This window comes from Nonomuraea sp. NPDC050786 (genome assembly GCF_040654115.1).
GTDB lineage: Bacteria > Actinomycetota > Actinomycetes > Streptosporangiales > Streptosporangiaceae > Nonomuraea.
Genome location: NZ_JBFAHJ010000001.1, coordinates 54,358 through 163,358, shown reverse-complemented (window position 1 = coordinate 163,358; position 109,001 = coordinate 54,358). Strand labels below are relative to the sequence as shown.

General features: G+C 68.8%; 125 protein-coding genes, 1 tRNA gene and 2 pseudogenes (2 of these 128 only partly in view). 71 read left to right on the top strand and 57 right to left on the bottom strand.

What is annotated here, in order from left to right; all coding sequences use genetic code 11:
• Positions 1–450, top strand: the 3' end of a protein-coding gene (locus tag AB0H84_RS00950; protein ID WP_357596147.1) for a TetR/AcrR family transcriptional regulator C-terminal domain-containing protein. The gene continues 462 nt to the left of window position 1, outside the view; the window shows 450 of its 912 coding nt (coding positions 463–912); the start codon falls outside the window, past its left edge; it ends in the stop codon at positions 448–450.
• Between the two features lie 87 nt (positions 451–537).
• On the opposite strand, the gene AB0H84_RS00945 is transcribed toward AB0H84_RS00950, so the two are convergent.
• The 6 genes from AB0H84_RS00945 to AB0H84_RS00920 all read right to left on the bottom strand — a co-directional run bounded on the left by AB0H84_RS00945 (position 538) and on the right by AB0H84_RS00920 (position 4,038).
• Positions 538–1,272 (bottom strand): alanyl-tRNA editing protein, encoded by a 735-nt coding sequence (locus tag AB0H84_RS00945; RefSeq protein WP_357596145.1) that lies wholly within the window; start codon positions 1,270–1,272, stop codon positions 538–540.
• Between the two features lie 50 nt (positions 1,273–1,322).
• Positions 1,323–1,688: a DUF2516 family protein gene (locus AB0H84_RS00940; protein WP_357596143.1), complete on the bottom strand. Its 366-nt coding sequence runs from the start codon at positions 1,686–1,688 to the stop codon at positions 1,323–1,325.
• Positions 1,689–1,807: 119 nt separating this feature from the next.
• Positions 1,808–2,224: a hypothetical protein gene (locus AB0H84_RS00935; protein ID WP_357596140.1), complete on the bottom strand. Its 417-nt coding sequence runs from the start codon at positions 2,222–2,224 to the stop codon at positions 1,808–1,810.
• 3 nt (positions 2,225–2,227) lie between these two features.
• Positions 2,228–2,719, bottom strand: a complete 492-nt coding sequence (locus AB0H84_RS00930; protein ID WP_357596137.1) for a helix-turn-helix domain-containing protein — start codon at positions 2,717–2,719, stop codon at positions 2,228–2,230.
• A 60-nt stretch (positions 2,720–2,779) separates the two neighbouring features.
• Positions 2,780–3,685 (bottom strand): M56 family metallopeptidase, encoded by a 906-nt coding sequence (locus AB0H84_RS00925; protein ID WP_357596134.1) that lies wholly within the window; start codon positions 3,683–3,685, stop codon positions 2,780–2,782.
• Positions 3,682–4,038: a BlaI/MecI/CopY family transcriptional regulator gene (locus tag AB0H84_RS00920; protein WP_357596131.1), complete on the bottom strand. Its 357-nt coding sequence runs from the start codon at positions 4,036–4,038 to the stop codon at positions 3,682–3,684. The genes AB0H84_RS00925 and AB0H84_RS00920 overlap by 4 nt, the downstream gene beginning before the upstream one ends.
• A gap of 123 nt (positions 4,039–4,161) precedes the next feature.
• Here AB0H84_RS00920 and AB0H84_RS00915 point away from each other — a divergent pair, with 123 nt between their 5' ends.
• The 3 genes from AB0H84_RS00915 to AB0H84_RS00905 are packed head-to-tail and all read left to right on the top strand — an operon-like array spanning position 4,162 to position 7,046.
• Positions 4,162–4,695, top strand: coding sequence for a DUF305 domain-containing protein (locus tag AB0H84_RS00915; RefSeq protein WP_357596128.1), 534 nt, complete (start codon positions 4,162–4,164; stop codon positions 4,693–4,695).
• 4 nt (positions 4,696–4,699) lie between these two features.
• On the top strand, positions 4,700–6,526 hold the full coding sequence (locus AB0H84_RS00910; protein WP_357596125.1) for a cytochrome c oxidase assembly protein: 1,827 nt from the start codon (positions 4,700–4,702) through the stop codon (positions 6,524–6,526).
• Between the two features lie 16 nt (positions 6,527–6,542).
• Positions 6,543–7,046, top strand: coding sequence for an O-acetyl-ADP-ribose deacetylase (locus tag AB0H84_RS00905; RefSeq protein ID WP_357596122.1), 504 nt, complete (start codon positions 6,543–6,545; stop codon positions 7,044–7,046).
• 71 nt (positions 7,047–7,117) lie between these two features.
• On the opposite strand, the gene AB0H84_RS00900 is transcribed toward AB0H84_RS00905, so the two are convergent.
• Together AB0H84_RS00900 and AB0H84_RS00895 are read right to left on the bottom strand one after the other, a co-directional pair.
• Positions 7,118–7,948, bottom strand: a complete 831-nt coding sequence (locus AB0H84_RS00900) for a class I SAM-dependent methyltransferase (RefSeq protein WP_357596119.1) — start codon at positions 7,946–7,948, stop codon at positions 7,118–7,120.
• Positions 7,941–8,684 (bottom strand): SDR family NAD(P)-dependent oxidoreductase, encoded by a 744-nt coding sequence (locus AB0H84_RS00895; RefSeq protein ID WP_357596116.1) that lies wholly within the window; start codon positions 8,682–8,684, stop codon positions 7,941–7,943. The genes AB0H84_RS00900 and AB0H84_RS00895 overlap by 8 nt, the downstream gene beginning before the upstream one ends.
• A gap of 178 nt (positions 8,685–8,862) precedes the next feature.
• On the opposite strand from AB0H84_RS00895, the gene mshA reads away from it, so the two are divergent.
• The 3 genes from mshA to AB0H84_RS00880 are packed head-to-tail and all read left to right on the top strand — an operon-like array spanning position 8,863 to position 11,454.
• Positions 8,863–10,140, top strand: coding sequence for a D-inositol-3-phosphate glycosyltransferase (gene mshA / locus AB0H84_RS00890; RefSeq protein ID WP_357596113.1), 1,278 nt, complete (start codon positions 8,863–8,865; stop codon positions 10,138–10,140).
• Positions 10,141–10,179: 39 nt separating this feature from the next.
• Positions 10,180–10,659 (top strand): YbjN domain-containing protein, encoded by a 480-nt coding sequence (locus AB0H84_RS00885; RefSeq protein WP_344997841.1) that lies wholly within the window; start codon positions 10,180–10,182, stop codon positions 10,657–10,659.
• Positions 10,660–10,710: 51 nt separating this feature from the next.
• Complete coding sequence (locus tag AB0H84_RS00880) at positions 10,711–11,454, top strand: phosphoglyceromutase (protein ID WP_357596110.1); 744 nt, start codon at positions 10,711–10,713, stop codon at positions 11,452–11,454.
• Between the two features lie 138 nt (positions 11,455–11,592).
• Here the strand turns inward: AB0H84_RS00880 and AB0H84_RS00875 are convergent, their stop codons facing one another.
• The 3 genes from AB0H84_RS00875 to phoU all read right to left on the bottom strand — a co-directional run bounded on the left by AB0H84_RS00875 (position 11,593) and on the right by phoU (position 13,670).
• Positions 11,593–12,306 carry an alpha/beta hydrolase gene (locus AB0H84_RS00875; RefSeq protein ID WP_357596107.1) on the bottom strand — a complete coding sequence of 238 codons (714 nt, stop codon included), beginning with the start codon at positions 12,304–12,306 and terminating at the stop codon, positions 11,593–11,595.
• A 152-nt stretch (positions 12,307–12,458) separates the two neighbouring features.
• The gene (locus AB0H84_RS00870) at positions 12,459–12,734 is read right to left on the bottom strand and encodes a hypothetical protein (RefSeq protein WP_357596104.1); all 276 of its coding nucleotides are present in this window, start codon (positions 12,732–12,734) and stop codon (positions 12,459–12,461) included.
• 291 nt (positions 12,735–13,025) lie between these two features.
• Positions 13,026–13,670: a phosphate signaling complex protein PhoU gene (gene phoU, locus AB0H84_RS00865; RefSeq protein WP_357596101.1), complete on the bottom strand. Its 645-nt coding sequence runs from the start codon at positions 13,668–13,670 to the stop codon at positions 13,026–13,028.
• Positions 13,671–13,793: 123 nt separating this feature from the next.
• Between phoU and AB0H84_RS00860 the strand changes: the two genes are divergently transcribed.
• Positions 13,794–14,975, top strand: coding sequence for an ATP-binding protein (locus AB0H84_RS00860; RefSeq protein ID WP_357596098.1), 1,182 nt, complete (start codon positions 13,794–13,796; stop codon positions 14,973–14,975).
• Entirely contained in the window at positions 14,972–15,664 is a 693-nt protein-coding gene (locus AB0H84_RS00855) for a response regulator transcription factor (RefSeq protein WP_357596095.1), read from the top strand. Before AB0H84_RS00860 ends, AB0H84_RS00855 begins: the two co-directional genes overlap by 4 nt.
• A gap of 52 nt (positions 15,665–15,716) precedes the next feature.
• Here AB0H84_RS00855 and AB0H84_RS00850 read toward each other — a convergent pair whose 3' ends face one another.
• Positions 15,717–16,298 (bottom strand): copper chaperone PCu(A)C, encoded by a 582-nt coding sequence (locus AB0H84_RS00850; protein ID WP_357596092.1) that lies wholly within the window; start codon positions 16,296–16,298, stop codon positions 15,717–15,719.
• Positions 16,299–16,573: 275 nt separating this feature from the next.
• Between AB0H84_RS00850 and AB0H84_RS00845 the strand changes: the two genes are divergently transcribed.
• From AB0H84_RS00845 to AB0H84_RS00830, 4 genes are all read left to right on the top strand, one after another.
• Entirely contained in the window at positions 16,574–17,056 is a 483-nt protein-coding gene (locus tag AB0H84_RS00845; protein WP_043624891.1) for a CarD family transcriptional regulator, read from the top strand.
• A gap of 17 nt (positions 17,057–17,073) precedes the next feature.
• Positions 17,074–17,544 carry a 2-C-methyl-D-erythritol 2,4-cyclodiphosphate synthase gene (gene ispF / locus AB0H84_RS00840; RefSeq protein ID WP_357596090.1) on the top strand — a complete coding sequence of 157 codons (471 nt, stop codon included), beginning with the start codon at positions 17,074–17,076 and terminating at the stop codon, positions 17,542–17,544.
• 184 nt (positions 17,545–17,728) lie between these two features.
• The gene (locus AB0H84_RS00835) at positions 17,729–18,016 is read left to right on the top strand and encodes a GlsB/YeaQ/YmgE family stress response membrane protein (RefSeq protein ID WP_344997812.1); all 288 of its coding nucleotides are present in this window, start codon (positions 17,729–17,731) and stop codon (positions 18,014–18,016) included.
• A 97-nt stretch (positions 18,017–18,113) separates the two neighbouring features.
• Positions 18,114–18,383: a GlsB/YeaQ/YmgE family stress response membrane protein gene (locus AB0H84_RS00830; protein ID WP_357596087.1), complete on the top strand. Its 270-nt coding sequence runs from the start codon at positions 18,114–18,116 to the stop codon at positions 18,381–18,383.
• Positions 18,384–18,437: 54 nt separating this feature from the next.
• On the opposite strand, the gene AB0H84_RS00825 is transcribed toward AB0H84_RS00830, so the two are convergent.
• On the bottom strand, positions 18,438–19,460 hold the full coding sequence (locus AB0H84_RS00825; RefSeq protein ID WP_357596085.1) for a DUF2637 domain-containing protein: 1,023 nt from the start codon (positions 19,458–19,460) through the stop codon (positions 18,438–18,440).
• A 53-nt stretch (positions 19,461–19,513) separates the two neighbouring features.
• Here AB0H84_RS00825 and AB0H84_RS00820 point away from each other — a divergent pair, with 53 nt between their 5' ends.
• The 4 genes from AB0H84_RS00820 to AB0H84_RS00805 all read left to right on the top strand — a co-directional run bounded on the left by AB0H84_RS00820 (position 19,514) and on the right by AB0H84_RS00805 (position 22,456).
• Positions 19,514–19,900: a PPOX class F420-dependent oxidoreductase gene (locus AB0H84_RS00820; RefSeq protein WP_357596082.1), complete on the top strand. Its 387-nt coding sequence runs from the start codon at positions 19,514–19,516 to the stop codon at positions 19,898–19,900.
• Positions 19,901–19,964: 64 nt separating this feature from the next.
• A complete protein-coding gene (gene cysS, locus AB0H84_RS00815) occupies positions 19,965–21,359 on the top strand; it encodes a cysteine--tRNA ligase (RefSeq protein ID WP_357596079.1) in 1,395 nt (464 codons plus the stop codon).
• 41 nt (positions 21,360–21,400) lie between these two features.
• On the top strand, positions 21,401–22,363 hold the full coding sequence (gene rlmB, locus AB0H84_RS00810) for a 23S rRNA (guanosine(2251)-2'-O)-methyltransferase RlmB (RefSeq protein WP_357596076.1): 963 nt from the start codon (positions 21,401–21,403) through the stop codon (positions 22,361–22,363).
• Between the two features lie 20 nt (positions 22,364–22,383).
• Positions 22,384–22,456 (top strand) — tRNA-Thr (locus AB0H84_RS00805).
• 61 nt (positions 22,457–22,517) lie between these two features.
• Here AB0H84_RS00805 and AB0H84_RS00800 read toward each other — a convergent pair.
• The 8 genes from AB0H84_RS00800 to AB0H84_RS00765 form a co-directional block, all read right to left on the bottom strand.
• Positions 22,518–23,732, bottom strand: a complete 1,215-nt coding sequence (locus tag AB0H84_RS00800) for a tyrosine-type recombinase/integrase (protein ID WP_357596074.1) — start codon at positions 23,730–23,732, stop codon at positions 22,518–22,520.
• Entirely contained in the window at positions 23,729–23,920 is a 192-nt protein-coding gene (locus AB0H84_RS00795) for a helix-turn-helix domain-containing protein (protein ID WP_357596071.1), read from the bottom strand. The genes AB0H84_RS00800 and AB0H84_RS00795 overlap by 4 nt, the downstream gene beginning before the upstream one ends.
• Entirely contained in the window at positions 23,917–25,533 is a 1,617-nt protein-coding gene (locus tag AB0H84_RS00790) for a replication initiator (RefSeq protein ID WP_357596068.1), read from the bottom strand. Before AB0H84_RS00790 ends, AB0H84_RS00795 begins: the two co-directional genes overlap by 4 nt.
• Positions 25,530–25,682 carry a hypothetical protein gene (locus AB0H84_RS00785; protein WP_357596066.1) on the bottom strand — a complete coding sequence of 51 codons (153 nt, stop codon included), beginning with the start codon at positions 25,680–25,682 and terminating at the stop codon, positions 25,530–25,532. Before AB0H84_RS00785 ends, AB0H84_RS00790 begins: the two co-directional genes overlap by 4 nt.
• Positions 25,679–27,103: an FtsK/SpoIIIE domain-containing protein gene (locus AB0H84_RS00780; RefSeq protein ID WP_357596063.1), complete on the bottom strand. Its 1,425-nt coding sequence runs from the start codon at positions 27,101–27,103 to the stop codon at positions 25,679–25,681. Before AB0H84_RS00780 ends, AB0H84_RS00785 begins: the two co-directional genes overlap by 4 nt.
• Positions 27,104–27,190: 87 nt before the next feature.
• Complete coding sequence (locus AB0H84_RS00775; protein WP_357596060.1) at positions 27,191–27,511, bottom strand: hypothetical protein; 321 nt, start codon at positions 27,509–27,511, stop codon at positions 27,191–27,193.
• A complete protein-coding gene (locus AB0H84_RS00770) occupies positions 27,508–27,789 on the bottom strand; it encodes a hypothetical protein (RefSeq protein WP_357596057.1) in 282 nt (93 codons plus the stop codon). Before AB0H84_RS00770 ends, AB0H84_RS00775 begins: the two co-directional genes overlap by 4 nt.
• Complete coding sequence (locus AB0H84_RS00765; RefSeq protein WP_357596054.1) at positions 27,789–28,199, bottom strand: plasmid replication, integration and excision activator; 411 nt, start codon at positions 28,197–28,199, stop codon at positions 27,789–27,791. Before AB0H84_RS00765 ends, AB0H84_RS00770 begins: the two co-directional genes overlap by 1 nt.
• A 211-nt stretch (positions 28,200–28,410) precedes the next feature.
• Here AB0H84_RS00765 and AB0H84_RS00760 point away from each other — a divergent pair, with 211 nt between their 5' ends.
• Positions 28,411–28,737: a hypothetical protein gene (locus AB0H84_RS00760; protein ID WP_357596051.1), complete on the top strand. Its 327-nt coding sequence runs from the start codon at positions 28,411–28,413 to the stop codon at positions 28,735–28,737.
• Here the strand turns inward: AB0H84_RS00760 and AB0H84_RS00755 are convergent.
• On the bottom strand, positions 28,722–29,438 hold the full coding sequence (locus AB0H84_RS00755; RefSeq protein WP_357596048.1) for a GntR family transcriptional regulator: 717 nt from the start codon (positions 29,436–29,438) through the stop codon (positions 28,722–28,724). The two genes, AB0H84_RS00760 and AB0H84_RS00755, sit on opposite strands and share 16 nt — an antisense overlap.
• 260 nt (positions 29,439–29,698) lie before the next feature.
• Positions 29,699–29,983, bottom strand: a complete 285-nt coding sequence (locus tag AB0H84_RS00750; protein WP_357596045.1) for a hypothetical protein — start codon at positions 29,981–29,983, stop codon at positions 29,699–29,701.
• Between the two features lie 344 nt (positions 29,984–30,327).
• On the opposite strand from AB0H84_RS00750, the gene AB0H84_RS00745 reads away from it, so the two are divergent.
• Together AB0H84_RS00745 and AB0H84_RS00740 are read left to right on the top strand one after the other, a co-directional pair.
• A complete protein-coding gene (locus AB0H84_RS00745; protein ID WP_357596043.1) occupies positions 30,328–31,710 on the top strand; it encodes a helix-turn-helix transcriptional regulator in 1,383 nt (460 codons plus the stop codon).
• On the top strand, positions 31,707–32,249 hold the full coding sequence (locus AB0H84_RS00740; RefSeq protein WP_357596040.1) for a flavoprotein: 543 nt from the start codon (positions 31,707–31,709) through the stop codon (positions 32,247–32,249). The genes AB0H84_RS00745 and AB0H84_RS00740 overlap by 4 nt, the downstream gene beginning before the upstream one ends.
• Positions 32,250–32,378: 129 nt before the next feature.
• Here AB0H84_RS00740 and AB0H84_RS00735 read toward each other — a convergent pair whose 3' ends face one another.
• From AB0H84_RS00735 to AB0H84_RS00720, 4 genes are all read right to left on the bottom strand, one after another.
• Positions 32,379–32,882 (bottom strand): hypothetical protein, encoded by a 504-nt coding sequence (locus AB0H84_RS00735; protein ID WP_357596037.1) that lies wholly within the window; start codon positions 32,880–32,882, stop codon positions 32,379–32,381.
• 234 nt (positions 32,883–33,116) lie between these two features.
• Complete coding sequence (locus AB0H84_RS00730) at positions 33,117–33,530, bottom strand: hypothetical protein (RefSeq protein ID WP_357596034.1); 414 nt, start codon at positions 33,528–33,530, stop codon at positions 33,117–33,119.
• A gap of 729 nt (positions 33,531–34,259) precedes the next feature.
• Positions 34,260–35,609 (bottom strand): site-specific integrase, encoded by a 1,350-nt coding sequence (locus AB0H84_RS00725; RefSeq protein ID WP_357596032.1) that lies wholly within the window; start codon positions 35,607–35,609, stop codon positions 34,260–34,262.
• Positions 35,563–36,375: a helix-turn-helix domain-containing protein gene (locus AB0H84_RS00720; protein ID WP_357596029.1), complete on the bottom strand. Its 813-nt coding sequence runs from the start codon at positions 36,373–36,375 to the stop codon at positions 35,563–35,565. The genes AB0H84_RS00725 and AB0H84_RS00720 overlap by 47 nt, the downstream gene beginning before the upstream one ends.
• Positions 36,376–37,072: 697 nt before the next feature.
• On the opposite strand from AB0H84_RS00720, the gene AB0H84_RS00715 reads away from it, so the two are divergent.
• From AB0H84_RS00715 to AB0H84_RS00695, 5 genes are all read left to right on the top strand, one after another.
• A complete protein-coding gene (locus AB0H84_RS00715) occupies positions 37,073–37,357 on the top strand; it encodes an excisionase family DNA-binding protein (RefSeq protein WP_357596026.1) in 285 nt (94 codons plus the stop codon).
• A gap of 297 nt (positions 37,358–37,654) precedes the next feature.
• On the top strand, positions 37,655–37,846 hold the full coding sequence (locus AB0H84_RS00710) for a hypothetical protein (protein ID WP_357596023.1): 192 nt from the start codon (positions 37,655–37,657) through the stop codon (positions 37,844–37,846).
• A complete protein-coding gene (locus AB0H84_RS00705; RefSeq protein WP_357596020.1) occupies positions 37,846–38,667 on the top strand; it encodes a hypothetical protein in 822 nt (273 codons plus the stop codon). The genes AB0H84_RS00710 and AB0H84_RS00705 overlap by 1 nt, the downstream gene beginning before the upstream one ends.
• The gene (locus AB0H84_RS00700) at positions 38,664–39,953 is read left to right on the top strand and encodes a DnaB-like helicase N-terminal domain-containing protein (protein WP_357596018.1); all 1,290 of its coding nucleotides are present in this window, start codon (positions 38,664–38,666) and stop codon (positions 39,951–39,953) included. The genes AB0H84_RS00705 and AB0H84_RS00700 overlap by 4 nt, the downstream gene beginning before the upstream one ends.
• Before the next feature lie 41 nt (positions 39,954–39,994).
• Complete coding sequence (locus AB0H84_RS00695) at positions 39,995–40,780, top strand: hypothetical protein (protein ID WP_357596015.1); 786 nt, start codon at positions 39,995–39,997, stop codon at positions 40,778–40,780.
• Positions 40,781–40,875: 95 nt separating this feature from the next.
• Here AB0H84_RS00695 and AB0H84_RS00690 read toward each other — a convergent pair whose 3' ends face one another.
• Both AB0H84_RS00690 and AB0H84_RS00685 read right to left on the bottom strand, forming a co-directional pair.
• Positions 40,876–41,004 (bottom strand): hypothetical protein, encoded by a 129-nt coding sequence (locus AB0H84_RS00690; protein WP_357596012.1) that lies wholly within the window; start codon positions 41,002–41,004, stop codon positions 40,876–40,878.
• 384 nt (positions 41,005–41,388) lie between these two features.
• A complete protein-coding gene (locus tag AB0H84_RS00685) occupies positions 41,389–41,604 on the bottom strand; it encodes a hypothetical protein (protein WP_357596009.1) in 216 nt (71 codons plus the stop codon).
• 256 nt (positions 41,605–41,860) lie between these two features.
• Between AB0H84_RS00685 and AB0H84_RS00680 the strand changes: the two genes are divergently transcribed.
• The 21 genes from AB0H84_RS00680 to AB0H84_RS00580 all read left to right on the top strand — a co-directional run bounded on the left by AB0H84_RS00680 (position 41,861) and on the right by AB0H84_RS00580 (position 57,642).
• Complete coding sequence (locus AB0H84_RS00680) at positions 41,861–42,097, top strand: hypothetical protein (protein WP_357596006.1); 237 nt, start codon at positions 41,861–41,863, stop codon at positions 42,095–42,097.
• Positions 42,090–43,541, top strand: coding sequence for a hypothetical protein (locus AB0H84_RS00675; RefSeq protein ID WP_357596003.1), 1,452 nt, complete (start codon positions 42,090–42,092; stop codon positions 43,539–43,541). Before AB0H84_RS00680 ends, AB0H84_RS00675 begins: the two co-directional genes overlap by 8 nt.
• A 12-nt stretch (positions 43,542–43,553) precedes the next feature.
• Entirely contained in the window at positions 43,554–43,733 is a 180-nt protein-coding gene (locus AB0H84_RS00670) for a hypothetical protein (protein WP_357596000.1), read from the top strand.
• Complete coding sequence (locus AB0H84_RS00665) at positions 43,733–44,896, top strand: phage portal protein (protein ID WP_357595997.1); 1,164 nt, start codon at positions 43,733–43,735, stop codon at positions 44,894–44,896. Before AB0H84_RS00670 ends, AB0H84_RS00665 begins: the two co-directional genes overlap by 1 nt.
• Complete coding sequence (locus tag AB0H84_RS00660) at positions 44,896–45,687, top strand: HK97 family phage prohead protease (protein ID WP_357595994.1); 792 nt, start codon at positions 44,896–44,898, stop codon at positions 45,685–45,687. Before AB0H84_RS00665 ends, AB0H84_RS00660 begins: the two co-directional genes overlap by 1 nt.
• Positions 45,684–47,096 (top strand): phage major capsid protein, encoded by a 1,413-nt coding sequence (locus tag AB0H84_RS00655; RefSeq protein WP_357595991.1) that lies wholly within the window; start codon positions 45,684–45,686, stop codon positions 47,094–47,096. Before AB0H84_RS00660 ends, AB0H84_RS00655 begins: the two co-directional genes overlap by 4 nt.
• 74 nt (positions 47,097–47,170) lie before the next feature.
• Positions 47,171–47,476 (top strand): hypothetical protein, encoded by a 306-nt coding sequence (locus AB0H84_RS00650; RefSeq protein ID WP_357595988.1) that lies wholly within the window; start codon positions 47,171–47,173, stop codon positions 47,474–47,476.
• A gap of 6 nt (positions 47,477–47,482) precedes the next feature.
• Positions 47,483–48,079, top strand: a complete 597-nt coding sequence (locus AB0H84_RS00645; RefSeq protein ID WP_357595985.1) for a head-tail connector protein — start codon at positions 47,483–47,485, stop codon at positions 48,077–48,079.
• Between the two features lie 5 nt (positions 48,080–48,084).
• On the top strand, positions 48,085–48,507 hold the full coding sequence (locus AB0H84_RS00640) for a hypothetical protein (protein ID WP_357595982.1): 423 nt from the start codon (positions 48,085–48,087) through the stop codon (positions 48,505–48,507).
• 1 nt (position 48,508) lies between these two features.
• Complete coding sequence (locus AB0H84_RS00635) at positions 48,509–49,270, top strand: hypothetical protein (RefSeq protein WP_357595979.1); 762 nt, start codon at positions 48,509–48,511, stop codon at positions 49,268–49,270.
• A gap of 181 nt (positions 49,271–49,451) precedes the next feature.
• Positions 49,452–49,868, top strand: coding sequence for a hypothetical protein (locus AB0H84_RS00630; RefSeq protein WP_357595977.1), 417 nt, complete (start codon positions 49,452–49,454; stop codon positions 49,866–49,868).
• Positions 49,868–50,362 carry a hypothetical protein gene (locus AB0H84_RS00625; protein ID WP_357595974.1) on the top strand — a complete coding sequence of 165 codons (495 nt, stop codon included), beginning with the start codon at positions 49,868–49,870 and terminating at the stop codon, positions 50,360–50,362. Before AB0H84_RS00630 ends, AB0H84_RS00625 begins: the two co-directional genes overlap by 1 nt.
• A gap of 5 nt (positions 50,363–50,367) precedes the next feature.
• Positions 50,368–50,820 carry a hypothetical protein gene (locus AB0H84_RS00620; protein ID WP_357595971.1) on the top strand — a complete coding sequence of 151 codons (453 nt, stop codon included), beginning with the start codon at positions 50,368–50,370 and terminating at the stop codon, positions 50,818–50,820.
• Positions 50,821–50,955: 135 nt separating this feature from the next.
• On the top strand, positions 50,956–52,497 hold the full coding sequence (locus AB0H84_RS00615; RefSeq protein ID WP_357595968.1) for a hypothetical protein: 1,542 nt from the start codon (positions 50,956–50,958) through the stop codon (positions 52,495–52,497).
• A complete protein-coding gene (locus tag AB0H84_RS00610) occupies positions 52,497–54,359 on the top strand; it encodes a hypothetical protein (protein ID WP_357595965.1) in 1,863 nt (620 codons plus the stop codon). Before AB0H84_RS00615 ends, AB0H84_RS00610 begins: the two co-directional genes overlap by 1 nt.
• Positions 54,360–54,369: 10 nt before the next feature.
• On the top strand, positions 54,370–54,861 hold the full coding sequence (locus AB0H84_RS00605) for a hypothetical protein (RefSeq protein ID WP_357595963.1): 492 nt from the start codon (positions 54,370–54,372) through the stop codon (positions 54,859–54,861).
• A gap of 27 nt (positions 54,862–54,888) precedes the next feature.
• Complete coding sequence (locus AB0H84_RS00600) at positions 54,889–55,209, top strand: hypothetical protein (protein WP_357595960.1); 321 nt, start codon at positions 54,889–54,891, stop codon at positions 55,207–55,209.
• A gap of 42 nt (positions 55,210–55,251) precedes the next feature.
• Positions 55,252–56,052: an N-acetylmuramoyl-L-alanine amidase gene (locus AB0H84_RS00595; protein ID WP_357595958.1), complete on the top strand. Its 801-nt coding sequence runs from the start codon at positions 55,252–55,254 to the stop codon at positions 56,050–56,052.
• Entirely contained in the window at positions 56,049–56,492 is a 444-nt protein-coding gene (locus AB0H84_RS00590) for a hypothetical protein (protein WP_357595955.1), read from the top strand. Before AB0H84_RS00595 ends, AB0H84_RS00590 begins: the two co-directional genes overlap by 4 nt.
• 114 nt (positions 56,493–56,606) lie before the next feature.
• Entirely contained in the window at positions 56,607–57,341 is a 735-nt protein-coding gene (locus AB0H84_RS00585) for a site-specific DNA-methyltransferase (protein WP_357595952.1), read from the top strand.
• Between the two features lie 22 nt (positions 57,342–57,363).
• Entirely contained in the window at positions 57,364–57,642 is a 279-nt protein-coding gene (locus tag AB0H84_RS00580; RefSeq protein WP_357595949.1) for a hypothetical protein, read from the top strand.
• 217 nt (positions 57,643–57,859) lie between these two features.
• Here the strand turns inward: AB0H84_RS00580 and AB0H84_RS00575 are convergent, their stop codons facing one another.
• The 7 genes from AB0H84_RS00575 to AB0H84_RS00545 form a co-directional block, all read right to left on the bottom strand.
• Positions 57,860–61,174, bottom strand: a complete 3,315-nt coding sequence (locus tag AB0H84_RS00575; RefSeq protein ID WP_357595946.1) for a type ISP restriction/modification enzyme — start codon at positions 61,172–61,174, stop codon at positions 57,860–57,862.
• A 302-nt stretch (positions 61,175–61,476) separates the two neighbouring features.
• Complete coding sequence (locus tag AB0H84_RS00570; protein WP_357595943.1) at positions 61,477–62,289, bottom strand: hypothetical protein; 813 nt, start codon at positions 62,287–62,289, stop codon at positions 61,477–61,479.
• A 203-nt stretch (positions 62,290–62,492) separates the two neighbouring features.
• Positions 62,493–63,611, bottom strand: a complete 1,119-nt coding sequence (locus AB0H84_RS00565; protein WP_357595941.1) for a radical SAM protein — start codon at positions 63,609–63,611, stop codon at positions 62,493–62,495.
• A 22-nt stretch (positions 63,612–63,633) separates the two neighbouring features.
• Positions 63,634–63,972, bottom strand: coding sequence for a hypothetical protein (locus AB0H84_RS00560; RefSeq protein WP_357595938.1), 339 nt, complete (start codon positions 63,970–63,972; stop codon positions 63,634–63,636).
• Positions 63,969–64,199: a hypothetical protein gene (locus AB0H84_RS00555; protein ID WP_357595936.1), complete on the bottom strand. Its 231-nt coding sequence runs from the start codon at positions 64,197–64,199 to the stop codon at positions 63,969–63,971. Before AB0H84_RS00555 ends, AB0H84_RS00560 begins: the two co-directional genes overlap by 4 nt.
• 130 nt (positions 64,200–64,329) lie before the next feature.
• Complete coding sequence (locus AB0H84_RS00550) at positions 64,330–64,653, bottom strand: hypothetical protein (RefSeq protein ID WP_357595933.1); 324 nt, start codon at positions 64,651–64,653, stop codon at positions 64,330–64,332.
• 212 nt (positions 64,654–64,865) lie between these two features.
• On the bottom strand, positions 64,866–65,300 hold the full coding sequence (locus AB0H84_RS00545) for a recombinase family protein (protein ID WP_357595931.1): 435 nt from the start codon (positions 65,298–65,300) through the stop codon (positions 64,866–64,868).
• Between the two features lie 157 nt (positions 65,301–65,457).
• Here AB0H84_RS00545 and AB0H84_RS00540 point away from each other — a divergent pair, with 157 nt between their 5' ends.
• Entirely contained in the window at positions 65,458–67,245 is a 1,788-nt protein-coding gene (locus tag AB0H84_RS00540; RefSeq protein WP_357595927.1) for a YdcF family protein, read from the top strand.
• Positions 67,187–68,014: a WbqC family protein gene (locus AB0H84_RS00535; protein ID WP_357595923.1), complete on the top strand. Its 828-nt coding sequence runs from the start codon at positions 67,187–67,189 to the stop codon at positions 68,012–68,014. Before AB0H84_RS00540 ends, AB0H84_RS00535 begins: the two co-directional genes overlap by 59 nt.
• 81 nt (positions 68,015–68,095) lie before the next feature.
• Here AB0H84_RS00535 and AB0H84_RS00530 read toward each other — a convergent pair whose 3' ends face one another.
• From AB0H84_RS00530 to AB0H84_RS00515, 4 genes are all read right to left on the bottom strand, one after another.
• On the bottom strand, positions 68,096–70,258 hold the full coding sequence (locus AB0H84_RS00530) for an FtsK/SpoIIIE domain-containing protein (protein ID WP_357595920.1): 2,163 nt from the start codon (positions 70,256–70,258) through the stop codon (positions 68,096–68,098).
• On the bottom strand, positions 70,255–71,037 hold the full coding sequence (locus AB0H84_RS00525; protein ID WP_357595918.1) for a DUF2637 domain-containing protein: 783 nt from the start codon (positions 71,035–71,037) through the stop codon (positions 70,255–70,257). Before AB0H84_RS00525 ends, AB0H84_RS00530 begins: the two co-directional genes overlap by 4 nt.
• Positions 71,038–71,575: 538 nt before the next feature.
• Positions 71,576–71,902 carry an FAD-dependent oxidoreductase gene (locus tag AB0H84_RS00520; protein WP_357595915.1) on the bottom strand — a complete coding sequence of 109 codons (327 nt, stop codon included), beginning with the start codon at positions 71,900–71,902 and terminating at the stop codon, positions 71,576–71,578.
• Position 71,903: 1 nt separating this feature from the next.
• The gene (locus tag AB0H84_RS00515; RefSeq protein WP_357595912.1) at positions 71,904–72,464 is read right to left on the bottom strand and encodes a hypothetical protein; all 561 of its coding nucleotides are present in this window, start codon (positions 72,462–72,464) and stop codon (positions 71,904–71,906) included.
• A 371-nt stretch (positions 72,465–72,835) separates the two neighbouring features.
• Between AB0H84_RS00515 and AB0H84_RS00510 the strand changes: the two genes are divergently transcribed.
• From AB0H84_RS00510 to AB0H84_RS00495, 4 genes and pseudogenes are all read left to right on the top strand, one after another.
• A complete protein-coding gene (locus AB0H84_RS00510) occupies positions 72,836–73,444 on the top strand; it encodes a TetR/AcrR family transcriptional regulator (RefSeq protein WP_357595909.1) in 609 nt (202 codons plus the stop codon).
• Positions 73,445–73,683: 239 nt separating this feature from the next.
• Entirely contained in the window at positions 73,684–74,175 is a 492-nt protein-coding gene (locus tag AB0H84_RS00505; protein WP_357595906.1) for a DUF2975 domain-containing protein, read from the top strand.
• A pseudogene (locus AB0H84_RS00500) lies at positions 74,175–74,375 on the top strand (helix-turn-helix transcriptional regulator); the annotation flags it as partial. The gene AB0H84_RS00505 and the pseudogene AB0H84_RS00500, both read left to right, overlap by 1 nt.
• A 139-nt stretch (positions 74,376–74,514) precedes the next feature.
• The gene (locus AB0H84_RS00495; RefSeq protein ID WP_357595903.1) at positions 74,515–74,748 is read left to right on the top strand and encodes a hypothetical protein; all 234 of its coding nucleotides are present in this window, start codon (positions 74,515–74,517) and stop codon (positions 74,746–74,748) included.
• Between the two features lie 495 nt (positions 74,749–75,243).
• Here AB0H84_RS00495 and AB0H84_RS00490 read toward each other — a convergent pair whose 3' ends face one another.
• Entirely contained in the window at positions 75,244–75,705 is a 462-nt protein-coding gene (locus AB0H84_RS00490) for an NUDIX domain-containing protein (RefSeq protein WP_357595900.1), read from the bottom strand.
• A 168-nt stretch (positions 75,706–75,873) separates the two neighbouring features.
• Between AB0H84_RS00490 and AB0H84_RS00485 the strand changes: the two genes are divergently transcribed.
• From AB0H84_RS00485 to AB0H84_RS00455, 7 genes are all read left to right on the top strand, one after another.
• Positions 75,874–76,461, top strand: coding sequence for a hypothetical protein (locus AB0H84_RS00485; protein WP_357595897.1), 588 nt, complete (start codon positions 75,874–75,876; stop codon positions 76,459–76,461).
• A gap of 291 nt (positions 76,462–76,752) precedes the next feature.
• Entirely contained in the window at positions 76,753–77,955 is a 1,203-nt protein-coding gene (locus tag AB0H84_RS00480) for an MFS transporter (RefSeq protein ID WP_357595894.1), read from the top strand.
• A 518-nt stretch (positions 77,956–78,473) separates the two neighbouring features.
• Complete coding sequence (locus AB0H84_RS00475; protein WP_357595891.1) at positions 78,474–78,737, top strand: hypothetical protein; 264 nt, start codon at positions 78,474–78,476, stop codon at positions 78,735–78,737.
• Between the two features lie 49 nt (positions 78,738–78,786).
• Positions 78,787–79,491: an ABC transporter ATP-binding protein gene (locus AB0H84_RS00470; RefSeq protein WP_357595888.1), complete on the top strand. Its 705-nt coding sequence runs from the start codon at positions 78,787–78,789 to the stop codon at positions 79,489–79,491.
• Positions 79,491–81,950, top strand: a complete 2,460-nt coding sequence (locus tag AB0H84_RS00465) for an ABC transporter permease (RefSeq protein ID WP_357595885.1) — start codon at positions 79,491–79,493, stop codon at positions 81,948–81,950. The genes AB0H84_RS00470 and AB0H84_RS00465 overlap by 1 nt, the downstream gene beginning before the upstream one ends.
• Before the next feature lie 185 nt (positions 81,951–82,135).
• On the top strand, positions 82,136–82,444 hold the full coding sequence (locus AB0H84_RS00460) for a hypothetical protein (protein ID WP_357595883.1): 309 nt from the start codon (positions 82,136–82,138) through the stop codon (positions 82,442–82,444).
• Positions 82,445–82,446: 2 nt separating this feature from the next.
• Positions 82,447–82,749, top strand: a complete 303-nt coding sequence (locus AB0H84_RS00455) for a hypothetical protein (RefSeq protein WP_357595881.1) — start codon at positions 82,447–82,449, stop codon at positions 82,747–82,749.
• Positions 82,750–82,938: 189 nt separating this feature from the next.
• Here the strand turns inward: AB0H84_RS00455 and AB0H84_RS00450 are convergent, their stop codons facing one another.
• From AB0H84_RS00450 to AB0H84_RS00435, 4 genes are all read right to left on the bottom strand, one after another.
• A complete protein-coding gene (locus tag AB0H84_RS00450) occupies positions 82,939–83,115 on the bottom strand; it encodes a hypothetical protein (RefSeq protein WP_357595878.1) in 177 nt (58 codons plus the stop codon).
• A gap of 601 nt (positions 83,116–83,716) precedes the next feature.
• Complete coding sequence (locus tag AB0H84_RS00445) at positions 83,717–85,219, bottom strand: hypothetical protein (protein WP_357595875.1); 1,503 nt, start codon at positions 85,217–85,219, stop codon at positions 83,717–83,719.
• A 122-nt stretch (positions 85,220–85,341) separates the two neighbouring features.
• Positions 85,342–86,175 carry a hypothetical protein gene (locus AB0H84_RS00440; RefSeq protein WP_357595872.1) on the bottom strand — a complete coding sequence of 278 codons (834 nt, stop codon included), beginning with the start codon at positions 86,173–86,175 and terminating at the stop codon, positions 85,342–85,344.
• Positions 86,175–86,729: an RNA polymerase sigma factor gene (locus AB0H84_RS00435; RefSeq protein ID WP_357595868.1), complete on the bottom strand. Its 555-nt coding sequence runs from the start codon at positions 86,727–86,729 to the stop codon at positions 86,175–86,177. Before AB0H84_RS00435 ends, AB0H84_RS00440 begins: the two co-directional genes overlap by 1 nt.
• A 246-nt stretch (positions 86,730–86,975) precedes the next feature.
• Here AB0H84_RS00435 and dnaE point away from each other — a divergent pair, with 246 nt between their 5' ends.
• Together dnaE and AB0H84_RS00425 are read left to right on the top strand one after the other, a co-directional pair.
• Positions 86,976–90,530: a DNA polymerase III subunit alpha gene (dnaE, locus tag AB0H84_RS00430; RefSeq protein WP_357595865.1), complete on the top strand. Its 3,555-nt coding sequence runs from the start codon at positions 86,976–86,978 to the stop codon at positions 90,528–90,530.
• The gene (locus tag AB0H84_RS00425) at positions 90,527–90,865 is read left to right on the top strand and encodes a DUF6300 family protein (RefSeq protein ID WP_357595862.1); all 339 of its coding nucleotides are present in this window, start codon (positions 90,527–90,529) and stop codon (positions 90,863–90,865) included. The genes dnaE and AB0H84_RS00425 overlap by 4 nt, the downstream gene beginning before the upstream one ends.
• Positions 90,866–90,883: 18 nt before the next feature.
• Here AB0H84_RS00425 and AB0H84_RS00420 read toward each other — a convergent pair whose 3' ends face one another.
• From AB0H84_RS00420 to AB0H84_RS00410, 3 genes are all read right to left on the bottom strand, one after another.
• Positions 90,884–92,140: an SGNH/GDSL hydrolase family protein gene (locus AB0H84_RS00420; RefSeq protein WP_357595859.1), complete on the bottom strand. Its 1,257-nt coding sequence runs from the start codon at positions 92,138–92,140 to the stop codon at positions 90,884–90,886.
• A gap of 122 nt (positions 92,141–92,262) precedes the next feature.
• Positions 92,263–92,715, bottom strand: a complete 453-nt coding sequence (locus tag AB0H84_RS00415) for a hypothetical protein (RefSeq protein ID WP_357595856.1) — start codon at positions 92,713–92,715, stop codon at positions 92,263–92,265.
• A complete protein-coding gene (locus AB0H84_RS00410; protein WP_357595853.1) occupies positions 92,712–93,194 on the bottom strand; it encodes a sigma-70 family RNA polymerase sigma factor in 483 nt (160 codons plus the stop codon). Before AB0H84_RS00410 ends, AB0H84_RS00415 begins: the two co-directional genes overlap by 4 nt.
• A 180-nt stretch (positions 93,195–93,374) precedes the next feature.
• Between AB0H84_RS00410 and AB0H84_RS00405 the strand changes: the two genes are divergently transcribed.
• The 3 genes from AB0H84_RS00405 (at position 93,375) to AB0H84_RS00395 (ending at position 96,328) form a co-directional block, all read left to right on the top strand.
• Positions 93,375–94,646, top strand: coding sequence for a hypothetical protein (locus AB0H84_RS00405; RefSeq protein ID WP_357595850.1), 1,272 nt, complete (start codon positions 93,375–93,377; stop codon positions 94,644–94,646).
• Positions 94,647–94,712: 66 nt separating this feature from the next.
• On the top strand, positions 94,713–95,021 hold the full coding sequence (locus AB0H84_RS00400) for a hypothetical protein (protein ID WP_357595847.1): 309 nt from the start codon (positions 94,713–94,715) through the stop codon (positions 95,019–95,021).
• Positions 95,018–96,328 carry a hypothetical protein gene (locus tag AB0H84_RS00395; protein ID WP_357595844.1) on the top strand — a complete coding sequence of 437 codons (1,311 nt, stop codon included), beginning with the start codon at positions 95,018–95,020 and terminating at the stop codon, positions 96,326–96,328. Before AB0H84_RS00400 ends, AB0H84_RS00395 begins: the two co-directional genes overlap by 4 nt.
• Here AB0H84_RS00395 and AB0H84_RS00390 read toward each other — a convergent pair.
• Positions 96,313–96,783, bottom strand: coding sequence for a MarR family transcriptional regulator (locus tag AB0H84_RS00390; RefSeq protein WP_357595841.1), 471 nt, complete (start codon positions 96,781–96,783; stop codon positions 96,313–96,315). The genes AB0H84_RS00395 and AB0H84_RS00390 overlap by 16 nt on opposite strands.
• A gap of 102 nt (positions 96,784–96,885) precedes the next feature.
• On the opposite strand from AB0H84_RS00390, the gene AB0H84_RS00385 reads away from it, so the two are divergent.
• Positions 96,886–97,230 (top strand): multidrug efflux SMR transporter, encoded by a 345-nt coding sequence (locus tag AB0H84_RS00385; protein ID WP_357595838.1) that lies wholly within the window; start codon positions 96,886–96,888, stop codon positions 97,228–97,230.
• Positions 97,231–97,260: 30 nt separating this feature from the next.
• A complete protein-coding gene (locus AB0H84_RS00380; RefSeq protein ID WP_357595835.1) occupies positions 97,261–97,581 on the top strand; it encodes a multidrug efflux SMR transporter in 321 nt (106 codons plus the stop codon).
• A gap of 59 nt (positions 97,582–97,640) precedes the next feature.
• On the opposite strand, the gene AB0H84_RS00375 is transcribed toward AB0H84_RS00380, so the two are convergent.
• From AB0H84_RS00375 to AB0H84_RS00360, 4 genes are all read right to left on the bottom strand, one after another.
• Positions 97,641–99,257 carry a GMC oxidoreductase gene (locus AB0H84_RS00375; protein WP_357595832.1) on the bottom strand — a complete coding sequence of 539 codons (1,617 nt, stop codon included), beginning with the start codon at positions 99,255–99,257 and terminating at the stop codon, positions 97,641–97,643.
• A 131-nt stretch (positions 99,258–99,388) separates the two neighbouring features.
• Positions 99,389–99,922, bottom strand: a complete 534-nt coding sequence (locus tag AB0H84_RS00370) for a carboxymuconolactone decarboxylase family protein (protein WP_357595829.1) — start codon at positions 99,920–99,922, stop codon at positions 99,389–99,391.
• A complete protein-coding gene (locus tag AB0H84_RS00365; RefSeq protein WP_357595826.1) occupies positions 99,919–100,974 on the bottom strand; it encodes a dihydrodipicolinate reductase in 1,056 nt (351 codons plus the stop codon). The genes AB0H84_RS00370 and AB0H84_RS00365 overlap by 4 nt, the downstream gene beginning before the upstream one ends.
• A 39-nt stretch (positions 100,975–101,013) precedes the next feature.
• A complete protein-coding gene (locus AB0H84_RS00360; protein ID WP_357595823.1) occupies positions 101,014–101,772 on the bottom strand; it encodes a methyltransferase domain-containing protein in 759 nt (252 codons plus the stop codon).
• Positions 101,773–101,844: 72 nt separating this feature from the next.
• On the opposite strand from AB0H84_RS00360, the gene AB0H84_RS00355 reads away from it, so the two are divergent.
• A complete protein-coding gene (locus AB0H84_RS00355) occupies positions 101,845–102,411 on the top strand; it encodes a CGNR zinc finger domain-containing protein (protein ID WP_357595820.1) in 567 nt (188 codons plus the stop codon).
• A gap of 2 nt (positions 102,412–102,413) precedes the next feature.
• Here the strand turns inward: AB0H84_RS00355 and AB0H84_RS00350 are convergent, their stop codons facing one another.
• The 4 genes and pseudogenes from AB0H84_RS00350 to AB0H84_RS00335 form a co-directional block, all read right to left on the bottom strand.
• Complete coding sequence (locus tag AB0H84_RS00350) at positions 102,414–103,358, bottom strand: D-2-hydroxyacid dehydrogenase family protein (protein WP_357595817.1); 945 nt, start codon at positions 103,356–103,358, stop codon at positions 102,414–102,416.
• A gap of 33 nt (positions 103,359–103,391) precedes the next feature.
• On the bottom strand, positions 103,392–103,538 hold the full coding sequence (locus tag AB0H84_RS00345; RefSeq protein ID WP_357595814.1) for a hypothetical protein: 147 nt from the start codon (positions 103,536–103,538) through the stop codon (positions 103,392–103,394).
• Positions 103,539–103,826: 288 nt separating this feature from the next.
• A pseudogene (locus AB0H84_RS00340) lies at positions 103,827–103,955 on the bottom strand (ClpX C4-type zinc finger protein); the annotation flags it as partial.
• A 17-nt stretch (positions 103,956–103,972) separates the two neighbouring features.
• Positions 103,973–104,314, bottom strand: a complete 342-nt coding sequence (locus tag AB0H84_RS00335; protein ID WP_357595812.1) for a hypothetical protein — start codon at positions 104,312–104,314, stop codon at positions 103,973–103,975.
• Between the two features lie 293 nt (positions 104,315–104,607).
• On the opposite strand from AB0H84_RS00335, the gene AB0H84_RS00330 reads away from it, so the two are divergent.
• The 4 genes from AB0H84_RS00330 to AB0H84_RS00315 form a co-directional block, all read left to right on the top strand.
• Positions 104,608–106,446 (top strand): glycosyltransferase family 2 protein, encoded by a 1,839-nt coding sequence (locus AB0H84_RS00330; protein WP_357595809.1) that lies wholly within the window; start codon positions 104,608–104,610, stop codon positions 106,444–106,446.
• A gap of 72 nt (positions 106,447–106,518) precedes the next feature.
• Positions 106,519–107,520, top strand: coding sequence for an energy-coupling factor ABC transporter permease (locus AB0H84_RS00325; protein WP_357595806.1), 1,002 nt, complete (start codon positions 106,519–106,521; stop codon positions 107,518–107,520).
• Between the two features lie 3 nt (positions 107,521–107,523).
• Entirely contained in the window at positions 107,524–108,279 is a 756-nt protein-coding gene (cbiQ, locus tag AB0H84_RS00320) for a cobalt ECF transporter T component CbiQ (RefSeq protein WP_357595803.1), read from the top strand.
• Positions 108,261–109,001: the 5' portion of an ABC transporter ATP-binding protein gene (locus tag AB0H84_RS00315; RefSeq protein ID WP_357595800.1), read on the top strand. The gene runs 9 nt beyond the window's last position; the window shows 741 of its 750 coding nt (coding positions 1–741); it begins with the start codon at positions 108,261–108,263; its stop codon lies beyond the right edge, outside the window. The genes cbiQ and AB0H84_RS00315 overlap by 19 nt, the downstream gene beginning before the upstream one ends.

Below are 109,001 nucleotides of genomic sequence, written 5' to 3'. Positions count from 1 at the left end.
GGCTGGCGGGCCAGGCTGGAGGCCTCGGCCCGCCTGCAGTGGGCGGGCTACCGCGCGCACCCCTGGATGGCCGGCGTCACGTCACTGACCAGGCCGCTGCCCTCGGCCAGCCTGATCAGGCACACGGAGTGGGTCATGGCGGCGCTGGCGGACACGAGGCTCGACGCCACGGCCAAGATGCACGTGCACACCCTGCTCTACAGCTACGTGCAGGGCATCGCCGCCAACATCGAGCTGGAGCGGCGGGCCCAGGCCGCCACGGGCATCACCGCCGACGAGTGGATGGCCGAGCAGGACGAGCACCTGCGCCGGATCACCGAGTCGGACGACTATCCCGCCTTCGCGAAGGTCGTCGACGAGCTGGCCGGCGACTTCGACCTCGACCTCGACCGGCTCTTCGAGTTCGGGCTCGGCCCGCTGCTCGACGGCCTGTCCAAGGTCATCGACTGACCCATCCCCCGAAGCACGGCTTCCCCACCCCGAAAGACGGCACCCGAAGTGCGGTCTCCCTCGCTCCTCCTCACCCGGAAAGGGAGCTCAGTCGGCGATCTGGATGCGCAGCCGCCGGAAACCGCGCCCCTTGCTCTCGATCTTGGCGACCTTGATGTGCCCGATCTGCTTGGTGGAGGCCACGTGGGTGCCGCCGTCGGCCTGGGTGTCGAGGCCCACGATGTCGACGATGCGCACGTCCTGCACGCTCTCCGGCACCAGGTTGGTGGCCGTGCGGATGATATCCGGGATCTCGAAGGCCTCCTTGCGGGGCAGCACGCGTACGTCGATGCGCCGGTCGGCGGCGATCTCGGCGTTGCACGCGTCCTCGACGGCCTCCTTGAACCCGGGAGGCACCTCCGGCAGGTTGAAGTCCATCCGGGCGCTGAGCTCGTCCATGTTGCCGCCGGTGACGAGGCAGCCGTAGTCCCTGAACACCACCCCGCACAGCACGTGGAGCCCCGAGTGCGTACGCATGAGGGCCGAGCGGCGCGCGTCGGCCACGGCCGCCCGGACCACGGTGCCCGCGGGCGGGATCGGGTCGCCCTCGGCCGGGATCAGGTACAGATCGTCGCCTTTGCGCGCTCCCACGATGCGGGTCTCCACGCCCTGCCAGATCAGCACCCCGTGATCCGCCGGCTGGCCGCCCCCACCTGGATAGAACGCCGACCTGCTCAGCACGATCCCGTCAGGCGTCGCGTCCAGCACGACGGCCTCGAAGTCGCGTAGGCCCTGGTCCGACAGTTCCAGCCGCTGGGTGCGCCCGTGCAGGTCGTTGGTCATACCGGCAGCCTAGTGCCCCGAGGCGATGACGTTCGTGGATGACGGCGCGATCACCAGGGGCCGTAGGGCCCGTTGTTGCCCCGGCCCATGCCCTTCACGGCCGGCTTGACGTCCACGATGTAGATCGTGGCGGCGATGACCGCCAGGATCGAGAAGAAGCCCACGGCGCTCAGGCCGATGAACTCGATGCCGCCGATGAAGAGGAAGGCACTGAGATAGCTCCACGCGCCCGCGGCGGAGAACAACGTCGCCAGCGCCAGGATCAGCAACCAGATGTTCTTCTGCAGCTTGCCCGCCGACACGAACGCGCCGGTCGGCACCCGGAGCGCGTGCACCAGCGAGTAGACCGACATGCCGAAGATGACGGCGGCGAGCACCAGGAAGAGGAGGTTGAGAACACCGTTGATCAAATTCATGTTGTTGGCTCCGCACAACGCCGCGATGAAATCGGCTTCAGCCTAATAGGCAGCCCCGACAGGCGGGCACCCGAAAGCGGAAAGGCCCGCCTCCCGAAAGAGGCGGACCTTCCATGAGATCAGGCCTTGGCCTTGGTGGTGCGGGGCTTCCTGACCGGCGTCACCGGCTTGGCGACGGGCGGCTCGGCGGCCTCGGACACCTCTTCGAGCTCGAGCGCGGCGGTGCCGCTCGCCTTGCTGACGACCTTGCGGCCGCGCGTGGCGAAGTCCTCGTAGACCTCGGTGGCCCTGGTGGTGATCTGGTCGGCGTACTCGCGGGCCTTCTCGGGGAAGTCCTTGGCGATGCCCTCGGCCTTGTCGGCGTAAGCGCGGGCGCGCACCGGGAGCTCCTTGGCCAGCTCGGAGCGGCGCGACTGCAGCTTCTGCAGCTGCTCGGGCAGCTCACGCAGCTTCTCCACGGCGTAGTCGCCGACGCCCGCGACGGCGTAGAACGGCTTGGACTCGGTGAGCTTCTTTACCTCGGTTGCGAGCGTCATGGGTTAACCTTCCTTGGTTTCCTGGGTGACGTTGCCGTTGCCGGAGGGCGCCGCAAAGGGCTCAAGAGCGGCGAGAAACTCCTCCGGCAGCGGTTCGTCGTCCGTGGCGGAGTCGCGCCGAGGGTGAGCATTCTGGGAGGTCTGCTCGCCTTCGGCGCGGTTCTCCTTGCGGAACGACTCATAGATATCAATCAGCACCTGGCGTTGCCGCTCGGTGAGATTCGTGTCGGCCCTTATTGCCGTGATGACGTCACTTGGCGGCTCGCGGTCCTCGATGAGGCCCGCCTGCACATAGAGCGCCTGCGAGGAGATGCGCAGACCCTTGGCGATCTGGTTGAGGATCTCCGCGCTCGGCTTGCGCAGCCCGCGCTCGATCTGGCTCAGGTAGGGGTTGGAGACCCCTGCCGCCGCCGCAAGCTGGCGCAGCGAGATCTTCGCCTGCTGCCGCTGCTCGCGGATGTATTCGCCGATCGAACCGACCTTGGGTAGTGCCATGCCCATAGTCTGCCTCATCCTGCTTGCAGTTGCAAGCAGGATGGCTAACACCAGCAAGCGTCAGAGCTGGAGAAACCAGAGGAAGGGCGTCGTGGTGACCAATCCCACAGAGAGCGCGATGTATGCGTAGCGCGCCGACGTGGCCAGCTCAGGACCCGGCTTGATCAGGCGGTCGACCCTGGCCATGACGTTCTGGGCGTGCACGCCGATCATGCCGTGGGGCGTCGGCATGGCGCCCGCCGTACCGAACCTGAGCAGTGCCGTCGCCAGCCTGCGCGGCGAGCAGTAGCGCCGGGCGCGGTCGTCGGCGGCCATCTCGATGAGCAGCTCCACCTGCGCCTGCGCGTCGGCCACCACCTTGGACCAGGGCAGCGCCCTGCGCAGCGCGGCGAACGGCAGCAGCACCAGGTCGTGCCGCTCGCGTACATGCGCGGCCTCGTGCGCGAGCACGGCCTCCAGCTCGTCCTCGGACAGCAGCTTGAGCGCGCCCTCGCTCACCACGACCTGCGAGCGCAGGCCCGGCACGCAGTACGCGGCGGCGCCGGGGTGGTCGAGCACCCGCACGCCGGGCACGCCGGGATCGTCGTGGGAGATCAGGGCGAGCAGCATGCGGTGCCGCCGCCGCGCCCGAAGCGCCTGCACGCCGGCCGTGAGGAGCACCGCGATCAGCACGGTCAGCGCGGTGAGCCCCGCGATGAGGGCCAGCACGTGCAGCGGGTCCCACGCCTCCGAAGGCGTCTCTCCCTGCGCGAACGCGACCAGCCCCGGCAGCACCCCCACGCCGTACGGCTGGAGCGCGTAGGCGAGCATGGCGCCGGTGGTGGCCAGGCCCCAGGCCACGCCCAGGGACTGCCAGACGATGATGGCCAGCCGCGGAGCCCGTGAGGTCCACCGGGCCGAGGTGAAACGCCAGGAGCCGACCGCGCACGCCGTGGCGAGCGCTGCCAGCACCGCTGCCGTGATCACTCTTCCTCCAGCTCCGTAAGGGCTCTGAGCAGGATCTCCGCCTCGGGCCCTGACACGGCCTGGGCGAAGCGGGTCAGGGCGGCCGATCGGTCGCCCGTCATGTCCAAGGCTTCAAGCATAAGCTCGGCGATGTACGCGTCGCGGCTTTCGGCCGGTTCATATCTCCATGCGCGCCCGTCACGGGTGCGCTCAAGGAAGCCCTTACGGGTGAGGCGGTCGAGCACGGTCATCACCGTGGTGGGGGCAAGGTCGCGGTCGGCGATGAGCCGGCCGACTTCGCGGGCGGTCAGCGGGCTGTTCTCCGCCCAGAGGATGTCCATGATGCTGCGCTCAAGCTCGCCAAGACCCTTCACGTCCTTCAGGGTAGCTCTACAACCTGTCGAGCTGGCATTCGGGGCGTGTGAACCCCGCCACGTCGGCTGAACCCTCCTCCGGCGCCCCGCGTATCTCCAGGCATGCGTTGGAGCACGGCAACTATGGCGCTGCTCGGCCTCGTGCTGGCGGCGGGATGCGCCGCGGCGGCGGACACGTCGGCGGGCACGTCGGCGGGGACATCGGCGGGGACATCGGCGGGCACATCGGCGGGCACATCGGCGGACCACGTCAAGGCGGACGTGGTCTTCAGCCAGGAGATGATCGCCCACCACCAGCAGACGATCCAGCTGGCCGAGGTGGCGGCGGAACGGGGCAAAAGCTCGTACGTCCGCGAGCTGAGCAAGAAGCTCATCCCCGAGGAGAAGGCGGACATCGAGATGATGTCGTCGTGGCTGCGCTCCTGGCGGGAGCCGCTGCCGCCGGAGCCGACCGCCCGGATGGGCTCGGAGCTGAAGGCCGGGGCCGAGTTCGACCGGCAGTGGCTGAAGGCGCTCTCCGGGCACCTGGAGCACGGGGTCATGATGGCCGAAGAGGTGCGCAAGGCGGGCCGGCACGGGCCCACGCTGGAGCTGGCCGGCAAGGTCATCCAGGCGCAGAAGGCCGAGCTGGCCGAGATCGCCGAGCGCGCGGGCTGAAACCATGGCCAGGACGTATCCGATCGAGCGCGCGGCCACTCCGATCGAGCGCGCGGCCACGGCAAGGGCCTTCCCGTTCAGGGCGGTCCCGGTCTACGCGGGTGCGGCGGTGGCCGCGGGTGCCGTGGTGCTCCTCGCCGTCCTGCGGTTCGGCGGGGCCGTGCGGCCGGAGATCCCCGGGCTGCCCACCGCGGGGCCGGTCACCGCGTGGGGCCTGCCGCTGGCCCGCTTCTGCTACGACCTGTGCGCGGTCGGCTGCGTCGGCACGCTCACGGCGGCCCTCCTGGCCCCCGCCGCCGCGCCCGAGTCGGCGGCCTGCCGGCGCGCGGCGGGGCGGTGGGCACTGGGCTGGGCGCTGTTCACCGCGCTCAGCTACGTCCTGACCCTGTCGAACCTCATCCCGCTGCCCGTCGGGGACCTGCTCGCCGCTCCCGACCTGCTGGAGTTCGGCACGTCCATCCCGCAGACCCAGGCCCTGCTCGTGGTCCTGGCCGCCACGGTGGTCGCGGCGGCCCGGCTGCCGGCGGGGATCCGGCTGGGGGCCGCCGTGTTCGGGCTGCTGCCGCCGGCCTACGTGGGGCACGCCGCCTCCGCGGGCGATCACGACATCGCCGTCTCCGCCCTGATGTCGCACCTGGTGCCGGTCTCGGTGTGGATCGGCGGGCTGGCCGCGGTGCTCATCCATTTCCGCCGCTCCGACCACCTGGCCGTGGTGCTGCCCCGGTTCAGCACGCTCGCGCTGTGCTGCTTCGCGGCGGTGGCCGTCTCCGGCGTGGCCGGCGCGTGGGTACGGCTCAGCGCGCCCTCCGACCTCTGGCGGAGCGACTACGGGCTGCTCCTCCTGGCCAAGGTCGCCGTGCTCGCGATCCTCGGCCTGTTCGGCCGGCGCCACCGCCGCCGCACGGTCGTGGGCGTCGCCGACCGCACGGTACGCCGGACCTTCGTCCGGCTGGCGGCCGGAGAGGTGGCCGTGATGGTGGCGGCCATCGGGCTGGCCGTCGGCCTGTCGCGTACCCCGCCGCCTCCGGGCAGCGGCGGCGGCCACGGGCAACTCGCGCTGGAGTACGCGCTCGCCCCCTTCACCCCCGGAGCGCTGATCACCGAGGTCCGCCTGGACCCGACCGTCCTGCTGCTCCTGGCACTGCCCGCGGCGGCGTACGTCGTGGGCGCCCGCAGGGCCGCTCCGTGGCCGGCCGGCCACGCGCTCGCCTGGCACGCGGGTCTGGCGCTGGCGGCGTGGGCGCTGCTCGGCGGGGCGGGGAGCTACTCGCGGGCGATGCTGCCGGCGCAGGCGCTCCAGCACACCGTGCTCACCGTCGTCGCCCCGCTCCTGCTCAGCCTGGGCGCCCCGCTCACCCTCGCCGCCAGGGCCTTCCGGCGCGACCGCACCGGCCCCCGGCTGCTCGCCCGTCCCGTCCTGCTGGCGGCCGCCTACCCCGTCTCCTTCCTCCTCCTGTACGGCACCCCCTGGCTTCCCTGGTCCCTGTCCGGCTACGCCCCCCACCTCGTGACCGAGTTGCTCTTCCTCGGCATCGGCTTCCTCGTGTTCCGGGTGGTGGCAGCCGTGGACCCGCTGCCCGGCCCGGTCCCGTGGGCCGACCGCGCCCGGCTGCTGGGCGTCGTGACCGCGGTCCACCTCGCCCTCGGCGCTTTCCTGCTGCTCGGGCCCCCGGTGGCGGCCGACTGGCTCTCCCTCGTGGCCCCTCCCGGAGCGCCCGGCGTCCTCGCCGGCCAGCGCCTGGCCGGGGCCGTGTCCATGCTCCTCCCGCTGCCGGCGCTCGCCCTGCTGGCCGTACGCATGCGCCCGGTGCCGGCACGGGAGGGACGATGATGGCAGGCTTGGTGCGATGGAGATCACGCTGGTGCGCGGCGACATCACCGAGCAGCGCGCGGACGCCGTCGTCAACGCCGCCAACTCCTCCCTCATGGGCGGCGGAGGAGTGGACGGCGCGATTCACCGCCGCGGCGGGCCGGAGATCCTGGAGGAGTGCAGGCGGCTGCGCGCCGGTCACTACGGAACGGGCCTGCCCACTGGACAGGCGGTGGCCACGACGGCCGGGCGGCTGCCCGCGAGGTGGGTGATCCACACGGTCGGGCCCGTCTACTCCAAGTCGGAGGACCGCTCGGAGCTGCTGGCCTCCTGCTATCGGGAGTCGCTGCGGGTGGCCGACGCGCTGGGGGCCAGATCGGTGGCCTTTCCCGCGATCTCGACCGGCATCTACGGCTGGCCCATGGACGACGCCGCGCGGATCGCGCTCGACGCGGTGCGGCAGGCGGACACGTCCGTGGCGGACGTCCGTTTCGTGCTGTTCGACAGCGCAGCCTACGCCGCGTTCGAGGCCCGCCTCTGACAGGCGCGGCGCTTCAGCAGGGATGCCCGCCTCTGACAGCCGTGGCTCAGTCGTCGCTCAGTCGTCGCTCTTCAGCGGGGATCCACGGCCGACCACGGGAGGGTCAGCTCGCCGAGCCGCCAGCGGGCCGGGCCACCCAGCGGCGGGAGCACGGGCACCGGCCACGACGTGGACAGCACCCGCACGGAGGCCAGCCACCGCTGCCGCAGCCCATGAACCCCGTAGGGCGCGCTCATCGCCCAGGCGTGGTCGAAGTCGCTCAGGAACGCATGAATCCGCTCACCGGGCACGTTCCGGTGGATGAGGGTCTTCGGCAGGCGGTCGGCCAGGTCCGAAGGCCGCTCGAAAGCGTCGAAACGCGCCGAGAACGTGATCGTCCGGGGGCCTTCCGGCGACAGCCCCACCCAGATCGCCCGCCGCCCGTTCTCGGACGACGTCCCCTCGACCAGGACGCCGCCCGGCGCCAGCCCGCTCCTGAGCACGTCCCAGTAGTGCCACGCCTCGGCCTCGCCGTACTGCCTGAGGACGTTGAAGGCCCGCACCAGCGTCGGCGGGCGCGAGACGGGCAGCTCGAAGCCGCCCAGCCGGAAGCTCAACCCCTCCCTCTCGTACGGCTTCGCCACCGCCACCCTGGCCGGATCGATCTCGATCCCGACCACCTCGACCCCCGGTGCCACCCTGCGCAGCCGGGTGAACAGCTCCAGCGTCGTGGCGTGCGACGCGCCGTACCCGAGATCCACCACGAGCGGCCGGTCCGCCGCCCGCAGCAGCCCGCCGTGCACGGCGACGACCCACCGGTCGGAGCGGCGCAGCCGGTTGTGCCCGGTCGTGCCCCGGGTGACCGTGCCGACCGGTGACGACACCCGCCCTGTCCGGCGCCGCCCGCCACCGGCTCTAGCCACCGACGCGGTGCACCTTGTGCTGCGCGGCCTGGGCTCTCGGGCGGATGACCATGCGGTCGATGTTCACGTGGGCGGGGCGGGTCACGCACCAGGCGATCGCGTCTGCCACGTCATCGGAGCTCAGCGGGTCGGGCACGCCCGCGTAGACCTTCGCGGCGGCCGCCTCGTCGCCGCGGAACCGGGTGACCGCGAACCCCTCGCTCTGCACCATGCCCGGCGCGATCTCCACGACCCGCACCGGCTGCCCGACCAGCTCCAGGCGGAGCGTCTCGACCATCGAGGTCTGGGCGTGCTTGGCCGCGCAGTAGCCGCCCCCGCCCTCGTACGACACCAGGCCCGCCGTCGAAGTGATCATCACGAGCACGCCGTCGCCCGACTCGACGAGCTTGGGGACGAGCGCCTGGGTCATGCGCAGGGAGCCGAGCACGTTGACGTCGTACATGCGCTGCCAGTCGTCCAGCCGCCCCTCCGCCACCGATTCCAGGCCGAGGGCGCCGCCGGCGTTGTTGATCAGCACGTCGCAGCGGTCGAGCGAGTCCACCAGCGCGTCGACCGACTCCTGCGAGGTCACGTCCAGCGTCACAGGTCTGATCGACGCCACGTCAGCGGCCAGCTTCTCCAGCCGCTCGCGCCTGCGCGCGCCCGCCACCACCTCGTAACCCTCGGCGGCGAGCCGCCGCGCGGTCGCCTCGCCGATCCCACTGCTCGCCCCGGTCACCACAGCCGTTCTCCGCATGCCCCTCATCCTGCCAGGCGCCCGCCCTCACTCCATGCCCGCCTCAGGCGCCCTGGGCCCTTCACCTCCTCGGCGCGACGGTCCGGCTCTACGGCCGTCCTGAACACCGAGTTATGACCCAATGTCGGGAATGTCGCAAAAATCTCGATGGTTGTACTCACCTTGGAGGTGGTGTGGCGTGAGGCGACGACGGGTGAGCCGGGTCGCGACCATCAGCATGCACACATCGCCCCTGGACCAGCCCGGAACGGGCGACGCCGGGGGCATGAACGTGTACATCGTCGAGTCCGCCAAACGGCTCGCTCAGCTCGGCGTGGAGGTGGAGATCTTCACCCGGGCCACCGCCCGCGACCTTCCGCCCGTGGCCGAGCTCGCCCCGGGCGTCCTCGTACGGCACCTCACCGCGGGCCCGTACGAGGAGATGGACAGGAGCGAGCTCCCGAGCCAGCTCTGCGCGTTCCTGTCCGAGGTGCTGCGCACCGAGGCCATGTACGACCCCGGCCGCTACGACGTCATCCACTCCCACTACTGGCTGTCCGGCCAGGTCGGCTGGCTGGCCAAGGAGCGCTGGGGCGTGCCGCTCGTGCACACCATGCACACCATGGCCAAGGTCAAGAACCTCCTCCTCGCCCAGGGCGACAAGCCGGAGCCCCAGGCCCGCGTGGTCGGCGAGCAGCAGGTCGTGGACATCGCCGACCGCCTCGTGGCCAACACCGTCGACGAGGCGCGCGAGCTCATCGAGCTGTACCGCGCCGACGAGCAGCGCGTCGCCGTCGTGAACCCGGGCGTCAACCTGACCGTCTTCCAGCCCGCCTCGCAAGGCGCCGCCCGACGCCGGCTCGGACTGCCTCAGGACGCCCACGTGCTCCTCTTCGTCGGCCGCATCCAGCCGCTCAAGGCCCCGGACGTCCTGCTCCGCGCCGCCTCCCGGATGCTCATCGACGACCCGTCGCTCCGTGACCGCCTGGTCGTGGCCTGCGTCGGCGGCCCGTCGGGCAACGGCCTGGCCAGGCCGTCCCTCCTCGCCGAGATGGCCACAGAACTCGGCATCCCGGACGTCGTCCGCCTCGTGCCCCCGGCCCCGCAGGAGGAACTGGCCGACTGGTACCGGGCGGCCTCGGTGACGGTCGTGCCCTCGTACAGCGAGTCGTTCGGCCTCGTCGCGCTGGAGTCGCAGGCGTGCGGCACGCCCGTCGTGGCCGCCGCCGTGGGCGGGCTGCGCACCGCCGTACGGGACGGTGTCTCCGGGCTGCTCGTGGACGGCCACGACCCGGCGGACTGGGCGCGGGCGCTGCGCCGCTTCGTCACCTCGCCGCGCTGGCGCGACTCGCTGGCGGCGGGCGCCCGCACGCATGCGGCCGCGTTCGGCTGGCAGGCGACCGCGACCCGGCTGACGGAGGTGTACGCGGCCGCCGCCGCGCATATGCACAAGAAGCCCGTCGCCCTGAACTTCTAGCTCCGTACTTTTGTTCTGGCGGCCTCTATCCTGGTCGGCATGCGCGATGTCGTCGAAGCCGCGCTCAAGGCCGCGGACGTCTCCTACGACGAGCCGCGGCCGGGGGCGTTCCTGGTCAAACTGCCCGGCCAGCACAAGCTCGCCACCATGACCTGGTTGATCGTGGGGGAGCAGGCGCTGCACGTCGAGGCGTTCTTCTGCCGCCAGCCCGACGAGAACCACACCGAGTTCTACCGCTGGCTGCTCGGCAAGAACGGCTCGATGTACGGGGTGCACTTCTCGCTCGACCCCGTCGGGGACGTCTACCTGGTGGGACGGGTGCCGCTGGCCGCCATCACGCAGGACGAGGTGGACCGGCTGCTGGGGTGCGTGCTGACCTACTCCGACGACTGGTTCGACCGGGCGCTGGAGCTCGGCTTCGCGTCCTCGATCAGGCGGGAGTGGGAGTGGCGGGCCAAGCGGGGCGAGTCGCTCGCCAACCTGCAGGCGTTCGCCCGCTTCGCCGACCCCCAGCGTTGACGATTGATCCACAGAACCGCCCCCGACTCCGGTAACCATAGGATTGGCGACATGGCGACTTTGGTGCTGCTTAGGCACGGCGAGAGTGACTGGAACGCGAAGGGCCTGTTCACCGGCTGGGTGGACGTGACCCTCTCGGCCAAGGGCGAGGACGAGGCCCGCCGCGGCGGCAAGCTCCTCCAGGACAGCGGGCTGCGCCCGGACGTCGTCCACACCAGCCTGCTCACCAGGGCCATCCAGACGGCCCAGCTGGCGCTGGGTGAGGCCGACCTGGCCTGGCTGCCGGTCAAGCGCAGCTGGCGCCTCAACGAGCGCCACTACGGCGCCCTCCAGGGCAAGAACAAGGCGCAGACGCGCGAGGAGTTCGGCGACGAGCAGTTCATGCTCTGGCGCCGCTCGTACGACGTGCCGCCGCCCCCGATCGCGGACGGCGACGAATACTCCCAGGCCGGCGACCCCCGCTACGCCCTGCTCCCCTCGGAGCTGATGCCCCGTACGGAGTGCCTCAAGGACGTGGTCGACCGCATGCTCCCGTACTGGTACGACGAGATCGTCCCCGACCTGGCGGCGGGCCGCACGGTCCTGGTGGCGGCCCACGGCAACTCCTTGAGGGCCCTGGTCAAGCACCTGGACGGCATCGGCGACGAGGAGATCGCGGGGCTCAACATCCCGACGGGCATTCCGCTGCTGTACGAGCTGGACGCGGACTTCCAGCCTCGGCGGCCCGGCGGCGAATACCTGGACCCGGATGCCGCCAAGGCCGCCATCGAGGCCGTGGCCAACCAGGGCCGCTGACCCCAAAAGCACGGCCTTCCCCTATCGTCCGCGCCTCGGCCCGAGATCGTGACGCCCTCGGGCCCGGCGAGGCCGTCCGTATCGGGATGCCGGGCTCCCGGCCTCCCGTTGCCGTTGATCGGCAGGAGGGGACGGTCCTCACCCGGTCGTCACGCGGATCGCGACGTCGAGGAGGAGGGCGTGGATCTCGTCAGGGCACTGCGACATGACGTTGTGCCCGAAGGGCAGGGAGTGGACGGTCCAGGACGGTTCGGCGCTCAGCCGGTCGCGGAACTGGGTGAACGGGGTGCCCTCGTACGCGCTCATGTAGACGTAGTGGCGGTGTTCGATCTTGTCGGACGCGCCGGTGAGCGCGATGCTCTGGAGCATGGTGGCGAGGGGCTGTGACGTCACGCGCGGCTCGGTGAGGAACGGCGGCGGGGCCATCGAGAAGCCGTCCGCGCCGACGCCCGCCACATAGCGGTCGCGCCAGACCTGCGGGCTCAGCGTCCACACCGAATCGCCGTCCTGCGGGACGAAGGCGTCCAGATAGACGAGCGCGCGAACGCGTCCGGAGTCGGCCAGCCGGTCGGCCGCGCCGGTGATGACCATGCCACCGTAGCTGTGCGCCACGAGGACGACGTCCGTCAGGTCCGCGTACTCGATGACGTTCACCACGTCCTGGATGTGGGTGTCCAGGTTGACCGTTCCGGACGACAGGTGCACCCGCTCCCCGACGCCGGTGAGCTCCGCCGCGCGGGCGTCGTGCCCCTCGGCAACGAGCCGTCGCGCCAGCGGCTCGAACCACCATGCGCCGTGAAAAGCCCCGGGCACCAGCACGAACGTCGCCATGACCATCTCTCCTTCACTCATCTGGAGCCATCTTGACGGATGCGAGAAGTAGAAGACAAACAGCTGGTTCTTCTGAAATCGATAACTAGTGCTTATAGCTGCGGCGCGCACATCCTGGCGTCGAGCGGCCCCCGGTCAGGGTGGCTCCATGGAACCGGCCGGAACGACGAGCCTCAATTGCTGCTCGGCGGCCGGCTTCCCCAGGAGCGACCCGATCCGCTCTGCTCCCTGTACTGCTTCGCCTTGGCCACGCAGTCAGGGCAGATCGGCTCGTCAACCGACCTGGCCACGGCTTCCGGCTTGGCCGGGCGAAGAGAGCCCAGGACCGTGATCCCGGGCGGCATGCGGGTCTCGGGATCGATCAGGACGGTCATGACCTCTTTAGGGTCGAAGGCGAATGTGCGCTTGCACGCATAGCACCGGCCGGTCTTCTCGGCGTGGTCGCTCATCTGTGTCGTCCCTCCCTTGCCAGGAAGGTACCTGTCTCGTGAGTGGTCTGAGGATCAGCTGGCCCTGGCCGCTCGGTGGACCGGCACGGCTTCCCTCGCCAGACCCGGGGCGTCCGCGATCTCCTGTTCGCGATCGGGATCCGCCATTGGATGCGGAGAGGACCCAGGACAGGGCGCGTCTCACCTGCGAAGACCGCGCCTTTCGGGGGTTGGAGGGGGCGGCAAGCCCCCTGGGAGGCGCTGTCTGGAACCCCGGGCGCGAAGCGCCGGTCGGGTGGAAGGCCGTGCTTCTCAGCTGGGACGGGACCCCGTGACCAGGTAGACGACGTCGGCGGCCACCCGCACCGCGTGATCCGCGTACCGCTCGTAGTAGCGCCCGATCAACGTGATGTCGATCGCCGGCTCGACACCGTGCTCCCAGTCCTTGGACAGGATGTTCCTGAACAGCCTCCGGTGCAGCCGGTCCATCGCGTCGTCGTCCTGGTCCAGCTCCAGGGCCAGGTCCACGTCCCGCGAAGCGATGCAGCTGCCGGTCTTGGTGACGAGGTTCTCCGCGATCTGCCCCATCTCCAGGATCGTCGAGCGCACCTCGGCCGGGATCGCCGACTCAGGGTGGCGGAGCCGGGCCACCTTGGCCACGTGGACGGCGAGGTCGCCCATGCGTTCCAGGTCGGTGCCCATGCGCAGCGCCGTGATGACCATCCGCAGGTCCACCGCCACCGGCTGCTGCCTGGCCATCAGGTCGAAGATCGAGCTCTCGACCTCGGCGAAGATGGCGTTCACTTCCTCGTCCCGGGAAATGACGCTCTCGGCCAGCTGGAGGTCCGAGTCGAGCAGGGCCGTCGTGGCTCGTGAAATGGCCGAACGGACGAGCCTGGTCATCTCGACCAGCTTGTCGGTCAGTGAATCGAGTTCCTCATGGTACGCGTCGCGCATGTGGCCACCGTACGTGCCCGCTGATGAACGAACCTCTACCGCCAGATGAACTTTCCAGGAAAGGCCGTTCATCAGCTGATCAGGGGGGTTATGCCTGGGAAAACGCCACCTACCATCGGAGATATGAGTGAGATGGCCATGAGCTTCGCAGCCCTGGCCGGGTTCGTCGTGGGCGCCCTGGCGGTCCTGTTCTACCGAAACCAGATCGAGGCTCCCAGGCGTGCCGGAGGGCCGGACCCGGTCGAGAGCGGTGCGGCGCTGCCGCAGGGCGTGGCATCCGTGCTGGCCGTGCTGCCCTCGTCCGCCGTGGTGCTCGACGCGCACGACAAGGTGCTGCGCGCGAGCTCGGCCGCGCGGGCGTTCGGGCTGGTCAAGGGTGACCGGCTGATGGCCGCCGAGTTGCTGGCGCTGGCCAGGCAGGTACGCAGGGACGGCGAGATCCGCGAGAGCGAGATCGACGTCGCCGGCCACAAATTCGGCCAGGAGACCACCAACTTCGCCGTGCGCGTGGCCCCGCTCGGCTCCCACGGTCTGGTGCTGGTGCTCGCCGAGGACCAGACCGAGCGGCGCAGGGTCGAGGCCGTACGCCGTGACTTCGTCGCGAACGTCAGCCACGAGCTGAAGACCCCCGTCGGCGCGATGAGCCTGCTGGCCGAGACCATCCAGGACGCCGCCGACGACCCCGAGGCGGTCGGCCGCTTCGCCGGGCGGATGCAGCACGAGGCCGCCCGCCTCAACTACCTCATCCAGGACTTGATCACACTCAGCAGGATCCAGGGCGCCGAGCCCATCCCCACCCCTGGCCAGGTCTCGATCGACGAGGCCGTCCACGACGCCATCGACCACTGCAACACCAAGGCCGCCGCCAAGGACATCGCGCTCGTCACGGGGGGCGTCGAGGGCCTGCGCGTCTGGGGCGACGACGAGCTGCTTGTCACCGCCCTGCGCAACCTCATCGACAACGCCGTCGCGTACAGCCCCGACCACACGAGGGTCGTGGTCAGCGTGCGGCCGGCGGGCGACTCGGTGGAGATCAGCGTCAGCGACCAGGGCATCGGCATCCCCGAGGAGGCGCTCGAGCGGATCTTCGAGCGCTTCTTCCGCGTCGACGCGGCCAGGTCACGCGCGACCGGGGGCACGGGCCTCGGCCTGGCCATCGTCAAGCACGTCGCCGCCGCGCACGCCGGCGAGGTGTCAGTCTGGAGCAAGGAAGGCTCCGGCTCCACCTTCACCCTCCGCCTGCCCGCCTTCGGCGGCACGGCGGTGGCAGTACCACCCTCGATTCCCCTGGAGACAGCTAAATGACACGCGTACTCGTCGTCGAGGACGAGGAGTCCTTCTCCGACGCCCTGTCCTACATGCTCCGGAAAGAGGGCTTCGAGGTGTCGGTCGCCGCGACCGGGCCCGAGGCGCTCGACACGTTCGACCGCAACGGCGCCGATCTGGTGCTGCTGGACCTGATGCTGCCGGGTCTGCCCGGCACGGAGGTGTGCCGCTCCCTCAGGCAGCGCTCCAAGGTGCCGGTCATCATGCTGACGGCCAAGGACAGCGAGATCGACAAGGTGGTGGGCCTCGAGCTGGGCGCCGATGACTACGTCACCAAGCCGTTCTCCTCGCGCGAGCTGGTGGCCCGTATCCGCGCGGTGCTGCGCCGTCAGGGCGACGTGATGGAGGAGCTGGAGACCGCGGTGCTGGCCGTGGGCCCGGTGCGCATGGACGTGGACAGGCACGTCGTCGCCGTACGCGGTGAGCAGGTGCAGCTGCCGCTGAAGGAGTTCGAGCTCCTGGAGGTGCTGTTGCGCAACGCGGGGCGTGTCCTGACCCGGGGGCAGCTCATCGACCGCGTCTGGGGCGCCGACTACGTGGGCGACACCAAGACCCTCGACGTCCACGTCAAGCGCCTGCGCGCCAAGATCGAGTCTGACCCGTCCAACCCGCGCTGCATCCTCACCGTGCGGGGCCTGGGCTACAAGTTCGACGCCACCGAGGAATGAGAGAACCCTTGTTCCGGTACGGGTTGCGTACCGGAACAAGGGTTCTGGCGTGTCAGTGGGCTTCTTCGGAAGCGCTGGCGGAAGGCGTCGGCGTGGGGGTGGCGGCCGGCGTGGCGTTGGGGGCCGCGGGGTAGTCCTTGAACTCACGGCTGCGCGTGACCACAGGGACGTTCAGGGACACGATCCCGGCGTTGGCGAACTGGAGGTCCAACTTGATGCTCTCGCCGCCCCTGAGGCTCTTGGGGATCGCCTCGAGCATGATCTGAGGGGTGGGCTTGCCGGTGTTCACCAGCTGGTTGCTCGGGAGCTGGATCGGGGCCGTGACCTTCGCCGTCCCCATGCTGCCCGCGTTGACCGCCTCGAGGGTGTCGGGCGTGTTGGCGGTGTTGAGGATGTTCAGGTAGATCGGGGCCGAGCCGCGCCAGGCGAGCTGCGCACCGGAGTCGGGGCCGAGGATGAACGCCTGGGGAATCTGAATGCCGCGCGTGCCGTAAGCACCGTTCTGGATCAGTACCCCTGCCTCGTTGGGCGCGTACGGCTTGTTGGTGTTGGCGTCGAATCCTGCCCCGCAGCCCGCGAGCACGGGGGCTGCCAAGAACGCGGCGGCTACGACAATCCAGCGACGGCTGGTCACGGGCGGGTTCTCCTTGGTCTTGCGGAGGGCTCTCGCATGCGCTATGCGGAGGTGGCACGCATGCGTGATGTGCAGCGCCCACCATATCCACCCCAATCCATGGTCATATCCACACCCCTGCAGGTCATTCGCTATGTCCGCAAATGCGATTCATAGAGTTGAGCGCTTGTCAAGCCCTAATATGAGGCCTTGACCTGCAGTTATGATGATTTCACTGTTCCGGGAGGCTGTGGATGCGTGGTACCCTGGAGTACAGCGGAAGGGGTACTTGTCACATGACTTTCCAGGTCGGCGACACTGTCGTCTACCCCCACCATGGGGCTGCTCGGATCGAAGCAATCACGAAGCGATCCATCAAGGGTGAGGAAAAGACCTACCTGGTGCTCAAGGTCGACAAGGGCGACCTTACCGTCCAGGTGCCAGCCGAAAACGCAGAACTCGTCGGTGTGCGCGATGTTGTCGGCCAAGAGGGCCTTGAGCGGGTTTTCGATGTCCTGCGTATGCCGCACACGGAAGAGCCCACCAACTGGTCTCGTCGCTACAAGGCCAATCTGGAGAAGCTCGCCTCCGGCGATGTGAACAAGGTCGCCGAGGTGGTTCGGGACCTGTGGCGGAGAGACCGCGAGCGCGGGCTGTCCGCAGGCGAGAAGCGCATGCTCGCCAAGGCACGCCAGATTCTGGTCAGCGAGCTCGCCCTGGCGGAGAAGACCAACGAGGACAAGGCTGAGGCCCTGCTCGACGAGGTTCTCAACTCCTGAACACACATCTTCCACGGGTGGGCGTCGGAGTCGACGTCCACCCGTTCGCTTCAGGAGCCTCGGGGCGGGAGCTCAACCTCGCCGGCCTGCACTGGCCGGGCGAGACCGGGCTCGAGGGCCATTCGGACGGCGACGCGGCCGCGCACGCCGCGTGTGACGCGCTGCTGTCGGCCGCCGGTCTGGGCGATCTCGGGCAGCTGTTCGGGACCGCCGATCCACGATGGGCGGGCGCCTCGGGCGTCGCGCTGCTGGAAGAGACCGCGCGCCAGGTGCGTGCCGCGGGCTACGAGATCGGCAATGTGGCCATCCAGGTGATCGGCAACCGGCCCAGGCTCGCGCCGCGCCGTACGGAGGCCGAGAAGGCGCTCAGCGCCGCCGTGGGCGCGCCTGTGAGCGTGTCGGCCACCACCACTGACGGGCTCGGCCTGACGGGGCGCGGAGAGGGCATCGCGGCCTTCGCGACGGCCCTGGTGGTCAACCTTTCCTGAACGCCGGGCGTCTTTACGTACGGATGCGTGAGGGTGTCCCGGCGGGCCGTCGTCCGGCCCGCTGAATCCGGAGGCGGCGGTTCGTCACTGGCGCGGTACGGGCCGCCGCCTTCCTCTGGTTGCTTGCCTGCTCAGAGGGTAGATGTCCCACCAAGACATGTGAACGTCTCGGGGGGAGCTACACATGATCGGAGCGATCGTTTCCGCAGTAGTCATCGGCGCGATCGTCGGTGCCCTCGCCAGGTTGATCGTGCCTGGCAAGCAGAACATGTCCATCGGCCTGACGCTCATCGTCGGCATCGTGGCCGCTCTGCTCGGCACGCTGATCGCCCAGGCGACCGGGGTGGCCGACACGCGCGGGATCGACTGGATCGAGCACATACTTCAGCTCGTGCTGGCGGTCATCGGCGTGCTCCTCGTGACGCGCATGGGCCCCGGACGCACCGGCCGTACTCGCGGAACACCCACTTGACCTGCGCATTCTTCAATTCTGCGCATAATCCCGGTAGATCGGGTAGCGACCTCCCCGTGAGAGTGAACCGTTCACTCTCGCGGGGAGGTTTCGAGTCATGACAATCGAGTCCATCCTTGGCGCCATCGTGATTGGCGCCGTGATTGGCGCAATCGGCCGTCTGCTGCTTCCGGGTAGGCAGGCCATCGGGTGGGTCCTCACCGTCGTCGTCGGCATCGTGGCAGCCCTGTTGGGCACGGCGCTCGCGCAGGTGCTCGGGGTGGAGACGACGCCTGGCATCGACTGGATCGAGCTGGTGATGCAGGTGGTGCTCGCAATCGTCGGCGTCGGCCTGGTGGCCGGACTCCGACGCGGCTCGAGGGTCTAGACGGGATAGATCGGGCCCGCCCGGGACATATGTCCCGGGCGGGCCCCTTTCATGTCAGTCTTCCGGATCGGCCGGGGGCCGCGGGGTGCTGCGCAGGCGCCCCGAAGGCGCCGGCGGGTCGTCGTCGTGGATGACGGGGTGGGGGGCCGTGTCCTCCGACTCGTCTGTTGTCTCGTCGTCCCGCTCCTCCGCCTCGGCCAGCTCAGGGCCGTGCTTCGGGTCGGGCGCGTCGTCCGTCACGACGGGGTGCGGCTGCGTGTCGGCGTCCCTGTCGTCGTGGCGCGGGTGGACCAGGACGTCGGTCGGCTTGACCCGGTCGCCCCAGCGCACGGGACGCGGGCGCGGCTCCTCCTCGCCCCGAACGGGCCACTCGGCCACCTGCGCCGCCACCGGCGTCTCCGCGACCTCCGCCGGGGTTTCCTGCACCGGTGGTGGCGGCGGCGTCTCAGCGGGCCGGATCGGCTCGGGTGGCCGGATGGGGTCGGCGGGCCGGATGGGGTCGGCTGGCCGGATCGGGTCCGCGGGGGTGATCGGGTCGGCGGGCCGGATCGGGTCCGCGGGAATCGGGTCGGCGGGCCGGATCGGGTCCGCGGGACGATCCGTGGGGAAGGGGACGATGTCCTGCTCCACCGCGGTGTGGGCGGCCACCTCGTACCGATGCGACTGCACGTGCTTGATCAGCAGCAGCCAGAGCCACAGGGCCACGGCCAGCATGATCCAGGGCGCCAGCGCCACGCCGACGGCCGTCTGCCGCGCGTCGAACCCGAACCGCACCGCCGTCGCCACATTCGCCGCCGCGGCCGCCGCGATGAGCACGACCAGCACGGAGGCCGCCTGCACGCGTACCAGCAGCCGGGCCGAGCGCAGCAGCAGCACGTCGATCAGCGCGACCACCAGGAGGGCGTCGAAGGCCGCCGGATAGAGGAAGGCGAGGTCCTGCCTGGCCTCGCCGGCGATGGCCAGCGCGCGCAGGTCGTCGAACGAGAGCGCGCACGCGGCCCCGGTGAGGGCGGCGACCGCGAGCCCGGCCAGGGCGATGCCCAGGCGGCGGAGCGTAGAGGGGGGAGTCACGTCCATGGCGGTTTCGAGCCTACAGAAGAATGGGGGCCAGGATCGATCAAGGGAGATACATGGCCGAGCTGTCGGAAGAAGTGCGCAAACTCCTGGACGCACCGAATTATGCGACCGTGACCAGCATCAACCCTGACGGCGGGCCGCAGTCGACCGTGGTGTGGGTGCGTACGGACGGCGACGACGTGCTCTTCTCGACCGTGAAGGGGCGCAGGAAGCCGCGGAATTTCGAACGGGACCCGCGGGCGAGCCTGCTCGTCATCGACCCGGACAATCCGTACAGGTATGTGGAGATACGCGGGCGCGTGACCATGGCGGACGACCCTGAGGGCTCGCTCATCCAGGAGCTCTCGCAGAAGTACCGAGGGCTGCCATGGGAGGACAAGCCGGGCACGGAGCGGCTCATCGTACGGATCTCGCCGGACAGGGTCACGTTGCGCGGCTGATTTATCGGCGTGACGGCCGGATTTATCGGCGTGACCAAGGCGCGGAGGCGTTAGCCTTGCCATCGTGAGCCTGCACATCTACGACACCAGTACGCGCGCCATCCGTGAATTCGTTCCGGTCGAAGCCGGCCGGGCGTCGATTTACCTGTGTGGGGCGACCGTGCAGGCTCCTCCGCACATCGGGCACATCCGCTCAGGTGTGAACTTCGACGTGCTCCGGCGCTGGCTGGCGCGTTCCGGCTATGACGTGACGTTCTGCCGCAATGTCACCGACATCGACGACAAGATCATCAGGGTGGCGGCCGAGGAGCGCGTGCCCTGGTTCGTCGTGGCCGAGCGCAACCAGCGCGCCTTCACCTGGGCCTACGACACGCTGGGCTGCCTCCCGCCGACCGTCGAGCCGCGGGCCACGGGGCACGTGCCCGAGATGATCACGCTGATGGAGCGGCTGATCGCGCGCGGCCACGCGTACGCGTCCGGCGGCGACGTCTACTTCGACGTCCAGTCGTACGCCGACCGCTACGGCTCGCTCTCCAACCAGAAGCTGGAGAACATGCGGGCCGCGGCCGACACCGACGACGAGTCCTGCAAGCGCGACCCGCGCGACTTCGCCCTGTGGAAGGGGGAGAAGCCGGGAGAGCCGACCTGGCCCACCCCCTGGGGGCCGGGCCGTCCCGGCTGGCACCTGGAGTGCTCGGCCATGGCGACGAAATACCTCGGCGCGACCTTCGACATCCACGGGGGCGGGCTCGACCTGATCTTCCCGCACCACGAGAACGAGATCGCGCAGTCGCAGGCGGCGGGTGACGGCTTCGCCCGCTACTGGATGCACAACGGCCTGCTCAAGATCGGCACGGAGAAGATGAGCAAGTCGCTCGGAAACTCGCTGCTGATCCCCGAGATGGTGCAGAAGGTCCGGCCGGTGGAGCTGCGTTACTACCTGGCGGCGCCGCACTACCGCTCCTCCATCGACTACTCGGAGGAGGCCCTGCTGGAGGCCGCGGCGGCGTACCAGCGCATCGAGGGCTTCGTGACGCGTGCCGCCGAGGTCATCCACGACGTCGACGCGGACGCGCCGCTGCCGCAGGCGTTCGCGGACGCCCTCGACGACGACCTCGGCACGCCGCAGGCTCTCGCGGTCGTGCACGAGGTGGTGCGCGAGGGCAACGTGGCGCTGTCGCGGGGCGACAAGGAGGCCGTGGCCCGGCTGCTCGCCGAGACCCAGAACATGCTGGACGTCCTCGGCCTCGACCCGCGCTCCCCGCAGTGGCGCGGGGCCGGATCGGACCTGTCGCCGGTGGTGGACGCGCTGGTGGCGGTGGCGCTGGAGCAGCGCAAGGCGGCCAGGGAGCGCAAGGACTACGCCGCGGCCGACGCGATCAGGGACCAGCTGGCGGCGGCGGGGATCACGGTGGAGGACACTCCGCACGGCCCCCGCTGGGAGCTGTCCCGCTCTTAGCGTGGGATTCGGTGCCCTTGGGCCCGAGTACCCTTGTTGGCATGGCAGCAGGCGGTAGGGCATCGGGCAGGCCCGCAAAGAAGAAGGGCCCGTCCAAGGGCACCGGAGGGCAGAAGCGCCGGTCGCTCGAGGGCAAGGGTGCAACCCCGCCTGCTGAAATGCGGCATTGGTACAAGGACAAGGCCCGAGCCGAGCGCATCTCCCGCGAGGAGCACGGGGGTGCGCGGCGTACCGCACCGGTGCGGCAGCGGCGCGCCGAGGACGCCCCCGAATACATCGGCGGCCGCAACCCGGTGCTCGAGGCCCTGCAGGCGGGCGTGCCGTCCAGCGCGCTCTACATCGCCCAACGTATCGACAACGACGACCGCGTACGCGACTCCATCAGGATCGCGGCGGAGCGCGGGATCGCGCTGCTGGAGGTCAGCCGCGACAAGCTCGACCGCCTGACGGAGGGCGCCGTCCACCAGGGCATCGCACTCCAGATCCCCGCGTACGACTACGCGCACCCGTCCGACCTGGTGCAGCTGGCGCAGGACGCCGCCGAGATCCCCCTGATCGTCGCCCTCGACTCGGTCACCGACCCGCGCAACCTCGGTGCCATCGCCCGCTCCGCCACCGCCTTCGGCGCCCACGGCCTCCTCATCCCCTCCCGCCGCTCGGCCGGCGTGACGGGCGGGGCCTGGAAGACCTCCGCGGGCACCCTCGCCACCATGCGCGTGGCCCGCGCGGCCAACCTGACGGCGGCCCTGCGCGAATACCGCGAGGCGGGCCTGTTCGTGATCGGCCTCGACGGCGCCGGCAAGACGGACATCCAGGACGTCGAGCTGCTGGCCGAGCCGCTGGTGGTGGTCGTGGGCTCCGAGGGCAAGGGGCTTTCCCGGCTGGTCCGGGAGCAGTGCGACGTGGTGACCCGCATTCCGATGCGGGCGGCGGCCGAGTCCCTCAATGCGGGGGTGGCCGCCGGGGTGGCGCTGTACGAAGTCGCTCGTCACAGGCGTCGCTAGCGTCTACACTGATAGGCCGTGCCGACGTAGCTCAATCGGCAGAGCATCTGTCTTGTAAACAGAAGGTCAGGGGTTCGATTCCCCTCGTCGGCTCTGCAAGCGAAAGGCCCCTGGGCAGGCATTACGCCGTCAGGGGCCTTGTGCTTTCCGGCCTTCAACCGGTGTCTTCCGCGCCTTTGGGAGCCACCTTGGGAGCCACCGAGGCCTGTTTCCCCAGGAGAGCGCTGGAGATGGCTTCGGTCGCGGCGCGGCGGTCGCCCTCCAGCAGGTGTCCGTAGACGTCCTTGGTGATCGCGATGCTCGCGTGGCCGAGGACTTCGGAGACGACGTGGAGCGGGGTTCTCTGGGCGAGCATGAGCGAGGCGCCGGAGTGGCGGAGCTCGTGCGGGTGCCAGTGGCCGAGGCCCGCCTTCTTGGCCAGGCGGGAGAACAGGTGCGAGAAAGTGTCGGGGTCGGACGGGTTGCCGAAAGCTGTCGGGAACATCAGCCCATGCTCCGTCCAGTCCTCGCCGGCCTTGAGACGTTCCTGGTTGTGGGTGGCCTTGTGGCGCTTGATCGCCTCGACCAGCTCGGGAGTCAGGCAGAGGACGCGGCGTGAGCGTCTGGTCTTGAGTTCGCTGATCACGATGCGGGTCTTGGCGGTGATGTTCGGGTCACGGTTCTTCAGGCGCTTGACGGAATGGGTGACGCGGAGGGTACGGGCGTCCGGATCGAAAGCGTTCCACATGAGCCCGAGTGCCTCGCCGCGACGTAGGCCGAAGACGAGGGCCAGGAGGACGAGGACGCCCATGCGATGATCGGCGACGGTGTCGAGGAGTCGCTTGCCCTCCTCGACCGTGAGCGTCCGGCCCTCCTCGACCGGGACGCGCGGAGGCATCGACAGCGCTGCGACGTTGCGCATGATCAGGCCCTCTCGCTCGGCCTGGCCGAGGGCCTTGCGGAGTACGGCGCGCATGTTGCGGACGCTGTTGGCCTTGTAGCCCGCCCTGTGCTTGGCCTGCCACAGGGCATCGACCTGGGCAACGGTGAGTTTGGTCAGCTTGTGACGGCCGAGCCCTGGCTTGAGGTGCAGCCGTACCGTGTCCTCGTAGTCATCCAAGGTCCCATCGGAGATGTGGCCTGGCAGGTGGAGCAGCCAGCGATCGAGGAACGTGCCGACCGTCAGCCGGTCATCGGGGACAGGAGCGCCCTTGGCCAGCGTTTCCTTGAGCTTGCGAACTTTCTCGACGACTTCGGCGCGGGTCTTGCCGGAGACCTTCTTGCGGATGCGCTTGCCGTCCGGGCCATAGCCGAGGGAGAGCGCTCCGCGCCATCGGTCGCCGTCCTTGTAGATGGAGTCCTCGTTCTGGCCCCGCTTCTTGGTGCTCATGCTGCTTCCTCTTCGAGTTGGGCGACGAAATCGGTTAGTGCGGTTGCCGGAATGCGGCGCAGGCTGCCGATGCGAACGGACCGGAGCGCGCCGGAGCGGATCAGTTCGTAGACCTTGGTTCGGCCGATACCGAGGTAGTCGGCCGCCTCTTCGGGCCTCAGGAGCAGAGGGGAAAGGTTCGCGCTCATGCGGCCCTCCCCGTGTGCTCAGTTGCCGAACGATCTTGGCCGTCTGCTTCGGCTTGGAGTTGGGCCATGTGGGCGCGCCAGCGTTGACGCTCTGCCACCGTGCGCAGGAGGCGCACCGCCAATGGAGCGATGTTGGCGTCTCCGGCTGGGACGGGCTTCCAGACGTAGCGGCGAGGGTCAGGTGATGCCTGGTTAGCCTGTCCGAGGGCTTCCAGGACCCAGGTACGGCGGTCTTGCTTGTGTTCGGCCAGGGTCTTGTTGGACCACTTGCGGGAGACCAGGACGCGGCGCCCGGCGTAGCCAAGGTGATCGGGCTTGTGGGCCTTGCCCCGGCAGCGGCCGGGCGCCATCCCGGGTTTGGCGCCCTTGGGCTGGATGCCGTAGCGCAGCCAGTTCGCGCAGGTCGGGGAGCAGGGTTCCCAGCGCAGGGCCTCAGCCAGCCGTCCAGCGTGCTCGAGTTGCGCTGGATTGTCGGAGTCGAGGCTGTCGCCGAGGGATTTGGTCAGGTACTTGGACAGGTACCGGATGCACTGGTCGGCGTCCGGGGTGCCCGCCAGCACGCCCTGGATATCGACCTGGTCGCCGAAGCGCAGCACGTGCAGCGGTTCGGCTGCCTCGTCGGCGTCGAGCTGGTCGAGTGCCTCATCCCAGGTAGGCAGCACCTCGCCGGTTGCCGGGTCGAGGTAGCCGGCGCCCTCTTCCCAGACCGGCAGGTGGTCACCGTCGAAGACGACCCGATCGACGGCAGGCCACCACACTTGGTGGTAGGTGGCCGCCGCGATCTGCTTGATCTCCGCGCGGGGGAGAGTGCCCCGGATGGCCATGTGCAGGTGCGGGGCGAGCCGCTTCTGAAACTCTACCGTCGCGAAGTACTGCACGTCATAGCCCGCCACGCGGCGCAGGTTCTGTACGAACCGGTCCACCAGCTTGGAGAAGTGCAGCGCGGCCCGGGCGGCCCGGGCGTAGTCGTAGGTCTCCGGATCGACGGGCACGCCATCGCGGATCTTGCCGTAGGACGGCAAGGTGAGCGTGACGAACAGCGAGGGCCGGTAGACCTTGCCGTCCGAGCTGGTGAACGTCCGCCCCAGCGTGGTGGCCGTCATCTTCCGCTTGGGCAGGTCTGGGGCATCCTGCCGCCGCCGGGTGGAGCGGTTGCGCTTGGGGACGGTCCGGCCGAGCACGTTGCCGCGCATGCCCGCCTCATTGATCTCCGCATCGACGCCCTCGATGGCGGCGTCCCAGTCGGAGGTGTCCTCGCCGAGACAGGCGGCTTGGTCACGGTGGGATTGCAGGTCGGCGCGGAACTCGATCAGCCAGCGTTGTTCGTCGCTGGGTTGGTCCGGGGTGATGGCTGGCTCGTGGTCGAGGTGCCAGCCCTCTCGGCACTGTGCCATGCGGAGTTGTCGGTTGCGCTTGGCGCACGGGGGACATGTGGCCTCCAGGGTGGCCCCGCAGGGCACATCGACGATCTCCCAGGCTCCGGTGTACGTGTCGAGCCGTTTGAGCGGGACGGGCCGGATGCACACGCCGTGCTGCTTGGCGACCTCTTCGGCCACCTCGCGAGCCAGGGGCATGGCCTGTCGCACGGCGCGAGGTAGGGAGCGATGGGTCATGCAGTCCTCCCGCCGTCGGTGACGATGAGTGCGCTCTGGCCGCATTCGCGGCATTCGACCAGGCCCGCCGCCAGGTCCATCCACAGCGCGTTCTCGGTGTGGCAGACCGAGCAGCGCAGCCCGTCAAGGACGTGTGCCAGCAGCCTCATCGGCTCTCACCCCCGGTGAAGGTGGCGACCATGGCGCGGATGTCGTCGTCGGAGACGTAGGCGGCCCGGACCCGGATCGGGTCGGGTGAGGTCTCCAGCCGGACGTAGCCGACGCCCGCGCCCAGACTGGGGTTCGCGGAGATCCGATCGGCCAGTGCTCCGCGGTCGCGTGCGCCGTCGCCGAGGACCATGTCCACCTGTTCCGACTCGTCCAGCCGGAGGGCGATCTTGTCGGGGAACAGGTTGCGGATGGTCATGACCTCTTTGCGGGGGTCCTGGAGGGCCGCCAGGACGCCGACTCCGACCGCCCGTCCCTGGGTGGTGAGCGTGGCCAGTGCGGCGGAGACGCGCCGTTTCAGGTCCTTGTCTGCCTGGTAGGCGGTCAGGAACGCGACCTCATCGACGATCACCAGGATGAACGGGTCCTCGATGGTGGGGGTGTGGGAGCGTTGGACGCCGCCGAAGCGGGTGGCCCGCTCTTGCATGACCTTGACGGCCTGCTCCAGCAGGTCGGCGCACTCTTCGGGGGTGGCGGCGTACCGGTGGCCGAACAGGGCGCGGCCGAAGGACAGTTCCATCAGTTTGGGATCGAGCGCCCAGATCTCGACCAGGCCTGCGCGCACGGCCGGGATGAGGGCGCGGATGGTGGACCAGATGATCGAGCCCTTGCCGGCTCCGGTGGCACCCGCGACCAGCACGTGTGTGCCGTGGACGTTGAGCAGCCAGGAGGAGCCGTCCTCTTGCTTGCCGATCTCGACGGGTCTCACGGTCGGCTCTGGCGGGATCGGGATCGCCGGCAACGGTGTGGCGAGGGGGTCACGTCGGGGGAAGGTCAGGGCGAGTCGTCCGGCTTTGACGACCTGCACGCGGCAGGAGGGTGCGCCGAAGCCGTGCGCGAGGTGGTCGATGCGGTCGGCCCAGTCCTTGACGGCTTGCCCGTCGAGCATGCGCACGGTGACGGTGTCGGCCCACGGGTTGCAGGTGACCTTGCCGAGGTGGGGCAGGTAGTCGCGGCCGCGTAGGTGTCGGCCGAGCCCGGAGATGATCACGACGGGTTGCCAGTGGCGGCGGTAGATGAAGATGAGCCGCCACCAGGCCAGCAGTCGCCAGCCGATCCAGTGGGCGAACGAGGCGCGATCGATGACGGCCCAGGTGATGAGCCCTGCTGGGACCGGCGCGACGAGAAGTAGCGCGGTTTGCCAGCCGTACAGCCAGCACAGCACGGACGGCACCGCCAGGACCGCGACGGCGATGGGGTGGCGCCCGATCGTACGGACGAGCCCGGCGAGCAGTCGCCAGGCGAGGATGACGATGGTGACGATAGCCGGGGTCTTGACGACGGCCGGGCGGAAGACGACGGCCGTGTCAGGGGTGGTGGAGACGAGGTTGCGCGCCTCGTCACCGGGAAGCCTGCGGAACATAAGCTAGATGCCTCTCGTGATGTGGAGTCGTGGGAGAACCGAGGGGCCGCCGGAAGTTGGCGCTTCTGGCGGCCCCGCCCTGCCTGGTCAGGCCGCCGTGTCGGTGGCGGCCTTGTCGGTGGCCGACTGGTCGGCGTGCAGGCGCTCGCAGTCGGCCAGGTAGCGAGCGGCGGCGTTGAAGATCTCTCGGGCGATGGCCAGATCGGCATCGGTGACCGGGCCGGCCCCGGTGGTGGAGATGTGCACGTGGGCCTCGTGCGAGGTGAATTCCAGGAACGGGCGTGGGTTGCTGAGCAGAAGCCCGGAGCTGACGCGCAGCCGGGGCGTGTAGAACGAAACGCCCACATGCGGGGCCTCGTCCGACTGCATCGACAGCGTGACGTAGGTGTACGGGCCGAGGCTGCTCATGCCGCCCTCCTCGTGGCAGTCGCCTCACGGGTGCCGCCGAGGGCGAGCAAGGAGCGCTCGACCGAGCGGGCGTAGCGGGCGGCCTCGCGGGCGAGCTGGCGCGCGAACGTCAGATCTTCCAACGTCACGGGTCCGTGCGTGGTGACCTGGACGCAGGCGGCTCCGAAGTCGAGCGCCAGCACGGGCTCACGGTGGCCGTAGGGGTGGAGCAGGGTCCGGGCGGTCCGGCCGGTGGTCAGCCGGATCATGCTGGTTCGAGGGGTACGGCGACGGGTCATCAGGCGGCGTCCTTTGCGGGCTTGTTCTGGGTGGTCGGGCGGGGTGCGTGCATCTCGCGGACTCGGATCGAGTAGGCGAGGCGACCGTTGCCGTTGACGTACGGGGTCACGGTGATGTGGTCGAACTCGACGGGGATGAAGGGGATGCCAGCGACAGGTGCGGGCGGTACCGGCTGGGCCGGCGCCAGGATCTTGACCGCCACGGTCTTCTGGGCGGGCTTGAGGGTCGGGTCACCGTCCATGACCGCGACCTGCCAGACCAGTTCTCCGGTCTGCTTGTCGCGGGCCTGCACGAAGCGGCCGTTGGACGAGGCGTCGAAGTCCTTGACGGGCTCGACCTCGCCGACGATGTAGCAGCCGTGCGGGAAGACCATGGCGAAGGTGACGGGGATGGGGCCTTGCAGAGCCATAATGGCTCCTCTCTTGAATGTCTGACACTTGACCTATCAAGTGATGCTCTGAGAGTAAGCCTCCGAAACTTGCTACGTCAAGTGACGTGGTGTGAGTGACGAACCTCTTACCGATCCGGTAGACATGCAGCCCCGGCGATCAAAGGAGAACGGACGCGTGTACGTGAGGTTTCAAAGCCCCACCCCTAATGCGCGAGGTGTTCACCCTGGCGTGTTCGGCCTCATCAACGGCCTTGCCAAACAGGGGCGACTCTCACCGGAGCAGGAGCGATTCAGGACCGAGAGCCACGCCTGGTATCACGCCAACCTGATCGATCCCGCCGACGTGGATCCTCGGGTCTACGACCGGGAACGTAACCCAGGGGCCACCGCCTGGTTCAAGGGATCGGCCGGCCACCTCATCGAACGGGTCTCCGGCTACCTGGAGATCCTTGCCGCGCACGAGGTGGCATGCGTGCGCATCGAGACGGCCGACCCCGGCAGCGTCATCTATGAGGACGCGCATCAGGTCATCGTCGTGCCTTACCGAACCGGGTAGGCGTCTTCCAGTTCGTGACGGTCGGCCGGAAGCAACACCTCGACCACGACGAGGGGGCTTCCGGAGGCATCGCGGACGGCGCCGAAGACCGCCAGCAGCGGGATGTTCTTCGGCATGCCGAGCTGCTTGGCCTCCTGGGCGGTGGGCATGCGGGCGGTGATCTGCTCCACGATGTGATCGAAGCGGACCCCCTTGCGCGACTGAAGGTGCTGGCGCAACCCCTGGGCCAGCGCCTCACCACTGGTCAGGTCAGTGCCCTCCGACAGCTCCAGGGGCAGCCAGAACGAAACCAGTTCGGTCGGCTCACCGCCACGGGCGATCAAGCGACGACGCAGGAACGCCCTGCTCTTCGGGTCCACGCCCAACAGCGCCGCCACCCTGTTCGGCACAGCCGCCGCCCCCGCCTCGATCAGCTCGCCGGGAGCATCGGTCTCGGGGTTGGTCAGGTAAGCCTGACCGGGTCGGTTCGGCTCCACAGATGCCATCGCGGGACGGCCGCGCACGAAGCGCCCCTTGCCCTGCTGGGACTCGATCCAGCCCTGTTCGCGCAGCACCCGAAGCGCAGCAACCACCGTGGGGCGTGAGACGGAGAACTCTTGGATCAGCTGGTGCTCGCTGGGGAGGAGTGAGCCGGGCGGATAGGTTCCCGCTTCGATACGCCGTTGAAGGGCCTGCACAAGCTGCGCATACTTCGGCGGCACGGACTCTAGTGACATTACGACCGTCCAACACCCGACAGGTTGTTTTACCAAGTTTGAGCGTATCCTGAGCCGGACCGCCTGTCCACACCGTCCAGGTAACGCACGCCATCCATAAACAAGCCCCCGGCAGGCCAGACCACCAGTAGCCCCCTATGGGATGACGCAGTGGCTCGCCTGCCGGGGCGATGAGACGCGACGAGGCAGGGGGAAGCACACCGACCCCTCCGGACGGGCGCGATCGCTGCCCCGCCGCGCCCGTCTCAGGGACTCTTGACGTACTCAGCCAGGACCGAGGCTGCGCCCTTCGGATCGTTGGTCGGGTGTCGCTTCTTCGCATCTTGCCAGGAGTAAAACGCGCCGTCGCGCCCGACGAGCACCGACACCGGCAGCCCTGGATGGGGCCGAGCCACCATCAACGCGGTGTTGTTGTCGCGCAGCTCCGCATTCACACCGAGAGTGGTGAGCTCATCACGCAGCCGCACCAGCATGCGCTCCGCGGCCCACCGCATGACATCTGCCGCCAGTTCGGCCGCTATCGGATTCATCTTCCGCTCCTTTCGGCCCGGCCGCTTCCGAGGCAGTCGAGACACTCCCGCTCCCCATGTGAGATCTGATCTTCGGTGCCGTCGCCGACGAGGAGTGCCCTCCGCGAGGCGCGCAGCTTGATCCCCCGTCCCCGGCATGCCGGGCAGGGCGTTGTCTCGCTGTTCTCGTCTGGCCGGATCACCGTCGCCATCTCCTCGTTCATCCGGCGTTCCCTCTGTCGGGAGGCCGCTTGACGTACCGTTGTTGGTTGATGGCAAGTCCACCGGCAAAGCACAATGAGGGGACCCGCTAAGAGGCCCCCCTCTTAACCCCTTTTCGATCCGCCGTCGGAAGAAGGCCAGGTATGCCAGAGCCAACGCCAAACGTGCGACTCCGGAACTGGCGCCAGAAGGCGGATTTGACCCGCGCCGAAATGGCAAAAATGGCCAATCTCACCAAAAGCGGGATTAGGTACAACCTCGCCTGCGATGAGGAGCGGATACGCCGCTGGGAGGCCGGCGAGGTCACCTGGCCGCGCGAGCCGTACCGGCTGGCCTTGACTGAACTCACCCACCTGGACCCGGAAGACCTGGGGTTCGTCCCCACCAAGCGCACTCGCACATCCGGCATTTCTCCCACTACGGTTGATAGCATCGCGAACGCACCGCGCCCTGCAAAACTGGTCGAGGGAGAGGGCGGAGACGACGTGCGACGCCGGGAATTCGTCGGACTGACGGGGGCCGCCCTGTTCAGCGCAGTGATCGGCAGCCCAGCGGCAGCCGAGGCCAAAGACTTCAATATCGAAAAGCTCGCCACCGCACTCGTGGATTACTCCACCCCCGCAGACGGCCCGATCAACCTCGAATCCCTTGCCAGTGCAGTATCCACCGCAAAACGCAATTACCAGGCATGTCGATACGAACAGGTGACGGCCGCGCTTCCCGCCCTCCTCCGCAAGCTCCGCGCCGGCTGCGCCTTGCTGCACGGGGACGACCTGCTTCGGGCGCATGTCCTGACCGCCGAGGCGTACCACGTGACCGCCTCCATCCTGCTCAAGCAGGAAGACAAGGGACTCGCCTGGCTCGCCGCAGACCGCAGCGTCCAAGCCGCGCACGCCAGCCAGAGCCCACTCATGATCGGATCAAGCTCGCGCATCATCACCCACGCGCTCATGGACGGAGGGCATCACCGCGCCGCCACCGACGCCGCCCGAGGTGCAGCAGAGCGCATGGACGCCGACCTGGCCAACCCTTCACCCGACGACCTGTCGATCTACGGATCCCTACTGCTACGAGGAGCTGTCGCCGCCGCGAGCACCGGCAGCCGACACAACACCGCCGAACTCCTCGATGAAGCCGCCGAGGCGGGAACGCGACTGGGCCACGACGGCAACCACATGTGGACCGCGTTCGGCCCCAACAACGTCCTGTGCCACCGGGTCAACGTCGCCCTGCGATTCGGCGATGCCGGCACCGCCATCGACTACGCCCGCCAGGTCGAGCTGGACAAGCTACCCATCAACGAACGCAAGGCCACGCTGCTGCTCGACACCTCCCGCGCATTCCTGATGTGGAACCAGCACGACAAGGCACTGCACATCCTGCGCGCCGCAGGCGAGCTCGCCCCCGAGGAAATCACCGGCCGCCCCGCGGCCCTCCGGCTGGTCCGTGACATCCTGGCAACCGCCCCGATCAGCGTCCGCCGCGAAGCCCGCGAGTACGCGGCAACCCTGGGAGTCAGCGCGTGACACAACCCGGCAAGGTCCTCTACATCATCGTCTGCGCCGCAGGACCCGCCCACGACGTCGGCCGCCTCGTCACCCTCGCCCAAGACCAAGGCTGGACCGTCCAGATCATCGCCACTCCGCCGGCCCTCGACTTCATCGACATCGCCGCGTTGGAGAAGCAGACCGGCCGCCCCGTCCGCAGCCAGTACCGCAAGCCGGACGAACCGAAGTCACCCCGTGCCGACGCGATCATTGTTGCCCCGGCGACCTACAACACGATCAACAAATTCGCCCAGGGCATCGCCGACACCTACGCCCTAGGCGTCCTCTCGGAAGCGCCAGGCTTGGGCATCCCTGTTGTCGTCCTACCCTTCGTCAACAGCGCCCTCGCCTCTCGCACACCCTTCCACCGCAGCATCCAAGACCTGCGCACCGATGGCGTGCGCGTCCTGTTCGGCCCAGGCCAATTCGAGCCGCATCCGCCGAGTTCGGGAGCCGACTGCATCGACGCCTACCCCTGGAAACGCGCACTCACAGAACTTGCCGAATTGTTCTCATAGGGATCAAGGCGGTGGCGCACGCGCCGCCACGCGGCCCGCGCCCGGCTCGCACGCTGCGCGTGCGGCCTGGGGGCCGTTCTCGCGCGCGGCCGCGCTCGGACCGCGTGGTGCGCGAGCCCTCCTAGATCTTCATACGGCTCCCTTAGCCGGTGGCGAATGACGAGTGACCAACTCACCAATCGGCTCCATGTGCCAGTCAGAGACGTAGACGCCTACTTGAATCCGCCGATCGGCGCCGATCTCGTAGACCTTCGGGGGAACCGCCTTGCGTCGATGCCCTCTCGCGTCAATCGGCTCCACAATGCCAACGCTGAAGGTCATCACGTCGACTGGATACAGGCCACCAATGCGTTTGGGCTGCACGTCGACGAAATCGGCCCAGTTAACGGTGACCCTGTAGGCATCGCGCTGAGCGATCATCCTGTCCTCGGTGACAGTCAGGGTTCGTCGTCGAACCCTCACCACCACCAAAGCTAGGTAAGTAACGCTCAGGACCACGGCAACCACGGCAATCAAGCCCGCAGGCTGACCAAGAGTGACAGCTAGGAGGCAATAAGCAAGAGCGAATACTACGGCACTGATGCCACCAGAGAAGAAAGCGATCGACCAACGTGGACGATAAGTGATCTGCACGAGCAAACCGTATCGCCGGACGACCACATTCGGCCATTCGGTTCCATTACCTCCGGCAAGGGCGTTCCAGCTCCGGGATGGTCGCCAAAGGCAAGACCGATACCACCCTAACGATCGCCTGATGTCGGTTGGTCGCCATACAGGGCCGGGGGCGATCGACGGTCTGGGACTTCGTTCCTCAGCCCCAGCCCACCGGGCACCAGGGTTGCACTTCGGGTTGCAATGCAGGGTCGTTCAGAGCCGTTCAGGGCGGACCGCGTACCCTCTCTGATCTGCATTGAACGATCTGGAACGCCCCGAACTGGATCTTTTAATCCGTAGGTTCCGGGTTCGAGCCCCGGGCGCCCTACCACTTCTCAGCCCTCCGACCAGGGGCTTTACCTCTCCCCCGGAATCCGCAGGGCCGCCTGAACCCTTGCGGGAGACCGAGGGGAGACCGCCCGTCTCGGACGCCTCCCGCGGGACGATCGCCGCGAGCGCCTCTGCCCCCTCGTGCGCCAGCTCCGGCAGAACCGTCGTGTAGGTGTTCTCGGTGATGTTGGTCGAGCTGTGCCGCAGCATCGCCGAGACCATCTTGGTGTCGCCGCCGGCCGGGTACGCCAGCGTCGCCGCGCAGTGGCGAAGGTCGTGCAATCGGATCGGCGGCACGCCCGCCTTTTACGCCAGGATCGAGAACTGCTCGCTGACCCATGCCGGATGCAGCTCCGAGCCGTCCTCGTGGGTGAAGATACGGACAAGCCGAGCAGGCCAGGGCCACGGGGCCAAGGTCGTTCCTCCAGTTGGGGGCTCCACCTTGTCCCCATGGCCCTGGCCCGCTTCCCCTTCGGGCGGGCCGACGGCAGACGGGATGATCAGGCGGGTAGGGTGCGCGCGTCGCGCGAGAACACCAGTCGCGGGTTGATCGCCGTGCCCTTAGCATGCCATTTAGGGCGGTCAACAGGGGTCAGTCACGGCCACTGGCGGACTGTCTGTCGCTCAGGTCGAGGCCATGGCCCTCGAAGGTCAGGCCGATTTGCAAGCAGGTGATCCACCGAGCTTTCTGGGAGCCACTTCGGGAGCCACCCGAACGGACGATCATGAACTGCGGCGTACGGAGACGAACAGTGAGGATGCCGCCAGACGAGGTGGCGGACGCCTGCGAACGCCAGTGAAGATCGTTTGGGGACCTTGTAAACAGAAGGTCAGGGGTTCGATTCCCCTCGTCGGCTCTACGGTGTGACCAGGGAGTTCCTTGATCAAGAGGGGCTCCCTGAGTCGTTTCTGGAGCCCGACTGTAGCAACGGTTGTAGCAGCCGCACGGCGTTCGGCGGGGGTCGCCGCAGTTCAGCAGGTGCATGCGCCGTCCTTCCGCCTCGTTGATGCGCTGCCACAGAGATATCACGCGGACTGCCCTCGCAGGGCGTCCACGGGCTTCGCCGGAAACTGGAACCGGCGCTTGCTGACCGGCCGCCGCTGGGGATGAGGCTTACTCAGCAGGGCGAGCGCGCCGTCCATGGACTCGGCCGCCTTGGTCTGCACCTCCACCGTGAGGTGCGTGTAGACCTCGGAGGTAGTCGAGAGCTGGGTGTGCCGGAGCGTGCCCTGGATGGCCTTCATGTCGACGCCCTGGCCGTGCAGCCACGTGGCTGCCGTGTGGCGGAGGTCGTGTATGCGGACCCGTTTGCCGTTTCGGAACTCGATGCCGACCCTGTCGCACAGAGCGGTCCAGGCCCGGTTGGCGTTGCGAGGCTCGATCGGCGTGCCGTACCTGGTGGTGAACACCCAACCGGCGTCCGCCCACACCTTGGCCTTCTTCCGCTGGACCTCCTGGATCTTGCGGTACTCGTGCAGTTCGGTCAGCAGGGTTCTGGGGATCGCCACCATGGTCGTGGAGCCCTCCGTCTTACCGTTTACGACGGCGAGACGGCCTCGTCGGCGGCCCGTCTCCTTGTCCAGTTCCCCGCGGAGTCGCTGGAGCGAGGGTCCGACGTTGGCGACGCCGGCCTCCAGATCAAGGTCTTCCCAGCGGAGCGACAGGGCTTCGCCGCGGCGCAGGCCAAGGCCGAGGATGGTCAGCCAGAGCACGCGCCACCGGTCGTCGATGGCCGCCGTGAACAGGCGGTGCGCCTCGTTCTGCGTCAGGTACGTGCCGCGCTTGCTTTTGCCCGATGGCGGTTCGACGAGTTCGGCCACGTTGCGGGAGACGAGTTCTTCCTTGCGGGCGGCGTTAAGCGCCGTCTTCAGGATTGTGTGGCAGTAGTTCACCGTCCGGTCGGAGAGGAGTTCGACCGGCGGCTCTTCGCCGTTCACAGTCTTCTTCTTCCTGGCGGATGGCTTCTTTTGCAACTCCATGATCCACGTGCGGAGCTTTACCGGAGTGAGCTTCGTCAGTGGCTCGTCTCCGATGTACGGCGTGATGTGGAGGCGGATGTTGTCGGCGTAGGAAAGGCGCGTGGACTCACGGATCTTCCCCGCGGCTACCCGCTGTCTCAATGTCTTGTTGACCCACTGGTCCAGGTAGGCCGCGAGGGTGACGCCCTTGCCGGTGGTGATCGGCTTGTCGTCCTCGATGTCGCGCAGCAGCTTGCGCCACTTCTCCTTGGCTGCTTTCTGGGACTTGGACGAGACCGTTGGGCGCGATCCGTCAGGGAGGGTTACAGCGCCGATCCACATCCCGTCCGCGCGCTGGTAGAAGCTGCCCTCACCGTTCGCGCGGCCTCGTCTTCTCTTCCGGCTTGTTTCGCTCATGATCCTCCTGTTCATTCTGAGTCAGGGGCTTATTCAGGAGCTTCCCGACATGTCCAGCGGCTTCCGGGAAGGTGTCGAATGGGCCGATGGTGATGTCGGCCTCGTCCGAGCTAAGGATCACCTCGACATGCCCCTTGGGTGCGAAGGGAACGCTCACAACGAAGCCCTCGGAGCCTGACAAGATGGGGAGGGTCAGTGACGCGCTGGGGGACATGCGCCTCCTCCGTTTCTTCCGCCTGCGATCCCCCGCCTCAAGATGATTCGATACTTCTGCCAGGAGCGTCGAGAGGTGCTCTGGGAGGTTGGTCTCCGTTAGCTCCGCTATCGCCCAAGCGCTCAGTGGGATGCCATGTCCGGGCTTCTTCGGCATGTCCTGCAACGCTTTGATCGTTTCATAGACGCGGGTCCGCTCCTCTGCGAGGCGCTGGTCCCAGTAGCGCAGTAGGGCGTCTTTGAGCACCGTGTCCAAGGGGGCCTCGCGGATCCTCCTTACTGTCTCGGTGAACGGGATCTCGGGTGTAGCTCTGTCGCTCAACAGCTCCGGTGGGACATGCCCCGACAGCGCCAACAAGGGTTCGATTTTCATCTTGAAGAGCTTGGCCAGCCCTACCAAGTGCTTGATTTGGGGCTGGCTTCCCTTGCGCCAGCGCGTGACGGTGGACTGCTGGACGCCAAGAGCATCGGCAAGTTGAGCATCGGTTCGATAGCCGAGAGCGCGGGCAGTCTGGTCCACCCACTCGCCGAAAGCGCTGGTCGTGTCCTCCATGATGGGTCTCCGTGCGGTTAGATGTGAGGCGCATTGGACTCTAATGAACTTCATGCGTCCACGCAAGAAGAATCTTGTTTATGTCGCGTCGCGACGCATCTTGAACGAGCAATCTCAGATCTTTAGTCGCTTCGGTCGCTCGCGGCGTGCCGTGGCAAGACGCTAAGTCGAAATCGGTCTAAACTTCGCGCGGTGAGCTTCGTGCCTCTGTCCTCTTTCGCTGAGTTCTCCCTAGTAGGACGCGCTTACCCGCTCCCCTCTCCGTCACGGCTGCACCACCCTGAGGCGTCGCCGGCCTCCCGAGGAATCCTGAAGCTTGTTCCGCTGAGGCACGCTTCAGAGCGCGCATCACGAACCTTTGGTGTCCATGCGTCAGTGATCGCTTCCCACCTTGCACATGATCGCGGCGGGGTGGTAGGAATGGTCTTCGTCGGAGTACGCGCGGGACCCCTGTGGCTCGTGAAGTCCTCCAGGCAGCGCTAAGCCCTCAGTGGGGTGCCTGCGGTTGGGGGGCCTAATCCCCAGCCGCTACACGTGTTCCCACTGAGGGCCACAACTCCACTACCTGGTCGTTCAATCCAAGGAGAGCAGAGTCGTGCCCGATTCTAAGGGTGCGGGAGGTCGCCGTGAACCCCTCGGTTCCCTTCCTCCGCAAATGTGCATGGAGGGCGATTCGTCTCTGACGACGCCCCGTTGCGTGGGCGTCGTTGAGGACGGGGGGCGCTTCTACAACGCCTACTCGGACGGGACCCAAATCCCGGTCGTGCTGGGTGGCTCCATCGACACTGTTGTCGACCTTCCCCTGCTCATGACGGTCGACCAGGCGCGCAAGCAGCTCTCGCTGGGCCGGACTCAGATGTTCGCGCTGATCAAGTCCGGCGAGCTGGAGAGTGTCGTCCTCGGCGTCCGTGGGCGTCGCGTGCCCCGTCAGGCTGTCCTCGACTTCGTTACCCGCCTGCGCAACCAGGCGCCGGAGGCGTGATGAACATCACCGCCTGCACGACGCCCATCTCACAGCGCGTAATGATCCACCGCACGCGCTAATCCGCCTGCACTGGCCCGGCCTCCGGTAGGACGCCGGGCCAGTGGCCTTACCCACGCACTTGCTCAGGGGTAGGACGCGATGCCGTCTCATGACGCTGCAGGTGTATCGCGACCACACCCGAGTTCAGGCCGTCTGTACACGTATTCGGCCTGAGCCACGTAGCCGTCTGGCGGCCCGCCGCCGCCAGGCCGCACCCCTTACGACGTTCATAGCCGCTGACGCAGGATCAGCGGCTTGATCTTGAAGGCGAGGGCGACGTTGCCCGTAGTGCTGACCATCCGGCAGACGGCGGAGGATTTCTGGGAGAACCTCCTCCATGCTGCCCCCCTCCACATCCTCGACCACATCACGGACGACATGGAGAGCGCCCCATGGACGCGGCAGGCCGCCGCCGCAGAGCGTGACTCCCGGTGCGGGAGGGCGTGATGGCCCTCGACCGTGCCCGCCGAGCCGGCGCCTACACCCCACTGTCCGTCAGCTACTACAAGGACGACGACATCGCTATCGCAGGCGAGGCCGCCGAGCTGCTGTTCGTCCGCGGGCTGGCGTTCTGCGGCGAGATGATGAGCGACGGTTTCATCTCAGACATCCAACTCGTGCGTTTCGTCGGCGTCGGCATGACGGACGCGAAAGAGCGCGCCGAGAAGCTCGTGGAGACCGGGCTCTGGCTGCGCGTCGAGGGCGGCTACCAGGTCCGAAGCTGGTTGAAGTGGAACAAGTCTGCGGAAGAGATCCGCGCCTATCGCACGACCGACCGTGCGCGGAAGGCGAAGAAGACCGCTATCGGAGTCCACGCGGAAGACGGCGCGGAATCCGAGCGGAATCCGGACGGAAGCCGCGCGGATTCCGACTCCCACAGCACTACACAACACGACACTTCTTCGTCGGCGGAGCCGCCGACGGAGGTAGTTGAGCTTCGCCAGGACGTTGAGCGGCTGTGCGTCCACCTGGCCGACCGGATCGTGAAGAACGGCAGCAAGAGGCCGAAGATCACCAGGGAGTGGAGGAACGCTGCCCGCCTGATGCTCGATCGTGACGGCCACACCGAGGAGCAGGTCCATAGCTGTATCGACTGGTGCCAGGACGATCCCTTCTGGCAGACGACCATCCTGTCGATGCCCAAGCTCCGCCTGCAGTACGACCAGCTCCGTCTCAAGGCCCGTAACCAGGCCAAGGTCGGCCATGCCGCTCCGCCCCCTGATACCCCGAGGCCCCGCCCGCGCGATGCCTGGATGGAGCGGCAATGAGCTTCGACGCCAGCCTCGAACCCCACGATCTGGTCGCCGAGCAGTCCACGTTGGGCGCGATGCTCCAGTCCGCCGCCGCTGTGGAGGCGTGTCTGCCCACGGTCAGCGTCGGGGACTTCTACCGGCCCGCACACCAGCTCGTGTACGAGGCGATCCTGGGTATTGTGCGCGAGGGCAGGCCCGCCGACGCCACCACGGTCCTGGCGTGCCTGATGAACGACGGGAAGCTGGAACTCGTCGGCGGCGGGGCGTACCTGCACACCCTGATCGCCACCTGCCCGGTCCCCGCCAACGTTGCCCACTATGCCGCGATCGTCCGCGGACACGCGGTACGACGGCGCCTGATCGCCGCTGGCCGCCGCATCATCCAGCGGGCCTCTGGCTCCGGCGAGACAGACGCGCATGGCTTGGCAGACGCAGCGGTGCGGGAGCTGGAACAGGTTCGTGACTTCGAACTCGGCGACGATGACGTCAACACGCCCACCATCGGCGAGTTCCTCGCCGTCGAAGACACCGAGTACGACTGGATCATCCCCAATCTGCTGGAGCGCGGCGACCGGCTGGTCCTGACCGGCATGGAGGGGCTGGGTAAATCCACTCTCTTCCGCCAGATCGCTGTCACAACGGCGGCTGGCATCCACCCGTTCAACCACACGCTGATCGCTCCGCGGCGGGTCCTCATCGTGGACTGCGAAAACACGGCCACGCATGTGCGGCGAAAGCTACGTCCCCTCATTACCCAGGCCGAGAGCCAGGGACGGCCGATCGAGGAAACCAACCTGTGGGTGGAGATCCGCCCGGAGGGCCTGGATCTTGCTCGCGATCGAGACGTGTCCTGGCTGCTGCGCCGAGTCGCGCTCATCAAGCCCGACCTGGTGGCGATCGGCCCGCTTTATCGTCTTGCTCCTCGCGCCCTCAACTCTGACGACGACGCCGCCCCGATCCTCGCGGCGCTCAACATGGTCCGAGCCCGGGGCGCGTGCGTCCTGCTGGAAGCGCACGCCGGCCACGCAATTGGTCCTGGTGGGCGGCGAGATCTCCGCCCTCGTGGCTCGTCGGCGTTGCTCGGGTGGCCCGAGTTCGGCTACGGCATCCGGCGAGCCGACTGCGACGAGGCCAAGGTACGCCGCGTCGTGGACGTGGAGTCCTGGCGCGGTGATCGCGACGAGCGGGAATGGCCGGAACGCCTCGCCGCGGGAGGTATCTGGCCGTGGACGGAGCGAGCAATAGACCCGAACGAGGACGACGGATGGACTCCAACCAGAGGGCTGCGGCGAACCCCATGACCATCTTTCTGTCCCATGAGCCCCCCAAGGAGCAGCCAACGATGTCCGTCGCACGCGCCATCGCCGACCTACGATGGGTCGCCGCGTACTGGCCTGACCTGTACGCCTCCCGCTTGCAGGGCACGCCTACCCCGTGGCGTCGACCGCAGCTCACCGCCGAGCAGCGCGCCGAGCGAGACCATCAGGCGTGGCTGGAGCGGTTGGATCGGACAGGGGACGCCTTCGGCGTGAGTCCGGCCCCGCTACGGGTGCCGGTCCTCGACGTGCTGACCGACCTGCTCACCGACGCCGTCGACCTCGCCGACGAACTGGCCGCGGCCCTCATGTGCCCAGCCCTGGAGCCGCCGAGCACCGGCCTGGCCGACGCACGGCCGTACTTGGAATTCGCTGCGCGCCGCCTCGCCGAGGTCGACGAGCCCGAACTGGGGGCATGGGCATACGAACGTAGCCACGGCCTGGTGGCCACCGTGGCGCGGGCGCTGGGGCTGCTGTACGACGGTCAGGTCTTGGATGTCGTGTGCCCGTGGTGCCGGGGTGTCACCCCCGAGACGCCAGCGGGTGGGGCGAGGACGTGGCGGGTGCGCGACCTCTTCGGCGGCCGGGGCTGCGAGCACGGGGAGCCCTACCGGCGCCTGTGCACGAAGTGCGAGCAGCAGATCGCGATCACGTGCGAGAACGACGGATGTGAGCCGCCGAGCAAGCACGTGGGGACTTGGTGGCGGGGGCAGCCGTGCTGGCCGCTCCACGAGTGGGAGTGGCTGTCGGAGCAGGTGCGCCGCGCCGAGATCGCTCAGCTTGACGATCAGGGTTATCCACAGGCATCATGATCCCGGGCGATGACGCATGCCCAAATCAAGGCCCGCCGATGTGCGGGCCTTTCGCCTTTCCGGGGGTGGTTCACATCCCCACTTCCCGACATAGATCAGGCCGCCCGTACCTCAGGGCTCGGCGGCAGATGTTCGAGATCTTCGGCGACCTCTGTCACCTCTGCGGGCACCATGGCGCCGGCGAGGCGGACCACCTCGTTCCCGTCGCGCTCGACGCGGATCAACCCATCGACCCTTACGCCATGAGACCCGCGCACGGGTCCAGCTCCCCATGCTCTGTGTGCCCGCCGCGCGACGGTAAGCCGCGGGCCTGCAACCAGGAGCGCGGCACGCGGCCACCGTCCGCACCGCTGCGCACCTCGCAGGAGTGGTGACCTCCGGGCGCTCCTACCCTCGCCCGGAGGTCACCACCGCCATGCACACCAACGAGCGCCTGGTCCCGACTGCGCACTCATGCCCGGCATGCACCCGCAACGGCGGACCCGGTCACCGCTTGGTGCACGTGGTCGACGGCTGGGGCATCGAGCGTTGGACAGCCGGGCCGCCGCGCCCTGTGACGCCCGCTCCCGAGGTGGATCCTTTGTGGACGCCTCTTGTCGATCCCGACGTCACCGTAACGGCATGCGCTCCTTGATGTCCTGGAGATGCTTGGCGATCGGAAACTCCACCTTGTGAACGAGAGCGTAGATCGCGTCATACACCGCCAGGAGAGCCTGGGTCTGCGCCAGGGCGGAAAGCGCCAGCGATCCGTCCCGATCCCCTCTCTCGAACGCTTCCGCCGCTTGGGCGTGCAGTTGCTCGGCCTGCTCGTCATAGTCAGCCATGATCCGACTGTCCGCCAGACGCTGAAATATGTCACGGCCTCCGGCTCTCCATCTCCGCGTTCGTGTATGTCCTGAGAGGCGTGGATCGTGCGCAGCACCAAGCCCTGCCCGACCGTCGAACACCCTCGTAAGACTGGTGACTTCTGCATTTCCGCAGACCGGAGTTTTTGACCAAGGGCCTGGATGACCCCGCGCCCCCCTTTCCGCATCTCTCTCCGCGCGAAAATCGCGCCTCGCGACGTTCGGAAGGTGGGCGATGAGCGACCTGCTGCAGGCGGTGATGAGCGGCGATCGGCGCGCGGCGCTGGAGGCGATCCGCGACCGCCTGGCCGCCGAGCTCGACAGCGCGGAGAAGCGCGACGCGGCCGTGGTCGCCAAGGAACTGCGCCAGGTGCTCGCCGAGCTGGAGGCGCTACCGGGCGGGGAGGTGGACACCCTTGACGACCTCGCGGCGAGGCGCACGAAGAGGCGCTCAAAAGCCGCGCGTGGGTAAGTGGCCCGACTACGTGACCACGGCCGCGCCCGAGGTGATCGACCTCGCCGCGGAGGCCGGCCTGGTGCTCGACCCGTGGCAGAAGTTCGTGCTTACGCACGGGCTTGGGGAACAGGCGGACGGGCGCTGGTCGTCGACGAAAGTCAGCGTGTGGGTGCCCCGGCAGAACGGCAAGGGCGCCATCATCGAGGCCCGAGAGTTGGCCGCGCTGTTCCTGTTCAAAGAGCGCCTGACCCTGCATTCCGCGCACGAATATCGCACGGCGCAGGAGGCGTTCGTCCGGCTGCGTGACCTGATCGACGGGAGCGCCACCCTTTCCAGGAGGGTGGCCAAGATCAGGGAGGCCAACGGCGAGCAAGGGATCGAGCTGACGAGGGCGGCCGGGGGCGGCCGTCTCAAGTTCGTCGCGCGGTCCAAGGGCAGCGGGCGCGGCCTGTCGGGAGACCTCGTGATCCTCGACGAGGCCCAGGCGCTCGTGGCCGCGCAGATGGCCGCCATGCTGCCGACGCTCTCGGCGCGACCGAACCCGCAGGTCTGGTTCTTCGGGACGCCCCCGGACGACGCGACCGCCTGGGCGTACGGGCTACGCGACGACGGCGAGAACGGCGCCGAGCGCCTGGCCCACTTCGATTGGGGCGTCGACCTCGACCTGTCCGAGCCGGCCGACATCCGCCGCGCGCTGGCGGACCAGAACCTTTGGTACGCGGCGAACCCGAGCCTGGGCATCCGGATCCGCCACGAGACCGTGGTCGACGAGGCGAAGCCGTCCGGGCTCGGTGACCGGTTCCCGATCGAGCGGTTGGGAGTCTGGCACCCGCGCGCTACCGATGGCCCGTCCGTCCTGTCGCTGGAGGCATGGGAAGCCCTGGCCGACCCCGAATCCCGGGTGAGTGGCGCCGTGGCGATCGCCGTCGACATCACGCCCGACCGGGGCATGGCCAGCATCGCCGTGTACGGCCTGCGCCGTGACGGCCTGGGGCATGCGGAGGCGATCGACCGTCGCGCGGGCACCGACTGGATTGTCGAGCGGCTCGTGGATCTCAAACGGCGGTGGAACCCGGTCGCGATCGGCCTGGACGTGAAGGGGCCCGCGGGCTCCCTGCTCGTCGACATGGGCAAGGCCGGGATCAAGCCGCCCGACGACCCTGAGAAGCCGAAGCGCGGCGACCTGATGATCCCCACGGCGGGCGACGTGGCCGCCGCATGCGGCCAGCTCGTCGACGCGGTGACGCAGCAGACGTTCCGGCACATCGGCCAGGACGTCATGACCGACGCCATCCGTGGCGCGAAGACCCGGCCGCTCGGCGACGCCTGGGGCTGGGGCCGGCGCCTGTCGAGCGTCGACATCTCACCTCTGGTCGCGGTCACCCTGGCCCGCCGCGCCTACGAGACCCGCGCCCACGTGGTGCGCCAGAAGTACGACCCGCTGGGCAACATCTACTGATCGGAGGGCCGCATGCGCTCGCTGCTCTTGTGGGCCGCCACGCTGTTCGGCGACATCGCGCGCCGGGCCCGCTCGACGTGGCTCGGCGTGGCGGGCGCGCTGCTCGTCTGCGTCGGCCTGGCGCTCGTCTCCCTGGCCGCCGCCCTCGTGGCCGCTGGCGTGTTCCTGCTCATCCTCGACGGGAGGCTGTAGTGGGCCTGTTCTCCGGGCGCCAGCCTCGCCGCGAGCGGCGCGAGATCGTGCTACCGCCCGCGTTCGTCGAGTCGACGTTCGACCAGGTGGACCTGTCGCGCGCCGAGCAATCTCTCCAGGCCGTCGCCGTGTGGTCGTCGGTCGACCTGCTCGCCTCGCTCGCCTCCGAGATGCCCATCGACGTCTACCGGGGCGAGGACGCCGACCGCGAACACCTTCGCACGCCGCCGCACCTGCAAGACCCGGGCGCGGACGGGCACGGCCTGGAGGACTGGGTCTATCAGCTTGTGATGTCCTGGCTGCTGCGCGGCAACGCCTTCGGCCTCGTGCGGGACCGCAACCGCCGCGGCGACCACTTCCCCACGGCGGTCGAGCTGTTGCACCCCGACCACGTGTCGGGCTGGCTGGTCGACGGCGAGCCGAAGTTCGCCTTCGACGGCCGCGACATCCCCAAGGCGGAGCTGTTCCACACGCGCGCCTACCCGCTGCCCGGCGTCGTGCTCGGCCTGTCGCCGGTCGCGCACCACGCCACGACGATCGGCCTCGACATCGCCGTGACCAGGTTCGGGGCGCAGTGGTTCAAAGACGGTGCGCACCCGGGCGGCATGCTGACGAACTCCGAGGTCGAGATGACGCCGACGCTGGCACAGGAGGCCAAGCGCCGGTTTCTGGCCGCGCTGCGGGGCTCACGGGAGCCGGTGGTGCTGGGCAAGGGCTGGACGTACCAGCAGATTCAGGTGGCTCCGGAAGAGTCCCAGTTCCTGGAGACGCACCGCTACACCGACGCCGAGTGTGCCCGCATCTTCGGCCCCGGTGTCGCCGAAGTGCTCGGCTACGAGTCGGGCGGGTCGATGACATACAGCAATGTCGAGAGCAGGGCGACGCACCTGCTCGTGTACGCGCTCAACCGCTGGCTCAAGCGCGCTGAGCGGGTGCTGACCAGCATGTTGCCGCGCGGCCAGTACGTGAAGTTCAACCGGGACGCACTGCTGCAGTCGACCACGCTGACGCGCTTCCAAGCGCACGAGGTGGCGCTGCGGAACAGGTGGGCGACCGTCAACGAGGTCCGCGCCATCGAGGACCAGGCCCCCGTGCCGTGGGGCGACGAGCCGAACCCTGTGGCGGCTGGGTCCGCCGCGAACAATGACGAGGGGAACACCTGATGGAGCCGCTGCGTGACCTGACGCTGGTCCGCGCCGTTCGCGCGCCGGTCCGCGTGGCGCGAGCCGACGACGACCCGATGCCCACCATGACGTTGCGGTTCGCCCCGTTCAACGTCTGGTACGAGATCGACTCGTGGTGGGAAGGCCGCTTCCTGGAGCGCATGGTGCCGGGGGCGTTCTCCAAGACGATCGCCGAGCGCGCCGACCAGGTAAAGATCATGTTCAACCACGGGCGCGACTTCCACATCCACCAGAAGCTCCTGGGGGTACCCGCCCGCCTGGTTGAAGAGGACGACTCGCCCGTTGCCGAGGTGCCCCTGTTCGACACCTCGTATAACCGGGATCTGCTGCCCGGCCTGGAGGCCGCTGCCTACGGCAGCTCGTTCATGTTCCACGTGCTGCAACACACCTGGAACGAGGAACCGGGCGTGTCCGAGCACAACCCCGAGGGGTTGCCCGAGCGCAGCGTGACCGAGGTCCGTCTTCTGGAGACAGGGCCGGTTACCTGGCCGGCCAACCCGTCCGCGTCGGCGGGCGTCCGCTCGCTCACCGACGACTGGTACGAGCACCTACGCACGGTCGACCCGTCGCACGTCGAGCGGTTGACCGCTCGCGTCACCGAGCTTCGCACTGCCGCCGCCGCCCAGCCGCCGCATGGCACTGGGCAGCGTCAGGCAGCCGCATCCGAACAACCCCACGAGCCGGCCGCTGGCCACTCGGGCGGACTGACGCCACGCGAACGGCGCTGGCGTCGCTACCCGTATCTGAACCGCAAGGAGGGCGTCAGATGACGCTGGAGGAGATGCGCGCCCGGCTCGCCGAGATCGAGACCGAGCGCCGCCAGCTCGACGAGGCCGCGGGCGAGTCCTCGCTGTCCGACGAGCAGCAGGCCCGATGGAACGAGCTGGACACGGAGGAGACCGACCTTCGCGAGCAGGTCGACGAGGCCGAGCGGCGCGAGCGCGTCGCCGAGTCGCGCGCCCGCTGGCGTACCACGCAGATCGGCTCCCGCGTGACGCCGTTCGACGGCGACCCGACGCGGATGGCTCACGGCGAGCTGGTCGACCAGGCCCGCGCGGTGCTCGGCGACGACGACGCGAACGGCCACCTGGCCGACGAGCAGCGGACCCGCCTGGAGAGGCTGCTCCAGACCCGGAACGACAACGTCGACGGCGGGATGCTGGCCCGCCGCATGCTCGTCACGGAGCACCCGGACTACCGCGAGGCGTTCATGCGGCTCGTGTCGCGGTCGACGCCGGTTCTCACCCCCGAGCAGTCCCGCGCCGTCCAGCGCTGGGAGGAGTTCCGGGCCATGTCGATCGGCTCGGACCCGGGCGGCGGCTACGGCGTCCCGGTCCTGATCGACCCCACGATCATCCTGACGGCGCAGGGCTCCCCGAACGACTTCTTCAACCTCGCGCGGGTGGAGACCATCACCACCGACACGTGGAAGGGCGTCAGCTCGGCGGGCGTGACGTGGCAGTTCCGCGCCGAGGGCGCGCCCGCGACCGACAACGCGCCGACGCTGGCCCAGCCGAGCGTGCCGGCTCACCGGGCGGACGGCTACATTCCGTACTCGCTGGAGGTCGACCAGGACTATCCCGGATTCGCCGCCGAGATGTCCACGCTGCTCGGCGAGGGCTACTCGGAGCTGCTGGTCAACAGGTTCACGAATGGCACGGGCACCAACGAGCCGACCGGCATTATCACGGCACTGACGGGCACCTCGTCGGCTGTGCTGAACACCACGGCCGGAACCATCACGGCGACCGACGTCAACGACCTGTGGGCCGCGCTGCCGATCCGGTACCGCAACGCGCGAGCCGCGTGGATGGGCCACACGGACGTGAACAACGCCGTCCAGCAGCTCGGCGCAGGCGGCAATGACAGCGCCTTCACCGTCGACTTCACGGCAGAGGGCGTGATGGTCCTGAAGGGCCGCCGCTTCTACCTGAACGACTACTTCGACGCGCTCCCGGCCGGCGTGGGCGCCGCAGACCTCATGGTCGTGGGCGACTGGCGGAACTACCTCATCGCGCAGCGCGCGGGCATGTCGATCGAGCTGATTCCGCACGTGTTCAACGCGGCGGGCACGCTCACGGTCCCGACCGGTCAGCGGGCGTGGTTCGCCTGGGCCCGCGTCGGCGCCGACTCGATCAACGACGCCGGGTTCCGCATGCTCCAGAACAAGACGAGCTGACCAGAACAACCGACGTAGAGCAGCGTCCGGAGACCAAGCCGGGCGCTGCTCGCGCGTGAAGGAGAACCGCAGACATGGGCGTCGTGTACGTCAAGAACGATTGCGTTGTCCGCTGGTCACAGGGACAGTCGCCGCTGGCCCTGGGCGATGTCTGGGACGACAAGGCCCCGCTGGTCGTCGAGCGGCCGGACCTGTTCGACGTCGAGCCGACCCGGGTCCGTGGCCGCCAGGCGCAGCCCGTCGACCAGCGCCACGACGAGGACCAGGAGCCGCCCGCCGAGCCGCCGACCGCGCCCGTCGTGGAGACCGCCACGGCGCAGCCCGGCACGAAGCGGCCAGCCGCACGGACCACGGCCGCCCGCACCAAGCGGAAGGTGTAGGCGCGCGTGGCGTACGTCGAGCTGGCCACGGTCAAGCATGCGCTCAACATCACGGACAACGACCGTGACTCGCTGATCGAGCAAGCCATCGCCGCCGCCGAGGAGGGCATCCACGAGCGGTGCGGCCGGACGTTCGGCAAGGACGCCACGGCGACCGCGCGGACCTTCCGCGTGCGTGGCCGCGTGGCCCGGGGCGAGGAGTGGACGGAGGCCCTGGTGGTCGATGACATCGCCACCGATGACGGCCTGGTCGTGGAAGTCGGCAACGGCGTGACGTTCGAGACCGTCGAGCCGATCGGCTACGCCACCATGCCGGACAATGCGCTGGTCAAGGGCAAGCCCATCACCGCACTCGAACGGCGCTACTCCTGGTGGAGCTTGCACCGGGCGGTGCGCATCACCGCCGTCTGGGGCTGGCCGGCCGTGCCCGCAACGATCGTCCAGGCGACGCAGATGCAAGCCATGCGCTTCTACCGGCGCAAGGACTCGCCAGATGGCGTCGCCGGGTCCAGTGAGTTCGGCCTGATGAGGGTTCCAAACTTGGACCCCGACGTGAGGGCGCTCGTCGAGCCGTACCGGCTGCCCGGGTTCGGGGGTGCGTGATGGAGGTGGGTGCGGTCCGTAAGGGCCTGGCCGACGCCGTACGCGACCGTACCCCGTCGCTGAATTGCTTCGGGTACGTGCCCGATTCGGTGCCCGAGCCGTGCTTCTACGCGGGCGAGGTCGACATCACCTTCGACCGAACGTTCGGGCGTGGCCTCGACGAGATCGAGGTGACCTGCCGCCTGCTCGTGTCGCGGGCCGACGACCGATCGGGCCAGGCCGCGCTCGATCGCTACCTCGCCGGGTCCGGGCCGCACTCCGTCAAGGCCGCGCTCGTGGCCGCGCGGGGCGCGCCCGGGGAGCCCGCGCTCGGCGGGCTGTGCGATGACCTGCACCTGATGCGGGTCCAGGCGTACCGCATGTATGAGGTCGGCCAAGTGCTCTACTACGGCGCTGAGCTGGTCGTCCGTGTGATCGGGAGGGGCTGACATGGCCGGTTTCGTGTTGCGTGACTGCCGCCTGTTCGCCGGGCCGGTCGACCTGACGAGCGTGAACAACCAGGTCATGCTGTCGTGCGAACTCGAGCAACGGCCGACCACGGCGTTCGGTGACGCCGGGTGGCGGACGCTGCTCGGTGGTCTGTTCAGTACGGGCATCGATGCGGCCGGCCAGTGGGAGGCCGGGGTCGACGCCGCGGCGGCCGTCATGCCGGTCGACCCGGCGTCGTGGGATGGGCTGGTTGGCAGGCAAGCGCACCCGTGGACGGCCTGCCCGGAGTCGGCCGACGTCGGGAGCCTGGCGTGGTTCACTGCCGCCCAGCGCAGCTCCTACAAGCTCGGCGGCGAGGTCGGGCAAGTCGCGCCCTGGGAAGCCAAGGCGGCCTCCTCCGGGCCGCTCCTGCGGGGCGTCGTGGTGCACGCTCCGGGCGTTCCGCGCTCGACGGCAGGCGCTGGGCCGGGAAGCAACCGCGGGCCGCTCAGCGCGTCGCAGCGCCTCTACGCCGCCGTGCACGTCCTATCGGTGACCGGTACGGCCTCGCCGTCGATCACGGTCCGCGTCGAGTCGGACTCCGACAACACGTTCGCCACCCCGACGACGCGGGCGACGTTCTCGGCGGCCAGCGCGGCGGCCGGGCGCGGCCAGCTCGTGCAGGTGGCCGGGCCGGTGACGGATACCTGGTGGCGGGTGGCCTGGACGGTCACCGGGACCGCGCCCGAGTTCCTTTTCTTGGCCGCGTTCGGCGTGGCGTAGGCCGCCCCGTACGCGCCGTTGACGGGCGTACGGGCGCGGCCGGTACGGGCGTTAGGCCACGTCACAGCATGCGCGTACGGCCGCGTACGGCCGCGCGCAAGCTACGGCGGGCGTGCGGTTCCGGAAGACGCGCGGCCGAAGGTCGCACCTTTAATGATCTTGCTTTTAAGGAGGGCCGACCGTGGCCAAGATGGTGCTGCTCGCCTCGTTCCTGTCCATCGCAGGCAACGACCTCTCCGACCGCACATCCAAGGTCGAGCTGGTCGCGGAGATCGAGGACAAGGACGTCACGACGTTCGCGTCGAACGGGTGGAAGGAAGTCACGGGCGGCCTGGCGTCCGGCTCGCTCGCCGCGGGCTTCAAGCAGGATTACGCCCCCGCGGAGTTGGACGCGCTCTTGTGGCCGCTGTTCCTGACGCGGAGTCCGCAGACGTTCGAGGTCCGCGCGGACAACGCGGCCGTGGGCGCATCCAACCCGAAGTACACCGGGACGGTACTGATCAAGTCGTGGAAGCCGGTCGGCGGCAGCGTGGGTGACGTCGCCGAGGTCGAGGTGACCTGGCCGACGTCCGGCGCGATCACGCGCGCCACGGCGTAGTGGAAATCCGGGCCGACGCGGAATCGCTGGTCGCGCTCGGCAAGGCGCTGCGTAAGGAGGAGGACGGCAAGGAGCTGCGGCGCGACCTGATCCGGTCGCTCAAGAAGCCGCTCGCGCCCGCCGTCGCCGAGATCAAAAGCGGCCTGCTGTCCATGGCGTCGGGCGGCCTGCGCACGGGCGGCGAATCGCTACGCCGTGCCGCCGCCCGCAAGATCACGACCCAGGTCAAGCTGTCCGGGTTCGCGGCCGGTGTCCGCGTCCGCGCCCGCAAGACCCCAGCCGTGCGCGGCTTCGCCAACGCGCCCAAGCGGCTCAACTCCCCGAAGGGCTGGCGGCGCCAGGTGTTCGGGCGGGACACGTGGGTCGTCCAGTTCGGCAAACCGCACTACTTCGACGACCCGCTGCGCGAACGCCGGGAGGAGTTCCGCGCGGCCGTCGTCGAGGCCATGAACGACACCGCCGCGCGCCTCGCGGCCAACGCCAAGAGAGGTTGACCAGCGTGATTGTCATCTACAAGCCCGAGGACGGCGACGAGCAGCGGTGGGAGTTCGACCCGCGCAAGGTGCCCGCGAGCAAAGCCGAGATGATCGAGCGGCGGGCCGGCGAGTCGTGGGAGGCGTGGCTGGCCGCCGTCCAGTCGGGCAGCATCCGCGCCCGTCGCGTGCTGCTGTGGCACCTGCTGACGATCCGGCACTACGGCCTGCGCTGGGAGGACGTGCCCGACTTCATGGCCGGGGAGCTGGTCGTGCAGCACTCCCTGAACGAGCTGACCGCGATGCGCGACCGCGCCGCCAAGGCCAAGCTGCCCGCCGAGCAGCGGGCGCAGGTGATGACCGCGCTCGGCCTGGCCATCACGGACGCGCTGGAGCGCGACGGCCTCGCCGAGGTCCCCGACGAGTCCGAGGGAAAAGCCCCCTCGCCGAGCTACGCGAGCGCTACGCCTTCGCGATAGCCGAAGTCCTGAACATCCGCCCGTGGGAGCAACGCGAGCTGCTGACCGCTGACGAGCTGCTCCAGGCGGTCGCCTACATCGACAAGCACAACCAGGCCGCCGAAGAGGCGGCACGGCGGCAGGGGAGGTGAACCCGTGGGCGACACTTCCCTGCTGTTCTCGATCCTGGCCAGGTCCAACCTGGGCCAGGTCCTCCGGGGTGACGCGCAGGCGACGCAGGAGCTCCACTCGGCGATCCAGGCCGGCGCGGGCCGGGCCGTGTCGAGCATCGGCGCGTTGTCGGCCGTGATGGGCGTGCTCGGCGTCGTCGGCGCCGGGGTGTTCGCGGGCCTGACGGTCGGCATGGCCGGGCTCGGGCTCGGCATCCTGGGCCTGGGCGTCGCCGTGGCCGCCTCCTCCGAGCAGGTCAAGGCCGCGTTCGGCCAGGTGGCGGCCGAGGGCAAGGCCGTCCTGCAGGCCGCCACGGCGCCACTGATACCCGTTCTTACGGGCATAGCGGCGCAGGCGCGGACCCTCCTCCTGCCGCTCGGAGCCGCGCTCTACCAGGCGTTCTCGGTGCTCGGACCTGCGCTTTTGTCCTTCGCGTCGTCCGTGATGACCGGGCTCCGGCCCTTGATAGGCGTGATCGCCCCCATATCCGCCGCCGTGGCGCCGCTGGTCGTCTCCCTGGGGCGCGGCCTGCAACCCGTTCTGGCCGCGCTGTCGTCGACCCTGCTCATGGTCGCCGAGACGGCGGGCCGGTTCGCGCCCCAGCTCGAACAACTGTTCTATAACGTGGGACTGCTCGTCTCCGCGCTCGGGCCGCTGCTGTCCGGCTTGATCGAACTCGGCGCGCCCGTGATCGGGCCCCTGCTCGGGCTCGTCGGCTCCCTGGTCCTCCAGCTGTCAACCGCGCTGCGCCCGGTGCTCGCGCAACTCGGGCCGATCGTGGGCGACGCCGTCGCACAACTGGGCCCCCTCCTGCTCACGCTCGGCGAACTCGTCGCCGCCGTGCTGCCCTTGCTGCCCCCGCTGCTACGCCTGGTCGGCAGCCAGATCGAGCTATGGGCACCGATCTTGACCATCGCCGTCCAGGCCGTGACCGCGCTCGTGCGCATCCTCGTCGACTGGCTCGTGCCCATCCTCAACCAGGTGGCCGGCGCGGCGCAGTCGACGGCCTCCCTGTTCACCGGGGCCTGGCTCACCGTCGAGCGCGACACGGGCGTGATCGTCGGCGCGATCGTCGGCTGGTGGAACGGGCTGGTCAACATGGTGACCGGCCTGCCGGGGCGGATCTCGGCTGCCGCGTCGGGCATGTGGGACGGCATCGTGAACGGCTTCAAGGCCGCTATCAACTGGATCATCCGGGGCTGGAACAGCCTGTCGTTCACGCTGCCGCGCGTCGACATCCCATACGTCGGCACCTTCGGCGGGTTCACGGTCGGCGTGCCGCAAATCCCCTACCTGGCCAGGGGCGGCAACATCGTCGGCGCGGGCCTGGCCGTCGTCGGCGAGGCCGGTCCCGAACTGGTCAGCCTGCCGCGCGGCGCGCAGGTGACCCCGCTGGGCCGCGGCGGGGGCAACACCTACATCTTCCAAATCACAGGGGCACTCGACCCCATCGGCGTCGCCAGGGAGGTCGAGAGGGTGCTCAAGAAGTACGCCCGTGACAGCGGGCGCGTGGAGCTGAGCTTCTGATGGCCGCCGAGTTCGCGCCCGTCGTCGAAGTCGACTTCGCAGGCAACGGCACCTGGACGAACATCACCCCGTACGTGCGCGTAGAGCAGACCGTCCGCATCACGCGCGGCCGGGGCGACGAGCAGACCGAGATCAGGCCCGGGATCATGTCGCTGACCCTGAACAACACGGACGGCCGGTTCACGCCTGGGAACGCGGCCTCGCCGTACTACCCGAATGTGAAGAAGGGCCGCCCGATCAGGTGCCGAGTCGTTCACGCGGGCGGCGAGTCGACGCGGTTCTTCGGCCACGTCAACGAGTGGCCGGTGACGTGGGAGGGCGGCGGCGCGATCAGCCTGTCGCAGGTCACCGCGACCGACCCGCTCAAGCGGTTGGGCCGTACGGCGACCATGCGCAGCCTCCTGGAGGAGGAGATGCTGGCGGTCGGGCCGGATGCGTACTACACGCTCGGCGAGCCCGCGGGGGCCACGTCGGCGGGTGACACGTCCGGCAACGGCGACACGCCGCTACGCCAGTTCATCTACGGCACCGGGGCCGGTCAGGTCAAGTTCGGCCAAGGCACCGGGCCGGGCACTGACGAGTTGCCCGCCGTGGTGTTCGAGCCGTCGACGGCCAACGACGGCGTGTACCTGGCCATCCCACGAGACATGACGCTAACCGAGGCGGTGGTGATGGCCGTGTGGGTCAACACGACCGTCAAGGGCCGGGCGTTCCTGGCGCTGTGGGGTGGCAACAGTACGGCCGTCGTGGTCAAGACTGACCCGACGACGGGCCACATCATCGTGGCGGCCAGCAACAACCGGAGCGCCACAATCTCGAGCACGTTCCCTACGGTCGACGTGGCCGATGGCCACACGCATTTCGTGGCGGTCCAAGTTACGCCGGGTGGGGGCGTTACCGTCCAGGTGGACAACGGCGCGCTGCTGTCCGCAACCTTCACGCCGGACAGCACCTTCGGCCCATGGATCGAGATGCCCGCGTACAACTGGGTGTTCGTGGGTGCCGGTCCCAGCTTCGACGGGCCGGCCACGCCGGGCAGCCTGTTCGGCGGCACCATGGCTCACTTCTGGTACGCAAGGCGCGCCACCATGCCGGACTGGACCAACGTCTGGCAGGCCGGGAACCCCGAGACCACGGCCGCGAGGTTTGAGCGGGTTTGCCGCGTCGGCGGCATCGCCGGGACCGTGCTCGGCTCCAGCTCGACCATCATCAACGCTCAGGCCGCCCGCGGTAAGGCGCCCGTGGGGACGCTCGCCGACGTGGCCAGCGTGGAGGCCGGGCTGGTCTACACGGCGCGCGACGACGGCACGGTGGTGTTCGAGTGCCGCAACCACCGCTTCAACCTGCCGCCCTCGGCCAGCCTCGCCGAGCTGCGCGAGCATGACCTGCTCTGGTCCGACGACGACCAGTACATGGTCAACGACGTTAGCAACAGCCGTGCGAGCGGCGCCGCGCAGCGGTGGAAGGACGCCGCCAGCATCGCCGAATACGGCACGTACGCAGGCGGCCAGACCTTGCCGTGGTCCAGCGACAAGGACGCGCTGCTCAATGCCCAATGGCAGGTCAGCAACGGCGCCGACCCGCCGCCGAGGGTCAACCGCTTCACCGTCGTGGCCAACACTCTGGCCGACTACGCCGACGTGCTCGCGCTCGACATCTCCGACGTGGTGACACTGACCGGCCTGCCCGCAGGGTCGCCGGAATCGTCCACGCAGGTCCACGTCGAGGGCTACGCCGAGACGATCGGCTACAACCACCACGCGATCACGTTCCACACGTCGCCGGCCAGTGTGTCGCGCGTGTGGCAACTCGGCGTGCCCGGCGCGAGCGAACTCGGCGTCAACACCAAGCTCTCGTACTGAGGAGACATCAGTGCCCGACCCGCTTGTGAGCCCGGCCGCGGGCTTCTTCGTCGACAAGCCGTTCTGGGACAGCCAGGTCTACGGCCAGTTCGCCGACCTCTACGCCCCGTGGACGGCGTACACGCCGGCGTGGAGGGCGGGCGCTGTGGCCGCCACCATCGGGAACGGCACCCTGGCCGGCAAGTACAAGAAGATCGGCAAGCTGCTGTTCTGGGCTTTCCGGTTCGTGTGGGGGTCGACAACCCCTGTCCCAACGGACGCGGGGATCTGGTTCTTCGGTTTCCCGCCAGGGATGCCCATCGTCGGTGACCAGGCCGCTCCCGCGCGATGCACGAGCCCCAACGGCAACCAGCTCCCGCTTGGCGTGTCCCAGTCCGGGACCGACATGTGGTTCACCACCCCGAGCGACGCCGGGATCAGCAGGACCGTTCCGTACACCTGGGGCGGGTCGACGGTCGGCCGGACTATCACCGCCAGCGGGTTCTACGAGACTTCCGCCTGATCTGGCCATCACCACATGGGACGAACGATGACCGGCATTCTCGCGCTCGACATCTGCGTCGCACTCGGCATCCTCGCCGGGGGCGGCGCGGTCGTCTGGAAGGCGCTGGCCGCGCTCAAGCGCTGGGGCAACTTCACCGACGACCTATTCGGCGAGCCCGCCTGGCCTGGCGTCGACGCCAGGCCGGGCGTCATGGAGCGCCTGCACGCGATCGAGGCGGAGCTCCACCCCAACCACGGGTCCAGCCTGCGCGACGCCGTCGACGGCGTGGCCGCCACCGTGAAGCGGGTCGAAGTGCACTTTGAGGCCCATCTGCTGGAGCACACGCAGAAAGACAAAGCGGAATAAATGCGCCTCTTTTCTTAAAAGCAGAAGGGCTAATTGGAATAAATGCGATTTCTCGGAGAACTCGCCGACGTGGCGCGACGCGCAGACCTCCAAGTGACGGAGGTTCCCGGGTGGAAAACCCGGGGCCACGGTCCCCAGCCCGAGGTGCAAGGGATCGTGGCCCACCACACCGCAGGGTGGGATGACCTGCACGTGGTCAGAGACGGGCGGCCCGGCTTGGACGGGCCGCTCTCGCATTTCTGGCTCCGCAAGGACGGCCGCGTGTTCGTCGTGGCGGCCGGGCGATGCTGGCACAACTCGCCGTCAACCAGCGTCCAGCACGACAACTCCAGCGCCATCGGGATCGAGGCCGAAAACGACGGCCGCACCCCGTGGCCCAAGGCGCAGCTCGACGCCTACAAGCGGCTGTGCGCCGCGCTGTGCGAGGCGTTCGGCCTGCCCGCGAGCAGGGTCAAGGGGCACAAGGAGGTCCAGCGCGGCAAGCCTGACCCGCACTCGCTCGACATGGCCGCGTTCCGCCGCGACGTGTCCGCCCTGATGAACGGCAAGCAGCCCGCCGAGCCGAAGCCGCTTCCCAGCCGCCAGGGCGTGCCCGACTTCCCCGGCCGGGCGCTGCGCCTCGCCATGCCTTTGATGACTGGCGAAGACGTGCGCACCTGGCAGGCCGGCGCCCGCCGGTTTGTCCCCGAGCTGACGGTCGACGGCTGGTACGGCCCGGCCTCGCGGCGGGCTTGCGAGAAGGTCCAGCGCACGGTCGGCGTCCCCGCCACAGGCGTGGTCAACGCCGAAACGTGGCTCCTCACGTGGATGTGGGAGCCGAGCAACCCGAGGGAGAAGGTATGAAGGTGCTCTATACAGCCGCCGCCACGATCCTGCTGATCGGTGGCGGCGGTGTCGCTTATGCGGTCGCTTCGGCCACGCCCACGATCGTCGGCGTGTGCGCGAACAAGACCAACGGCGGCTACCTGCGCCTCCTGGAGGCCAAGAACAGCGCGAAGTCCCAGTACGGCAAGTGCCGGAAGAACGAGGTCAAGATCCCGCTGGCCACAACCGCGGCCAAGGGCGCCCGGGGCGCGTCAGCCTACGAGGTGTGGCGGGACTACACCGACAAGGACGGCAAGCAGCCAAACAAGACCAAGACCGTCAACGACTACCTGGCCTCACTCCAGGGCCGCGGCTTCGACGGCGCCCCGTTCAACATCACCTTCACCGGCAACGGCCCGTGGACCTGCTCCTGGCAGGCGACCACGGGCACCCTTGCCTGCGTCACTCCGACGTCCTGATCGTCCGGGCCTCGACTCATCGGGGGATAGCCGAGGCCCGGCATCTCCCATATCCATCCCCCGCCCTATCGACCCGCTCACCATCGGGTGCATGCGGCCAGGGGAGAACCCATCTTGTCCACCTGGACCATCCACGACGGCGACGCGCTCGCCGTCCTACCCACCATCCAGACCGCCTCCGTCGACATGGTGCTGGCAGACCCGCCGTACAACAGCGGCGGCCGAACCAACGCCGAACGGGGCCAGCAGACAGCCCGCGGCAAGTACGTCTCCGGCGACGTCGGCCACCAGCTCGCCGACTTTCCGGGAGACAACCGCGACCAGCGCTCCTACACGTACTGGCTCACGCTCGTGCTCCTGGAGTGCCTGCGAGCCGCCAAGCTCGGTGCGTCAGCCCTGATCTTCACCGACTTCCGGCAACTGCCCGCCACCTCCGACGCCCTCCAGGCTGCGGGGTGGACCTGGCGCGGCATCGTCCCGTGGCACAAGCCCATCAGCCGGCCACAGCGCGACGGTTTTCGCCGGGAGTGCGAGTACATCCTGTGGGGCAGCAACGGCCAGCCGCACCGGCACGCCGAGCCCGTCTACCTGCCCGGACTCGTGAAGGGCTCTCAGCCACGGGGCACCGGCCGCGTCCACATCACCCAGAAGCCGGTCGACGTGCTGCGCGAGCTGGTCCGCATCTGCCCACCCGGTGGGACCGTCCTGGACCCGTTCACCGGCTCCGGCTCGACTGGAGTGGCTGCCCTCGCCGAAGGCCGTTCCTTCATCGGCGTGGAGCTGACCAAGCACTACGCCGCGGTCGCCCGGCAACGCCTCGCCGAGGCCCTGGCCCAACCCACGTCCTAGCCACCCCTATTCAAGGAGACCCATGTTCCATCAGTGGATCTTGTCGCTCTGGCGTACCGTCGTGCCGTCTGTCGTCGGCGGCGTGCTCGGCTGGCTCACCCTGCATGGCATCATCATCGAGGGTCTGACCGCCGAGCAGATAAGCATGGGCGCGGTCATGTTCGGCACGGGCATCTACTACGGCCTGGTGCGAGCGCTTGAACAGCGCTGGCCGCTGCTCGGCGTGCTCCTCGGCTCTACCACGGCCCCCACGTACAAGGAGAGCTCCCACCCGGGCGTGCATGCCGGGCGAGAGCTGTAGAGAGCGAGGGATGCCCCGCTTCATCTAGAGGCGGGGCATCTTCCTCATATCGTGCAGTTTCTAGCGCTCGTCGGTATCCCCTCGCCTTCGTGCGGGGAATCTCCGTTCGAAGTACCGCCGCGTGTCCGAGTGAGCCCGGCCGTAGACGGATGAGGGCTCGTGCCAGTGTTCCGCTGCCGCCCGGAGGACGAAGCGGCGGCCGAGAGCGTGGACAGGATCACAGCAGGGTAGGCGCCTCGGGGGATTCAGCGGCAGGCGGCTTGCGTGCGCTGGCGGGGACCGGGAACACATTCGCCTGCTCCAGGTCGGCCACGGTGACGAGAGGGCTGTTACAGATCCGCTCAAGTAGGTCGGCCTGATCCGGCTCCAACTCGACGCACAAGGTCAGGACGTGAAGCAGCTGGAGGAGCTCGGTGGTGAACTCCGCCGTCCACTCCTCGGTGTTGATGTCGTCGAGGGGCGACGACTTCCGCCCGGTCGGATTCTTCTTGCGGTAGCCGAACCACTTCTTGATGACCTTCAGCCCAGACACCTCGTAGGCCCACACCTCGGGCCGGACCGGAGCGATCTGCCCGACGCCTACGTGGAGGGTGGCCGTCTCCGGGTCATACGAGATGTCGTCTGGCATGTCGTCGGCAGTACCCGGGATGGCCACCAGAACCTTGGCTCGCTGGGCAGCAGGGGGCCTGGGCGGACCCGCTGGACGGTCCTCGGCTGGGTCGGCGAAACGCTCGCCGTAGGTGTGCAGCCAAAGCACGCGCCTGCCGAGTCTTATGGCCTTCTCCCACAGTTCGGGGTCGGCGGTGAGCGGTATCCGAACGCCGGGGGTGCGCAGGTCCTCGCGGAAGCGGCTCGTGTAGCCGCTGTGGGCGGTCGCGGCAGCGATGTAAGCGAGCATGTCGGCGGCGGTGACAGTTTGGCCGAGCCGGTCGGTGAGCAGGCGGAGCAGGCCGGGGGCGAGGTTGGCCGACCCGGCGGCGCCATCCCGGTAGAGCGGGAGCACCCGTCCACCCGCGCTGCCCTGAAAGTGGTTCATGTCGGGTACAAAGGATGCGAAAACCAAGCCTGGGCCTACGCCGAGCGGCTGGGCGTGCTGTTCGATAGTAAATACTTGGGACGCGCTTGCGACCTGCCAAAGGCTTGGGCTCGGACGATGATGAACGCGGGCATCAGGAATCACCCATTGCCGGTCGAAGGACCGATAGGCAACTCGTACTGGCTCAGGGCACGGGCCGCTCTCGTTGCGGATGATTCCATGGTGTACGGCGAGACCGGGGACGGGTTGGACTACGCTGTCCACCTTGCGAGAAGCGCTCTCCTTGAACAGAGACACTTTGTTGTCGGCAGGTGCCTTCACTAGCCTCTCCCATCGGGACCGAAGCACAGCAGGATCAGGGTCATAGACCCAGGTTCGATTGGGCATGAGACCGGGTGCTTGCCAGGGCATCAGGTCGCCTAGCGTTGGATGGCTAAGCCAGTCAGCTCCTCCTGGAGGCTGGAAGCGGTCCTGCCAGCCGGTCGCGCACTCAGCCCACGCCAGACCGTCGATGGTGAGCTCAGCGAGCTGAGCGAACTTCTGGGTACGGTGCCCCGACACGCTCAGGTGATGGATTCGTGCCGGCGTCTCCCGGTCGCTCTCGCCGTAGCGGGCGAAGATCCCGATGCACAAGGGCTGCTGCACCCCAGAGAACACACGGGTGGGCACGTCGGGCTGGTGGCCCTCGGGGGACACGTCGATGATCCAGCCTTCGTCAGCGGTGCGGCGAAGATATTCGCGCATTCCCGCGAAACCGGCGCCGTGGGTGTAGTTCGAGATCGTAATGAAGGCAACGATGCCTGCGGGGTGTTCGGGGTGAGCGTCGAAGACCTTCCACGTGGCCCAGCGCCAGAAGTACACGTACAGGTTGGACAGCACGTACTCGTAGCGGCCGAGGCCCTCGGCCTTGAAGTCCCGAAGGGGCGTGCCATGAACCGAGTTCTTGCCTGCGCCCTGCTCAATCCACCCGCCCATGCCCTTGGCACGTTCACGGTACGGTGGGTTACCGATCACGACCTGGACAGGGGTTTCCCGCTTGACCTTGTTGGCCTCCCGACGCGAACGCACGATGGGTTCGTACATCGACCCGATGTCGAGCTGGGTGTTCTCGAAGGGGTTATCGAGGGTGTCGGCGACGTAGAGCTTCTGATCCTTCTCAGCAATCTCGGCACTATGCTCGGCCTTGAGCGCCTGGTTGAGCCGCAGCTCGGCCACGGCGAATGGCCCTGCCTGCCGTTCTAGTCCAATGAGGCGACCGAACAGCTTTTTGAGTTGAGCGGGAACCGCGCCCGGCCCTTCTTCCTCCTCCACCGTCTTGGCGACGCTTCTGATGATGTTCAGCAGGTAAGTTCCGGTGCCCATCGCAGGGTCGACCACCACCACGTCGTCGGAGGCGAAGCCGCCCTCGCGCCCGAGCCGTGCGCGGAGGATGTCGTCGGTGAAGCGGACCATGAACGAGACGACCTCGTTGGGGGTGTAGTACGAGCCGCTCTGCTTGCGAAGCTCGGAGTCGTACACCTCAAGGAAATGCTCGTACAGGTGGAGGTAGGAGTCGGTGGACCCGTCGCTGATCTTGTCCCAGTCGACGGCCCCGATGACTCGTTTGAGAGTCTCCACCACGATGCTGCGCCCGTCCACGGTGTCGTGGGTGAGGACGGCCAGCGCTTTGCCCATCAGGGAGTGGTTCTTGCCTAGCTGGGAGGCGATCTGGCTGAGTGAGCGGGTCTCGAAAGCGATGCCGTCGACGCGGGCCAGCAGTAGGGCGAAGGTGACCGTCTGGGCGTAGGAGTCGGCGAACTCTTCATGAGTCAGGCCCGGGAACAGCAGCTTGCGCCAGTCGGTGGCTAACTCGGTGAAGAACTTAGTCTTCTCCTCCCCGCGGTGCTCGCGGTCAATGGACTCGAGGACCTCCGTGCGCAGCAGCTTGCACAGGCCGGCCACGGCACGGACAAGCTGGCGGACGTTACGGGGAGGCGTGGGCTTCCACAGAAGGAAGTCGGTCACGATCCGGGAGAATTCGCCGTCAGCAGGGGCGAGCTTGGCACCCGCCTTGCGGATGTCGCCGTCCAGCCGGGCAACCTGTCCGATCAGCTCACCGTCACGGTACAGCGCCCACTGGCAACCGTCTGTGTAGAGCACATTGGGCAGTAGGCGGAGCTTCTCCCACTGGTTCTTCTCGTGCTTATTGGGTGTCCATGTAGTGGGTACTCCCCGCCCTGGTGCCTTGAGCTCGATATACCCCACGCGAGCACCAGCGACGTCCACGCCGTAGTCCGGTCGTACCCCGAGCGTGGCCAGCGACGTCTCGCCGAACATCTCAACAGAGACGCCCATGGCTGCAGCGACGTCTTCCTTGAAGAGCCGCTCAAGCGGCGCACGAAGCTGGTCCTCGGGCTGGCCGTCACCACGGAGTTTCGCGGTAACGGTGCTGCCGAAACGAGAGACCGCCTTAGCCATTTTGTCGAGCAACGACGGCGGGGGGTAAGTCGAGGTCATTTCCACCCATTTACATGTCAGTGCGTACGCGGGCTGCGCTGCTCATATAGGTATTCCTAGGCCGTTAGTGTCACATGATTGGCTTTGTGGGGAAACCCCAAATGATCACAGTGCGGTGAAGGTCGAGCTGGGGTTGCCGCACTGGTGTTCACATCGCGTAACCGGCTTCACCATCGAGTAAAGGACCCCGACGTACTTGGAGATGTTTGGCGTCGTCTGACCTGCGTGTCTATAAGTTCACCGAGCGCTTTCGGCAGCTGGTTGTCACCGCCCGTAGCCCTATCTGTGATGGGCTGGCTCCTTTACGCGCTGGTGCGGATCCGATGCTGTAGCCATTCCTCAGCTGCCTCGCCCATAGCCGACTTCCACGGGGCGCTGTCCGCTTGGGAGATCTCCCGCCACATGGTCAAGCTCGCCTGAGCGAAGGCGTTCACCCCTTCGGCCGGGGCCTCGCGCCACGCGGGCAGGTCCGTGCATACCTTGTCGGCCTCCTCGGCGGTGTGGCCGCCCAGCATCAGCCGCAGGATCAGGCACGCCGGGTCGATCCATCCGGCGCCCCTGGTGGGCCATGCCCAGTCGATCAGCAGGGCCCGCCCGTCTGCGATGAGGACGTTGAGGGGGTTGTAGTCGGTGTGCAGGAGCCGATCCCCGGCCAGCCATCGGAGGTCGTCCGGGTCATCCATGTATGGCTTCCAGCGGCTCTCGGCCGTCTTCAGCGGCAGGTTCGGGCAGGGGGTACGCCCGAGCAGGTACATGACGTCGGTCACCAGGGCCACGTCAGGCGAGCCGGGATCGAAGCGGGCGTGCCGGCCGTCCACGGCCTCGAACCCGATCAGGTCCCACTCGTCATCCTCGACCCGCCACAGCGTCCGGGGGGAGACCTCGGCCACGTACGGGCCGATCACCCATTCCATGTCCTGCGTCCACCGCCGCGGGAAGGCGCGGCGCAGGCCCTTGACGAACACTTCGCCGGTGTCCGTCGTGAGGAGCGCCGCCACGGCGGAGTTGAGCCCTTCCGTCATGGTCGCTGCTTGCCGGATGGGGCCGGTGTGCTCCTCCACCCTGGCTCTCGTCTCGGCGGGCAGATCGTTCCAGTCTGTGCGTGCAACCGGCATGCGTTCCTCCGTCTCGCACGAGGGGGAGCCGCCCCACGATACTCGTAGGGCGGCCCTCACCTGCGCGTCTTCTTCCTAGTAGGGCTGATCGTCGCTGGATGAGCACGAGCACTTCTGCGGAGCCAGGAGCGTCTCCAGGTCCGCGATAACCTCGACCTCGGGCTGAGGCGCAGGCCGCGGAATGAGGTCGATAGCAAGGGCTGTCATGGGGCGTTCACCTCCTCTCGCTCTCGGTGCTGGCAGTAGTTCGCCAGCGGCGATTTCGCCTTGCGGTAGAGCTGCACGAGCGGCATGCACGTGCCGCACGTGCCCTGCAGGGTGCAGCCTGTACAGCCGCCCTGCCGCAAGAGGAGGGAGTCAGCGATCTGCCCGAGGCGGGCCAGCCCTTCGGCGCCCTCCTCGACCAGGCGGACGTTCGGCTCGCGCCCGATCTTGCAGATGGACGCGACGCCGTGCGGATCGACGTGGAAGAAGGTGTGACCAGCGTTGCAGCCGGTGAAGACGCTGCGCTTGCGCAGGTGCTCGACCGACTGCGACGGCAGCGTTTCGGCGCCGCCGTAGATGGTCGGCGACATGTTGACGAACGTCACGTACGGGACGCCCCATCCGTCCGCGAGGCGCTCCATCTGCGCCACCTCGGCCGCGCTGTGGTTGGTGACGATCAGCGAGAACTTGAGCGATAGCCTGGCCTCGACGGCGGCAGTGATGCCCTTGCGGAACTTCCGGAAGCTGCCTGGCCGGCGCGTCAGCCCGTCGTAGCTGGCCTCGGTCGCGCCGTACACGCTGACGGTGATTTCGTGCGGGCGGCGCGAGGTGAGCAGGTCCAGCACCTTCGGCTCGTGCAGCTTGGACCCGTTGGACAGGATGGACAGCATCATGCCCATCTCGTAGGCCAGGCCGTACGTTTCGAGGAACAGCTTGTCGATCGTGGGTTCGCCGCCGGTGAGCTGCAGCCACAGCACGCCGACGTCTCGCAGGATGTACAGCATCTTCTCCCGCTGGTCCCAGGGCATGCCCTTGAACTCCTTGACGCCGAGGTAGCAGTGCTCGCAGTCGTAGTTGCAACCGAGGTTGAGCTCGTACGTCGCCCGCACGTAGTCGTAGCCGGTGACGGGCCGCACCAGCACGCGCTCCCGGAACGGCTCCAGGGACATGGCCGGCCCCCACAGGGTGGTGACCGCGTCGGCGAACCATGCGGGCGGCATGTCGGCCTGGGCGAGTTCGATGTACTTGCTCGCGGAGAGTCTCAGTCCACCGCCGCGGCCTGGGGCGAGCACCAGGTGTTCGCCGTCGAGATACGGGCTCACGATGAGGTTGTGCATGGGGGTGCTCCGATCGTGGTGGTCAGGTGACGGTGGGGCTGTACCGGTTATGGGCGGCGCAGGACGGGCCGGCGCACCGGGGAAGGTTCGGTAACTGCCTGGCCCGCCGTAGCACGACGATCAGGGGCGTGAAGCACCAGAACGCGGCGTCGTGCTGGAGCATCAGGTCCGGCCCTACGGGGCCGCACTCGTCGCGCCACGCCTCCTCGCGCTCCTGGTGAATGGTGAGCCGGTCGCGGCACGCCTGGCACATCTGCTCGGGGTCGCGCTGGGTGAGCCGTTCCAAGGCTTCCATGGTCGCGATGAGCCCCAGTGCGTGGACGATCGAGACCGCGAGGAAGGCGGCCAGCAGTGGATTCACGACGCCACCTGGTGTGTCTCGCGCTGGTGGTGGCTGTCAAGGTTCTGCCACGCCGCCAGCGCCTGTTCGTAGGTGCCGCGGACGGTTTCCTCTTCTTTCCCGTCCTCGGTGCGGCGTAGCACATAGAACTCGGCACTCTCGAAACAGAGAATGAACGCCTCGCAGCAGGAGGCTTCAGCGACGCACCGGAGCCCTCGCGGCGTGTGCGGTTCCCAGATGTACGACATGGATCACTTCCAGCGGTGCGACGGCTGGACCTGCGGGTAGGGCCGAAAAGGACCGCCGCGTTTGGTTGGGCCCGGGTGAGAGGGTTGGCCTCCCGGCCCGGGGCGTTACTGTCTGGCGCTGATGGCGGCGTTATGCCTCGTCTCGACATGCCGCCGTCTGATCAGCAGAGCTGTCCGATCCCCTGGGAACGGGCGGGCGGCCGAGTAAGCCGTAGGCGGCCTGCGACCGCCATTGCGCTTGGACGGCATCGGACATGCGGCGCAGCAGTTCATCCGGATACTCCGCCGCGACCCAGATGCCGCCGGGCGCACAGTGGCCCGCGTAGAACGCAACGAGGCCACGATCGCGGAGGGAGTACATCACCCACCAGTCGGGCAGACGCTGTTGCAGGCTCTCGGCGTAGTTCTTTCCCATCGCGTCGGCGGTGGTGTCGTTCTCGTTGACCAAGATCATTGGGTTCTCCACAGCGGAACAGTGGTTTAGGGGCGCAGGCCGGGCTGGGCAGCGGGGTGCCCGACCTGCGCCCGGAGTGCGGTACGGCGGGGAAGGCGACACCGGGCCGTCCGCACTGGGCGTGGCAGTTGCAGCGCGCGTGGATACGCTGCTCCGTGACCAACGGCTGCCACGCCACGCTCATCAGTTCGGTGCGATAGAGGTGTCAGTCCTCATGGACTCCGACGTGCCGACTCGGACCGTCCACGAGGAACGGCACCGGTCAGCGCCATGACCGAACGGCCGGCGGATGAGGCGGTCGTGCGAAAGGTGCCCCGGACGAACAGCAGGCGCGCCCCAACCGCGTCTATCTGTTCGCGCCGCCGGGTGGCGATGTGCTTCCCGCCCAGATGGTGAGCAGTCGGCAGGACCACTCCGTACGCGCCGGACAAGAGAAGCACGTCCAGCAGCCCGGCGAACGCTGGATCGTCCGCCGACTTGCCCCCTCGGTCGGTGAAGATGCCGCAGAGCTGCAATTCGTGCTGGTCGCAGTACTGGGCCAGCGTCACCGTGAGAGCGGCTTGCCGCTCGGGTGTCGAGCGGTGCAGCCGTAGGTAGCCGTAGACGATTGGACCATCCACTTGATGTTGTTCCGTGAGTGTCCACAAGGTAGCCGTCCTTACCGTGGCTGGGGCTGGTGACCCGCTCTTCGAGCATGGCCAGCCGTGGCATGGCTGCATACGAACTGCTGTCGCACTTCCGTTGCACTTCCGTGGGCTCTCGGCACTTCTCCGTGCTTCCATGGCCGTGGAAGGGAGCAGCGCCGTGACGACCGTGCATGAGTGGACTGGCCTTGAAGCCCACGCGCTGCGTCTTGCCCTGCGGATGAGCGTGCGCGTGTTCGCCCAGCACCTCGGCGTGGCTCCCCGCACCGTGGCGAAGTGGGACCACCTTGGCGTCGCCACGCGGCCACGCCCGGATACTCAGGCAATCCTCGACACCGCGCTCGCTCGCGCCGACTCAGCTACCCACCTGCGGTTCGAGACCCTGCTTCTGGAGCTTGGCCAGGATGCGGACCAGGGGCTTCGAGTCACACGGGTGGGACCACGAGCCTGGGACTATGAGACCTGGACCGATGATCTCGACCGGGCCGTGGTCGCGCTCAGTCGCCAGAGCTTCAGCTACGCCGCAGACCTGCTGAACCGGTGGCTCACCCTCTACGATCCGCACGCGCTGGACGAAAAGGGCCTGTACCTGTTCGCACGGTCGACGACGTTGCTCGGAGACCTCCAGCGCGACCAGGGCGCGGTCGCTGGCCCACTGTCCGCGCGCCGCTCCTATCTCAACGCCCGCTCCATGTACGCCCAGCTCGACATCCCTCGCCGCATCGCGCAGCTCGACCTATCACTGGCTGTGGTCGCCGAGATGTCGGGCCAGTTGGACGCCGCCGCAGAGGAGTACGAGACGCTGGCCGTCGACGGCCGGCTCTCACCACGCGACCGGGCGCGAGCCCGGCTGTGGGTCGGGACCGCACTGAGCAAGAACGGCAAGAACGACTACGCCGCCCGCCTGATGAGGACAGCCATCCGCGAGTTCGAGAACATCGGCGAGCCCGAGGACTGGTCCGTCGCACACCAGAAACTCGCCCTGGCCCACCGTGGCGCCGGGAACCTGACCGAGGCGCTACGCCTGATCGACCTCGCCCGCGCCACCGCCGTCACCGACGTGCCCATGCAACGGGTACGGCTGGAGACGGCTTACGGGCACATCCTGCTTTCTGACCGGGACACCGTGGATGATGGGCTGGTGATCCTCGACCGTGCCGCGCGAGAGGCCGCACAGCATGGGCTTGCGCACCAACTGCGCAGCATCGAGGGCATCCAGCGGACCTATCAGGGGGAGATCCGTCTTCCTCTGCCACGGCGATCAGGGAGTAGCCGAGTGAGCGTCAAGCAGCAGCGGGTCATCACCGACGAGCAGTGGCGGCACGCCCGTACCATCTGGGACTACCACCAGATGCATCACGACCTGCGCCGATGTGATGTGGCCATCGGCCTGGGCAGCCACGATCTGGGGGTCGCGCGTGTGGCTGTCGAGCTGTACCGCGCCGGTTGGTTCCCGCTGATCGTTTTCTCCGGTGCCACCAGCACCACCACGGCGGCGCGCTTCCCTCGCGGCGAGGCCGTTCATTACCGGGAACACGCGCTGGAACTTGGCGTGCCTGATGAGGCGATCCTGCTGGAGCCGAACGCCACCAACACCGGGCAGAACATCAGCCGGTCGCGGGAAGTGCTGGTAGAGGCCGGGGTCCAGCCCGGTTCGGTGCTGTTGATCTCCAAGCCGTACATGGAGCGCCGGGCCTACGCCACGGCCCGGAAGGTGTGGCCAGAGGTCGACGTGGTGTGCGCCTCCGAGCCGCTGGAGCTGGACGACTACGTCAGCTCGATCGGCGATCCGAAGTTGGTCATTGACATGCTCGTCGGCGATCTCCAGCGCGTGATCGAGTATCCCAAGCTCGGCTACGCCATCGAGCAGCCCGTCCCAGGAGAGGTCCATGACGCCTATCAGGCTCTTCTCCGCGCCGGATTCGACAGCAGGCTTCTTACGTCCTGACCTGCCGTACGGCGAGGTGTGCGCGATCCACCAGCCCAACCTCTTCCCCCGGCTCGCGACCTTGGCCAAGCTGTTCACCGCCGACTACTGGATCGTCCTGGACGACGTGCAGTTCGCCCGGCGCGACTATCAGCACCGCACGCGCCTGGCCTCGCTCGACGGCTCGGGGCAGCCGCGGTGGCTCTCCATCGCCACCCATCTGCCGCACGGCCGCGCCACCGCCATCCGGGGGGCACGCCTGGCCGACCCTGCCCGTTGCCGACGCCGCGTCGCGCAGCTCCTCGCCGACCACTACCGGCACAGCGCTTACTGGCCGGCGTTCAAGCGGCGGCTTGAACCCGTGCTTGCCGGGTTCGAGAGAACGGATCGGCTGGCGGACGTGACGGAGCTGTCCACGCGCCTGCTACTGGAGGAGGTTGGGTGGCCGGGACGCATCCTCCATAGCAGTGATCTGCTCGCACGAGGGGAACGGTCACAGAGGCTCGCCGACCTCGCGTGGCTGACCGGCGCAACTACCTACCTGTGCGGGACCGGAGGCATGCGGTACCTGGACCCGGCCGCGTTCCGGGTCCATTCGATCAAGGTCCTCCCCTTCCAGACCCCCACGTCGGAGATTTGGGCGTCCGCGCGTGAGGTGAGCGCCGTACACGCCCTGATGCTCGCCGGGCCGCTGGTCCTGCGGCGGAAACTGGCAGCGCTGAGGGCGCGCGTTCTAGCGGGTGATCCCGCGAGGTCTAGCGGGGCCGCTAGCGAGCTAGGCAGGCTCTGACCTGGGTTCTAGCGCTCTAGCGACCCCTCCTGGCTGCTCCGAGAAACGTTGCCTCGGGACAGCCGTCAGTACGGCGAGCCGCTAGTGCGAGCCCTTCATCGCCCTCCTCTTCGACCAGGCGTCGGCCACGTGGGCGCGGGTGAAGCCCTTCCGGTTGGCTCCCTTACCGGCTGACGTGCGCCCCCAGGTGTCGTCCGTCTTGACGCCGTACTCCTTCAAACGGGCGGTCAAGGTCGCCGTCTTGACGTCGTCCTCCAGATCCGCCCACTGGCCGTAGGCGTCCGGCCGCAACTCGACCAGCCGGTCTACGACCACGCTGTTCCATAGCTTCTCCTCCTTGGCGCTGGTGACGGCCAGGATGTCGGCGAGCAGATCGTGACTGACGACCGCGGGCCCGGCCTGGCCGGCGGCCTGACCGGACAGCGTCCCCTCCTGTACACGGAGCTTGTAGGCGCGATCGGCGATCCGCTCGGAGGTTGGTCCGTCGAGATAGGCGGATCGGACGATGATCGGGTCCTCGGCGATGCCGACTGCCCAGGAGATGCCCTTGTCGTGCAAGGTGAACATGGTGGCCTTGATCCCGGCCTGGTGCGTGCCGGTGCCGAGGATCATGTCGTTCTCCTGCCAGCCCATCACTCGCAGGCAGATCCGGATGCCCGCGTTCGCACTGATGGCCTTGGGCAGGCTGTCCTTGTCCGGCCGCTGGGTGGCCAGGATGAGGATGATCCCAAGGGCGGGGCCGCGCTTGATAATCGCGGTGGCGTACTTGGCGGCCTCCTCACCGTACTCGTCGTCGGCGAACAGTTCCTGGCACTCGTCGATCGCGACCACCATCGGGTGCAGCCCGAGGTCGCGCCGCGCGGCCAGCTCGGGCGTGACCTTGAACTCCGGCGCCTGGTGGCGCGGCAGGCCATCGATGACCTCCGCGCGCCGGTCCAGCTCGGCGTACACCTCGGCCAGCGAGGCGACGCAGGCGGCCTTGGCTGTGTCGGTGGCGCCCTTGGCATAGTGGTGAGCCACCTTCTCCAGCGCCGACAGGTCGCCGGTGCCCTTCAGCTCGAACAGCCGCAGCTCGGCCAGCGGATCGAGCGCGCAGGCCAGCAGCAGCACCCGCAGCGCGAACGTCTTGCCGTAGCGCGGCATGGAGCCGATGAGCACGTTGGCGAACATGAGCAGGATCGACACCGGCCGCCCGCGCTGGTCGTTGCCGTACGGGATCGGCTCGAACAGGTTCGCCCGCCCCGACTTGGCCAGTGGCCAGGCGGGCTGCTTGGCCTTGCGCATCTCGACGTCGCCGACCCACAGCACCAGGCGGCCGGGGTGCTCCTCCGACACCGGCTCCGGCCATACGCAGCCCAGGGCACGCCGCAGGCCGGAGGCGAGCTTGTCGCGCCGCTCCATCACGTCCGCCACGGTGACGCCGTACGGCAGGTCAACCTCCGCGCGCCAGCCCGGACAGTCCCGCTGGATCGGGGCTACAAACGCGATCCCATCCTTCCTCGCCGCGGCCTTCGTCAGTTCCGAGATGCCCACGGCGCCGAGCCCGCGCACCACGACGTCGCTGGTGAGCTTCTGCACCCTGGCCGGGATGACCGCCCGATCGAGCAACGGCCGGTCGGCCGGCGCCCCGACCACACCCGCGAGGGCGACGAGCACGCTGAGGATTACCCACTGCGCCCAGCTCGGCGCAGCCACCGCGACCAGGATGGAGGTGAGCACGAGCGTGAACGCGGCGACCAGGACAGTCCACGAACGGGCACGGACCCGGGCGTCCCGCTGCCGCGACAGCGCCAGGTACTCCGCGGCCCGCTCCTTGGTGACCGCAGCTCGACGCACCGGGCGGCCCTCTAGGTCGAACCACCAGCGGACCAGGCCGACGAGCAGCTTCCATGCTCCGGCCGGGGACCGGACGGCGAGGTTGCCCGCGTACTTCGGGGCGCGCAGCGCGTGGTAGGCGAACACATAGCCGGTGTGCTCGACCTGCCACTTGAGCACCTGCAAGGCATCCGCCCGCGACTTCAGCCACACCGGCACGAGCGGCGCCCGCTCCTGGCGGCGCGCAGCCAACTCGGCGAGGTAATCCACCGGCTCCGGTACGTGCGGCTGGTCGACCAGGACGACCTCACCCTCCAGGACCTCGTCATCCTGGACGGGCGCGGGCTGCTCCTGCGGAGCGGACGTGTTGGGCGCGGTGGCCGCCCGGAAGGGGACCACCACACCGTCTCCCGTGTTCTCAGCGGTCACGCCCGCGCCTCCGTGTCGGTCGGGCGCGACCCGTTCACCGCCGCAACGGCGGTCTCGAGGTCCGCCGTCCCCGAGACGGTGGGCATGGCGGACGGCGACCGCTCCCGATCCACGTCGGCGATGATCTCCTCCGCCTCGCGGATCTCGATGCCCCACCGGTTCGCCAGCGCCCGGCGACCGACCCGCTTGTTGCCCGGCTGAAGGCTCTCTTCGTAGGTGAGCCGTGCCGCCTCGAACCGGTCCACCGGCAGTACCGGCACGGATACAGTAACCGGCTCCACGGGGTGGCACACGTGGTCATCGGCAGGGGCAACCATGACCTTGTCGGCGGCCTTGCGGCTGGTGCGTACGAGCCACATCAGCAGCTCGTACGCGCCCACGAACGCCACCGGCGCAAGGGCGCTGAGCAGGCGCGATCCCGTGCCGCCGCCCCACCCGTTGGCCACGTTGGCGATCAGCGTCACCACACCGCCGCCAGCCAGCGCCACCCAGGCCAGGACCGGCACGTGCAGCTTCCGGCGCGAGCAGTAGACCATGACGAGCGAGGCCATCACGATCACACCGTCGCTCATCGCCGGGTAGAGCACGGCCATGTCGTGCCGCTCTCCGAGGTCGATCGCGAGCGCGTAGAAGTGGTGGTAACTGACGTACGCCGCGGCGGCGGCGACGCCCAGGAGCACGGCCACGGCGATGCCGAGGATGACGCGGTCACCGAGCCGCGCCGTGCCGTTCTCCCCGGCCACCTCGACGACCGGCACGACGGACTTGCGCCGACGCAAGAACAGGGCAGCGAGAAAACGGGCCAGGCGGCCAGGCCGCAGGCGAGCCGGCGGCTCGTCGGCCGAGGCAGTGCGGGGCGTAGAAGGGCGCGCGTCAGCGCGCATAAGGTTCTGCAAGGTCCTTCTCCTGTGTAGGGCAGGGGAGTGGATTCAGGTCTTGGGCCGGTGGTGACACACCGGCCCAAGACCGCCGTCTTCGTGGACGGGATCGGGCCGTACGAGGCATTGCGCCTATCAGGCCGACAAGGCACTAAGGGGTTTCAGAAGTGAGCCCGCGGGGTCGTCGTTGCTCAAGTCCGGAGGTCCTCTCGAACGTGCAACGGCGCTGGTCGGACGTGGTCCCGCTGTAGCAACGGCTGTAGCAGCGGGCGGAAATTCACTCCAGTTCGGCAGAGACCCATAAGGGTCGTGAGCAGGCTGGACGAACCCGGTCGAACCTGGGTAAACCCCCTGCCCGCGACTTGTAAACAGAAGGTCAGGGGTTCGATTCCCCTCGTCGGCTCTGCAAGCGAAAGGCCCCTGAGCAGGCATTACGCCGTCAGGGGCCTTCTGCTTTCCGACCTTCAACCTGACCGTCATCCTTCCAATGCGAGGCGAAGGAATCCCGGCGGTCCAGCACCGCGGCCGCGTCGAGACTGCCGGTCACCGCCTCGCGCGCTCCCGGCGTCTGACGCGCGGCCCGCAACGCCGCCGCGCTGCGCAGCAATGCCTTGGTCGGCATGCAGGCCCAGTAGGAGCATTCCCCACCGACGAGCTCGCGCTCGACGATGGCGGCACTGGGCCCGCCCCGCATCACCCGGTCGGCGACGTTCTCCCCGACCGGGCCGGCCCCGATGACGACGACGTCGTAAGTGTTGCGGTCCATGTCAGTTTCCCTTCGCGGCGCGGCCGAGGCGGAAGGCCGAGATGAGGAAGAAGATGCCGCCGGGGATGGCGTAGCCGGCCGCGTTGATCAGCGTCGGGTTGGCCGCGGAGGCGCCGAGGATGAACGACGCACCGGCGAGGACGGAGATGCCGCCGCTGATGATCATCGGCCACTGGCCGCCCATCTTGCGGCGGGTGACCCCCACGATCAGCTGGACCAACCCGGCCACGACCGCCCAAGCGCCCCACACGCGCAGCACCGCCGGGATGCCGGACGCGCAGGCGATGGCCACGCCGATGGCGGTGATCAGGCTGACCGCGATGTTCACGTACAGCAGGGCAGGTGATCCGGTGGTGCGCGACGCGCGGGCGTCGATGATGGCGGCGGCCACGTCGAACAGCGGGTAGAGCACGAGCAGAATGACCGCGAGCGGACCCAGGTTCGCGGCGGTCGTGAACATCGCGAGGGCCCAGACGATGGCGAACGCGAACCGGACGAAGTACAGCCGCCGCAGCGCGGACGCGGTCCCGGAAATGCCGGGCGAAGCAGCAATGGAGTTCATGATGATCCTTTCAGAGCTCGAGTGACTAGGAGATCGCCTCGCTCGTTCCGGGAAGGCACTCCCGGCGCACGGGCGCTGCTGTCGGCTGTGGTCGCGGCAGATACTCGACGAGAATCCGGGCCGGCCGACTTCACGAAGGACGGAACGTTCGAGATCCTCCGTGCCCGCGAACGCCGGACCCGCCGCCGACAGGCCGACCGTGGCGATCACGGCCGTCTCGAGGGACGGCGGAGCGAGGCGTACGTAAAGAGGACGAGCCACATGAGCCACCGGCACAACTCTCCTGAGAGACAGAACGTTCTATCTCGCAAAGCCTGCAGTCTCCAGTGCAGAGTGTCAAGACCGAACGTTCTACCTACTATGGTGGTCCTATGCGCAGCGCACCCGAAGGCCGGCCGTCCGAAGCGCGGTCCCGGCTGCTCGACACGGCCACCCGGCTCTTCTACGCGGAGGGCATCCACGTCGTCGGCATCGATCGCATCGTCGCCGAGGCGCAGGTGACGCGGGCCACCCTCTACCGGCACTTCCCCGGCAAGGAAGACCTCGTCCTCGCCTACCTGAACGAGGTCGACCGGGCCATGCGGGATCAGGCGGAGGAGGCCGTCGCCGCCGGACTGCCGGCCGCCGACACCATCTACGCCCTGAGCGCGTCCATCGCCCGCAGCATCCAGTCCCCAGGCTTCCGGGGATGCGCCTTCCTCAACGCGGCCGCCGAGTATCCCGACCCCGAGTCCCCGGTGCGCAAGGCCGTGCTCGCCCACCGCCAATGGTTCCTGGAAACCGTCACGGAACTACTGGCCAAGATCCTGGAGACCGGCGCCGAGCCGGCCGCCCGCCACTTCGTGATGATGCGCGACGGCGCCATGGCCGCCGGCTGCCTGTTCGACCCGGTGCTGATCTGCGAGACCTTCCTGCATGGAGTCGAGAGGCTCCTGCAGGTTTATGCCGCCACCGACTACAGCGGATCGGCGGGCGCCTGAAGTCGCAGGCCTCCGCTCAGGAATGAAGCGGTCGAGCCTCTGCCGGCGGTTGCCGGCTCCTTGAGTCGTCTCCGGAGGCCGACTACCAGCAGATCAAGACACTCCGCGCGAACTCCGTGCCATGGGAGGGGCGACGGCGTCCCGCCACGGTGCGAAACCGCCGCCATCCTCCGCCCAGCTCTTGCCTAGCCTATCGAAAATCGATAGATTTTCATCGTAAGTCGATGGAGGGAGGGGCCATGGGAAAGCTGGCAGTGCGTGGGCTTCGCGCCGTACTCATGGTGCTGCTTACTGGCACCGTGTTCGTACAGGCAGCGATGGTGTGGGTGTTGGTCAGCGGGAGCGACCCGGAGGACGGGTCGCTCCCGCTGACCGCGTTCCGTGTGATCACGATCCTGGGCATGGTGTCGGGCCAGGTCGCGCTGGTCAGCGTATGGCGGCTGGTGACGATGGTGCGACGCGGAACCGTGTTCTCCCACGCCGCCTTCCGGTACGTGGACGCCATCATCGGCGCGATCGTGGCGGCTGCCCTCCTGTGGTTCGCGGTCACGGCCTTCAATGCGCCGGGCCAGCGGGATGATCCAGGCGTCACCGTCATCATGGGCGGAATTGGCCTGGCCATCCTGGGGGTCGCGCTCATCGTGCTCGTGCTGCGGATGCTGCTCGCCCAGGCCGTCGCGCGCGACGTCGAAGCGGCGCAGATGCAGGCCGAGCTGGACGAGGTGATCTGATGCCGATCGTCGTCGACATCGACGTGATGCTGGCCAAGCGGAAGATGTCCGTGGGCGAACTCGCGGACCGCGTAGGGATCACGCCCGCCAACCTGGCGGTACTCAAGAACGGCCGGGCCAAGGCGGTGCGCTTCACGACGCTCGCCGCGCTCTGCGAGATACTCGAGTGCCAGCCGGGCGACCTGCTGCGCTGGGAGGCCGAGGGCGCCGCGGGCGATGACGTGCCCCAGGGCGGGCGTCAAACGCCTGGCGCCACCGGCCTGACACGGCACGTGGACCGCATGGACGTGGTCGCCGGTCGGCCGCAGCACCGTCCCGACCCCGTTGGGTAGATGCCGGTTGACCTGCACCGAACCGCCCTGGTTGACGATGGCGAGCCGCTGGGAGTATGCCCAGATCTTCATCACGGATGACATCAAGCTGTGGCTCTCTCCAGAAGGGCGAGAAGATCTTGACCGGAACGCATCTGAGATCGACATTTTGAACCGGGTGGGTACGGATGGCTGGGAACTGGCCACACACGGGGTCGGTGATCAGAAGATCGTCTACACGCTCAAGCGGGAGCTTTACTAGCGTCCAGAAACCGGAAGGACTCCGCCCTCCTGGCATGCACGGCCCCCGATCGTCGCGGTGCACGCGTTCAGCAGGGTGGGACCACTCGCCGCCGCGCTCTGGGGCCTCATGATCCTCTTCGATCGCTACGAGCGCCTGGATCGCTCAGGGTCCGACGCCGGCTGCTCCTCGCAGCTGACGTCAGGCCCGGCTCGTGTGGTCTTGGGCCGCGATGGGGCCCGTGGTCGATGTCGCACAGCCTCGGCGCTTTGTGGCACTGTGTTGCGGGCATGTAGTTCTGGCCGAAGACGGCGGAGGTGCTTTTTCGATCTTCGTATAGCTGTCTGAGCCGGGGCAACCGGCTGCGTGGGACTGAAGATCTTGACCGCCACGACCTTCTGAGCGCCTTGAGTGACGGGTCGGTGTCCATGACGGGGATCTGCCAGACGGGCTCGAAGATAGTTGCTTCCGCTGGGAAAGCGGGGGCTCCGAGCGTGGCAAGCTCGGAGATGCAGGTCAACTGCGAAGTAGCTCCGCGAGCGGCCCGCGCACGTCGGCGGGATACAGGTTCAGCTGCTCGAACTCGACGGTCGTCGCCCATCTGAGCTCAAAGCTGTTATCCGGCCCATGCTCCACCGCCTCCTCGCCGGAGAGCGACGGGACGCCATTGACGTCACGCATGAGAAAGTAGAAGGCGGGCCGGCCATTGTGCGAGCCGGCGAAGAGCAACCGGTCGATCTTCCCGGTGAGAGTCGTCTCCTCGTGGAGTTCACGAACTGCCGCACTCTCTGACGATTCGCCATCCTCCACATGGCCTCCGGGAAGAACCGCGTAGTGGTGCCCGGGACACTGCGCCCCCTGCCATCCTGCGGCATCGCACATGGCGCAGGTGGCGCCGGGGCTGCGCCGGAGGAACCGCTTGATGACCAGGACTCGGTTGCCGTCGATGACCACGGCAACTGCTCGGGGGATCGGCATGGAATGGATCCTATGATTCGGCCCAGCGGATTTCGGATGAGTTCCGTCGGGCCGTCGATCAAAGGCTGTGCGCCGGGCTCCAGCTAAACGAAGCTGCGCTGACATTTCTGCACAATACATACACATCCGCTCGGCGGAATCGCCACCAGCGAAAGTTAGGATCGCGCGGTGGACACCAGCGATCTTCCTGATGCGTCTCGCCGGCGCGCTCCCATGAACGTCAGCGGCAGAGACTGGGGGGCGATCGCCGTATTGCTGGGGCTCGGAACGATGTATGCGACGAGTGTTCCCGGGTGGAATTTCACGTGGCTCATGCTCGTCGGTGTCGGCTGGCTGTTGTTCGGCGTCGGCTGGCTGATCGTGCTCGGTGTCGTCCTTGTCAGGCGGCGGAGGCGGGCCGCATTGCGTCGTAACTGGATGTTCTGGGCTGTGCCGCCCGTGGTCGTGGTGCTGGTCGGCTCACTGGTACACGTCGGTGCGCCAGTCAGGATGCGTTTCGACTTGTCGCGCGGCAGCCTCGACCACTTTGCGAAGACGGTGTCAGAGGGCACGCCGCCGGGGAAGCGGAACTGGATCGGTCTGTATCCCGTCGAGTACCTTGAAGGCTCCCGCCGGGCCTTCGGCTTCATGATCGAGGACACGGGCTTCTTCGGAAACTACGGCTTCGCCTGGAGTCCGAACGGCGAGCCGGACATCGACGCGCCGGGCTACTATCGCCACTTCGACGGACCGTGGTACATCTGGATCGACGATTGATAGATGATTCGTCCGTCTCGGGCGCTAAGCGCTCGCCAGGGTCGGGGTAACTCTTGGGAGCTACCTTGGGAGCCACCCGTACGGGACGATCACGAACTGCGGCGGACGCCTACGAGCGCCCATGAAGATCGCTTGGGCACCTTTAACAGAAGGTCAGCGGTTCGATTCCCCTGGGTGGCGCTGTGTGATGGCGAAAAACGATTTGACAGCACAGATATTCTGACCCTCCGTACTTTCGGCGGACCGTGAGTCGCGAGGGGGGCCCTGCCCTCTCAAGACTCAGGAGCCGCAATGCGCCGGGCGCCCGCCCTCTCCTTCCTCCTCGTCACCGTCTTCCTCGACATGCTCGGGCTCGGCCTGATCGTGCCGATCGTGCCGGCCCTGATGGCGGCCGTCACCGAGGACGCCACCGCCGCCGCCTTCTGGTCCGGCCTGCTCGGCTCGATCTACGGCCTGCTGCAGTTCGTCGTCTCGCCGCTGCTCGGGCGGCTCTCCGACCGGTACGGCCGACGGCCTGTCCTGCTCGCGTCGCTGACCTGCCTCGGCGTTGACTGGCTGGCTCATGCGGTTTCGCCCAGCCCTTGGACGCTCCTGGTGTTCCACGCCCTCGCCGGCGCGTGCGCGGGAACGAACACCGTGGTCAACGCGTACATCGCGGACGTCACGAAACCCGAGTCGCGGGCTCGCGCGTACGGGTTGATCGGCTCCGCGTTCGGGCTCGGTTTCGTCGCAGGGCCGACGATCGGCGGCCTGCTCGGCGCCGTCGACGTACGGCTGCCCTTCTTCGCCGCGGCCGCGCTGTCCTTCGCCAACGTCGCGTACGGCTGGTTCGTCCTGCCCGAGTCGCGTCCCGGCGACCGGACGACTCCGCTGACCCTGCGGATGGCGAACCCGGTCGCCGCCGTCGCCGTCGTCCTGCGCCGGCCGGTGCTCGGGCGGCTCGCGTACGCCCGTTTCTGCGCCGACGTCGCCCGCATGACCCACCAGTCGATCTGGACGTTCTTCCTCACGTACCGGTTCTCCTGGAGCACCGCGCACGTCGGCATCGTGATGGCGGCGGTCGCGCTCGTCGGCGCGGTCTTTCAGGCGCGGGCCGTCGAGCCGGTCGTCCGACGGCTCGGTGACAAGCGTGCCGCGGTGGCAGGCAGCCTGCTCGGCGTCGCGGCCCTGACAGGCACGGCGTTCGTGTCCGTGCCGTGGATGCTCTACGTCCTGCAGGCGGTCGCCGTGCTGGGCTCGGTCGGCGGAGCGGCCGCGCAATCGTGGATCTCTCGCAACGTCCGGGCCGACGAGCAAGGGACCGTGCAGGGCGCGCTGACGGGGATCGGCGCCGTTGCGGAGACCGTGGTGCCGGTTGCGGCCGGCACGGTGTTCGGGTGGTCGCTGGCGTACGCATCACCGGGTGCGGTCTTCGTCGGTGCGGCCGCTTTCATGGCTCTGTCGGCGCTCCTGCTGGCCGCGACGCCCGATGTCCCGGCAGCGCCGCTCGTATGAAGCACGCAGCGGGCTCATGCTCGCCGCCACCGCGTTCACGTACGCCAGTGGCCGCAGGGTGCGGGGAGCACCTGTCACTTCCGCACGCCGGCCTCTCAGCAGTGCCAACCTCTTGGCGCGGCCACGGCGTCTGGAGGGTACCGACATGAGGAGAGACGTTGGATCGCGATGCCAGTTTCCGGGCGTTCGTGGATGCTCACCAACGCCCGTTGATGCGCTTGGCCTACCTGCTCACCGGAGAGGTCCACCTCGCAGAGCGTCCGGCAGACCTTGGGAGCGCCGTCGTGAAGGGCGGATGAGACTCCGACGACCGGCGCAGGACTGGGGCCGGTCCAGCCCCTGCTCGCCGGAGTCCGCCGCGCGGCACGTGGTGCCCATGCCGGGTCAGGGCCGGCTCAAGGCCCTCCCGCACGGCCGGGTCATCGCCGTGTCACGGTCGCACCGGCAGTGGCCGCCGTCGACGAACGGTGACATGCGGCGGACAAGACGCGCACATACAGCGCCAATCGTTGTTCGTCATGAACGGACCACGCACCCTCCTACCCCGGCCCCGGGACCGGCTGTACGCGGCGGTCACGCTGGTACTCGCCGTGCTCCTGCTGCCTGCGGCGTTCGTTCGCCATCCCGGCTCTCCGGGGTCGGCGCGCATGCTCGTGCTCCCTCCGGCGGACTCCAGCCAGGTCAAGGGCAGCGGCTGGACGTACGCCCCCACGAAAGCGCGCCCTGGCACCAGGACCACGGCGCCCACCACGACCTCTACCCGATCTACGACAACGAAGTGACCAGCACGTTCGGCATCTCCCAGGCCGGTCAACCGAAAGCCTCTCTGCCATGACGACCACCACCCAGCAGGCCAGTCGGGAATCCCTGGCCGCCAGCGCGCGGAACCTGACCAAGACCTACGGCAAAGGCGATGCCCAGGTGCATGCCCTGCGCGGCATCGACCTCGACCTCCCATGCGGGAGGTTCACCGCGATCATGGGGCCGAGCGGATCGGGCAAGTCCACGCTGATGCACTGCCTGGCCGGACTTGACCAGGCCAGCGGCGGCACCGTCACCGTGGCCGGCACCGACCTCGGATCACTCGACGACGACGCGCTCACGATCTTCCGCCGCGAACACGTAGGCTTCGTGTTCCAGTCGTTCAACCTGCTGCCGATGCTCACCGCACTCCAGAACATCGTGCTCCCGCTCGAGCTGGGCGGTCGCCGGATCGACCACGCGGCACGGCAGCGCGCGCACATGCTCGCCGATACCCTCGGCGTGGCCGAACGGCTCGGTCACCGGCCCGCGGAGCTGTCCGGCGGCCAGCAGCAGCGGGTCGCGATCGCCCGGGCCCTGATCACCCAGCCGGACCTGCTGTTCGCCGACGAGCCCACCGGGAACCTGGACAGCACCACGTCGGCGGAGGTGCTGGACCACCTGCGCCGGTCGGCGCGCGAGCTCGGCCAGACCATCGTGATGGTCACCCACGAGCGGGACGCGGCGGCCTACGCCGACGACGTGGTCTCCATGCAGGACGGGCGGATCGTCTGATGGGCACCGTCTTCCTGGCGTCGCTGCGGACCCACACCCGCAGGTATGTCGCAGCGGTGATCGCGGTGACCGCCTCGGTCGCCTTCGTCGTCGTGATCGGCGTGGTCACGTCCGGGGCGCGCGCCGGATTCATGGAGACCACCGGGTCGCCGTACCGTGGCGCCGACTACGTTGTCGACGCCGCCAAGGACGGACGCGAGCGGGGCCCATCGTGTTGCCCCGGAACCCTGGACACGTCGGCCGCGATCGAGCTCATCGACCGCCTCGGCGACAACGCATCCGGGCTGGGCCGGGTCGCCCTGCCGGCGCACCGTGAAGGCGGCGCCCCGCTCGGCTCGGGCGAGTTCCGGGGCCAGACGACCGTGGGGCCGATCGCCGCCGCGGAGGACCTGCGCTGGCAGAAGCTCGTCTCGGGCCGCTTCCCGGCACGCACGGGCGAGGCGGTGATGCACGTGTGGGACGCGCAGGCCCAAGAGGTCGCGGTCGGCGACCGGATCAGGGTCGGCAAGGGCGCCACCGCGACCGACCTGGAAGTGGTCGGCATCGTGGAGTCCCCCACCACCTGGACCCAGGCCTCGATGTACGTCACGTGGCCGCAGTACCGGCAGTGGCGCGACCAACCCACCTTCCACGTGGGCAGTGTGGCGGTGCGCGGCGAAGTGGGCCCGCTCCCGGAAGGCATGAAGGTGTGGTCGGCGGACGAGTACGTCAGGGACGGCCTCGCCGGGCTCAACAACGACACGGACATGATCGCGTTGATGCTGCTGCTGTTCGCCGGCGTCGCGCTCGTGGTCTCGGTCCTGGTCGTCGCGAACACGTTCTCCATCCTGTTCGCGCAACGCCTGCGCGACTTCGCGCTGTTGCGCTGCGTCGGCGCGACCCGGCGGCAGGTGCTGGGTTCGGTACGCCGGGAGGCCGCCGCCGTCGGCGTGCTCGCGTCGCTGACCGGGACACTGATCGGCGTCGGACTCGGCTACGGCCTGCTCCCCGTGATCAACACCCTCGCGCCCACCACCCCGCTGGCCGCCCCCGCACCGCCTGTGCCCTGGCTGCTGGGCGGGTTCGGCGTCGGCCTGCTCGTCACCATGATCGCGTCCTGGCTGCCGACCCGGCATGCGGTCGCGGTGAGCCCGCTGGCGGCGCTGCGCCCGGAGGCCGCGGTCATGCACACCGCCACCGGCCGGGCGCGGCTGGCGTTCGCCGCGTTGCTGTTGGTCACCGGGCCGGCCCTGCTCGGGATGGCGATGATCCGGGACAGCACGCTCTTCATGGTGGCCGGCGGAGCATCGGTGTTCACCGGCATCCTGCTGGTCGGGCCGGTGCTCGTGCCCCGCCTGGTCCGGGTCACCGGGGCGCTGCTCGGCCCGGCCGGGCGGCTGGCCACCGAGAACGCCGTGCGCAACCCGCGCCGGACCGCGGCCACCACCGCCGCCCTGCTGGTCGGGGTCACCCTGACGACCGCCGTGCTCACCGGGATGGCCACGTGGCGTGCGGGGCTGGACGAGGTGAACGCCAGGCATCACCCCATCGACGCCGCGCTCACCTCGCTCGACGAGCCGATCGCCATCGACCTCCTCGACCGGGTACGTCGCACTCCCGGTGTGGAGCGGGCCATCGCCGTCGATGGCGCCGTGGCCCAGGTCACCGGGTTCGACAAACCGCTACCCGTCCTCACCGCGCCGGACGCGGCGCGGGTGGCCCGCGACGGCGGGGCGTTCGCCCGGGTGGAGCAGCCCGGGACGATCAGGCTCGACCTGGACGCCTTCGTGGATCCGAGCATCCGGCCCGGTGACCAGGTCACGGTTCGTGTCGGCGATCGCCAAGCCCAGCTGCGGGTCGTCGCCCTCTCCGGCTGGGGCGAGGCCGGCCTGGTCGCGCCCGAGACCCTGGCACAGCTCACCGACGCCCCCGAACCGCACGTCATCTGGGTCCGCGCCGCCGCATCCGCCGACCCGCTCGTGCTCGTCGACGAGCTGGACGGGCTGGCGGATGCGGCCGGCGCGAAGATCGAGGACCAGCTGCAGGCCCAGGCGGTGGCGAATCGGGAGCTGGACATCCTCACCTGGTCGGTGCTCGGCCTGCTCGGCATCTCCGTGGCGATCGCTCTGATCGGGATCGCGAACACCCTGGGGCTCTCAGTCCTCGAACGCGCCCGCGAACACGCGCTGCTCCGCGCGCTCGGGCTCACCCGCGGGCAGTTGCGGCGGATGCTGGCGGCCGAGGCGGTGCTGATGTCGGGGGTGGCCACCCTGCTCGGCACCACGATCGGCGTCGGTTTCGCGTGGGTCGCCTTCGAGACGGTTGTCAAGCGGGCCCTCACCCGGGCCATCATGCTCATCCCCTGGCCATCACTCGGCGTCGTCGTCCTCACTGCCGCCCTGGCCGGACTCCTCGCCGCTGTGCTCCCGGCACGCCGGGCCGCCCGGGTGACTCCGGCCGCAGGGCTCTCCCTCGACTGAACCCCTCGTCCATCGCTTGGCCGGCGGCTGCTGAAGACCGCCGGCCATGCGCGGCGCAGCGGCCCTTCCCGGGACTGTTTTCGGGTATCCGATTGGTCCCCGCTCCTGGCAACGTACTCTCGCCCACGCCTTCATGCGTCCTACGGTGTAGCGGCGGCTCAAGGCAGCGGAAGGAGATCAAAGTAATGGAGAGCCGGCAAAAAGCGAATGATGCTCTCGTTGCAGATGCTGTCCAGCGTGCTGGACAAATGTTCGACATGTTGACCGCAGGCGAGCAGCGATCGCTGTTTCTCAATATCTACGAGGACATCGCGAAATACTCTCGGACGGGTGACATTGACCACCTGAAAAAACTGGCTGAGAGTGTTGAGGTGACAGTCCGCCTCCGCTCCACGCCCGAGATTCAACAAGCCCTTCGGGATGCGCCGACAACTCCGATCGGGCGCGGAGAGGGGGTGGACGTCGACGACGTGGTCAAGACGCTGCGGGAGTAGCAATGGCGAGGTTGTCGCTCACGCCCCACGGTGCACATATCGTCTTCGCGTGGATGTCACGCGCCAAGCCTGAGGACCGCGAACTTGTCGCCCAGGTACTCGAGCAGGTCGGCGACGGATTAGGTGCCTGCACGTACCACTACACCATCGACAAGGTCGATAAAAACATCACGGTCGTTCAACCGCGAGACGGTCTGTGCGTGCTCGTCCGTATGTGGCCCGTCAACGTTGCCGAATATCCCAACCATTTTGACGTTCTCAGTATCACCGAAATCGAACAGGAGGAAAACGGCGACGTGGGTTGAGGTAAGGGGCGGCCGGCATGGACGGGCGCTGGACCTGGGTGTCCTTACCTCAGGCGACGTTCGCGATCGTGACCAAGAACGGCCGGGTGGTCGATGCGGCCCCGATCGGCGAACGTCGATCTCGCTGGCCCCGGTGGCCCCGCTGCTCCGCAGCCGTCGCCGCCAGTCCGGTTGTGGCGTGTAGTCAGGTCAGCTGGATCCGCACAGCCTGTTGAGCTCCGCGACGTCTGTCTTGATATCCGCGATCACCTGGTTGGGATCGCCGCCGGTCATGCCGGTCAAGCGGAAGTTGAGTTCCTGGAATTCGGCGGCCAGCCGGCTGATCTTCGCCCCCACCACTCCTTGCGCGTCGAGGACCGCGCCCATCAGGTCGCGGTACGTCTGCTGAGCCGCGGCCGCCTGACTGCTGCGGACGGTCCCGGCGTTCCGACCGTATGCGGTCAGGGCGACCGCCGCCTCATCACAGCCGCCGGGACGGACGGCTGACAGCGGTGTGGAGGAAGCCGGAGCCGCTCGCGTGGAGTCTGGCATGGGTGGCTGGGGCGTGCTGGATTCAGGTGATGGACTGGGGGTGGGCGGTGCGGGCCGGGTGGTGACGGGATCTGGTGACGATGACTGCGCGGTCGGGGTGGGGGCTACCGAGTCGGACTGGGGCAGCGGAGGCGGGGCCGGCGGCACCAGGTAGGCGACCAGCGCGACCACGGCGGCAACCGCACCCGCCAGAGCGCTCACTGCCGGCCAGTTCAGGCGCAAGCCTCCTCCTCCGCCCGCCGCCGGCGGCTGCGCTGATCCGCTCTTCGTCATGCCCTCATCGTGGCCGAGCCGCCGAGGGCGGTCCAGAATGCCTCGCGCTGGTCTTCTTGAACCGCCTCGGCCATAAAGGCGCTGGGCGTCTGCGACCACTCTTGGAGGGCGTGATCGACATGCCGTTTCCGCAGGTGGTGGGGAGCAGTCTGAGGGGAGCCGATCAGCGGCAATTGGCCAATTCCGCCCTCTCTGCGGTGACCTGACTCGGCTTCGAGTGGGTGGGTTGGGCGGTCGTCTTGCGGAGTTCCGTCGTGGTGCTGTCTGCAGGGCGGCCACTCCCTCTGAACTTCTTACGATCTCCGGTTCGGAAAGCGAGGCCGGCGGCCAGGCAGGCGACGGGTATGACGGGCAGCACGTACCGGTGGTCGAAGTCCAGGACCGCGGCCGGGCCGATCAGCAGGCCCATCGCCACCGCCCATGGCAGCAGCGCCAGGCGGGGGCGCCGGACCGCGGCGACCGCGCCCAGCAGGAGGATCAGGCCCAGGAACGGGCCGCGCAGGTAAGCGACGTACTGGTAGGCGATGAGGAAGTCCGCGTACGGCGAGACCGATGACAGGCCGCGGATGTCCGGGTCGTACTCCCGTTTGACCTTGTCGATCAGCGGCTGGTCGGGCAGCTCCCAGTGCCCGCTTCTGAAGCCGAACGCCGGGGTGGTGCGGTCAGGGTGCGGGATCGGCGTCCAGGAGAAGGCGATGGAGGTGTCGCGTACGACGTGGCCCAGGTAGTCCAGCGGCTGGGCGAGGATCGCCTTGATCGCGAACGAGCGGGCCTGGTCGTTGTACGTGAAGCGGTCGCCGGGCAGCCGGTTGAGCGAGGCTCCGGGTGCCCAGACGTACTCCGAGGCCGCGTCCACTTTCGTCCCGTTGGGGCACAGGGGTGCCAGATCGGGCGGCGGTTGGATGCGGGCGCAGTCGGCGAACGTCATGGTGCGGGCCCACAGGGCGACGCCGTCGGCGCCGCTGATGGCGAAACGGCCGTGGTGCTGGGCGTACCAGGCGGCGTAGCCGGCCAGGGGCAGCGCGCCGGCCAGGACCAGCGCGGCCAGTGGCCGCCGGCCCACTCGCCGCACGGCCAGCACGAGTACGACGAGCAGGAGCAGTGGCAGCGCGATCGTCCTGGTCAGCGCGGCTGCGGCGAACAGCAGGCCCGCTCCGGCGGCAGCGCGCACGGACAACCGTGGCGACCACATCAGCACGGCCAGCCCGGCCACGATCAGGAAGATGAACTGCGTGTCGGACAGGACGGCCTGCTCCAGGCGCAGGAAGGAGGCGTCGAACAGCAGCGGCGCCGCCGCCGACGCCGCCACCCAGCCGGGCGCCGACCTGCGGCGCAGCACCGCGTAGAGCAGCATGCCGGTGCTCAGGCCGATGATGTGCTGGACGGCCGCGACCAGCTCCACGCTGTGGAAGGGCAGCAGCGCCCGCAGCAGCAGCGGGTAGCCGATCGGGTGGAAGGTCGCCGACGGGGCCGGGTGCACGGCGGTGTCGAGGTAGGTGAAGGAGTCGTACCAGTAGAGCGTGGCCGGGCGATAGCCGAGCATTGTCACCACTCTTAGCGCGGCGGCCAGGAGCAGCAGCACGGCGAACAGGCGGTGACCGGCGAGGAGGCGGTGGTCGGTGAGGGGGCGCTGCGCGGGCAGCGCTACGCGGATGTCGGTGGGCACGCGGAATCCGATCGTGGGGCATGACAGGGGGCCGCGCATGCCGAGGACGGCGCATGGCGGTGATGGGGGCGCGCGCTCAGCCGCGCGCGCCCCGAGGGGTGGCTCTCAGTGCCGGGACGGGATCAGCAGCGGGACGGCGGTGCCGGCCGGGTGCTGGGCTCGGAGCCGACCACCAACAGGGCCTGGCCGTCGGCGCTCATGACGCCGTTGTGCACGTACCAGTCGCCCGGGGCCGAGGGGGCCGAGGGCTTGCCGTTGGCGATGTACGACGGGGTGACGCCCCGCTCGCGCAGCAGGGCAGAGATCTCGGTGACGCTCTTGTTGACGTAGTCCACGCAGTGCAGAGGCTCGCCGGGCAGGGCGATGCCGGGCGGCATCTTGTACCTCTCGCCGGGCAGGGCCCGCCTGCCGAGAGTGATCTCGGCCTTCTTGCCGAAGTCGACCGGCACTTTCACGCCGATGGGGCAGCCGGCGAAGCGCTCACAGGCTCCTGGGGCGTCGATCGTGGTGATCGGGCCGGCGGCGGGCACCAATTTGCCGGACAGCAACCGGTCCATGTCGTTGATCACGATGATCTGGCCTGTCAGGCTCGCGGAGGTCGGCACCACGTCGAGCGTGATGTCCAGGCCCCTGGCCCGCAGCTCCCGCTGGTACACCTCGGGCTCGGCCAGCAGGTCCTTCACCGTGATCACGTAGTGGTCGCCGACCAGTTCGATGTCGAGCGCGGCGGAGGCGGGCGCCTGCGCGACGCCGAAGGACAGCAGGGCCGCCAGCGTGGCCAGCACCGGCATGGCCGCCCAGCTGCGCGGCCGGGGAACGGCGAGCCAGCTGCGGCGGGGGCGAGGCTGGGGGACGGGGACGGAGGTGATCTCATCCAGCAGCTCCCTGGCGATCGGCGTCGTGCCGGGACCGGCATCGGGCGCGATCCCGGCCACCAGGCGGTCGATCTCGTGCATCACACAACCCCCTTCGTCATCGCGACGGCGCGCAAGCCGATGCGGGCCATGTCGACGCCGGCCGTGTCCAGGTGCCTGGCCAGCCGTTTGCGGGCCCGGTGCAGCCGCAGCCGGGCGTTGGCGCGCGAGCAGCCCAGGACGGTGGCGATCTCGTCGGAGTTCAGCCCCTCCCAGCCGGCCAGCGCGAGGATCTCCCGGTCGTCAGCGCTCAGCCGCGCGAACGCCTCCTGCACGCCAGCCAGGCCCTGGCCGGCCTCGGCGTGCTCCGCCCACTCGGCGAGCTGCCGGCCCAGCCGCTCCACCAGCTCGCTGCGGCGCGACTCGGCGCGGCGGCCGTTGGCCAGCACCCGGCGGGCCACGCCGAACAGCCACAGGCGCGCGTCCCGCCCTTCGGGGATGTCGTCCAGCCGGCGCCAGGCCGTGGCGAACGTCTCAGCGAGGGCATCGGCGGCGTCCTCGTGGTTGTCGGTACGTCGTCGGACATAGGCAAGGATGTCGGCATAGTTGGCAACGTAAATCACCTCGAAGCGCTGCTTGCGGTCATGGTGGGTCACGCTGCCTTCTCTCATCCGATCGGTCCTACACCCCGTACCTGTCCGGACCCACCAGATAGTTTCACCCCGATTTCCGGGGAAATTTGGATGTCCGCATGTCGGTCACCGGTCAGTGCGATCTTCAGTGCAGTCTGGCAACAGCTCGCGACAGGGTGTCTGCCCCTTGCGCGCGTCGTCCCAACAGCCCCATGAGACGGCATAGGTTCGAGCGGTAAGTCTGGGTTGGGGCGAGCGTTAGGGGACCGGGTGAGCAAGTCCTTCGTACATCTGCACGTGCACACCGAATACAGCATGCTGGACGGCGCGGCGAAGCTGAAGCCGCTGTTCAAGGAGGCTGAGCGGCTGGAGATGCCGGCGATCGCCATGAGCGACCACGGCAACATGTTCGGTGCGTACGAGTTCCAGAAGGTGGCGTCGGGCTCCCCGGTCAAACCGATCATCGGCATCGAGGCGTACGTGGCGCCGCACAGCCGGTTCGTGAAGAAGCCGGTGTTCTGGGGGCAGCGGGCAGAGACCGGCGTGGCGGACGGTGAGGGCGGCAAGGACGTCTCAGGCGGCGGCCGGTTCACCCACATGACCATGTGGGCCAAGGACGCCGACGGGCTGCGCAACCTGTTCCGGCTGTCGTCCATGGCGAGCTTCGAGGGCTACTACTCCAAGCCGCGCATGGACCAGGAGCTCATCTCCCAGCACGCCGCCGGCATCATCGCCACGACCGGCTGTCCGTCGGGTGCGGTGCAGACCAGGATCCGGCTCGGCCAGTACGACGAGGCGGTCAAGGTCGCCGGCGAGTACCAGGAGATCTTCGGGAAGGAGAACTACTTCCTGGAGCTGATGGACCACGGCATCAGCATCGAGCGCGAGGTGCGGGAGGACCTGCTGCGGCTGGCCAAGCAGCTCAACATCCCGCTGCTGGTCACCAACGACTCCCACTACGTGACCGAGGACCAGGCCGACGCCCACGACAGCCTCCTGTGCGTCGGCGTGGGCAAGAACAAGGACGACCCCAACCGCTTCCGGTTCAACGGCTCCGGCTACTTCCTCAAGCCGGCCGACGAGATGTACGCGCTCTTCCCCGAACTGCCCGAGGGGTGCGACAACACGCTGCTCGTGGCCGAGATGGTCGGCGACTACGGCGACGTGTTCGCCCAGGTGGACCGGATGCCCGACTACCCGGACGTGCCCGAGGGGGAGACGCAGGAGTCCTGGCTGCGCAAGGAGTGCGAGGCCGGGCTGGCGATGCGGTACGGCACCCCGGTCCCCGCCGAGGTGATGGAGCGGTACGAGACCGAGATGAAGGTCATCGGCCCGATGGGGTTCTCCTCCTACTTCCTCGTCGTGGCCGACATCTGCAAGTACGCCCGCGACAACGGCATCCCGGTCGGCCCCGGCCGTGGCAGCGCCACCGGCTCGATCGTGGCCTACGCCACCCGCATCACCGAGCTCGACCCGCTGGAGCACGGCCTGCTGTTCGAGCGCTTCCTCAACCCCGAGCGGATCAACCCGCCGGACGTCGACCTCGACTTCGACGACCGCCAGCGCGACCGCATGGTTGCCTACGTCACCCAGAAGTACGGCAGCGAGTACACCGCCCAGGTCAACACGTTCGGCACGATCAAGGCCAAGGCCGCCGTGAAGGACGCGAGCCGGATCCTCGGCTACCCGTTCGCGATGGGCGACAAGATCACCAAGGCGATGCCGCCGGACGTCATGGGCAAGGGCGTCCCCCTCGCGGACATGTTCAACGAGAGCCACCCCCGCTACAACGAGGGCACCGAACTCCGCGCCCTGTACGAGAACGACCCCGACGTCAAGAAGGTCATCGACACCGGCCGGGGCATCGAAGGGCTGATCCGCGGCACCGGCGTGCACGCCGCCGCCGTCATCCTGTCGTCGACGCCGCTGCTGGACCTGATCCCCATGCACATGCGGGACAAGGACGGCGTGGTGATCACCGGGTTCGACTACCCGTCCTGTGAGGACATGGGTCTGGTCAAGATGGACTTCCTGGGGCTAAGGAACCTGGGCATCATCGACCACGCCATAAAGATCATCAAGCAGAACCGGGGCATCGAGCTCGACACCCTGACGATGCCGCTCGATGACACCAAGACCTACCAGCTCCTGGCGCGCGGCGACACGCTGGGCGTGTTCCAGCTCGACGGCGGCCCCATGCGGTCGCTGCTGAAGCTGATGGAGCCGACCCGGTTCGAGGACATCGCCGCCGTGCTCGCTCTCTACCGGCCGGGCCCGATGGCGGCCAACGCGCACACCAACTACGCCCACCGCAAGAACGCCCGCCAGGACATCGAGCCGATCCATCCGGAGCTCAAGGAGGCGCTCGAGCCGATCCTCGGCCCCACCTTCCATCTGCTCGTCTACCAGGAGCAGATCATGGCCGTCGCCCGGGAGCTCGCCGGCTACTCCCTCGGCGGCGCCGACCTGCTGCGCCGCGCCATGGGCAAGAAGAAGCCCGAGATCTTGGCCAAGGAGTTCGCCAACTTCCAGGCCGGTATGCGCGGCAACGGCTACAGCGACGAGGCGATTCAGGCGCTGTGGGACGTCATGCTGCCGTTCTCCGGGTACGCGTTCAACAAGTCGCACACCGCCGGCTACGGACTGGTCGCCTACTGGACCGCCTACCTCAAGGCCAACTACCCCGCCGAGTACATGGCGGCCCTGCTCACGTCGGTGGGCGACGACAAGGACAAGGCGGCCGTCTACCTGGCCGAGTGCCGCAAGATGGGCATCCAGGTGCTCCCGCCGGACGTCAACGACTCCCAGCTCGACTTCGTCGCGGTCGGCGACACCCAGGTGCGCTTCGGCATGGGCGCGGTCCGCAACGTCGGGGAGAACGTCGTCGACGGGATCGTCAAGGCCCGCACGGAGAAGGGCCGCTTCACCGACTTCAACGACTTCCTCGGCAAGGTGCCGCTGACCGCCTGCAACAAGCGGGTCATCGAATCGCTGATCAAGGCGGGCGCGTACGACTCCCTCGAGCACCCGCGCAAGGGCCTGCTCATGATCCATGAGCAGGCCGTCGAGTCCGTCATCGACATCAAGAAGAACGAGGCGCACGGCCAGGACTCGCTCTTCGGCGGCCTCGCCGACGACGGCGACGACCAGGTGTTCTCCATCGCCGTCCCGGACGGGGAGTGGGACAAGAAGACCAAGCTCGACTTCGAGCGGGAGATGCTCGGCCTGTACGTCTCCGACCACCCGCTGGCCGGCACCGAGCGGCTGCTGGCGCGAAACCGGGACACCACGATCGCCGACCTGCTGGACAGCGGCCGTGACGACCGCGGCGACGTCCGGGTGTCGGGCCTGGTCACCAAGGTGGACAGGCGGGTGAACAAGGCAGGCAACACGTGGGCCATCCTCACCGTGGAGGACATGGACGCCGCGATCGAGTGCCTGTTCTTCCCCCGCAACTACGAGCTGTACGGGCCGGAGCTGCGGCCGGACATCGTGGTGTCGGTGAGCGGCCAGATCAACAACCGGGACGGCGCCATCAGCGTCTTCGCCCAGGAGATGTCCCTCATCGACGTGTCCGGCGTCAACAGCGAATCCGGCGCCCCGATCACCCTGCTGCTGCGGGAGGAGCGCATCACCCCGACCCTGCTGGAGGAGTTGCGGCAGGTGCTGAAGACGCACCAGGGGCAGGTTCCGCTGCACATCAACGTACGGCGGCCGGCGGGCAAGGTCATGGTGATGGCGCTGCCGGAGTGGCCGGTCAACGGCGCGCCGAGCTTCGCCGCCGACATCAAGGCGCTGCTCGGGCCCGAAGCGCTCTCCCTGTGAGGCGGGTCGACGTCGTCACCACCGACGACGCGCCGGCCTGTCCCCGCTGTGGCGGCGAGGGGCTGCTGTGGGCGCGGGTACCGCACAGCTGGGAGAACGCCGCCGGCGAGCGGGTGGACGGCCTCAGCGGAGTCGTACTGTGCCCTGGCTGCGACGCGCGAACGCCGCACGCGGCCGCGCTGATCACCTGGTTCCACGTCAACGGCCGGACCGGCCACGAGGACGCCGAGTTCGCGCGGCTCCTCGTGGCGTGGGCGACCAATGTGTTCGTGCCGGAGCTGGACGAGCAGGCGCTGGAGGACGAGGTCGAGCGGTGGCGGCGCGATAGCTGCTGACCCCCTCCTGCGGCGTTGTCAGCCGGTTATCGGGCGTAGGTCGAGGGCGGCGGCGATGGCGTGGTGCCCCGCGTCGTCGGGATGCAGGCCGTCCATGAAGAGGTAGCCCGGCCTGGGCCGGTCGGGAGCGGCCGGGTCGGCCATGGCGTGGTCTGCGTCGAGCACCGCGTCGTACGCGCCGCTCGTCCTGATCCATCGGTTGAGCGCGTTCCTCGCCTCTTCCACGTCCTTGTTCCAGAACGGGAACAAGGCGCCGCGCAGCGGCAGAATGGTGACACCGATCACCTTGAGGCCGCGTGCGTGGGCCTTCTCGATCAACGTCCGGTGTCCGTCGATGAGCTGCTGGACCGTGACCTTGGCGGTCGATCCGACGCACGCGCCACCGACCTGCGGAAGTCCCAGGTCGTTGGCGCCGAGATGAACGATCACCGCCCGTGCGCCCGGCCGGTCCAGCACATCCCGCTGGAAGCGGTCGGTGGCGCTCTCGCCATAGCAAGGGGATCCCTTGAGCAGGCGTCCGCCCGCGATTCCCGCGTTGACCGTGGCGAGCGGCCGCCCGGCGGTAATGAGCCGTTCGGCCAGTTGGTCGACGAGCCGGACGTCAGCGCCTGCGCTGGAGCCCACGCCGTCGATCAGCGAGTCGCCGAACGCCACCACGGTGCCCGCTGCGCTGTCGACCTCGACCCCGGTCAGGTAGTACCAAGCGGATGTGGTCTGGCCGAACGCGTCGCCGGCCACGTCATCGAGGTGATCGCCGCCGGCTCGGTATGACGTGGCGGTGGTGAACCGGTGAAAGGTGGCGGGCCCCGTGGCGTCGGGCACGCGGATCGTGACGGCCAACCGTTCCAGGACCGAGACGGTCAGTGCCACAGGGTCGCTGACCAGCTCTTTCCCGGGCGGGATGGTCGCCACGGGCTTTCCCGCGAAGGTCACTCGGCGTGCGCTGCCGGGCCACACCATGGCGCCCCCGGCCGACCGGGCGACCCGGGCGCCACCTATGGCCAAGGGCTTTGCGCCATAGAGGTTCGACAGCCGGATACGTACTTCTGATCCTCCTGCGGTGACCCTGACCACCTGCCGCAGCGTGTGATCTTTGAAGCCGTTGACCGACCAGTTCGGCCCGTTGTCCGCGGTGCCCGGTGTGGGCCGCTGCATCGCCGCACCCCATGCCGCCGTCCACTGCGGCGGGCCGCTGTCCGCCGTCGCGGCGGGCACGGTCGCTGCCATCGCAGCCACCGCCACGCTCAACACCGCGGCCCATCTCAGCACTTTCATCTGGAGCACACCTCCGTTGTCGCAAGCCGGCGATCACAGGAGTGTTCCGAACGCCCGAGTGGGCGGGAATCGGCCGTACGGCTGATCTGCGGCGGCACCGATCGACCGAAGGGACGGCTCGTTCAGCTGAACCGGGCGGCCAGGCGCTCGAGCGCGCGCTCGTTGGCCCGCCGTACGAGGAGGGGGACGAGGCCGGCGCGACCGGGCACGCGTACGCCGCCCGTCGCCGCGAACAGCGTGCCCCCGGCGACGGGCACGGCCGCGAGCCCGATCAGCAGGAAGCGGCTCTGCATCCAGACCCAGCCCGGCCGCAGGTCCACCTCGAAGCGGGCGCGGAAGCCGTACCGGCTGCGGGCGTGGGCGACAAGTCCGGATGCGGTCTGCTCGACGCGCACGGAGCGCATGTCGGGTTCGAACGTGCCGAGCCCCCGCTCCAGGTCGCCCGCCACCTCCCACACCTGCTCGAACGGCGCGGGAATGACCCGGGACGCCACCGCCGCCCCCGAGATCGCCGAGGCGAGCACGTGCAGCCTGCGGACGGGGTCAAGCTCGGCCACCGGCCACGAACCACTCATGACGACCACGCCTTCCTGAAGTTCTCTCTGGCTCTGAACAGCCTCGACTTGACCGTCCCCACAGGCACCTCGAGCAGCTCGGCGGCCGCCCGCTCGTCGAGCCCCTCCACGTCGCGGAGCATCAGCACCGCACGGTGCTCCGGCGAGAGCCGGGCGAGCAGGTCCCTGATGTCCGCCGCCTGCTCCAGGTCGGCGGATGAGGGCAGGTCGTCCTCGAACTCGACCGTGTGCCGGCTCCGCCTGGCCACCCGCACCGCCTCGCGCACCGCGATCGCCCTGGCCCAGCCGTACAGCGCGGCGGGCTCGCGCAGGCCGCGCAGGCCCTTGAAGATCGCGATCAGCGCCTCCTGCGCCGCATCCGGCCCATCGGCCAGCGCGATCGGGCCGCAGATCCGCGTGACGTACGGCGTGAGCAGGTCGAGCAGCTCGTTCATCGCCATGGTGTCGCCACCTTGCGCGGCCCTCACCAGATCGTTCACCTGACGCATCCTGTCAGCAGCTCGCCGGGTCGCCTCTGCCGGGCGACGTCAACCAGGAAGAGGCGCTCTCCGCCGCTGAGGTTCCATGCCATCTTCAGCGGGCCCTGTGACACAGAACACGTGGAACGTCCGTACGGTCCGAGCGCTCTTCCGGGTCGAGACACCCACAAGGAGGAAGCGATGAGAGTTCCGTTGATCTGTGCGATCACGATGGCCCTGGCCCTCACCACGGGGGCCGCCACAGGGAAGGTCCAGGAGACCTACGTGTCGATGCCCGGGGCGGACGCGCCTGGCCCCGCCGCCGATGACCGGGTCCATGTGCTGAAAGTCGGGTCCGCCGACGCCCGGCAGGTCGTGGTGCTGGTGGCGGGGCAGTTCGGGGCCGCGGGCGGCTTCGGGCCGCTCGCCAGGGAGCTGGCCGCCCGGCTGCCCGGCACCCAGGTCTGGGCCGTCGATCGCCGGGAGCAGAACCTGGCCGATCTGCGCGGGTTCCGCCGCTCGCCGGACCGGGCCGCCGGCTACTACCTCGGCGGCCGCTACCGGGCGCGTACGCCACAGAGCGTGCCGTACGTCGGGAAGTGGGGTCTCGGCGTCGAACTCGCCGACCTGCGGAAAGTGGTGCTCGCGGCGGCCGACGGCGGACGCCGCCGGGTGATCCTGGGCGGGCACTCGTGGGGCGCGACCACCGCGCTCGCGTACGCCGGCTGGGACTTCGACGGCCACCCCGGGTACCGCGACCTGTCGGGGCTGGCGCTGATCGACGGCGGCGTGCACGACGCCTTCGCCGGGGAGGGCTACACCTACCGGCTCACCGCCGACCAGGCGGATGCCCGGCTCGCCAAGATCGCGGGCGGCGAGGTCTTCGACGAGTCGCTCACCATGGGCCGGACGGAGACGTTCGCGGTCCTGCAGCAGCTCGCGGGCGCGTACGCGGCGGCCCGCCCGGACGAGCCCTCGGCGGTGGCCGGCCGGCTGCCGGCCCGGCTGCGCCCGCCGGCCGGGGTGACCAACGAAGGGCTGATCGAGTGGCTGTACGCCACCCATCCGCTGGTGCCGGACATCAGCGTGAACCCGGCCTACACCTCGACCGCCACCCTGGCCGGCGCGCTGGCCGGCCCCGTGCCCTCGATGTTCGAGTGGTACTGGCCGAACCGGCTCAGCCTCGACCTGGAGGCCGCCGACCCGTTCGACGACACCCCGGTCGCCCGGAGGCTGGGCCTGCGGCTCTCGCACACCCGCGAGATCGACGTACCGCTGTACTCCTTCCAGAGCGGTCTGACGCACGGCACCGCCAACAAGGCCGCAGCGTGGGTGGCGGGACAGTCGCGGATCACCGACGTGACGTACGCCGAGGACGTCGCCATGACCCATCTGGACCCGCTGCTGGCGGCCCCCGCGAAGAACACCATGCTGAACACGCTGACGCCGTTCCTGGCCCGGCTCGCCGATTAGGTACGGGTTACTCATGCGATGTCGCGGCAGGCGGACGACCCTGAGGGCAGAGAGGAGACAGACACCATGTCCAAGATCGACGAAGTCATCGACCGCGCCCTCCACGACACCGCCTTCGCGGAGGAGCTGCGTGACAAGAGCATGGCCGTGGCCAGGGAGGGGTTCGCCGGCGCGGCGTGGCAGGAGCTCATCGGGTACTTCGCGCAGTCGCCCGCCGAGCTGGCGAAGCTGGCTCCGACGGCCGGCGACGAGGATGCGGGAACGACCACGCTGACGGTGACGACGACCACCACGACCACCACGGCGGCCTGCACGATCACCACGACGACCACCACCACGACCACGACCACGGCCGTTCAGGTGGTCACCGAGTGATCGCCCCGAAGGATGTCATCGCCGCCGCCGAGCAGGAGTGGCGCGGGCTGGTGGCAGAGCATCTGCCGCATGCCGCGCCGGAGTCGATCTGGCGATTCAGCCGGCCGTCCAGCTCCCGGGCCGACGGCACGCAGGGCTGGAAGCTCCACGTGTCGGCGACCTCGCGCTCGGCGGCCGACGTGCTTCGCAGGGCGGCTCCGGTGCTGGCTGAGATGTCGGTGCTGTGGAAGGCGCCGGGGTCCATGGTCGACATCCGCCGCCTGAACTCGGGCCTGTTCTACGGCTACCCGCAGATCGGCAAGGTGATCACCGCGTACGCCGGCGACGCCGACCGGGCCAGGTCGCTGGCCCGCAGGCTGGACGCCGAGCTGCGCGGCGTGCCCGGCCCCCGGGTGCCCTTCGACCGCCGGCTCCGGCCGGGCAGCGTGGTGCACTACCGCTATGGAGCGTTCCATCCGGCCGGGCAGGTCGAGGTGGACGGCGCGCAGGTGGACGCGTTGATCACCCCCGATGGTCAGCTGCGGCCCGACCGGCGCGCCGAGGCCGTACCGGGCTGGGTGGAGGACCTGTTCCCCGCGGCGCCGCCGGAGCCGCCGCGAGGCCCGCTCGCCGGTACCTACCTGGCCTACGAGTCCATCGCGCAGCGCGGCAAGGGCGGCACGTACCTCGCGCTCGACCTGAGATCGTCACCGGCCGGACGGGTGGTGCTCAAGGAGGGCAGGAGGCACGGCGAGACCGATTTCGACGGGCGCGACGGCCGCGACCGCGTCGCGCACGAGGCCCGGGTGCTGGCGGAGCTGTCAGCCGCCGGCGTCCCTGTGCCGGCGCTGCTGGACTCCTTCGCGTGGGAGGAGAACCACTACATCGTCATGGAGCACCTCGACGGTCCGGGGCTGCTGGAGCTGCCGAGCGAACGGGAGCGGGTACGGGCCGCCGCGGGCGTGGCCGGGGTGGTGGCCGGCATCCATGCCGCGGGCTGGGCGTGGCGCGACTGCAAGGCGACCAACCTGATCGCGGCGCCGGACGGGGTGCGGGCCATCGACCTCGAGGGCGCGTGCCCGATCAGCGACCCCGACCCGTGGCCGTGGGGCAGCCCCGGCCACGTGCCGCCGGAGTGGCCGTTCACCACCTTGGTGGTCGAACAGGACCTGTACGCGCTGGGCGCGGTCCTCCGGCAGCTTCTGGACGGGATCTCGGTGCCCGCCGAGGTGAACGGGCTGGTGGCGGCCCTGCTCGGCGACGACCCCGCCGAGCGCCCGCCCGCGGCCGCCGTACAGGACGCTCTGGATGGTCAATGCCCGTCCTGAGGGCTGGTGGTGAACAGCGGTCGGGCGGTGGTCAGGAGGGTGTTGAGCAGCGGGTTCTGCCGGGCGGCTTCGTCCAGGGCGGTCGACAGGACCTGCGCATAGGTGCTCCGCGCCTCGCGGTGGCGGGCGCGGCCGGCATCCGTGATGACGGTGTAGACCCCCCGCTTGTCGTCGGGGCACAGGTCGCGGTACGTGTATCCGGCGGCGTTCAGCCGGCTGACCAGGCGGGTGACCGAGCTCTGGTTCAGCCCCAGGCGGCTCGCCAGGTCCTGCATGCGGAGTTCGCCGTCGTCGGCGTCGGCCAGGAGGTCGAGCGCGCGATACTCGGACAGCCCGAGACCGTGCCGGCGCTGGAGGGCGGTGCCGAGGCTGTGCTCGACATGCGCGTACAAGGTGAGCATGTGGTTCCACATGAGCCCATCCCCGGTGTCGCTCTGAACGGTTGACGACGTCACGTGCTCTCCTTCGGCGGCGATTGACACGAGTTTACTTGTACATGCATACTCTTTCGAGTCATACTACTTGTACATACATGCAACTACTTTGGAGCAACTCCCATGGCCTGGATCTATCTCTTGATCGCCTCGGTCTTCGAGGTGGTGTTCGCCCTGGCCACCAACGCCACCAACGGCTTCACGGAACTCGGTCCGTCCCTCCTCACCGCCGCGGCGGCCGCCGGCGGCATCTTCTTCCTCAGCCAGGCACTGAGAACGCTGGACGTGGGCGTCGGCTACACCGTGTGGACGGGCATCGGCTCGGTCGGCACGGTGGTGTTCGGGACCGTCATCTTCCATGAGTCGATGACCATCTGGAAGGCGCTCGCCTTCGTCCTCATCATCGGCGGCGTGCTGGGGCTCAAGCTCGCCGACAAGTTCACCAAGAAGCAGGCCACCGCAGGCTGACCACTCACCTCGTTCAAGGAGCACACCGTCATGGCCTGGATCTACCTGGCAATCGCCATCGTCTTCGAAATCGCCTTCGCGCTCGGCACCAACGCCACCCAGGGCTTCACCAAGCTCTGGCCCTCGGTCTTCACCCTGCTGGCCGCCGCCGGCGGCATCTTCACCCTCAGCCTGGCGCTCAGGACCCTGGACGTGGGCGTCGGTTACACCGTCTGGACCGGTCTGGGCTCCATCGGCACCGTCATCCTGGGCGCTGTGATCTACAAGGAGAAGATCACTCTGCCCAAGGTGCTGTCGTTCGCCGCCATCATCCTCGGCGCCATCACCCTCAAGCTGGCCGCCGGATTCTGACCGCCTCCGGGTCACGCGGGGGAGAACGGCAGCCCCGCGTCGCGGGGCTGCCGTCCGGTTCAGAGGTCGGCGGCTATGATCCGTTCGATGTTCCGTTCGGCGAGTGCGGTGATGGTGACGAACGGATTGACCGAGGTGTTGCCGGGGATCAGCGCGCCGTCGATGACGTAGAGGCCGGGGTAGGCGGTCAGGCGGCCGTAATTGTCGGTGGCCTTGTTCAGCACCGCGCCGCCGAGCGGGTGGTACGTGAGATGGTCGCCCCAGATCTTGTAGACGCCGAACAGGTCGCTGCGGTAGATCGTCCCTTCCTTCGCGTTGATCTTGTCGAATATGGTCTTGGCCATGTCGATGGCCGGCTGTTTCCAGGCCGTCTGCCAGCTCAGGTCCACCGTGCCGGTCGCGGCGTTCCAGGAGAACCGGGCGCGGTTCGGGTTGTTGGTGATCGACAGGTAGAACGAGGCGTAGGTCTCGATCCCGGTGGGCAGCGGGGCCACTTCGGCGAATGCGCCGCCCGCGCTCCAGTTGTCGATGCCGGCGCACGGGATGGCCGACTGGAGCGCGCCCGTCGGGTCCCACAGGTGGTTGGCGCGGCCGCACATGACGTTGCCGTTGTCGCCCCAGCCCTTGCCGACCTCGTCGTTCAGGTTGGGGAGCGCGCCGGTGGCCTTCAGCCTGACCAGCAGCTTGCTGGTGCCCACGCTGCCCGCGGCGAAGAGCACCCGGTCGGCGGTCACGGTCTTGGTGGTCGTGGTGTCGCCGTTGGTGTTCAGCTGGTCGATGACGACCGTGTAGCCGCCGCCCGCCGGGGTGACCGAGGTGACCTTGTGCAGCGGTGAGATGGCGACCCTGCCGGTGGCTCTGGCCTGGGCGAGGTACGTCTTCTGCAGCGATTTCTTGCCGTGGTTGTTGCCGTAGAGGATCTCGCCGGCCAGGGCGGACCTGGTGACCGTTCCCGCCGCTTCCTGCTGCATGTAGTTCCAGTCGTACACGTCCGGCACGAAAACGAAGGGGAAGCCGGAGCGCTGGGCGTGCTTGCGGCCGACGCGGGCGTACTGGTAGCAGTCGGTGGAGTCGAACCAGGCCGGGTCCACGGTGGCGGTCCCGAGGCCGGCGTTCGCGCGCGGGTAGTAGGTGTCGTACATCTCCGCCGGGTTCACGGACGGAAGGATGGACGGGAAGGAGGCGCGCTTGGGGGTGACCGCCATGCCGCCGTTCACCAGCGAGCCGCCGCCGACGCCGCGGCCCTGGTAGACGGTGATGCCGCTGAAGTCCTCCGCGTCCAGTACGCCGGTGTAGCGGGGGATGTCCCGGTCGATGGGGAAGCCGAGGAAGTAGTTGAGCGGGGCCTTGGTCCTGGTACGGAGCCAGTAGGAGCGGTAGTCCGGCTCGCGCGTGTTGCAGAAGATCTTGCCGTCGGAGCCCGGGGTGTCCCAGGCCATGCCCATCTCGACCATGTGCACGTCCACGCCCGCCTGGGCCAGGCGCAGGGCGGCGACGGAGCCGCCGTACCCGGTGCCGATCACCAGGACCGGCACGTGGGCCCCGTTCGCGATCGGGCCGGCCGCCGCCACGGCGGCGGGCTCGCCGAGGGCCGCGACCCCCAGGACGGAGCCGGCTCCGGCGAGGAAGCCGCGTCGCGAGATGCCGCTGCCCGAGGGTCTGTCGCTGCTGCTCATGTGTCCTCACTTCCTGGGCTGTGCCTGGTCCCCCGAAGTGGGTGTGCGTGCCTAGTCCCCCGAAGTGGGTGTGGGTGCTTGGTCCCCCGAAGTGGGTGTAGGTGTCTCGTCCCCGAAGTGGGTGTGCGTGCCTAGTCCCTCGAAGCGGGTCTGGGCGCCTGGTCCCCCGAAGCGGGTGTGGGTGAGGAGCCGCCGGTCAGCGTGCAGGCGGTGTCGAGGCCCAGCACGTGGTTGAGGCGGCCGAACGCCAGCCACGAGCCGAGACACATGCTCAGCTCCACGATCTCGAGCTGGCTGTAGTGCGCGGTCATCCGCGCCCAGAACTCGTCGTCGAGCCCGTGGTGGTCGAGGGCGTACCGCTCGGCGTACTCGGCGGCCAGCCGGGTGCGCTCGTCGAAGGCGTCGGTGGTGCGCCACCGCGTCACCGACTCGGCGAACTCCTCCTCGACCTTCTCCCCGTCCCGTTCGGTGCGCCAGTCGAGGCAGAAGGCGCACCCGTTGATCTGGGCGATACGCAGCCGGGCCGCCTCGAACTCGCGCAGTCCGAGCGTGCTGTGGGCGTAGACCGCCATCGAGAACTTCGAGGCGGCGATCCCGATGCCGGGCACCATCTCGCCCCACACGTACTCGATCGGCTCCCTGCCCTGGGGGATGTCGATGTTCATCGGTTGCCTCCGAGTCTGCCGGGGCGCAGCGGGACGTCGAGCGCGTCGTACAGTCCTGGCTCCGCGTCCGCGAGCCAGCCGATGGCGCCCACGAGCCGGGCGACCGCGGTGGCGTTCCCGCCGGCGGAGCTGTTGCCGCCCTCGTCCGTGGCCTCGACCGTGACCTCGATGCGCGGGCGCCCCTCGATGATCACGCGGTGCGCGCCCACGCCGTTCGGGGGCGTGGGCCAGTCCGGCGCGCAGGACGGGTGGATGCGGGTGACGTGCTCGACGACGATGCGGGGCTCGCCCCCGACGATGCCCTGCACCTCGAACCGCACCGCGCCCTGGGTCCCCGCCTCGTACTCGCCCACCGTGGCGTCGAGCGGGCGGCGCTCCCGGCTCTCGCGGATCTCGTCGAGCTCGACGCCGAGCGCCCTGGCCATCAGGCGGATCTGCCCGCCCCACACCATCGTCGGGACGGTCGGCGCGATCATGGGCGGCTCGTACTCCATCGGCTGGCCCATGCCGACCAGGTACCGGACGGAGTCCGGCTGGTCGTACGTGGAGTAGTCGAAGATCTCCTGGCAGCGGATCGCGTCAATGGCGGTGCCGAGCCCGCTGACCAGCAGCGGCAGCACGTCGTTGCCCCAGCCGGGGTCGATGCCTGAGACGAACAGCGAGCCGCCGCCGTCGCCGATGGCGGCCAGCACCTGCTCGCGCAGCTCCGGCGGGGCGCTGCGCTGGTCGTAGAGCGCGTACAGGGAGGGGGTGACGACGACGGCCCCCGCCCGGATCGCCCGGGTGACGTCGGCGAGCGCCTCGTCGGGGCGGAGGTCGCCGGAGGCCGCGTACACCACGGCCCGGGGGCTCGTGGCCAGCACCGCCTCGACGTCGTCGGTCGCCGCGACCCCGAGCGGGTGGCCGAGCCCGCCGAGCTCCCCGGCGTCCCGGCCGACTTTGCCGGGGTCGTGGACGAGTACGGCCGAGAGCTTGAGCTGTGGGTGGGCCGCGACGGCGCGGATGGCCGCGCGGCCGACGTTGCCGGTGCCCCAGACGACCGTGGACATCATGGCCGGAGCGTAGCAAGCGCTTGGTTGACTGTATAGGGGTCAGCCCCGTACGGCGCACAGCAGGCGGTTGTTGCCCCGCTGCCAGAGCGTGCCGACCTCCGAGAAGCCGGCCTCCCGGAGCGCCTGGACGTGCTCCGACAGGAGCCGGGACTCCGAGCCGCTGTGGGAGGCCCCGGCCGTGGTGCGCCTCTCCTCGTTGAGTTCGGCGAAGGCGGGGTCCGCCTCGACCGCGTCCCACCAGGCCCGCCAGTCCTCCGGCGGGTTCGCGCCGAACCTCCGCCGCGTCTCCCTGTCGTGAACGGCGTGCTCCAGGCGGGCGAGGGCCGGGGTGGCGTCGTCGGTGTCCAGGTGGTCGCCGTTGAGCAGCAGCCCGCCTGGCCGCAGCACGGACGCGACCTCCGCGTACATGCCCTTGAGGTCGGAGGCGGAGATCCAGTGCAGCGCCGTCGTGCTGATCGCGGCGTCGGCGGGGCCGTCCAGCCCGAGCAGGTCCGTCCACCCGCCGGTACGGAGGTCCGCGGAGACGAACGTGAGCTGCGGGTACGCGGCGCGCCCGAGCCCGAGCAGCAGCGGGTCGGCGTCCACCGCGATCACCCTCGCCTCCGGAAGGCGGTCGAGCAGCCGGGCGGAGAGCGAGCCGGGGCCGCAGCCCAGGTCGATCACCACCGGATCCGGCCGTCCCAGCGCCTCCACGGCGTCGATCAGGGCGGTGAACCGCTCCTCGCGATCCGGCAGGTAGCCCTCCTGCTGGCGGTCCCAGCGCGCCATCCACTGCGATGCGGCATCGTGAGTGAGCATGTACGTCCCCTTGTAACTGTCGTCTAAGCTTTGGGCAGTCACAAACTAAGACACGAAGGTGTAACCGGTCAAGTGGATTTCAACAGTCACGCCGATGGAGTGGTCAGAGCAGCGGTGGCGCTCGTCAACGCGCTCACCCCAGGTGAGAGGCGGGGGCGCGACCATCCGGCGCCCGAGAGCCCCGGCGCCGCCGCCACCGAGGGCCTGCGTACCGTCTATCCGGACCACCGGGAGGTCGCCGAGCCGGAGGGCGCCGAGCTGGCCGAGGTGGCCGCCCGCCTGCGGACGGTCTTCGCCGCCGTGGCCGCGGGCGACATCGACACCGCGGCAGGGCAGGTGAACGCGCTGCTGGACGAGACCCACGCCAGGCCGATGCTCCAGCGGCACGACGGCGAGCCGTGGCACCTGCACTTCCACGGCCGCGGCGGCACCCTGGCGGGCGAGTGGGGGGCGAGCTGCGCCACCGGGCTCGCGATCGTGCTGGGCAGCGAGTTCAGCGACCGCCTGGGAGTCTGTACGGCGCCCCACTGCGACCGCGTCTACGTGGACGTGTCACGCAACGGCACCCGCCGGTTCTGCTCCACGGCCTGCCAGAACCGCGTCAAGACGGCCGCCTTCCGGGCCAGGGGCAGGGCCTGAGGTCACGCCAGGCGGCGGACGGGGGCACCGGCGAGGAAGGCGTCGATGTCCTCGACCGCCTCGCGGAAGTACGTGCGGTAGTTCAGCTCCGTCACGTAACCCAGGTGCGGCGTGGCCAGCACGTTGGGCAGCGTGCGCAGCTCGTGGCCGGCGGGCAGCGGCTCGGTCTCGAACACGTCCAGCCCGGCCCCCGCGATCTGCCCCGCCTGCAACGCCGCCGCCAGCGCCTCCTGGTCGACGATCGCCGCCCGCGAGGTGTTCACCAGGTACGCGTCCGGCCGCATCAGCGACAGCTCCCGCTCCCCGATCAGCCCCCGCGTCCGTGCGCTCAGCACGAGGTGGACGGAGACGATGTCGGCCTCGGTCAGCAGCGCGTCCTTGCCCGGGGCGAGCCGCACCCCGAGGGCGTCCGTACGCTCCCGGGTCAGGTTCTGGCTCCATGCCACGACGTCCATGCCGAACGCCCGGCCGATCTCGGCCACCCTGGACCCGATCTTGCCGAGCCCCAGCAGCCCGAGCGTGCGGCCGTGCAGGTCCGTGCCGAGCGTGCTCTGCCAGGGGCCGCCCGCGCGCAGCGCCGTCGCCTCCGGCACCAGATGCCGGGTGAGGCCGAGGATCAGCGCCCAGGTCAGCTCGACCGGCGGGGTCGAGCTGCTGCCCGTGCCGCAGACCGTGACACCGCGCGCCAGCGCCGCCTCCAGGTCGATGGCGGCGTTGCGCATGCCCGTGGTGATGAGCAGCCGGAGGTTGGGCAGCCGGTCGAGCACCTCCGCCGGGAACGGCGTGCGCTCCCGCATGGCGACCACGATCTCGTAGTCGTGGAGGGCGGCCACGAGCTCGTCCCGGTCGGTGAAGTGGCCGCGGAAGCTCGTCGCCCGCACTCTGGACCAGTCGGCCAGGCCGAGAGCCACTCCCTGGTAGTCGTCAAGCACGGCGCAACGCAGCATGACCGGCATCTTACGAGGCGTAGGAAAGCGCTCCTACCCGTCCCCCTGCTCCAGCTCCCCGGGTGCGTCCCGGGGAGCTGGAGCCCGTTTCTCCGCCTCTTCATGCAGCGCCAGGATCAGCAGCAGCTCCAGATGGAGCTCCTGGAGATCGGGCGCCGCGAGACCGTCGAGCGCGCGCATGTTGGGCCTCCCTGGCTATAGGACGTCCCACGCGCCACAACGGTTCACTGATCAGGTCTCGGTCCTGAAACGTTCCCACGCGGACTGCCGCGTCATGCCGAGGGAGGCGCCGATGCGTTCCCAGCTGACGTCCCTGGTGCGCAGGTGCGCCACCCAGTCGCGCAGATTGTCGTCCACCTGTGCTTGCACGGCGGCGATTTTCGGGAGGTGGCCGAGTATTTGCTCTTCGGTCATCGACTCCCACATCGGGAGCCGGGGCTCAGTGGTAGAGGCACGTCTTTCCCCTTCGAGGATTTCAGTGCACAGTCCTATGCATTGGTCGCAAATGTGCACACCAGGACCGGCAATCATCTTGCTCACCTCGCTGCTCTTCTTGTGACAGAAAGAGCAGCGGATCTTGTCCTCCCAGTCAGGCATGGCCTGACACTATCTCGTCAGGCCGCCCCTGACAACCCCATGTGCTCCCGCAGGATCTCCTGGCGCTCCTCGGTGATCTTGTGGCAGATCGTCACGTACGCGTTCAGCACCTTGCGGTACAGCCCGCGTGCCTGTTCCAGCTGGACGCGCAGCTCCAGGACGCGGTCCGTCTCGCCGCGCTGCTCGGCCTCCGCCAACAGGGCACGCGCCTCGTCCACGATCTCTTCGGCCCGCATCCTCGTGCGGCGAAGCAGTGCGGAGCACTCGTGCAGCTCTTCCAGTCGAGCCGCCGAGGCGATGAACTCGGCAGAGTGCTCGGGCGACTCGTGCGCCGCCCGCCTGCGGAGATCCGATCCCATTTACCGCCACCTCCCGGTCAAGGATGCCTAACTGTAGACGCGCAACTCTCGGGGCCGGATCACTCGCCGACGTGCGGGGGTATCTCAATGATCCTGGTGGAAAGGTTTCTATTCCTCGGTAGGAAAACCTCGTCCCTGAAACTCGTTCGGTCGCGGCCAAATGCGGTACTTCAGCGGCTATTAGTGGAATGCCGTAAATCTCCACTCTCAGCAAAAGCCGGGGATGAAGACGTCCGATCCGCCCCCATGAAGACCGGTGACGGTCACATACTGAGACCGGACAGCAGCACAACGTGACTCAGGCGGCGGTGGTGGCGATGTCGGCAACGGGGAACGAAGACGACGCGGTTGACGTGAGCGTCGTCATCCCCGCGCACAACTGCCGGGCATACCTCGACAGATGCCTCACCTCCGCGCTCGTCCAGCGCGTGAAGAAGGAGATCGTCGTCGTCGACGACGGCTCCACGGACGGCAGCGGCGAGCTGCTCGACCTCTACGCCACGTACCACAAGGACAGCGTCAAGGTCGTCCACATCGAGTGCAGCGGCGGCGCCGGCCGGCCGCGCAACGTCGGCATCGAGCACGCCACCGGCCGGTACGTGTTCTTCTGCGACGCAGACGACTACCTCGGCCCCGAGGCGCTGGAGCGCATGGTCGCCATGGCCGACAGGAACGGCTCCGACATCGTCCTCGGCAAGATCGTGGGGCACGGCCGGCGCGCGCCGGTCTCGATGTTCCAGCAGAGCGCCGACCGCGTGAGCCTCGGCGACAGCAACGTCTACAACAGCCTGTGCTGCTTCAAGCTGTTCAGGCGGGAGATGCTCGAACGCCACCGCATCAGGTTCGGCGAGGGCATGCTCGTCGGCGAGGACATCGTCTTCACCGTCCACGCCTACTGCCACGCCGGGGTCATCTCCGTGGTGGCCGACTACGACTGCTACCACCTCGTGTCCCGGCCCGACGGCAGCAGCATCATGCAGCAGAAGGGCAGCAGGGACCCGCTGGCCTGGCTGGCCATGATCAGGCAGCCGATCCGGCTCATGGCCGAGCACGTCGAGCCCGGCCCGCTCCGCGACCACCTGCTCCGCAGGCACTTCAGGCTCGACGCGTTCGCGCAGCTCGGGACGGTGTTCCTGGAGAGCGACGACGTGCGGCGCAAGGACATCGCCAGGGAGGTGGCCGCCCTCTGCGACGAGTGGTACACGCCCGGGGTGCACGAGCTGCTCAACAGCATCGACCGGCAGCGGGCGACCGCGCTCGGGGACATCGACCGCCTGGTGCGCCTGGCCCGCATCGAGAACGCCACCGTGCGGCGCAGGCTGATCGGGCTGCGCTGGGAGGGCGACCGCCTGGCGGTGACGGGCTCCGCCCGGCTGGACGGCATCAGCAGTGACGACGGCCTGGCCGTGGTGCTGCGCGCGCGGAACGACCCGGCCGCTGAGATCGTCATCCCGGCCGAGCGGAAGGGAGGCGAGTTCACCGTGCGGGTGGACGTCTCCGCGCTCGCCTCGGGGATCTGGGATCTGCGGGTGGCGGTCGAGCTCGAGGGCGTGGTGCGGTTCGGCAGGCTCGGGGCCGAGCGCGACAGCGGGATCGCTCTCCCGCCGCCCAGGCTCATCGACGGCGTGGTGGCCCTGCCCTACTTCACCAGGGACAACGGCAACCTCAGCATCGACGTCGGCGGTCACGTGGTCGCGGTGCCCGGCACGGCGCGCCTCATCAGGACGAGATGGGGGCTGGGGCACCGGCTGATCGTCGACGGCGAGGTCAGCGTCGTCGGCACCGCCCCGGCGTTCCCGGCGGTCAAGCAGATCGTCTGGCGCGAGCGGCGCAGCGGACGCGAGCGGACCGAGGGCGTGCTGGCGCTGCCGGGCGGCGGCTTCGCGGCCAGGGTCGCGATCGGCCGGCTGCCGCCGGGGACCTGGGACGCGTACCTGGAGCTCGATCTGGGCGGGCCGCCCGCGCGGTTCAGGATCGAGGCCGACGCCGGGACGGTCGCGGCGCCGCGCAGGTGGTGGGGCGCGGCCGTGCTCAGGACCGTGCGGCCCTACGCGACCTCGGGGAAGGGGCGGCTCAGCACGGTGGTGCGACGGCTGACGGCGCGGACGATCATCAGCAGGATCACGCGCTAATTGCCATCTATGTGCAGGTGCAAGACGATGTCCTAAAGTAGTGACGTTTGGCGCTCTGTAGGAGGTTTTGCCGTGCACGTACCCGATGGCTTCTTCAACGCGGCGACGTCCGTGTCGGCCGGCGTCGTGGCCGCGGCCGGTGTCGCGGTCTGCCTGCGGGGGGCCCGGCGCGAGCTCGACGACAGGACCGCTCCCATGGCCGGGCTCGTCGCGGCCTTCATCTTCGCCGTCCAGATGCTCAACTTCCCCGTCGCCGCCGGCACCAGCGGCCACCTGCTGGGCGGGGCGCTGGCCGCGATACTCGTCGGGCCCTATACGGGCGTGCTCTGCATGGCGGTGGTCCTGCTCGTGCAGGGCGTGTTCTTCGCGGACGGCGGGCTCACCGCGCTCGGGATCAACATCACGATCATGGGCATCGTGACCGTGCTGGTCGGTTGGGGGATCTTCCGGCTGGTCACGCGGCTGACCAGGGGCAAGGTCGTGGTGGCGGCGTTCGTGGGCGCGCTGGTCTCGGTGCCCTCCTCCGCGCTGGTGTTCTCGCTGCTGTTCTGGATCGGCGGGACGGCGCCGATCGAGGTGGGCGCGGTGGCGGCGGCCATGGGGGGCGTCCACGTGCTGATCGGGATCGGTGAGGCGCTGATCACCGCGGTGACGGTCGGCGCGGTGCTCGCGGTCCGGCCCGACCTCGTGTACGGCGCCCGCGGCCTGGCCAAGCCCCTGGTCCTGCGCGGCGCGGAGGGCACGAGCACCGTCGTCGAGGAGGGGCAGCCCGCCGCCGCCGCGCCCGGCAGGCTCAAGCCGTTCCTGCTCGGCGGGGTCGGCCTGACGCTGGTGCTGGCCGGGGTCGTGTCGTTCTTCGCCTCCTCCTCGCCCGACGGGCTGGAGGCGGTCGCGGAGAACAAGGGCTTCCTCTCGCAGGCGAGCGACCACCTGGTGACGTGGGGGCTGGCCGACTACGGCGAGGTGGGCGGCATCCCGGTCGGCGTGGCCGGCGTCATCGGCGTCGGGCTCGTGCTGATCATCGGCGGAGCCGTGGCCTACGCCGCGCGGAGCCGTACCAAGGTCGAGGCCTGAGCCGTGGGCGCGGGGCACCATCACCAGCTCTACCTGCCGGGCACCTCGGTGGTCCACCGGCTGCCGCCGCAGTGCAAGCTGCTGGCGGTCTTCGCCTTCGCGATCGTCGTGGTGGCCACGCCGCGGGAGCGGTTCTGGGCCTTCGCGGTCTACGCCGCGCTGCTGGGGGCCGTGGCGGTGGCGGCGAGGGTGCCGGTGACGTACGTCCTGCGGCGGATGGTGATCGAGGTGCCCTTCGTGCTGTTCGCGTTCCTCATCCCGATCGTCGGGATGGGGGAGCGGACCAGCGTCCTGGGGATCTCGCTGAGCGTCCCGGGGCTCTGGGCGGGGTGGAACATCCTGGTCAAGGCCACGCTCGGCGTGATCGCCTCCATCCTGCTCGCGGCCACCACCGAGCCGCGGGTGATCCTCATCGGGGCCCAGCGGCTCCGGCTGCCGAGCCTGCTGGTGCAGATCGCCATGTTCATGCTGAGGTACATGGACGTGATCGTGGAGGAGATGCGGCGGATGCGGGTGGCCCGGGAGTCCCGGGGCTTCGAAGCACGAAATTTCCGGCACATCCCGGTGATCGCCCGGTCCGCCGGGGCGCTCTTCATCCGATCGTACGAACGGGGGGAGCGCGTCCATCTCGCGATGCTCAGTCGGGGATACTCAGGACAGATGCCGATTATTCAAGATTTTTCGGCATCCGCCCGTCAATGGGGTGTCGCTCTCGCCCTCCCGGCCATGGCCCTCGCAGTATGGGGACTCTCGTGGTGAACTCTCTCGAAGTACGGCAGCTCGCCTACGCCTATCCCGACGGCACCCAGGCGCTGTTCGGCGTGGACCTGTCGATCGCCCGCGGCGAGCGCGTGGCCCTGCTCGGCCCGAACGGCGCCGGCAAGACCACCCTCGTCATGCACCTCAACGGCATTCTCACCGCCGGTCACGGGAGCGTCACCGTGGCCGGCACCCCGGTGCGCAAGGACACGCTCAAGGAGGTCAGGCAGCGCGTCGGCCTGGTCTTCCAGGATCCGGACGACCAGCTCTTCATGCCCACGGTCAGGGACGACGTCGCCTTCGGCCCGGCCAACGCGGGCCTGCGCGGCGAGGACCTCGACCGCGTCGTCAAGGACGCGCTGGAGCGGGTCGGCATGCTGGAGGCCGCTGACCGGCCGCCGCACCACCTGTCGTTCGGCCAGCGGCGCCGGGTGGCGGTGGCGACGGTGCTGGCCATGTCGCCGGAGATCCTGGTGCTCGACGAGCCCTCGTCCAACCTCGACCCGGCCGCCCGCAGGGAGCTGGCCGAGATCCTGCGCTCGCTCGACGTGACGGTGCTCATGGTCACGCACGACCTGCCGTACGCGCTGGAATTGTGCGAACGCTCGCTGATCCTCTCCGGCGGCGTGATCGCCGCCGACGGCCCCACACGAGAGCTGCTTTCCGACGCGGAACTGCTGGCAGAGCACCGCTTGGAGCTTCCGTACGGCTTCGCCATCCCC

Bases quoted from the DNA above. Each gene is read 5' to 3' on its own strand.
- AB0H84_RS00860 (WP_357596098.1), top strand. From the start codon at position 13,794: ATGAGTGAGATGGCCATGAGCTTCGCAGCCCTGGCCGGGTTCGTCGTG.
- AB0H84_RS00535 (WP_357595923.1), top strand. From the start codon at position 67,187: ATGACGCCTATCAGGCTCTTCTCCGCGCCGGATTCGACAGCAGGCTTC.
- AB0H84_RS00935 (WP_357596140.1), bottom strand. From the start codon at position 2,224: ATGACGCTCGCAACCGAGGTAAAGAAGCTCACCGAGTCCAAGCCGTTC.
- AB0H84_RS00335 (WP_357595812.1), bottom strand. From the start codon at position 104,314: ATGGGATCGGATCTCCGCAGGCGGGCGGCGCACGAGTCGCCCGAGCAC.
- AB0H84_RS00835 (WP_344997812.1), top strand. From the start codon at position 17,729: ATGATCGGAGCGATCGTTTCCGCAGTAGTCATCGGCGCGATCGTCGGT.
- AB0H84_RS00580 (WP_357595949.1), top strand. From the start codon at position 57,364: ATGTTCCATCAGTGGATCTTGTCGCTCTGGCGTACCGTCGTGCCGTCT.
- AB0H84_RS00685 (WP_357596009.1), bottom strand. From the start codon at position 41,604: ATGGCTGACTATGACGAGCAGGCCGAGCAACTGCACGCCCAAGCGGCG.
- AB0H84_RS00905 (WP_357596122.1), top strand. From the start codon at position 6,543: ATGGAGATCACGCTGGTGCGCGGCGACATCACCGAGCAGCGCGCGGAC.
- AB0H84_RS00475 (WP_357595891.1), top strand. From the start codon at position 78,474: ATGAACGGACCACGCACCCTCCTACCCCGGCCCCGGGACCGGCTGTAC.
- AB0H84_RS00470 (WP_357595888.1), top strand. From the start codon at position 78,787: ATGACGACCACCACCCAGCAGGCCAGTCGGGAATCCCTGGCCGCCAGC.
- AB0H84_RS00365 (WP_357595826.1), bottom strand. From the start codon at position 100,974: ATGATGTCCACGGTCGTCTGGGGCACCGGCAACGTCGGCCGCGCGGCC.
- AB0H84_RS00635 (WP_357595979.1), top strand. From the start codon at position 48,509: ATGGCCGGTTTCGTGTTGCGTGACTGCCGCCTGTTCGCCGGGCCGGTC.
- AB0H84_RS00520 (WP_357595915.1), bottom strand. From the start codon at position 71,902: ATGGACCGCAACACTTACGACGTCGTCGTCATCGGGGCCGGCCCGGTC.
- AB0H84_RS00510 (WP_357595909.1), top strand. From the start codon at position 72,836: ATGCGCAGCGCACCCGAAGGCCGGCCGTCCGAAGCGCGGTCCCGGCTG.
- AB0H84_RS00695 (WP_357596015.1), top strand. From the start codon at position 39,995: ATGTCCGTCGCACGCGCCATCGCCGACCTACGATGGGTCGCCGCGTAC.
- AB0H84_RS00780 (WP_357596063.1), bottom strand. From the start codon at position 27,103: ATGTTCCGCAGGCTTCCCGGTGACGAGGCGCGCAACCTCGTCTCCACC.
- AB0H84_RS00420 (WP_357595859.1), bottom strand. From the start codon at position 92,140: ATGAAAGTGCTGAGATGGGCCGCGGTGTTGAGCGTGGCGGTGGCTGCG.
- AB0H84_RS00490 (WP_357595900.1), bottom strand. From the start codon at position 75,705: ATGCCGATCCCCCGAGCAGTTGCCGTGGTCATCGACGGCAACCGAGTC.
- AB0H84_RS00775 (WP_357596060.1), bottom strand. From the start codon at position 27,511: ATGAGCAGCCTCGGCCCGTACACCTACGTCACGCTGTCGATGCAGTCG.
- AB0H84_RS00910 (WP_357596125.1), top strand. From the start codon at position 4,700: ATGGCCAGGACGTATCCGATCGAGCGCGCGGCCACTCCGATCGAGCGC.
- AB0H84_RS00405 (WP_357595850.1), top strand. From the start codon at position 93,375: ATGAGAGTTCCGTTGATCTGTGCGATCACGATGGCCCTGGCCCTCACC.
- AB0H84_RS00380 (WP_357595835.1), top strand. From the start codon at position 97,261: ATGGCCTGGATCTACCTGGCAATCGCCATCGTCTTCGAAATCGCCTTC.
- AB0H84_RS00930 (WP_357596137.1), bottom strand. From the start codon at position 2,719: ATGGCACTACCCAAGGTCGGTTCGATCGGCGAATACATCCGCGAGCAG.
- AB0H84_RS00415 (WP_357595856.1), bottom strand. From the start codon at position 92,715: ATGAGTGGTTCGTGGCCGGTGGCCGAGCTTGACCCCGTCCGCAGGCTG.
- AB0H84_RS00880 (WP_357596110.1), top strand. From the start codon at position 10,711: ATGGCGACTTTGGTGCTGCTTAGGCACGGCGAGAGTGACTGGAACGCG.
- AB0H84_RS00385 (WP_357595838.1), top strand. From the start codon at position 96,886: ATGGCCTGGATCTATCTCTTGATCGCCTCGGTCTTCGAGGTGGTGTTC.
- AB0H84_RS00945 (WP_357596145.1), bottom strand. From the start codon at position 1,272: ATGACCAACGACCTGCACGGGCGCACCCAGCGGCTGGAACTGTCGGAC.
- AB0H84_RS00915 (WP_357596128.1), top strand. From the start codon at position 4,162: ATGGCGCTGCTCGGCCTCGTGCTGGCGGCGGGATGCGCCGCGGCGGCG.
- AB0H84_RS00345 (WP_357595814.1), bottom strand. From the start codon at position 103,538: ATGCGCGCGCTCGACGGTCTCGCGGCGCCCGATCTCCAGGAGCTCCAT.
- AB0H84_RS00770 (WP_357596057.1), bottom strand. From the start codon at position 27,789: ATGACCCGTCGCCGTACCCCTCGAACCAGCATGATCCGGCTGACCACC.
- AB0H84_RS00875 (WP_357596107.1), bottom strand. From the start codon at position 12,306: ATGAGTGAAGGAGAGATGGTCATGGCGACGTTCGTGCTGGTGCCCGGG.
- AB0H84_RS00670 (WP_357596000.1), top strand. From the start codon at position 43,554: ATGCGCTCGCTGCTCTTGTGGGCCGCCACGCTGTTCGGCGACATCGCG.
- AB0H84_RS00590 (WP_357595955.1), top strand. From the start codon at position 56,049: ATGAAGGTGCTCTATACAGCCGCCGCCACGATCCTGCTGATCGGTGGC.
- AB0H84_RS00795 (WP_357596071.1), bottom strand. From the start codon at position 23,920: ATGAGCGCGAACCTTTCCCCTCTGCTCCTGAGGCCCGAAGAGGCGGCC.
- AB0H84_RS00610 (WP_357595965.1), top strand. From the start codon at position 52,497: ATGGCCGCCGAGTTCGCGCCCGTCGTCGAAGTCGACTTCGCAGGCAAC.
- AB0H84_RS00705 (WP_357596020.1), top strand. From the start codon at position 37,846: ATGGCCCTCGACCGTGCCCGCCGAGCCGGCGCCTACACCCCACTGTCC.
- AB0H84_RS00350 (WP_357595817.1), bottom strand. From the start codon at position 103,358: ATGCTGCGTTGCGCCGTGCTTGACGACTACCAGGGAGTGGCTCTCGGC.
- AB0H84_RS00830 (WP_357596087.1), top strand. From the start codon at position 18,114: ATGACAATCGAGTCCATCCTTGGCGCCATCGTGATTGGCGCCGTGATT.
- AB0H84_RS00885 (WP_344997841.1), top strand. From the start codon at position 10,180: ATGCGCGATGTCGTCGAAGCCGCGCTCAAGGCCGCGGACGTCTCCTAC.
- AB0H84_RS00820 (WP_357596082.1), top strand. From the start codon at position 19,514: ATGGCCGAGCTGTCGGAAGAAGTGCGCAAACTCCTGGACGCACCGAAT.
- AB0H84_RS00465 (WP_357595885.1), top strand. From the start codon at position 79,491: ATGGGCACCGTCTTCCTGGCGTCGCTGCGGACCCACACCCGCAGGTAT.
- AB0H84_RS00650 (WP_357595988.1), top strand. From the start codon at position 47,171: ATGGGCGTCGTGTACGTCAAGAACGATTGCGTTGTCCGCTGGTCACAG.
- AB0H84_RS00845 (WP_043624891.1), top strand. From the start codon at position 16,574: ATGACTTTCCAGGTCGGCGACACTGTCGTCTACCCCCACCATGGGGCT.
- AB0H84_RS00765 (WP_357596054.1), bottom strand. From the start codon at position 28,199: ATGGCTCTGCAAGGCCCCATCCCCGTCACCTTCGCCATGGTCTTCCCG.
- AB0H84_RS00460 (WP_357595883.1), top strand. From the start codon at position 82,136: ATGGAGAGCCGGCAAAAAGCGAATGATGCTCTCGTTGCAGATGCTGTC.
- AB0H84_RS00555 (WP_357595936.1), bottom strand. From the start codon at position 64,199: ATGTCGTACATCTGGGAACCGCACACGCCGCGAGGGCTCCGGTGCGTC.
- AB0H84_RS00680 (WP_357596006.1), top strand. From the start codon at position 41,861: ATGAGCGACCTGCTGCAGGCGGTGATGAGCGGCGATCGGCGCGCGGCG.
- AB0H84_RS00480 (WP_357595894.1), top strand. From the start codon at position 76,753: ATGCGCCGGGCGCCCGCCCTCTCCTTCCTCCTCGTCACCGTCTTCCTC.
- AB0H84_RS00725 (WP_357596032.1), bottom strand. From the start codon at position 35,609: ATGAGCGAAACAAGCCGGAAGAGAAGACGAGGCCGCGCGAACGGTGAG.
- AB0H84_RS00595 (WP_357595958.1), top strand. From the start codon at position 55,252: ATGCGATTTCTCGGAGAACTCGCCGACGTGGCGCGACGCGCAGACCTC.
- AB0H84_RS00375 (WP_357595832.1), bottom strand. From the start codon at position 99,257: ATGAGCAGCAGCGACAGACCCTCGGGCAGCGGCATCTCGCGACGCGGC.
- AB0H84_RS00450 (WP_357595878.1), bottom strand. From the start codon at position 83,115: ATGGGCGCGGTCCTCGACGCGCAAGGAGTGGTGGGGGCGAAGATCAGC.
- AB0H84_RS00790 (WP_357596068.1), bottom strand. From the start codon at position 25,533: ATGACCCATCGCTCCCTACCTCGCGCCGTGCGACAGGCCATGCCCCTG.
- AB0H84_RS00720 (WP_357596029.1), bottom strand. From the start codon at position 36,375: ATGGAGGACACGACCAGCGCTTTCGGCGAGTGGGTGGACCAGACTGCC.
- rlmB (WP_357596076.1), top strand. From the start codon at position 21,401: ATGGCAGCAGGCGGTAGGGCATCGGGCAGGCCCGCAAAGAAGAAGGGC.
- AB0H84_RS00800 (WP_357596074.1), bottom strand. From the start codon at position 23,732: ATGAGCACCAAGAAGCGGGGCCAGAACGAGGACTCCATCTACAAGGAC.
- AB0H84_RS00440 (WP_357595872.1), bottom strand. From the start codon at position 86,175: ATGCACGAGATCGACCGCCTGGTGGCCGGGATCGCGCCCGATGCCGGT.
- AB0H84_RS00565 (WP_357595941.1), bottom strand. From the start codon at position 63,611: ATGCACAACCTCATCGTGAGCCCGTATCTCGACGGCGAACACCTGGTG.
- AB0H84_RS00600 (WP_357595960.1), top strand. From the start codon at position 54,889: ATGACCGGCATTCTCGCGCTCGACATCTGCGTCGCACTCGGCATCCTC.
- AB0H84_RS00570 (WP_357595943.1), bottom strand. From the start codon at position 62,289: ATGCCGGTTGCACGCACAGACTGGAACGATCTGCCCGCCGAGACGAGA.
- AB0H84_RS00750 (WP_357596045.1), bottom strand. From the start codon at position 29,983: ATGAATCCGATAGCGGCCGAACTGGCGGCAGATGTCATGCGGTGGGCC.
- AB0H84_RS00700 (WP_357596018.1), top strand. From the start codon at position 38,664: ATGAGCTTCGACGCCAGCCTCGAACCCCACGATCTGGTCGCCGAGCAG.
- AB0H84_RS00655 (WP_357595991.1), top strand. From the start codon at position 45,684: ATGACGCTGGAGGAGATGCGCGCCCGGCTCGCCGAGATCGAGACCGAG.
- AB0H84_RS00785 (WP_357596066.1), bottom strand. From the start codon at position 25,682: ATGAGGCTGCTGGCACACGTCCTTGACGGGCTGCGCTGCTCGGTCTGC.
- AB0H84_RS00400 (WP_357595847.1), top strand. From the start codon at position 94,713: ATGTCCAAGATCGACGAAGTCATCGACCGCGCCCTCCACGACACCGCC.
- AB0H84_RS00660 (WP_357595994.1), top strand. From the start codon at position 44,896: ATGGAGCCGCTGCGTGACCTGACGCTGGTCCGCGCCGTTCGCGCGCCG.
- AB0H84_RS00855 (WP_357596095.1), top strand. From the start codon at position 14,972: ATGACACGCGTACTCGTCGTCGAGGACGAGGAGTCCTTCTCCGACGCC.
- AB0H84_RS00455 (WP_357595881.1), top strand. From the start codon at position 82,447: ATGGCGAGGTTGTCGCTCACGCCCCACGGTGCACATATCGTCTTCGCG.
- AB0H84_RS00895 (WP_357596116.1), bottom strand. From the start codon at position 8,684: ATGCGGAGAACGGCTGTGGTGACCGGGGCGAGCAGTGGGATCGGCGAG.
- AB0H84_RS00360 (WP_357595823.1), bottom strand. From the start codon at position 101,772: ATGCTCACTCACGATGCCGCATCGCAGTGGATGGCGCGCTGGGACCGC.
- AB0H84_RS00745 (WP_357596043.1), top strand. From the start codon at position 30,328: ATGCCAGAGCCAACGCCAAACGTGCGACTCCGGAACTGGCGCCAGAAG.
- AB0H84_RS00505 (WP_357595906.1), top strand. From the start codon at position 73,684: ATGGGAAAGCTGGCAGTGCGTGGGCTTCGCGCCGTACTCATGGTGCTG.
- AB0H84_RS00550 (WP_357595933.1), bottom strand. From the start codon at position 64,653: ATGATCTTGGTCAACGAGAACGACACCACCGCCGACGCGATGGGAAAG.
- AB0H84_RS00370 (WP_357595829.1), bottom strand. From the start codon at position 99,922: ATGAACATCGACATCCCCCAGGGCAGGGAGCCGATCGAGTACGTGTGG.
- phoU (WP_357596101.1), bottom strand. From the start codon at position 13,670: ATGCGCGACGCGTACCATGAGGAACTCGATTCACTGACCGACAAGCTG.
- AB0H84_RS00825 (WP_357596085.1), bottom strand. From the start codon at position 19,460: ATGGACGTGACTCCCCCCTCTACGCTCCGCCGCCTGGGCATCGCCCTG.
- AB0H84_RS00575 (WP_357595946.1), bottom strand. From the start codon at position 61,174: ATGACCTCGACTTACCCCCCGCCGTCGTTGCTCGACAAAATGGCTAAG.
- AB0H84_RS00940 (WP_357596143.1), bottom strand. From the start codon at position 1,688: ATGAATTTGATCAACGGTGTTCTCAACCTCCTCTTCCTGGTGCTCGCC.
- AB0H84_RS00870 (WP_357596104.1), bottom strand. From the start codon at position 12,734: ATGAGCGACCACGCCGAGAAGACCGGCCGGTGCTATGCGTGCAAGCGC.
- AB0H84_RS00515 (WP_357595912.1), bottom strand. From the start codon at position 72,464: ATGAACTCCATTGCTGCTTCGCCCGGCATTTCCGGGACCGCGTCCGCG.